The organism is Secundilactobacillus yichangensis, assembly GCF_016861565.1.
Classification (GTDB): Bacteria; Bacillota; Bacilli; order Lactobacillales; family Lactobacillaceae; genus Secundilactobacillus; species Secundilactobacillus yichangensis.
Window position 1 is genome coordinate 1 of sequence record NZ_BOLK01000007.1, and the last position, 115,343, is coordinate 115,343.

General features: G+C 43.6%; 82 protein-coding genes, 3 pseudogenes and 1 other annotated feature (1 of these 86 running past the window's edge). Of the genes and pseudogenes, 60 read left to right on the plus strand and 25 right to left on the minus strand.

Translation table 11 applies throughout. The features are described from left to right. Positions 1-218: 218 nt before the first annotated feature. Positions 219-1,466 (plus strand): annotated as a pseudogene (locus JUE95_RS07030) (transposase). A 154-nt stretch (positions 1,467-1,620) separates the two neighbouring features. Here the strand turns inward: JUE95_RS07030 and JUE95_RS07035 are convergent. Further along, positions 1,621-3,060 carry an MFS transporter gene (locus tag JUE95_RS07035; protein ID WP_203650252.1) on the minus strand — a complete coding sequence of 480 codons (1,440 nt, stop codon included), beginning with the start codon at positions 3,058-3,060 and terminating at the stop codon, positions 1,621-1,623. Positions 3,061-3,548: 488 nt separating this feature from the next. Between JUE95_RS07035 and JUE95_RS07040 the strand changes: the two genes are divergently transcribed. The 4 genes from JUE95_RS07040 (at position 3,549) to JUE95_RS07055 (ending at position 10,111) form a co-directional block, all read left to right on the plus strand. Then, positions 3,549-6,044: a glycoside hydrolase family 31 protein gene (locus tag JUE95_RS07040; protein ID WP_203650253.1), complete on the plus strand. Its 2,496-nt coding sequence runs from the start codon at positions 3,549-3,551 to the stop codon at positions 6,042-6,044. Positions 6,045-6,062: 18 nt separating this feature from the next. Then, the gene (uxaC, locus tag JUE95_RS07045) at positions 6,063-7,508 is read left to right on the plus strand and encodes a glucuronate isomerase (RefSeq protein WP_203650254.1); all 1,446 of its coding nucleotides are present in this window, start codon (positions 6,063-6,065) and stop codon (positions 7,506-7,508) included. Between the two features lie 78 nt (positions 7,509-7,586). Next, positions 7,587-8,468: an aldose 1-epimerase family protein gene (locus JUE95_RS07050; RefSeq protein WP_203650255.1), complete on the plus strand. Its 882-nt coding sequence runs from the start codon at positions 7,587-7,589 to the stop codon at positions 8,466-8,468. Between the two features lie 89 nt (positions 8,469-8,557). Next, the gene (locus tag JUE95_RS07055; protein WP_203650256.1) at positions 8,558-10,111 is read left to right on the plus strand and encodes a glycoside hydrolase family 30 protein; all 1,554 of its coding nucleotides are present in this window, start codon (positions 8,558-8,560) and stop codon (positions 10,109-10,111) included. Positions 10,112-10,183: 72 nt separating this feature from the next. Here JUE95_RS07055 and JUE95_RS07060 read toward each other — a convergent pair whose 3' ends face one another. Further along, the gene (locus JUE95_RS07060; protein WP_373305673.1) at positions 10,184-11,539 is read right to left on the minus strand and encodes an MATE family efflux transporter; all 1,356 of its coding nucleotides are present in this window, start codon (positions 11,537-11,539) and stop codon (positions 10,184-10,186) included. Positions 11,540-11,877: 338 nt separating this feature from the next. Between JUE95_RS07060 and JUE95_RS07065 the strand changes: the two genes are divergently transcribed. From JUE95_RS07065 to JUE95_RS07090, 6 genes are all read left to right on the plus strand, one after another. Beyond that, positions 11,878-13,524 (plus strand): mannitol dehydrogenase family protein, encoded by a 1,647-nt coding sequence (locus JUE95_RS07065; RefSeq protein WP_203650259.1) that lies wholly within the window; start codon positions 11,878-11,880, stop codon positions 13,522-13,524. A gap of 24 nt (positions 13,525-13,548) precedes the next feature. Beyond that, a complete protein-coding gene (locus JUE95_RS07070; RefSeq protein ID WP_203650261.1) occupies positions 13,549-14,544 on the plus strand; it encodes a D-isomer specific 2-hydroxyacid dehydrogenase family protein in 996 nt (331 codons plus the stop codon). A gap of 74 nt (positions 14,545-14,618) precedes the next feature. Further along, the gene (locus tag JUE95_RS07075; RefSeq protein ID WP_203650263.1) at positions 14,619-15,947 is read left to right on the plus strand and encodes an enolase C-terminal domain-like protein; all 1,329 of its coding nucleotides are present in this window, start codon (positions 14,619-14,621) and stop codon (positions 15,945-15,947) included. 94 nt (positions 15,948-16,041) lie between these two features. Further along, positions 16,042-16,278 (plus strand) — a binding site (T-box leader). Between the two features lie 160 nt (positions 16,279-16,438). After that, the gene (gene brnQ / locus JUE95_RS07080) at positions 16,439-17,845 is read left to right on the plus strand and encodes a branched-chain amino acid transport system II carrier protein (RefSeq protein ID WP_203650264.1); all 1,407 of its coding nucleotides are present in this window, start codon (positions 16,439-16,441) and stop codon (positions 17,843-17,845) included. Positions 17,846-17,993: 148 nt separating this feature from the next. After that, positions 17,994-19,313, plus strand: coding sequence for a replication-associated recombination protein A (locus JUE95_RS07085; RefSeq protein ID WP_203650358.1), 1,320 nt, complete (start codon positions 17,994-17,996; stop codon positions 19,311-19,313). Between the two features lie 61 nt (positions 19,314-19,374). Next, positions 19,375-19,674 carry a hypothetical protein gene (locus tag JUE95_RS07090; protein ID WP_203650266.1) on the plus strand — a complete coding sequence of 100 codons (300 nt, stop codon included), beginning with the start codon at positions 19,375-19,377 and terminating at the stop codon, positions 19,672-19,674. A gap of 129 nt (positions 19,675-19,803) precedes the next feature. On the opposite strand, the gene JUE95_RS07095 is transcribed toward JUE95_RS07090, so the two are convergent. The 6 genes from JUE95_RS07095 to JUE95_RS07120 all read right to left on the minus strand — a co-directional run bounded on the left by JUE95_RS07095 (position 19,804) and on the right by JUE95_RS07120 (position 26,716). Next, on the minus strand, positions 19,804-21,192 hold the full coding sequence (locus tag JUE95_RS07095; RefSeq protein WP_203650268.1) for an amino acid permease: 1,389 nt from the start codon (positions 21,190-21,192) through the stop codon (positions 19,804-19,806). 480 nt (positions 21,193-21,672) lie between these two features. After that, on the minus strand, positions 21,673-22,035 hold the full coding sequence (locus tag JUE95_RS07100; protein ID WP_373305676.1) for a helix-turn-helix domain-containing protein: 363 nt from the start codon (positions 22,033-22,035) through the stop codon (positions 21,673-21,675). A gap of 215 nt (positions 22,036-22,250) precedes the next feature. After that, positions 22,251-23,432: an MFS transporter gene (locus JUE95_RS07105; protein ID WP_203650359.1), complete on the minus strand. Its 1,182-nt coding sequence runs from the start codon at positions 23,430-23,432 to the stop codon at positions 22,251-22,253. Positions 23,433-23,890: 458 nt separating this feature from the next. Further along, complete coding sequence (locus tag JUE95_RS07110; protein ID WP_203650271.1) at positions 23,891-24,457, minus strand: ferritin-like domain-containing protein; 567 nt, start codon at positions 24,455-24,457, stop codon at positions 23,891-23,893. A gap of 12 nt (positions 24,458-24,469) precedes the next feature. Further along, positions 24,470-24,715, minus strand: coding sequence for a heavy-metal-associated domain-containing protein (locus JUE95_RS07115; RefSeq protein WP_203650273.1), 246 nt, complete (start codon positions 24,713-24,715; stop codon positions 24,470-24,472). A 90-nt stretch (positions 24,716-24,805) separates the two neighbouring features. Further along, on the minus strand, positions 24,806-26,716 hold the full coding sequence (locus tag JUE95_RS07120; RefSeq protein ID WP_203650274.1) for a heavy metal translocating P-type ATPase: 1,911 nt from the start codon (positions 26,714-26,716) through the stop codon (positions 24,806-24,808). Positions 26,717-26,876: 160 nt separating this feature from the next. Between JUE95_RS07120 and JUE95_RS07125 the strand changes: the two genes are divergently transcribed. Next, positions 26,877-28,049 (plus strand): DUF998 domain-containing protein, encoded by a 1,173-nt coding sequence (locus JUE95_RS07125; RefSeq protein WP_203650275.1) that lies wholly within the window; start codon positions 26,877-26,879, stop codon positions 28,047-28,049. Positions 28,050-28,451: 402 nt separating this feature from the next. Next, a complete protein-coding gene (locus JUE95_RS07130) occupies positions 28,452-29,378 on the plus strand; it encodes a DMT family transporter (protein ID WP_203650276.1) in 927 nt (308 codons plus the stop codon). Between the two features lie 31 nt (positions 29,379-29,409). Here the strand turns inward: JUE95_RS07130 and JUE95_RS07135 are convergent, their stop codons facing one another. Beyond that, positions 29,410-30,777: a uracil-xanthine permease family protein gene (locus JUE95_RS07135; protein WP_203650277.1), complete on the minus strand. Its 1,368-nt coding sequence runs from the start codon at positions 30,775-30,777 to the stop codon at positions 29,410-29,412. Between the two features lie 588 nt (positions 30,778-31,365). Here JUE95_RS07135 and JUE95_RS07140 point away from each other — a divergent pair. Together JUE95_RS07140 and JUE95_RS07145 are read left to right on the plus strand one after the other, a co-directional pair. Continuing rightward, a complete protein-coding gene (locus JUE95_RS07140; protein WP_203650278.1) occupies positions 31,366-32,697 on the plus strand; it encodes an MFS transporter in 1,332 nt (443 codons plus the stop codon). Between the two features lie 144 nt (positions 32,698-32,841). Next, positions 32,842-34,083, plus strand: a complete 1,242-nt coding sequence (locus JUE95_RS07145) for a phthiocerol/phthiodiolone dimycocerosyl transferase family protein (RefSeq protein WP_203650279.1) — start codon at positions 32,842-32,844, stop codon at positions 34,081-34,083. A 405-nt stretch (positions 34,084-34,488) separates the two neighbouring features. Here JUE95_RS07145 and JUE95_RS07150 read toward each other — a convergent pair whose 3' ends face one another. Continuing rightward, positions 34,489-35,328, minus strand: coding sequence for an aldo/keto reductase (locus JUE95_RS07150; RefSeq protein WP_373305674.1), 840 nt, complete (start codon positions 35,326-35,328; stop codon positions 34,489-34,491). A 189-nt stretch (positions 35,329-35,517) separates the two neighbouring features. Between JUE95_RS07150 and JUE95_RS07155 the strand changes: the two genes are divergently transcribed. From JUE95_RS07155 to JUE95_RS07165, 3 genes are read left to right on the plus strand one after another with little or no spacing between them, the layout of a single operon-like run. Continuing rightward, positions 35,518-36,438, plus strand: a complete 921-nt coding sequence (locus JUE95_RS07155) for an ABC transporter ATP-binding protein (protein WP_203650282.1) — start codon at positions 35,518-35,520, stop codon at positions 36,436-36,438. Beyond that, a complete protein-coding gene (locus JUE95_RS07160) occupies positions 36,425-38,044 on the plus strand; it encodes an ABC transporter permease (RefSeq protein WP_203650284.1) in 1,620 nt (539 codons plus the stop codon). Before JUE95_RS07155 ends, JUE95_RS07160 begins: the two co-directional genes overlap by 14 nt. A 16-nt stretch (positions 38,045-38,060) precedes the next feature. Next, positions 38,061-38,705 (plus strand): TetR/AcrR family transcriptional regulator, encoded by a 645-nt coding sequence (locus tag JUE95_RS07165; protein ID WP_203650285.1) that lies wholly within the window; start codon positions 38,061-38,063, stop codon positions 38,703-38,705. Positions 38,706-38,747: 42 nt separating this feature from the next. Here the strand turns inward: JUE95_RS07165 and JUE95_RS07170 are convergent, their stop codons facing one another. Further along, positions 38,748-39,413, minus strand: coding sequence for a YczE/YyaS/YitT family protein (locus JUE95_RS07170; RefSeq protein ID WP_505973611.1), 666 nt, complete (start codon positions 39,411-39,413; stop codon positions 38,748-38,750). Between the two features lie 764 nt (positions 39,414-40,177). On the opposite strand from JUE95_RS07170, the gene JUE95_RS07175 reads away from it, so the two are divergent. From JUE95_RS07175 to JUE95_RS07200, 6 genes are all read left to right on the plus strand, one after another. Beyond that, positions 40,178-41,257, plus strand: coding sequence for a methionine ABC transporter ATP-binding protein (locus JUE95_RS07175; RefSeq protein ID WP_203650287.1), 1,080 nt, complete (start codon positions 40,178-40,180; stop codon positions 41,255-41,257). Beyond that, positions 41,254-41,925: a methionine ABC transporter permease gene (locus tag JUE95_RS07180; protein WP_203650289.1), complete on the plus strand. Its 672-nt coding sequence runs from the start codon at positions 41,254-41,256 to the stop codon at positions 41,923-41,925. The genes JUE95_RS07175 and JUE95_RS07180 overlap by 4 nt, the downstream gene beginning before the upstream one ends. Before the next feature lie 14 nt (positions 41,926-41,939). Continuing rightward, positions 41,940-42,800, plus strand: a complete 861-nt coding sequence (locus JUE95_RS07185) for a MetQ/NlpA family ABC transporter substrate-binding protein (RefSeq protein ID WP_203650290.1) — start codon at positions 41,940-41,942, stop codon at positions 42,798-42,800. Positions 42,801-42,828: 28 nt separating this feature from the next. Continuing rightward, a complete protein-coding gene (locus JUE95_RS07190; RefSeq protein WP_203650291.1) occupies positions 42,829-43,302 on the plus strand; it encodes an S-ribosylhomocysteine lyase in 474 nt (157 codons plus the stop codon). A 21-nt stretch (positions 43,303-43,323) separates the two neighbouring features. Further along, the gene (locus JUE95_RS07195) at positions 43,324-44,094 is read left to right on the plus strand and encodes an acetoin reductase (protein ID WP_203650292.1); all 771 of its coding nucleotides are present in this window, start codon (positions 43,324-43,326) and stop codon (positions 44,092-44,094) included. A 290-nt stretch (positions 44,095-44,384) separates the two neighbouring features. Further along, positions 44,385-44,831, plus strand: coding sequence for a hypothetical protein (locus JUE95_RS07200; RefSeq protein WP_203650293.1), 447 nt, complete (start codon positions 44,385-44,387; stop codon positions 44,829-44,831). A 78-nt stretch (positions 44,832-44,909) separates the two neighbouring features. On the opposite strand, the gene recA is transcribed toward JUE95_RS07200, so the two are convergent. Together recA and JUE95_RS07210 are read right to left on the minus strand one after the other, a co-directional pair. After that, positions 44,910-46,001 carry a recombinase RecA gene (gene recA / locus JUE95_RS07205; protein WP_203650294.1) on the minus strand — a complete coding sequence of 364 codons (1,092 nt, stop codon included), beginning with the start codon at positions 45,999-46,001 and terminating at the stop codon, positions 44,910-44,912. Positions 46,002-46,217: 216 nt separating this feature from the next. Beyond that, on the minus strand, positions 46,218-46,622 hold the full coding sequence (locus tag JUE95_RS07210) for a hypothetical protein (RefSeq protein WP_203650295.1): 405 nt from the start codon (positions 46,620-46,622) through the stop codon (positions 46,218-46,220). A gap of 609 nt (positions 46,623-47,231) precedes the next feature. Here JUE95_RS07210 and JUE95_RS12910 point away from each other — a divergent pair. The 7 genes from JUE95_RS12910 (at position 47,232) to nhaC (ending at position 54,394) form a co-directional block, all read left to right on the plus strand. Further along, positions 47,232-47,351, plus strand: a complete 120-nt coding sequence (locus JUE95_RS12910) for a TFIIB-type zinc ribbon-containing protein (RefSeq protein ID WP_203650296.1) — start codon at positions 47,232-47,234, stop codon at positions 47,349-47,351. Between the two features lie 74 nt (positions 47,352-47,425). Continuing rightward, entirely contained in the window at positions 47,426-47,674 is a 249-nt protein-coding gene (locus JUE95_RS07220; RefSeq protein ID WP_203650297.1) for a hypothetical protein, read from the plus strand. Positions 47,675-47,693: 19 nt separating this feature from the next. Further along, a complete protein-coding gene (locus JUE95_RS07225; RefSeq protein ID WP_235995317.1) occupies positions 47,694-47,975 on the plus strand; it encodes a helix-turn-helix domain-containing protein in 282 nt (93 codons plus the stop codon). A 101-nt stretch (positions 47,976-48,076) separates the two neighbouring features. Then, a complete protein-coding gene (tyrS, locus tag JUE95_RS07230) occupies positions 48,077-49,330 on the plus strand; it encodes a tyrosine--tRNA ligase (protein WP_203650299.1) in 1,254 nt (417 codons plus the stop codon). 206 nt (positions 49,331-49,536) lie between these two features. Further along, a complete protein-coding gene (gene tdc, locus JUE95_RS07235) occupies positions 49,537-51,429 on the plus strand; it encodes a tyrosine decarboxylase (protein WP_235995326.1) in 1,893 nt (630 codons plus the stop codon). Positions 51,430-51,455: 26 nt separating this feature from the next. Continuing rightward, entirely contained in the window at positions 51,456-52,883 is a 1,428-nt protein-coding gene (tyrP, locus tag JUE95_RS07240; RefSeq protein ID WP_203650300.1) for a tyrosine-tyramine antiporter, read from the plus strand. Between the two features lie 74 nt (positions 52,884-52,957). Next, on the plus strand, positions 52,958-54,394 hold the full coding sequence (nhaC, locus tag JUE95_RS07245) for a Na+/H+ antiporter NhaC (RefSeq protein ID WP_203650301.1): 1,437 nt from the start codon (positions 52,958-52,960) through the stop codon (positions 54,392-54,394). A 67-nt stretch (positions 54,395-54,461) separates the two neighbouring features. On the opposite strand, the gene JUE95_RS07250 is transcribed toward nhaC, so the two are convergent. Continuing rightward, a complete protein-coding gene (locus JUE95_RS07250) occupies positions 54,462-54,977 on the minus strand; it encodes a hypothetical protein (protein ID WP_203650302.1) in 516 nt (171 codons plus the stop codon). Between the two features lie 373 nt (positions 54,978-55,350). Between JUE95_RS07250 and JUE95_RS07255 the strand changes: the two genes are divergently transcribed. The 6 genes from JUE95_RS07255 to JUE95_RS07280 all read left to right on the plus strand — a co-directional run bounded on the left by JUE95_RS07255 (position 55,351) and on the right by JUE95_RS07280 (position 65,059). After that, complete coding sequence (locus JUE95_RS07255) at positions 55,351-56,826, plus strand: McrB family protein (protein WP_203650303.1); 1,476 nt, start codon at positions 55,351-55,353, stop codon at positions 56,824-56,826. Between the two features lie 10 nt (positions 56,827-56,836). Continuing rightward, entirely contained in the window at positions 56,837-58,189 is a 1,353-nt protein-coding gene (locus JUE95_RS07260) for a 5-methylcytosine restriction system specificity protein McrC (RefSeq protein WP_203650304.1), read from the plus strand. 154 nt (positions 58,190-58,343) lie between these two features. Further along, complete coding sequence (locus tag JUE95_RS07265) at positions 58,344-61,217, plus strand: type I restriction endonuclease subunit R (RefSeq protein WP_203650305.1); 2,874 nt, start codon at positions 58,344-58,346, stop codon at positions 61,215-61,217. A gap of 18 nt (positions 61,218-61,235) precedes the next feature. Next, positions 61,236-62,831: a type I restriction-modification system subunit M gene (locus JUE95_RS07270; protein ID WP_203650306.1), complete on the plus strand. Its 1,596-nt coding sequence runs from the start codon at positions 61,236-61,238 to the stop codon at positions 62,829-62,831. Continuing rightward, positions 62,828-64,000 (plus strand): restriction endonuclease subunit S, encoded by a 1,173-nt coding sequence (locus JUE95_RS07275; protein ID WP_203650308.1) that lies wholly within the window; start codon positions 62,828-62,830, stop codon positions 63,998-64,000. The genes JUE95_RS07270 and JUE95_RS07275 overlap by 4 nt, the downstream gene beginning before the upstream one ends. Positions 64,001-64,141: 141 nt before the next feature. Beyond that, positions 64,142-65,059 carry a site-specific integrase gene (locus JUE95_RS07280; protein WP_203650310.1) on the plus strand — a complete coding sequence of 306 codons (918 nt, stop codon included), beginning with the start codon at positions 64,142-64,144 and terminating at the stop codon, positions 65,057-65,059. A 44-nt stretch (positions 65,060-65,103) separates the two neighbouring features. On the opposite strand, the gene JUE95_RS07285 is transcribed toward JUE95_RS07280, so the two are convergent. Further along, on the minus strand, positions 65,104-65,616 hold the full coding sequence (locus JUE95_RS07285; RefSeq protein WP_203650364.1) for a restriction endonuclease subunit S: 513 nt from the start codon (positions 65,614-65,616) through the stop codon (positions 65,104-65,106). Positions 65,617-65,675: 59 nt separating this feature from the next. Between JUE95_RS07285 and JUE95_RS07290 the strand changes: the two are divergent. From JUE95_RS07290 to JUE95_RS07300, 3 genes and pseudogenes are all read left to right on the plus strand, one after another. Then, a pseudogene (locus JUE95_RS07290) lies at positions 65,676-66,239 on the plus strand (restriction endonuclease subunit S); the annotation flags it as partial. Between the two features lie 85 nt (positions 66,240-66,324). Continuing rightward, positions 66,325-67,320: a restriction endonuclease gene (locus JUE95_RS07295; protein ID WP_203650311.1), complete on the plus strand. Its 996-nt coding sequence runs from the start codon at positions 66,325-66,327 to the stop codon at positions 67,318-67,320. A 215-nt stretch (positions 67,321-67,535) separates the two neighbouring features. Next, complete coding sequence (locus JUE95_RS07300) at positions 67,536-68,339, plus strand: CAP domain-containing protein (RefSeq protein WP_203650313.1); 804 nt, start codon at positions 67,536-67,538, stop codon at positions 68,337-68,339. Positions 68,340-68,449: 110 nt separating this feature from the next. On the opposite strand, the gene JUE95_RS07305 is transcribed toward JUE95_RS07300, so the two are convergent. Then, positions 68,450-69,454 (minus strand): LacI family DNA-binding transcriptional regulator, encoded by a 1,005-nt coding sequence (locus JUE95_RS07305; RefSeq protein WP_235995341.1) that lies wholly within the window; start codon positions 69,452-69,454, stop codon positions 68,450-68,452. Positions 69,455-69,875: 421 nt separating this feature from the next. Between JUE95_RS07305 and JUE95_RS07310 the strand changes: the two genes are divergently transcribed. The 6 genes from JUE95_RS07310 to JUE95_RS07335 all read left to right on the plus strand — a co-directional run bounded on the left by JUE95_RS07310 (position 69,876) and on the right by JUE95_RS07335 (position 77,381). After that, positions 69,876-71,267, plus strand: coding sequence for a glycoside-pentoside-hexuronide (GPH):cation symporter (locus JUE95_RS07310; RefSeq protein WP_203650316.1), 1,392 nt, complete (start codon positions 69,876-69,878; stop codon positions 71,265-71,267). A 30-nt stretch (positions 71,268-71,297) separates the two neighbouring features. After that, entirely contained in the window at positions 71,298-72,839 is a 1,542-nt protein-coding gene (locus JUE95_RS07315; RefSeq protein ID WP_203650317.1) for a glycoside hydrolase family 43 protein, read from the plus strand. A 702-nt stretch (positions 72,840-73,541) separates the two neighbouring features. Beyond that, positions 73,542-74,492, plus strand: coding sequence for a PLP-dependent cysteine synthase family protein (locus JUE95_RS07320; RefSeq protein ID WP_203650318.1), 951 nt, complete (start codon positions 73,542-73,544; stop codon positions 74,490-74,492). Next, positions 74,489-75,676, plus strand: a complete 1,188-nt coding sequence (locus JUE95_RS07325; protein WP_203650319.1) for a trans-sulfuration enzyme family protein — start codon at positions 74,489-74,491, stop codon at positions 75,674-75,676. Before JUE95_RS07320 ends, JUE95_RS07325 begins: the two co-directional genes overlap by 4 nt. Further along, on the plus strand, positions 75,642-76,208 hold the full coding sequence (epsC, locus tag JUE95_RS07330; RefSeq protein ID WP_203650320.1) for a serine O-acetyltransferase EpsC: 567 nt from the start codon (positions 75,642-75,644) through the stop codon (positions 76,206-76,208). Before JUE95_RS07325 ends, epsC begins: the two co-directional genes overlap by 35 nt. A 180-nt stretch (positions 76,209-76,388) precedes the next feature. After that, complete coding sequence (locus JUE95_RS07335; RefSeq protein ID WP_203650322.1) at positions 76,389-77,381, plus strand: D-2-hydroxyacid dehydrogenase; 993 nt, start codon at positions 76,389-76,391, stop codon at positions 77,379-77,381. Positions 77,382-77,543: 162 nt separating this feature from the next. Here JUE95_RS07335 and JUE95_RS07340 read toward each other — a convergent pair whose 3' ends face one another. Together JUE95_RS07340 and JUE95_RS07345 are read right to left on the minus strand one after the other, a co-directional pair. Next, on the minus strand, positions 77,544-78,701 hold the full coding sequence (locus tag JUE95_RS07340; protein WP_203650324.1) for an ArgE/DapE family deacylase: 1,158 nt from the start codon (positions 78,699-78,701) through the stop codon (positions 77,544-77,546). Positions 78,702-78,946: 245 nt separating this feature from the next. Continuing rightward, entirely contained in the window at positions 78,947-79,495 is a 549-nt protein-coding gene (locus JUE95_RS07345; protein ID WP_203650326.1) for a PAS domain-containing protein, read from the minus strand. Between the two features lie 152 nt (positions 79,496-79,647). Here JUE95_RS07345 and JUE95_RS07350 point away from each other — a divergent pair, with 152 nt between their 5' ends. Genes JUE95_RS07350 through JUE95_RS07360 form a run of 3 tightly spaced genes read left to right on the plus strand, consistent with a single transcriptional unit; the run spans position 79,648 to position 81,665 of the window. Further along, positions 79,648-80,949: a Y-family DNA polymerase gene (locus JUE95_RS07350; protein ID WP_203650328.1), complete on the plus strand. Its 1,302-nt coding sequence runs from the start codon at positions 79,648-79,650 to the stop codon at positions 80,947-80,949. Next, the gene (locus tag JUE95_RS07355) at positions 80,942-81,262 is read left to right on the plus strand and encodes an acetyl-CoA carboxylase (RefSeq protein ID WP_235995337.1); all 321 of its coding nucleotides are present in this window, start codon (positions 80,942-80,944) and stop codon (positions 81,260-81,262) included. The genes JUE95_RS07350 and JUE95_RS07355 overlap by 8 nt, the downstream gene beginning before the upstream one ends. Further along, a complete protein-coding gene (locus JUE95_RS07360) occupies positions 81,255-81,665 on the plus strand; it encodes a hypothetical protein (RefSeq protein ID WP_203650331.1) in 411 nt (136 codons plus the stop codon). The genes JUE95_RS07355 and JUE95_RS07360 overlap by 8 nt, the downstream gene beginning before the upstream one ends. A 254-nt stretch (positions 81,666-81,919) precedes the next feature. Here JUE95_RS07360 and JUE95_RS07365 read toward each other — a convergent pair whose 3' ends face one another. Then, positions 81,920-82,891 (minus strand): aldo/keto reductase, encoded by a 972-nt coding sequence (locus JUE95_RS07365; protein WP_203650332.1) that lies wholly within the window; start codon positions 82,889-82,891, stop codon positions 81,920-81,922. 293 nt (positions 82,892-83,184) lie between these two features. On the opposite strand from JUE95_RS07365, the gene JUE95_RS07370 reads away from it, so the two are divergent. Beyond that, complete coding sequence (locus tag JUE95_RS07370; RefSeq protein ID WP_203650333.1) at positions 83,185-85,317, plus strand: AAA family ATPase; 2,133 nt, start codon at positions 83,185-83,187, stop codon at positions 85,315-85,317. Between the two features lie 82 nt (positions 85,318-85,399). Here JUE95_RS07370 and JUE95_RS07375 read toward each other — a convergent pair whose 3' ends face one another. Both JUE95_RS07375 and JUE95_RS07380 read right to left on the minus strand, forming a co-directional pair. Further along, a complete protein-coding gene (locus JUE95_RS07375) occupies positions 85,400-86,758 on the minus strand; it encodes a glutamate--cysteine ligase (RefSeq protein WP_203650334.1) in 1,359 nt (452 codons plus the stop codon). A gap of 69 nt (positions 86,759-86,827) precedes the next feature. Continuing rightward, a complete protein-coding gene (locus JUE95_RS07380) occupies positions 86,828-87,973 on the minus strand; it encodes an MFS transporter (RefSeq protein ID WP_203650335.1) in 1,146 nt (381 codons plus the stop codon). Between the two features lie 234 nt (positions 87,974-88,207). Between JUE95_RS07380 and JUE95_RS07385 the strand changes: the two genes are divergently transcribed. Then, a complete protein-coding gene (locus tag JUE95_RS07385; RefSeq protein ID WP_203650336.1) occupies positions 88,208-89,824 on the plus strand; it encodes an FAD-dependent oxidoreductase in 1,617 nt (538 codons plus the stop codon). A 49-nt stretch (positions 89,825-89,873) separates the two neighbouring features. Here JUE95_RS07385 and JUE95_RS07390 read toward each other — a convergent pair whose 3' ends face one another. Next, positions 89,874-90,974 carry a YdcF family protein gene (locus JUE95_RS07390; protein WP_235995339.1) on the minus strand — a complete coding sequence of 367 codons (1,101 nt, stop codon included), beginning with the start codon at positions 90,972-90,974 and terminating at the stop codon, positions 89,874-89,876. Positions 90,975-91,143: 169 nt separating this feature from the next. Here JUE95_RS07390 and JUE95_RS07395 point away from each other — a divergent pair, with 169 nt between their 5' ends. The 9 genes and pseudogenes from JUE95_RS07395 to JUE95_RS07435 all read left to right on the plus strand — a co-directional run bounded on the left by JUE95_RS07395 (position 91,144) and on the right by JUE95_RS07435 (position 108,762). Beyond that, positions 91,144-92,547, plus strand: coding sequence for a DHA2 family efflux MFS transporter permease subunit (locus JUE95_RS07395; protein ID WP_203650337.1), 1,404 nt, complete (start codon positions 91,144-91,146; stop codon positions 92,545-92,547). A 435-nt stretch (positions 92,548-92,982) separates the two neighbouring features. Then, complete coding sequence (locus JUE95_RS07400; protein WP_203650339.1) at positions 92,983-94,620, plus strand: peptide ABC transporter substrate-binding protein; 1,638 nt, start codon at positions 92,983-92,985, stop codon at positions 94,618-94,620. A gap of 189 nt (positions 94,621-94,809) precedes the next feature. Beyond that, positions 94,810-96,077: pseudogene (locus tag JUE95_RS12830) on the plus strand (metal-dependent hydrolase family protein). Positions 96,078-96,247: 170 nt separating this feature from the next. Then, positions 96,248-96,811, plus strand: coding sequence for a LemA family protein (locus JUE95_RS07410; protein WP_203650341.1), 564 nt, complete (start codon positions 96,248-96,250; stop codon positions 96,809-96,811). A 16-nt stretch (positions 96,812-96,827) separates the two neighbouring features. Further along, positions 96,828-97,727 carry a zinc metalloprotease HtpX gene (gene htpX / locus JUE95_RS07415; RefSeq protein WP_203650343.1) on the plus strand — a complete coding sequence of 300 codons (900 nt, stop codon included), beginning with the start codon at positions 96,828-96,830 and terminating at the stop codon, positions 97,725-97,727. Positions 97,728-98,055: 328 nt separating this feature from the next. Then, positions 98,056-98,979: an L-lactate dehydrogenase gene (locus JUE95_RS07420; protein WP_203650345.1), complete on the plus strand. Its 924-nt coding sequence runs from the start codon at positions 98,056-98,058 to the stop codon at positions 98,977-98,979. A gap of 142 nt (positions 98,980-99,121) precedes the next feature. Then, complete coding sequence (locus JUE95_RS07425; RefSeq protein WP_203650347.1) at positions 99,122-100,306, plus strand: MFS transporter; 1,185 nt, start codon at positions 99,122-99,124, stop codon at positions 100,304-100,306. Positions 100,307-100,318: 12 nt separating this feature from the next. Then, entirely contained in the window at positions 100,319-101,164 is an 846-nt protein-coding gene (locus JUE95_RS07430; RefSeq protein ID WP_203650348.1) for a methyltransferase domain-containing protein, read from the plus strand. A 278-nt stretch (positions 101,165-101,442) separates the two neighbouring features. Further along, on the plus strand, positions 101,443-108,762 hold the full coding sequence (locus tag JUE95_RS07435; RefSeq protein ID WP_203650350.1) for an MBG domain-containing protein: 7,320 nt from the start codon (positions 101,443-101,445) through the stop codon (positions 108,760-108,762). A gap of 116 nt (positions 108,763-108,878) precedes the next feature. On the opposite strand, the gene JUE95_RS07440 is transcribed toward JUE95_RS07435, so the two are convergent. From JUE95_RS07440 to JUE95_RS07450, 3 genes are all read right to left on the minus strand, one after another. Further along, positions 108,879-110,309, minus strand: coding sequence for a glutamate synthase subunit beta (locus JUE95_RS07440; RefSeq protein ID WP_203650352.1), 1,431 nt, complete (start codon positions 110,307-110,309; stop codon positions 108,879-108,881). A gap of 5 nt (positions 110,310-110,314) precedes the next feature. Continuing rightward, positions 110,315-114,784 carry a glutamate synthase large subunit gene (gene gltB / locus JUE95_RS07445; protein WP_373305675.1) on the minus strand — a complete coding sequence of 1,490 codons (4,470 nt, stop codon included), beginning with the start codon at positions 114,782-114,784 and terminating at the stop codon, positions 110,315-110,317. Between the two features lie 354 nt (positions 114,785-115,138). Continuing rightward, a protein-coding gene (locus tag JUE95_RS07450) for a hypothetical protein (RefSeq protein ID WP_203650354.1) crosses the window boundary here: on the minus strand, positions 115,139-115,343 show its 3' end. 752 nt of this gene lie beyond the right edge of the window; only the last 205 of its 957 coding nucleotides appear in the window; its start codon lies beyond the right edge, outside the window; the stop codon is at positions 115,139-115,141.

The window sequence follows — 115,343 nt, forward strand, 5'->3', positions numbered from 1 at the left end:
AATAGGTTGCCAGCGAAACAGCCATTTTTAATAGCGGCATCATGTGCCAAAAAGCGCTGCGGCTTTGCTTCGCTACCACTTTAACAAAAAAAGTGGTGTATTCAACTCCGTCGGGCTGAATACACCATTTATATTAGTAAGTTTTGATATAATGACAGAAAAAAAGAGTACCGGTCGCACCCGATACTCAGAAATCATCCTCGAAAGGACAATCCAACATGACAAATTATAACATGAATCAAACAATTTTACCTCTAACTACTGACTATACCGTTCAAAAAGATAATCCTGCTTACTATATTAATGAACTGGTTGAGTCACTCTCAATCAAGGAGCACTATCTATTCGGTCGTCCTCGAGAATATGATTTGGGTGCCATGATGAAGCTGGTTCTTTTCGCCTACACGCGTGGGGTCTTTAGTAGTCGCCGAATCGAAACCTTTGCGGTGGAAAACTTAACGGCTCGTTGGCTGACTCAGGAACAGATGCCCACTTACCGGACGATCTGTCGCTTCCGAATCTCCGATGAGTTAGAAACTTTGATTTACGATGGGTTAGACCAGTTGGTTGACTACTTGCGTCGTCAAAACTTAATCGACGATGTGACTTTACCAGCGTAAAGCAAAAATGATTGAACACCAGAAACAAATGGAAACCTTTGGTGACCGCAATAGTTATTCTAAAACTGATCAGGATAGTACCTTCATGCGCGTCAAAGAAGATCCGATGCTGAACGGTCAGCTGAAGCCAGCCTATAATTTACAAATCGCTACTAATAATCAATTCGTATTAGGTTTTGGTTTATTCCAGCGCCCAACTGATACGAAAACTTTAATTCCATTTCTGAGTACCTTATCAAATACCAACGCGTTGGCTGAGCACATCGTGGCTGATGCTGGTTATGGTTCAGAGGCTAATTACCGCACAATAGAAGATAACTATCAGCATCATCAAGCCATCATTCCGTACGGAACTACGGAACGATGTTAAAAGAACAAAGCCGTCAATGGCAGTCTGATGATCGTAAAGTGATGAACTGGACCTACTTCGCTGAAGACGACTACTATATTGACCAACGGGGTGTCAGATTTAACTTTCAGCGTTATTCTAAGCGTACTGACAAGAGTGGCGTCACACGTGATTTTAAGATCTATCAGGCAGAAAAATTTGATGAGGATCACCAAGTTATCCCAGCAGCCCTAACGCAGTCTGGACAAACCCGATATATCAGTATCAATCCCAGCTGGGAATATTTTAAAGCTCAACAACGGGAACGATTAACCACGGAAACGATCGCGCAAATTTATGCCCGACGTAAAATAGATGTCGAACCAGTCTTCGGTAGAATGAAGGCTTCTTTAGGATTCAAACGATTTATGGTCCGAGGCTTGAACAAGGTAACCAAGGAAACCGGTATCGTCATTATGGCGTTAAATATGGCAAAAATGGTCAATATGAGGGGATAAAACCCTGATTTTATTCAGAAAAAAGGTTTATCGAGAAATCAAATTTTGATTTCTTCGATAAACCTTTTTTGAAAGCTATGATTTATGACTTAAGTCACAGCCTCTTTTTTGTCGTTAGCGATCAATTAATAAAATTCTTGATCGACCATTGAATTTAATTTGTTGAACCTGATTCTTCTTCTTTTTCTTCTTCAGTGTTTTCAGCGTGAATCTTAGCCAATGTTGCAGCGTTTTGCTTAACACGCTTCTTGCTCAGAGGATAGAAGAAGATTAAGAGTAATGCGGCGACAAGTAAGCAAACCGTTGGAATACCAGTAGCTAAGTGATAAATCTTATCTACAACTTCAGTGGTTTGAGTAACACCACCAGAAGTAGATGACTTGTATCCGATGAAGCTTAACATGAAGCCACCAAAACCACCGGCAATGGCTTGGGCAACCTTACGTGCAAAGGAGTTAACACCATAAACAACCCCGTCTTCACGTGTACCCGTTAAGACTTCATGGTTATCAATAACATCGGTGATAAAGGCCCAGACCATCAGGTTAAACATACCAGCACCTAATGAACCGAAGAACAACATTACCAGATAGAAGATAACACTGTGAGTGTGAACAACAAACAAGGTTCCGTAAATGACAGAAGCAAAAATCAAAGCAGTAATTGAACTTTCTTTACGGCCAAACTTGTTAGTGATCCAAGTACCAAATGGTGCTAGCAGAATAACAGTAGCGAAGTTAAAGATCAAAGCAATGGACATCGCAGCTTTATTCTTAAAGTAATCATTAAACAGATATGAAATCATCGTACCTGAAAGGTTTTGGTTAATAACAATCATAATATCAACAAGAACTAAAACAACCAAAGCCTTGTTTTCGAACAATCCCTTGACCAGACGGCCCATAGGAACCTTAGCACTCTTTTCAGTACGAACACGTTCAGTAGTCAGGCCAGTAGTTAAAGCGTAGCAGATCCATGCAAGAATACCACAAGCGACGATAACCCAGAAGAAGCGGCTACCAGAAATCTTTTGTGAAGCGCCAATGTAGATGAACATTGGTAAGATGTAACTTGTAATCGCTGAACCTAAGGCAGAACCAACGGCACGGAACGTTGAAAGTGACGTCTTATCATCTGGTTTACTACTAATAGCAGAAGCCATTGAACCATAAGGAATGTTAACAGTTGAGTAGAAAATGCCCCAACCTAAGTAAGTAATGAAGACGTAAACCAAACGAGCAGGCATTGCCCAGTCTTTAACGATTGGCACGAATGTCAAGATGAAGAAGATAACCAGTGGGTAACGCATCCGGTTCATCCAAGGTTGGAAACGACCGTTTTTATGAAGCTTACTGTTATCAACTAAACGTCCAACAGTGATATCCGCAAAGGCATCAATGAATCGAGCGGCTAGGAACAAAACCCCTACTTGAGCACCTGTCAACCCTAGAACGTTGGTGTAGAAAATCATTAAGAACGAATTAACAACGTTAAATGAGAAGTTATTACCAATGTCACCGAACATGTACCCTATTTTATCTTTAATACCGAATGGGGCGGCAGCAACAGTGACAGTTTTCTGTGTCTTATCCAAAATACTTCACTCCCAAGATATAAAATTATGATTGCCAGAAACGTAACAAAAACAATAAAGACTGGATTAATGTTTGAAATTAATGAAGTCTTTTAATTACCAGCTCTAATTTGATAAGATCAGATCCGTCAAATCTAACCTTAATTTAGCCTCCCAAGCTGATATATAAGTTGACAAAAGAATAACATCAAAAGAGAACGCTTTCAAGAGTTTTTGTGAAAAAATATATTAATATGAGAAAAAATTTAAAAAAACTAAAAGTGGAGTTTCTACGTTAATACTGGGCTTTAATTAACTTTTAGAGAGGAAATTAGAGTTTAAAAAAAGTTTAGCCAAATAGTGTTGACAGCGCTTACTAAACGTTTTAAAGTAATGATGTAGTCACAATCTGATATATTACTTGATTTCTAAAATCAACGTTGTTTCAGAGTGTACTTTGTTAATTTTTCAACAAAAGGATCAAAATTTCATTGCCTCGGAGGTGTGCTATGAAAACGAGTTCCAAACTGCTGAATGTTGATAATCAACGGGATCATTTGAATTTGACAACCGACGGAGCCAAATTTCAAATCTATTTGCTTGATGATAATATTATCCGGATTCGCGGAACGTTTGATGAGCAGTTCGCGCCTGAAGCTTCCTATGCTTTAGTAAAAACAGCGTGGGCTGATCAAACTGACGATTTATTATCGGATGAGCGTCAACGGGTTAAGCCGATTCCGATTGACCTACAGCAAAATGATAAAGGTTACACAGTTTCAAACGGTAAATACACCTTGCGGATAAACGCAGAACCCTTCTACTTTAAAATCACCGACAGTAAGGGTAACGTGCTGCATAAGGATTTACCGAAACGTTCCTTTTTACAGGACGATTTAGGAAGAAACTACCACTACAGTAGTATGGGCGACCATAACAAGTTTTATGGCTTTGGCGAGAAGTCAGGAAAACTCAATAAGTTTAAACGCCACATGCGGATGCACAATACTGACTCGCTGGGGTGGAATGCTGCTAAGTCAGATCCATTGTATAAGATGATTCCTTTCTATATTGACTTTAATACTGAGGATAATCTTGCTAGCGGCCTGTTTTACAATAATGCTCATGATTCCGTTTTTGATATGGACTGTGAGCACAGTAATTACTGGAAACGCTACAGTTATTTCCAGTGTGACGGCGGCGATTTAGACGTCTTCTTCATTGGTGGTCCTACCATTAAAGACGTGGTTGAACACTACACAGATTTAACGGGTAAATCGGCAATGATGCCGATGGCTTCGTTAGGCTACATGGGTTCAACGATGTTTTACACCGAGCTCGAAAAGGATTCAGACCAAGCAATCCTGGACTTTGTCGATACGTGTAAAAAGAATGGTATTCCCTGCGACGGCTTCTTCTTATCCTCTGGTTATACTACGGGTGAAGATGGCAAGCGTTACGTCTTTAACTGGAATAAAGAGCGCTTTCCAGACCCGCGGCAATTTGTTAATGAACTTAAAAAACGCGGGGTACTTTTGGCACCCAACGTTAAGCCGGGGATGTTAGTTACCCATCCACTTGCTAAAGAATTTAGTGACAAGGATGCTTACATTAAGACTCCGGATGGTTCCGATGACCAAGTTGATCAGTACTGGGGCGGCGATGCACACTTTGTTGACTTTACCAACCCGCATGGCCGTGATACTTGGGAACAAAAGATGATTGATGCTCTGATCTCATTGGGGATCACATCCATCTGGAACGATAATAATGAATATGAAATTAATAATACTCAAGCCCAAGTTGACGCAGAAGGCTTAAGAGAACCAATTGGTGCTTTAAAACCAGTAATGCCAACTATGATGGCTAAAGCAGCTAAGGAAGCTGTTCATAAACACGACCCAAATGTTCGGCCATACTTGATCAACCGTGCTGGGTTTGCGGGTATCCAACGATACTCACAGACGTGGGCAGGTGATAACTACACCAGTTGGACGAACGTTAAATACAACATCCCAACTATTTTAGGAATGGGATTGTCCGGTGTTGCCAACCAGGGCTGTGATATCGGTGGATTTGATGGACCGTTGCCTGAACCAGAACTATTTATTCGCTGGGTTCAAAACGGGATCTTCCAGCCCCGTTTCTCAATTCACTCAAGCAACACTGACAACACGGTGACTGAGCCATGGACATATCCAAGTTATACGAAATATATCCGGGCAGCTATTCAATTACGGTATTCCTTAGTGCCTTACTTCTACTCATTACTTTACGAAGCTTCTACCAAGGGTTCTCCAATCATGAGACCGTTAGTCTATGAATTTCAGGATGATCCAGCGGTTTCAGAAGAAAGTTTTGAGTTTATGTTAGGGGATTCGCTGTTAGTGGCGAACGTCTTGGATAAGGGACAAACTCAAAAAGACGTTTATTTGCCTAAGGGTGCTAACTGGTTAGATCTTAAGACAAACACCTACTATCATGGTGGACAGACGATTACGATACCGGTTGATCTAAGCAGTATTCCAATGTTCCTAAGAACGGGTAGCATTATCCCTCGCAGCTTAGGTTTAATGAATATTCACAACGATGTGATCGATAAGCTGAATTTCTTGATTGAGCCAAGTGCTAAGGCTGCATTCACCGTTTATGAAGATGATGGTGTTTCCAACGATTATCTCAAGGGTGTTTCACTCCGGACTCAAGTTACTACTGAAAGCAACGAAAACGGTGTCGCAGTTTCCTTTAAGAGAACTGGTGATTACCAAACCAAAGTTAAGACGGTTGAACTTTCAGTTTGCTGTCCAGAGCTGGCACCGTTAAGTGTTACTTTGGGCGATCAGGTATTACCACGTTACTTGAACTCAGATAAGTTTGAGACAGCAGCAGCTGGTTGGTATTTCAACGGCGAAAAGCGTCAGGTCGAAGTCCGTTACGCTAACCCGGCAGCTAAAGATTATCAAGTGGGTATAAACTTTAATCAAAAAGATTTAATTTCGATTTAAGAAAGGAAGTCATTTAAGATGACATTAATAGGCAAAGACTTTTTATTAACGAATGATATGGCCAAAAAACTGTTCCATAACCATGCTGAAGGCATGCCAATCATTGATTATCACTGCCATTTGGATCCAAAGGAAATTTATGAAAACAAGAACTATCCTAATTTAAGCAGAATCTGGATCAACGACGGGTCATTTGGTGACCATTACAAGTGGCGTTTGATGCGTGCTAATGGTGTTCCTGAAGAACTGATTACTGGTGATGGCGACGACTATCAAAAGCTAGTTGCTTGGGCCGGCACAATTGAAAAGGCCGTTGGTAATCCACTGTTTGAATGGACTCATTTGGAACTGCAACGCTTCTTTGGTATCAAAGAACAATTTACAAAGAAGAACGTTAAGGAAGTTTGGGACAAAGCTAACGCACTGCTTGCTACCGATGACTTTAAGCCACGTAACTTGATCAAAAACTCCAACGTTAAGGCTGTCTGCACCACTGATGACCCAGCTTCAGACTTGAAGTACCACAAGTTATTGAAGAAGGATGAAAAGGAAAACGGTTTTAAAGTTTTACCAGCTATGCGTCCTGATAAAGCATTCAATATTGCTGCAGATACCTTTGATGAATATTTGAAGGGATTTGAAGAAGTTTCGGGTGTTAAGATTACCGACTTTGCTTCATTTACAAAGGCCTTTGAACAACGTTTCGAATACTTCTCAAGTTTAGGTGGTCGTTTGTCTGACCATGGTTTGAACACCTTCCACTTTGCTAAGGCTTCAGAGGACGAAGTTGATGCTATTTTTGCTAAGGGTCGTAAAAATGAAAAGCTGACTGATCACGAAGTTAACGTTTACTCAACTGCTCTGATCGAAGCTTTGATGCGCTTGAACCACAAGTTTAACTGGACAATGCAGTTCCACGTTAACGCTTTGAGAAACCAAAACATCCCAATGTTTAAGGAATTAGGCGCTGATACTGGTTTGGATTCCATGGGGACTCAACCAGATATGGCGGCTCAATTAATGGAATTATTGAAGGATATGCAAATCGAAAACAGTATCCCTCGTACCATCCTCTACTCATTGAACCCTAACGACTGGATGCAATTAGCAACTGGTATGGGTGACTTCTATGGTGATGGTACTGGTAAAGGTATCGAACAGAAGTTACAACTCGGCTGTGCATGGTGGTTCAACGATACTCGTGAAGGTATGGAAGAACAGTTACGAATCATGGCACAACAAAGTCTGTTACCAAACTTTGTCGGTATGCTGACTGATTCACGGAGTTTCCTGTCATATCCTCGTCATGAATACTTCCGCCGTGTATTGTGCAACTTCTTCGGTGAATTAGTAGAACGGGGTCAAGCTCCTGATGACGAAGAATACCTCGGCAAGATCGTTGAAGATATTTCGTACAATAACGCATACAACTACTTCAAGTTCTTCGAGAACGATGAAAAGTAAATAGTGTTACTAATGTCAAAAGGGGCCGGCCGGTATCAATCCGGTTGGTCCCTTTGAGTAAAGGAGTATGAGAGTATTATGCAAACAATCGAAAACGCAAAGTTTAAAGCTGAAATTAACGAACACGGTGCTGAACTGACTCATTTAGTTAACAAAGACGGCAACTTTGACTACATGTGGAATAACGATCTCTGGCCAAAGCATGCACCAGTCTTATTCCCAGCCATTGGCCGTTCAGAAAAGGATTCTTACTTCTACAATGGTAAGGAATACGAAATGCCGCAACATGGTTTTGCTGGTGATCAGGACTTTACCGTTACGGCAAACGACGGCGATAAGTTAACCCTGACGTTAACTGATAATGATGCTACCCGTAAGTTTTATCCATTTGCTTTCAAGCTTGAAATTACCTTCAGCTTGACGGATGCTGGTTTGAACTTCAATTTTGAAGTTGAAAATACGGATGATAAGACATTGGCCTTCTCACTTGGCTCACACCCAGCTTTGAATGTGCCAATTGACGGTGAAGGGACCTTTGACGATTATCAACTGGACTTCGAACCAGCCGGTTTGGACCTCAAACAGTTTGAAATCGTCAAAACACCAAACCCATATCGTGATGGAAAAGTTGTGCCGTTAGCTGCAGCAAATGGCAGTCAAATCAAACTTAACCATGACATGTTTGAAAAAGGGTTAGTGATTATTGAAAATGATGGCATCAAGAAGGTTACGCTGAGCTCTGGCGCTACCAGCCACAGCGTTTCTCTCAATCTTGATGATTTCCGCTATGTCTGCATTTGGACTAAAGAGGGCGCCAATGCACCATTCTTATGCATCGAACCCTTCCAAGGATTGCCAGATGTAAGTGGTCATGAAGTTGAATTGCTCGATAAGGAAGCTAACACTAAGTTGGCAGCCGGCAAGACTAAGACGCTTAACTATACTTTAACTTTGAAATAAATTAAAAGCGGTTTAAGGGATCTTGCACATAATGATTCTCTTGAACCGTTTTTTAACTAATATGTCAGATTAAAAAGGGGAAATGACTGATGTCAGGAAATAATGGTTCAACTCAATTTCAAAATGAATTTTGGACAGCGACCTCCGGCGATTTGAAGCAAAAGCGCGAACATATTGAAACGCCAAAGCAAACTTCTTTAGCAGAAGATGCCGTGAAGATTATCATTGATCCAAGTGAAAAACATCAAGACTGGCTTGGTGCCGGGGCAGCGATTACTGATTCAGCTGCGTCACTTATTTGGGGGTCAATGGACGCATCCCACAGAGATCATTTATTACACGAATTATTTGACCCGGAGCAGGGTGGCTACTCAGCCGTTCGGGTACCGCTTGGTTCATGTGATTTTCAGAGCCAAACCTACTACACTTATGATGATGTGCCAGCTGGTGAACACGATGCCGATCTAGAAAAGTTCTCTATTGGTGAAGGGACACCAGGTGCTCCAGATGCCACTAAGGATTTGAAGTACATCGTACCGGTACTGCAAGAGATTCTTAAAATTAATCCAGCGGTTAAAGTGATTGCTTCACCGTGGTCTGCTCCTGCATGGATGAAGAATACGGACCATTTGACCCATGGCGGTCGTCTACGCTTCGGCGAGTACACTGGTAATGGATATACTGATAAAGATCGCTTTGAGTATATTTATGCCCAATACTTCGTTCGCTATATTGATGCCTATCAAAAGCTGGGTATTCCAATCTACGGCGTCACCATTCAAAATGAACCTTCCAACGCGGCTCACTGGCCAGCAATGATTTGGACACCAGCTCAATTAGCTGATTTTGGGTATCATTTCTTACGGCCTGCACTGAATCATTCGTTCCCAGATACGAAGATGTACTTCTTGGATGACAGTCCCCATGCATTAACAAAACCGATCACCGATGAAGTGCCATTCGAACAGGCAATGGCTTTTGATGGGATGGCAGTCCACACTTACATGGAGCCATATGATCGTTTATATCGCGCAAGCCGCGCGTTTCCAAACTGGTCATTACTGATGACCGAACGTCGCTGCATGATGCGTGAGACACCAGAAAATGCCGCTCACATCATGTTTGGCGTGATTGGCAACTGGTTAGTCCACAACGGGCTCGGTATGATTACACTTTGGAATTTGGCACTGGATGAACGTGGTTTACCTAACGCTGCTGATTCAACCGGCCGGCGTGGGGTAATCACGATTGATCACACAACGGGTAAGGTACAGCGTAACTTGGAGTATTACATGTTACGTAACTTTGGTCAGGACGTTCCGGTAGGTTCCAAAGTGATCAAGTCGACGAACTACACGCCAGATGGATATTCTGGTGGACTTGGTTCAGTTGCCTTCCTAGCTCCAGATGGCGCCATTGCTGCGCATTTGTACAACCCAACGGGTGAACCGATTACAGCAGCGGTAACTGTCAATGGTTCAGGTGACCAGTGGCAAAACGTAACGGTTCCGGCTTGGGGCACAGTGACCCTGCATAAATCAAACAGTGCAATTAACGGATCAGGAATTCCTGCTGATGACGAATTTAAGTTAAACCCATCACCAGATCACCGGACGGATGTTGCGCCAGGACAGGAACAGTAATAATTAAAAAGTGAGTATGAAAGAGCGTCTCCTAAGATATCAGGAGGCGCTCTTTCGTATTGTTGTTAAGTTTTAGTTTTTAGTATCTGGTTTTAAGCGTTTGTCGCGTTTAAAGACCCACCAAACCATGAACACGCAGTAGCACAAGGATAATCCCCAAGCGAGCTGATTAGCGTAACAGATTGCAGCGTAGCCAATCGAAGTCATGGCGATTAAGCTGGCAATACCACGGCCAATCAGTTCGCCCAGCCCTGATACAATGGCGTACATACTGTGGCCAAGGCCTTGAAGCGTATTTCTGAAAATCATTAGCAGACCATGTACGATGAAGAAAAAGCTGATCGTTGTCAGGTAAAGGTCAGTGAGGTGGAAGGCTTGGCCGTGAGTGGTTCCTAAGACTAGGCCAATCAACGTTTTTTTGAAGATTATCACTAATATAAAGGCAAAAAACGACCAGGATAACTGAATGAGCGAACCGCTTTTGAGTCCCTGTTTAATGCGTTCTGGTTTCCGGGCACCGTAGTTTTGAGCCATGTAGGTAGCAATCGCCATACCGACACTTTCCATCGGCAGGGTAAATAATTGCCTGATCTTATCACCGGCCGACTGCGCGGCGACGGCTGTTACCCCCAGGAGGTTAATGGCATCCTGCATGATGACCGCACCAATTGCTGATACTGAGTATTCAAGTCCCATTGGGAAGCCGATCATACAGATACGACCCAGTATGTGATGATTTAGTCCCTTTATAGTAAGCTTTATCTTAGGAAAGCGGTCACTGTGGACAAAGAAAATGACGTTCAGCAAACCAGCAAAAAATTCACTGATGACCGTGGCAATTGCAACACTATTTAGTCCCAGGTGAAGATAGAGGATCATAAATAAAGCTAGGGCAATATTTAAGAAAAGCGAGATGACCAAGAAGTAGAACGGATGATTTGAATCACCAAAGGCCCGTAGTGTACTGGCAGAATAGTTATACAAAATATTTGCCGGAATCCCTGCAAAGGCGATTATTGTAAAGCCGGTTGCGAGTTTCAAGATGTGCTGCGGAGTATTTAACAGCATCAGGATCGGATGCGTGGAAATCATCATGATGGGCGTTAAAAGAACCGTGAGTATTAAGCAAATGAGGTAGCCACCCACCAAGTATCTATGAATATCTCTTTGATTTCCCTCCCCAACACTTTGGGCTAACGGGATGCTAAAACCAATACAGCTGCCCTGCACAAAACCGAGAATTAAAAAACTGAGAGGATAGTACGCCCCAATAGCCGCTAATGCATCAATACCAAGCAGCCGGCCGATAATTAGGGTATCGATAAAATTATAGAATTGCTGGAAAATACTGCCCCCAACCAGCGGGATTGAAAACTGAATGATCTTTCTTAGGGGTGCGCCCTGAGTTAAGTCATTGTTCTCTGACAAAACCATCACCATCCTAAAATATATGAGTTTATTTTTAAACGAGCATTTTAATTCATTACTGAGTAAGTATACCAGTTAGAAAATATGAAAGCGAGTTCATTTAAGAAAGCAGTAATGAAGCTGGATATCGAGCTTTCAGAAAGTCATTGAGTTAGAAATCAGGCGGCAATTTAGTCCGAAATCTTGTAAAATTTAGTAAAACTAGCTATTTTAGAGTTAAATTGCGAGATTATTGTTTGACAGACAGGCAATTTATGGTAAACTGAAAGCGTATTCAGGCATACTAGTATATCAGTTACTGCTTTACGAATTCATCTTAATTGGAGGAAAAATAAGTTATGGTTAAAATTACCGATGATTATTCAACCAATCAAGCAGCTTTTGACAAAGCGGCTATTAAAGTTCCAAAATATAACGATAAAGATGTTGCGGCTAAAACATTAGAATCACCTCGTTGGGTTCATTTTGGTGGCGGGAATCTTTTCCGTGCATTTCACGCTGGGATTGCCAGCCATTTAATTGATGCCGGTAAAGCTGACACGGGTATTATTGTTGCTGAAACGTACGATGATACTGTCACCAACCAGATTTACGGTAAATACAATAACCGCATTCTTCGTGTGATCACTAAGGCTGATGGTACCCAGGATCGTGAATTGTTTGGCTCAGTTGCTAAAGCAATTTATGCTGGTCCTGCTACCGAAGATGCTTCTGGTTTTGAAGAATTAAAGACTATTTTTGAAAAGGACAGCTTGCAGGTTGTTTCATTCTCGATTACTGAAAAGGGTTATCATTTAAAGAACGGTGCCGGAGAATACTTCCCACCAGTTGCCCGCGATCTTGAAAACGGTCCAGCTAAGCCAGAAAACAACATGTCATTGCTTGTTAGTCTATTGTTCGCACGGTTTAATGCCGGTGCAACCCCAATTACTTTGATGAGTACCGATAACTTCTCGCAAAACGGTGACCGTTTGAAGGAAAGTGTTCTGACAATTGCTAAAGCTTGGCAGGATAAGGGATTTGTCGGTCAAGACTTCATGGATTACATTTCTGATCCTAAGAAGGTTGGTTTCCCACTTTCAATGATCGACCGGATCACACCAAACCCATCTGAGACGATTTCTGAATCTCTTAAGAAGGATGGCTTTGAGGACGCTGATATTTTGCATACACCAAAGCACACTAACATTGCGGCCTTCACTAACACTGAAGAGGCTCATTATCTAGTTGTTGAAGACGATTTTCCAAACGGTCGTCCAGCATTTGAAACCGATGGCGTTATCATGACAGACCGTGACACGGTTAACGCAGCTGACGAAATGAAAGTTACAACCTGCTTGAACCCATTGCATACTGCCTTGGCCATCTATGGGAGTATCTTAGGCTTTAAGTCAATTTCTTCAGAATTACAAAACAAAGACTTGGTTGCCTTGATCAAACAAATTGGTTATGTTGAAGGTTTGCCAGTTGTTAAGGATCCAAAGGTTATCAACCCACAAAAGTTCATCGACGAACTGGTCACTAAGCGGTTGCCTAACCCTTACATTCCAGATACCCCTCAACGGATTGCCACTGATACTTCGCAGAAGTTAAGCGTCCGTTATGGTGTCACCATTCAGCACTACGTTGATGATCCTAGTCGTGACACTAAGGACTTAAACTTTATTCCACTGGTTATCGCTACCTGGTTACGTTACCTGATGGGTATCAACGATAAGGGTGAGACATTTGAACCAAGTCCAGATCCAATGTATGATGAATTACATGAAAAGGTTGCTGGCTTTAAGTTAGGCAGCAGCGATGTGGATGTTCACGATGCCGTTAAGGGAATCTTGAGCAACACAGGTATCTTTGGCCTGGATCTTTACAAGGCAGGTTTAGGCGACAAAGTTGAAGCCTACTTCAAGCAGATGCTTGCAGGTGAAGGTGCCATTGTTAAGACTTTGGAAGATACGCTTGCATCAAAAGCAAAACAAACTGATTAATAATATTTGAAGGAGAAATCACGGATGACGGAATATAATATTGCGGTAGTTAACTCAAGTAGTTTTGGACAAGTTTTCAAGGAACATTGGCAGGAACTGGAACAGATCGGCAAGGTTGATCGTTTCATGCTTGATCCTGACATTCCAGGTCCAGAACTGGCTGAAAAATTAAAGGGCTATAACATTATCATTTCTAGTGTGACGCCATTTTTCAAAGAAGACTTCTTTGAAAACAAGGATGAATTGCTCTTGATCTCTCGTCATGGGATTGGCTACAATAACATCGATTTAGCAGCTGCTAAGAAGCATGGCACAAAGGTTACCATCGTACCACCGTTGGTTGAACGGAACGCCGTTGCTGAAAACGCGCTAGCTAATTTGATGGCTTTAACCCGTCAGGCGGTACCATCCTCAGAACGCATCAAAGCTGACCACTACGAAGATCGGGCCCAATTTATGGGGAATGAATTCAGTGGCAAGACGTTTGGTGTCATTGGCTGTGGTAACATTGGTAGCCGTGTGGCCGAATTATTCCAAGTCTTTGGCGGCACTGTGATGATCAACGATCCAGAACCACATGCACCAGAAGGCTGGTTCGAAGCTAACCCTTCTGTTAAGCGCGTTGAGTTAGATGAATTACTCAGCAAGTGTGACTACATTTCATTGAACGCTTCACTGAATGAGGGCGACACTCATATGATCAATGCTGATGCACTGAAGAAGGTCAAGAAGGGTGTTTACTTCGTGAACCATGCCCGTGGTGCTTTAATTGATGAAAAGGCAATGCTGGCTGCCGTTGAAAGTGGTCAGGTATCTGGTTACGCTGCTGATACAATGGAAGTTGAACCAGTTCGTGCCAACCACCCATTCCTGAAGAACAGCCACTTCTTGATTACTCCACATACTTCTGCATACACTTACGAGTGCCTGCACGGTATGGGTGAGAAGTGTGTCTCCGACGTGAAGAACATCGTTGCTGGCAAGCCGTTAGTTCGTGAATTAACCGGCGATATTAAATAAAACGTCAATGAAGCAGGAAAATCGGCAGCGATTTTTCCTGCTTTTTATTTTAAAAATAAATGGGTAGGTCTTGTATGATGAACGTAAAAATTAGTCAGATGGCGGTGTATCCAGTTGCCGGTCATGATAGTATGCTGCTTAATCTAAGCGGGGCTCACGGGCCATTTTTTACCCGTAACATCGTTTTATTAACGACCAATACTGATCAAGTTGGTGTTGGTGAAGTCCCTGGTGGAACGGCCATTACCGATATTTTAATGCAGTCTAAAGAGCTGGTCGTTGGTAAATCATTAGGTGAATACAAGCAAGTTTTGCAGGAAATGAAGCGTCAATTTGGCTATCTAGATGCTGGTGGCCGCGGTCAGCAGACTTTTGATCAGCGAACAACCATCCACGCTATTACGGGTGTGGAGACAGCTTTTCTGGACCTCATCGGGCAGCATTTTCACGTTCCAGTGGCCCAGTTATTAGGTGATGGGCAGCAACGCGAATCAGTTGGCGTGTTAGGTTACTTGTTTTATATTGGTGATAGTCAAAAAACGGACTTGCCGTATTTAACAGACGATGATCAAAGCGATGATTGGGGCAGATTACGTCGGCAGCCGGCCACGACTGCGGAAGACATTGTGAAATTGGCGCAGGCAGCTTATAAGCGTTATGGTTTTAAGACTTTCAAACTAAAGGGCGGCGTCTTTGATGGTGAAACTGAAGTACAGACCATGAAAGCTTTGCACCAAGCCTTTCCTAAGGCTAAGCTGGATCTTGATCCCAACGGTGGCTGGTTACTGAAAGATGCCTTGCATTACGCGGATGAGTTGAAAGATGTACTCCACTATATTGAGGATCCCTGTGGTGCAGAAGACGATTTTTCAGGCCGGGAAATTTTATCAGAATTTCAACAGCGAACACATATGCCGACTGCCACTAACATGGTGGATACCGATTGGCGCCAGATGGCACATGCGCTGGAGCTGCACGCCGTTTCCATTCCGCTAGCTGATCCGCATTTTTGGACGATGGCTGGCTCAGTTCGAGTAGCACAACTCTGTGATGCTTTCGGACTGAACTGGGGAATTCATTCTAATAACCATTTTGATATTTCATTGGCAATGGCAGTAAACGCTGCTGCGGCAGCCCCAGGACGAATCTTTGACATTGATACGCACTGGATCTGGCAAGACGGTCAGTTCCTCACTAAGAATCCTTATGAAATTCATGATGGGGCAGTGGCTGTTCCTAAGACCAATGAAGGATTAGGCATTGAAGTTGATTTAGATGCCATCAAGGAGGCCAACCGACTCTACGTTGAAAATCAGCTAGGTGCCCGTGATGATGCTGCAGCCATGCAGTATTTAATTCCAGGCTGGAAATTCGATCCTAAACGGCCGGCAATGGTTCGCTAATGAGGATAATCTAACTTACTAGTGATAAAAAGGTTAAAATTTAATGTTGACATTCTCATTTAAAGTGATTAGTATTGGTTTTGTTAACTAAATTAAAAACGCTATGAGAAAGTTAAGTAGCCGTTCAGCACCTGTAAGCGAGCTTCGTTAGGTGAGAGGAAGTCAGAGTTGAACGGTGAATATCCCTTTTGAGCGACGTACCGAATTAAGTAACGTACGTTGGGCACTCCCATTATCGAGTTAGCGTATCGTCCTAGCGACTGTACGTGAAGAGGTTATTTTAGCGATAAAATAACAAAATAAGGTGGTACAGTGCAGAAGCACCCTTAGTTCACACAGAATGTGGACTGAGGGTGCTTTTTAGTTTACATAGCGTATCAAATATATAAAGGTGGTGGTTTCCGTGGAAGATCAGATTAGTCATATTAGTCAGCTTCAAATGAACTTACAATTATCTAGCAATCATACACATATTACGGAGGTCTTCAATCATGGAACAGGTCAAAGATTTAAATCCAAAACCGTTATCAGTTAAACAATATTTAGTCGTCAGCTCAATGCTATTCGGGCTCTTCTTCGGTGCTGGGAACTTGATTTTCCCAATTCATCTTGGGCAGTTAGCCGGCGCTCACTGGGGAATGGCAACGGTTGGTTTCCTAGTTACCGCGGTGCTGTTGCCAATGCTTTCAGTGCTGGCCGTTGCCGTTACCCGGTCAAAGGGTGTCTATGACATTGGCCGTCCTCTGGGTCCAGCATTCGCACTGGCGTTTATGGTTATGATTCACGCCACTATCGGACCACTGTTTGGGACACCACGGACAGCCACGATTCCATTCTCAGTTGGGGTTCAGCCACTGCTTCCTACAAGCTGGGCACACGTTGGTCTACTCGTTTTCTCAGTGCTTTTCTTCGGCACTGCTTTCCTCGTTTCATACAAGGAATCTAACGTTATGACCAGTGTTGGTAAAGTGCTCAATCCGGTTTTCTTGCTGATGCTTTTCGCGGTCTTTGCAATGGGCTTTGCTCATCCAATGGGAAATGTTAGCAAGATGGCTGCTACCACAGCTTATCAGCACGCTTCATTCTTTAACGGCTTCTTACAAGGTTACAACACAATGGATGCCTTAGCCGGATTAGCCTTTGGTGTTACCGTCGTTACTGCGGTTAGTCAACTTGGTAAGACGACGCCAAAGAGTAATGCTAAAGTGACTGCCCGTGCAGGAGTACTCGCTACTACTATGATCGGTGTGATCTACGTTGGTTTGATTTTCTTAGGTGCAACAACTTTAGGTAAATACAAAGTTTCTGTAGATGGCGGGGTTGCTTTTAACCAGTTAGTTACTTACTACTTAGGCACCTTTGGTCACGCTTTGCTGGCAACGTTGCTGACAGTGACTTGTTTGACCACCGCTATCGGTTTGGTTGCAGCGTTCGCTCAAGATTTCCACAAGCACTTCAGTCGCGTAAGTTACCGTCAATGGTTAGGTTTCATGTGTGTTGCTTCGTTCTTAACTGCTAACTTTGGTTTGGATACCATCATCGCATGGTCAACACCAATGTTGATGTTCCTTTACCCATTTGCCATGGTACTGATCTTGCTGTCAGTCTTTTCACCACTGTTCCATCGTGATGGTGTCGTTTACGCATTCGTTGTTGTCTGCACCGCCGTACCAGCATTCTTCGACATGGTGGATGCTTTCCCAGCCGTTGTCAGTCAAAGCGGTTTTGGTAAAGCAGTTGCTGGATTCCAGCAAAGCGTGCTGCCATTCGCCAATCTTGGTATGGACTGGGTGGTACCAGCTCTAGTTGGTTTAGTACTTGGTTTGGGTGTGCACGTATTACGTCCGGTTTTTGCTGCTCGTCGAAGTGTTGCATCCCAAGAAGTTCACAACCATTAATTAGAATTTCATTGTTATGTTGAGAGGGAGTTGGCCTTGGCTAACCTCCTTTTTGATTCCCATAAATAGATGAAGAAAAGGCATAAGTTTGGGGGTTAAGCGTATAATTAAAGTATAGTTAGAGAAAATAAAGGCAGGTGGATCAATGATGCATCAAGAATCGCTTTTTTCGAATCAATCGCAGAATGTCCCACTTGCCAGCCGGGTGCGGCCAAAAGATTTAGATCAGTTCGTGGGCCAGCAACACCTTCTTGGCAAGGGGAAAATTTTACGTGAAATTATCGAATCCGATCAAGTTTCATCGATGATTTTTTGGGGCCCGCCCGGTGTTGGAAAAACGACCTTAGCTGAAATCATTGCCCATAAGACACACTCCAGCTTCTTAAGTTTCAGTGCGGTGGATAGCAGTATTAGTAAGATTAAAAAGATTATGAAGCAGGCTGAATTGGATCGTGAAGTGGGCCAACGGACAATTGTGTTTATTGATGAAATCCACCGATTTAATAAGGCACAGCAAGATGCCTTCTTACCATACGTTGAACGGGGCAGCATTATCTTAATTGGTGCAACGACGGAGAACCCTTCTTTTGAACTGAATTCGGCATTGCTTTCCCGCTGTAAAGTCTTTGTGCTCCACGAATTAAAGCAAACAGACATCGTCACTTTGCTTAATCATGCGCTCAGTAATCCAGCTGGTTACGGCAAGGAAAGCATCAAAATTACTGCGGATGAGATTCAGGCCATTGCAAATTTTGCTGATGGAGACGCCCGAACCGCCCTAAATACCTTAGAGATGGCCATTTTGAACGGTGACAAGCAGGAAAATACCACAACGGTCACTATGGGTGACCTCAGCCAGCTAATTACCAGAAAGTTTTCCCTTTATGATAAGAACGGTGAAGAACACTACAACATTATTTCGGCACTGCATAAATCCATGCGTAACAGTGACGTGGATGCCGCCATTTATTGGCTTTCACGGATGCTAGAGGGTGGCGAGGATCCGCTGTATATCGCTAGACGGCTAGTGCGTTTTGCCAGCGAGGACGTGGGTTTAGCTGATACGAATGCGTTGAATGTTGCAGTCAACGTTTTTCAGGCTTGTCAATTTCTGGGGATGCCTGAGTGTGACGTACATTTAGTAGAAGCCGTCACGTACTTGTCGCTTGCACCCAAGTCTAATGCAGTTTATAAGGCTCGACTGGCTGCCGCTAAGGATGTGAAACAAACGGCTAATGATCCCGTGCCGATGCAGATTCGCAATGCGCCGACTAAGCTGATGAAGGACTTGGGTTATGGAGAAGGCTATAAATTGGCTCATAATGCTAAGGATAAATTGACAACGATGAAAACAATGCCACCATCCGTGGCGGGTCATGAATACTACTTACCAACCAGCGAAGGGCATGAAAAACGGTTTAAAGAACGGCTTGCTCAAATTAAGGCCTGGCATCAGCAAAATGGCTAATATAGCTCGTTTGCGATAGGTTATGTATAATAGAACTACCAATTACAGGGAGGGGTAGCGCATGACGCTGTTAGCCATTGTTACGGATGTTATTACTGCTTTTACTTATTTCTTTCAGGTCAGATCAGGCTCAATGGGGGTATACGCACTGGGGATAGTTGTCCAGGCTGTTGCAACACTGCTGTTACTGGTTTGGACTTTTACGTATCACCGGAAAAAATACCGTAATCCAATCATTTTTGGGTTCTTTACTGCCACATTTTCTTACGGCATTATCTTGATTTCAGCGGTGGTTAATGCTCTAATTTTGATATTATACGTCATGAATATTATGGGGATTAATAACGTTATTTTCCGTTAGAAATCTTGTTATAAAATTGAAACGAAAAAGATCGAACCGCTAAAGGTGAAATGTGCTTTAGCGGTTTTTTTGAACCAAAAAAGTCCCAGCCAATATAGCTGGGACGCCTGTGTTTAAGTTCGAATAATATTATTGATACTTAACGTTTAATCCATCGTCACGCTTAAGCAGCAAATTAAAGCCAACTGCCCAAATAATGGCGCCGATAGCCGGCAACATTGATGCATGACTGAAAAATAAGCTCACGAAGATGGCAATGAAGAAGACAACGGTCAGAGGATTGGACCATTTGTATTCGGGCATCTTGAACCCGTCTTTCTGGAAATCGGCGGAATGGCGATACTTGTAGTGTGCCACCATCGTCAGGATGCAGACCAGGATGTAGATATCACTGGAAACGGAGGCCATGAAAGTAAACGCTGTACTTAGAGCGTTGAATGAACTGATGATTGGGGCGAATAGCATGCAAGCTGCTGAGAACAGTACCGCAACGATTGGAATCCCGTTGGTAGAAACTTTCGTAAACGGCTTCAGCCGTTTAGAGTGTGATTCCAACGCCAGTTGATACAAGTGGCGACCAGTTGAAAAAATGGAGCTGTTCAAGGTCGACATTGCGGCAGCGATAACCACTACGTTAATTACCTGGGAAGCAGCTGGTAGTCCAGCGAGAGTGAAAATCTGAACGAACGGGCTTTGAGATGGATTCAAAGAACGCCAAGGAGTGATTGCCATAATCACTACCAGCGAACCAATATAAAATAGCAGGATTCTGAAAATAATTTGGTTGATGGCTTTTGGTAAAACGTGCTTAGGATCCTTGGTTTCGGCAGTGGTGATCCCAACAAATTCCATTCCCTGAAAGGCAAAGAAGACCATTGGAAAAGCCATGATGAATTGGTGGAATCCGTTTGGAAACATCGTGAAGTTGTTAGTTAAATTACCCCAGGATGCGTGGGTGCCAGCAGGGTTTTGGTGATGCGTGAACACCAAATAAATACCGACGATTATCAGGGCAATAATGGCTAAAATTTTAATTCCGGATAAGAACGTTTCCGAACGGCCGAATGAACTGACCATTGCAACATTAACACCGGTTAAAACCACCCAAAAGCCCACTTGAACCAAAGCGGCAGGACTATTCGGGAACCAGAACTTGACGTAGGTTGACAGGGCAATTAATTCAGCGTTAGCAACTAAAATCAGTTCAAACCAGTAACTCCATTCGGCAAATTTACCCGGTCTTGAACCAACGTACTTTCTGATAAACGAGACAAAGGTGTGCTGGTCTGGATCAGAGTACATCATTTCGCCGATTGCCCGCATCATGAGAAAGAAGAAACCGCCGATGATTAAATAAACTAATAAAATTGATGGTCCAGTTCGGTGAATCGTGCTGCCGGCACCCAAGAAGAGTCCGGTACCAATTGAGCCGCCAAACGCGATCATTTGAACCGCAATGTTGGATAAACCGCGGCGGGTCCCATCCTTGTTAATCTCAATTTTTTCCGTTTTCAACATACATTGACCTCCTTAAATCATTAATAATCAGTAAAACTACTGCTCAATCCTCAGGTACTCTGAAACGAAACGATTCTGACATTATCTCGAGTTATTTTTAAACTAAATTCAAGCATATGAATTCCCCGCTTTCCAAACAAAAAGTCGTCCCTGCACAGATTGATTCTGCACAGGGACGACTTCTAATCGTGTTACCACCCATTTATTCGTAACGGTGTTGCCACCGCTACCTCAAAGGCACAAACATGCCCGGAATTTTATCGTGTTTCCCACGTACCGCAAGCTTTCACTTTTGATAACTGCTCAGAGCTCATCTTCAAGAAACGTTCTTGTCCACCCTTTCACCAACGGTGGTCGCTTTGCAACTTTACTAATTTCTCTACTCTTCTCTTCATTGCATCCTGTATTAAATTTATAATAGATAATAGCACATATTATTAGAAAATTAAACAGCTTTCACATATTATTTTAATAATTGTGTTAAAAGAAGAAAATACCAATAATCGTAATCAGTGCAATAACTGTCCACCAGTACTGGGCTAGAAAATCCCAAAAATTCATCACACCACGGCGACGCTCATATATGCCCGTTGTTGGATTATACACAAAAACCGAAGAATCAATGTGGTCTCCAGTAGCTGGTTTGGTTCCAAGAACTAAAGTGTCTAGACTAACGTGCAATATCTCGGCTAACTTGACCAGTGTTTTAAGATCCGGCGTGCCATCGCCATTTTCCCATTTTGAGACCGCCTGACGGGAGACGAAAAGTTGAGCTGCCAGGTCGTCCTGTGATAGATGTAATTCGGTACGTAATTTTTTAAGTTGTTCTGCAAATTTCATGATGAAGTCTCCTCTCTGTTTTTTCTAGTTTGATTATGCTCGTAAAACAAGTGGAAAACACGCAAATTAAGTAACAAATAACGCACGATTCAACTAATATTTGCGCAACTGGTAGTTGCAACGGGGACCAAAACTCTTATTACATCAGGGATGGGAAGGTTGCAACCGAAAAACTCGCGCTTCTCTGCCATTTTGACAGACAAGCGCGAGCCTATTTTTTAATCGTGTAATTTTTCTGGTTCTTTTAAAATTATATGTCCAAGTAAGGCAATGACTAAGAAAACGACAGCCACAAGACAAACACCGTTCCACTTTGCAACGCTCCAAGCCCAAGTGGCCGATAGCGTTCCTAATGAGCCACCCAGGAAGTAGCTAAACATGAAGATCGAATTGTTGCGGCTGCTTTCTTTGCGGTTCAAGGATTGAACGATTGCCTGGTTTGAGACCTGACTGAACTGAGTTCCTAGATCCAGCAGAATGATGCCAATGATTAGACCAATCATCCAATGGCCAATCAACCAGAATAGTAGGAAGGCTAAACTGGAGAAAAAGACGGATAGACCAATTGTCAGCCGTGGTGAGCGGTGGTCTACTAAGTCCCCGATATAAGGGGCAGCCAGGACACCCGCAATTCCTAATAGGCCCAATAATCCAGCAACGTTACTACCTAGATGATATTGATCAGCCAAATAGAACGCGATGGTTGACCACATGACGTTAGAAACTGCAAACATGGTAAATCCATTTAACGAAGAACCACGTAGTCGACGTTGAGTGGTGAACAAACGGGGCAACGATTTAATGACATTGGCATAACTCAAGTTTTGATGGCCTCGGGGATCTCGAGGCATTGTTCGATGCACAATCAGCAATAGGACAAGATCCATTATTGCTGCAATCAGATAAATGTATTGCCAGTCGACGATGCTACCAAGCAAGCCACTGAAAGACCGTGACAATAATATCCCGGTCAAAAGGCCACTTAAGACGGTTCCCAGTACTTTTCCCCGTTGCATTGCAGGGGCGAGAAAGCCAGCGTACGGGATAATAATTTGCGGTGCCACTGAAGTGATACCAATGAGAGTGGTTGCAATCGCAAAAATCATCGCATTGGGTGACATGAACGCAATTAACAGAGAAATGATCGATAAGACCATCATGAATTGAATCAGGTGGTAACGGTCAAAAATATCGCCAAGAGGAACGATTAATAATAGGCCAACAGCGTAGCCCATTTGTGTCAGCATGGCCAGCACACCAACAATGGCTTTAGAAAGGTGAAAATCATTAGCAATTAATCCCTCGATGGGTTGGATAAAGTTCAAATTAGCGACGATAATACCGGTGGTAATCGCCATGAGTAAGACGGTTTTGCGTGAAATTGATTGTGGTTCTTTCATCATATAAAGAAGCTTCTTTCAAATAGAATAGAGTGCGAAAGCAGGCGGTTAGAGACTGGAGCCTAAGAGCGGACTGACAAAAATCCCGATTTTGGATTTTAGTTAGTACGTTCTTAGGTGCAAGTCTCTGCCTGCTGTAGCACGTTTCAGCTAGATAGCATATTCTATTCACAGTAAAAAAGGGCTCTCCGTCCGCACAATCAACCAATGAAAAATCTGGTAGGTCATATTAAATCCTCAATTCTCTTATTAAGTGAACATCAATGGTAAATCAGCCATGCTTGAATTGGAACAACCAATTTACCTACTTTTAATTAACGTCCAATCATTAATTATACGACAACTATCAATCATTTTAAAAACAGAAGAAATCCGCTACCATCACTGGTACCGGATTTCTTCTGTAAAGGGTATTAAATCGGCTACTCGCAGTCAGCCATTTAATTTAATCGTTTTGTTTAATCATCGTCATCATCATCGTCTTCTTCAACTAGGCCTTCCCAGGCAGTCTTACCTAAGAGAGCTTGTAGCTGCTGAATGGCGTGGTTGTTTTGCTTTAATAGGGTGGTCAACGTAGCAGCTAGTGCTGGCCGGTCTTCTTTTTCAGCTAACTTGATTGCTCGGGTCACGAACAGGTTTTCAGTGTTGTAATCATGAGCAGTAATGTCAACCATTTCGGAAGTAGTGAGGTACTTGTTACGGCCGTCTTCGTCTAACATCTTGTAGTTGCTGTATTCTTCAGTGGTCGAAGGTGGCAGCTCATTTTCGTCTAACAGGGCTTCAGCAACCATGTCATAATCTTTTCGGGCTTGGTCGATCAGTTCGTCATACAGTGGGCGAACGGCGGCGGCCTCAAAGCCCTTCATGAACCATTTTGCCTGGTGAAGTTTGACATCCAGGATGCGTAAGTTAGAAACGATGTGGCCGGTCATAGCACCCGCAGTGGGGGTGTGGTGATCAATGTCAGCTTGCTTAACTTCAGCTTGGTACTTTTCTTCTACTAAATCTTTAACATCTGTCGTCATATCATATTCCTCCTACTTGGCTGCTACTTCGTCTTTAACTTTGATCTTCTTAACTTCGTAACCTAACTTATCAACCACTTGGCCTAATTCTTCAGCGGAGACCTTGCTGTCATCGAAGTCGGCTTTGGCTTTGCTGGCGTTGAATAAAACTTTCACTTTTTCAACACCTGGTTGATGTGCCAAAGCACTTTCAATCTTGGTCATGCATGATGGGCAGGTCAAGCCATCTAATTGTAAAATCACACGTTTGTTTGTCATAATAATGATCTCCTTTTTGTTTTTGTTATTCTTGATTTCTTTGATTGTCTATAGTTTAGTCGCTTTGACCTGATTTGAAATTGACGTAAATCAAGTTAGCGAAGTTTTTTGAGTGGCAGCTTTTTGTGCTTGAGTTGGCATCTTGCCGTAACCGATCAACCGCATTGCGTTGAAGATAACGACTAAGATACTTGCTTCGTGGACGAACATACCACTGGCCATGTAAATGAAGCCGAGAATTAAACCAATTAGCAGGAAGATAACAACGCCAATGGCGATAGCGATATTTTCCTTGGTGTTGATAACGGTCTTCTTAGAAAGTGAGTAGGCGTGAACCAGTGCTTCAAAACTGGATTGCATGAGGACAACGTCGGAAGTTTCAATGGCAACGTCGGTTCCGCTACCCATTGCGATACCAATCTGAGCGGTAGCAATTGCCGGACTGTCGTTAATGCCATCGCCAACAAAGGCAACGTGACGGCCCTGATCCTTGAACTTTTTAATGTAATCAACCTTTTCTTCGGGTAAGAGTTCAGCATGAACTTCATCTAAGCCAATTTGTTCAGCAACGTATTGAGCGGTGATCTTGTTATCACCAGTCAGCATAACTAAGTGCTTGGCGCCGTGATTACGTAATGCCTGCAACTGTTCTTTGATGCCTGGACGGATGGTGTCAGATACACCGAGAATTAATTTCAGTGCACCGTCAACAGCGACCATAACCACTGAACTGCCAGTGTGCTGAACATCGGTTAAATCGGCTTTTTGAGTATCAGTTAAAGCAACGTTATTAGCGTTCATCATCTTCAGGTTACCAACTAGAACGTGGTGACCATCAATGGTAGCGGTGAGGCCTTGGCCTTTAACTGTGTCATTTTCGGCAACGTCCAATTGTTCAAAGGAAACTTTCTCGTGAGTTGCATAATCGGTGATGGCTTTGCCCAGTGGGTGATCGGATAACCGTTCAGCTCGTGCAACCAGCGCTAATGCTTCATTCGTATCGTCGGCGTAGTTCTTAACCGCCGAGACGGCAGTGTTACCAAGGGTTAACGTACCGGTCTTATCGAAAACAAAGGTATCAACTTTAGCGAAGTCGTCCATGACGGCACCACCTTTAAGTAGGATGCCGCGTTTTGCACCGTTACCGATACCAGCCACGTTGGAAACTGGAGCACCGATAACCAAGGCACCTGGGCAGCCAAGCACTAAGACGGTAATGGCAGTTGGAAAATCTCTGGTAAAAATGTAGACCAGAACGGCGATGATCAAAACTGCTGGGGTGTAGAACTGGGCGAATTTATCAATGAAGGATTCGGCAGGTGACTTAGCATCCTGTGCGTCTTCAACTAATTCAATAATTTTACCAAAAGTCGTGTCTTCACCAACTTTAGTGGCTTCGACGGTTAACGTTCCGTTACCTAAGATTGAGCCGGAGTAAACGGAGTCGCCAGTGGTCTTAGCAACTGCTTTTGATTCACCGGTAATGACGGATTCATCTAGATAGCCTGAACCGGAAACAATGTTGCCGTCGACTGGAACGGAAGCACCAGTCTTCACCATGATGTGGTCGCCTTCATCAACGTCATCGATGTCGACTTCTTCTTGGGTGCCGTCATCGTGAAGGATAATCGCTGTTTCTGGTGCCATCTGTGTCAATGACTTGATTGACTGACGAGTTTTGGATAACGTCCGCTGTTCGAGGTAACTCCCAAATAAGAATAGGAAGGTCACGATAGCAGATTCGTTATATTCGCCAATGATGAAAGCTCCGACAACCGCGATGCTGACCAGTAGTTCAATGCTGATCACCTTAACGCGTAAGGACTGGTAAGCGTGAATCATAATCGGTACAGCTGCGATGATTGAGGCCAGGATGAACGCCCAGTCATACACCATAGTTGACTTTAGAAGGTACTTACCTGCAAAACCAATCGCGATTAGAATGGCACTTGCCAGTGTGATTTGGTTTTGGTGTTTTTGAATATACCGTTGAAACTTCATATCGATCGCTCCTTTAATCATTTGATTGTCTATAGTTTAAAGCGAATTAGCTTAGTGTTAATTGACGGAGGTCAAGTTCGGTAAAAAAATCGAAAGAACTTGCGAATTTTATTAAATTATCCCAAAATGGGTTCAGACAATAATCTTTGGGAGAATTAATATGAAAATTGAATTACCGGATAAGGTAGTGGAACAGCTGCAGGTGAAAGATGCTGACAGCGTCAAAATAGAGCTGCGCAACACTGATGCAGTTTTGACTACTCAAGCCAGTGAGATGTCGTTGTTTCAGCAAATATCACTGTGGTGGTACCTTGCGCCAGCAATGCTCGGTGCACTGGTCTTTAACATTTTTTTTGCGGTGAAAAATAAGAACCAAATTCCGTTAAGTGGGAATACATCGTTAGGAACGACGGTTATTTTAGGTGGTGTAGTAATAGGAACATTAATGTTCGCTATCTTTTTTATTCGTGAACGGCGTAATCAAACGAATACGTTTTCGGCGAACATTTACTGGCGGAACTTTCCGGTGGTCATCTTATCCTTCGCGGTTATTTTGGGATTAGCCCTGGTAGGGGTCTTTTGGCTCCTAGGCACGATTTTCGCCGGCGCCACTTTTGACCGATTAACATCAACCATTATTTTCTTTATCTTTGAAGGTATGATTAATTATCTGATGATATACGCGGCCTTCGCAATCTCGTCACGAACCTTAGTCCGGCTCTTTACACTGGTGATTGTGAGCGGGGCGGTGATCGCAATGGCGACTAATGGTACTCGTAAGTGGTGGCAGTATAATCTCAGCTTCCTAGGGACTCATTTGGCAAGTAACAGCTGGCAATTTAATATCACGTTGATGTTTTCAGCGCTGATCATGGTGGCTTTGATTGACTACATCTTCGTTTCATTAAATGCGATTTACCCGCACTCGGTAAGACTATTGATTTTACGGGTACTGCTGACGGCAATGGCGGTGGACCTCGGTGCGGTGGGCTTCTTCCCCAATAATGCTGTGTCTCACGTGATTCATGACCGCCTAGCTTCTTTTTTGGTATACTTCATCATTATTTTAATCGTTGGTATTCGTTGGCTGCTGCCTAAAATGCCAAAGGCCTTTTTGCAGATGTCTTACGCGGTTGGTTTAATTTTAGTAGCTGCTGAAGTACTGTTTAAATTCGTGGGTTATTTATCATTAACGGCGTACGAAATTATCGGCTTTGGTTTGGCGTTCGGCTGGGTACTGTTGCTGCTGCAATTTTTGCAGGAGTTGATTGATACTGGGACGAGGGTTTTTTATGTAAAGGCAAAGAAACAGAGTGCGGACCAAGGCGTTTAGAGACCGGAGTATAACGGCACCCCGCCATAAATCCCGAACTTGGATTTGTGGCGGGGTGCCGTTATATGCAGGTCTCTGCCTTGAGGAGCACGTTTCGGCTAGATAATAGTAATGATCATAAATCCCGAACTTGGATTTGTGGCGGGGTGCCGTTATATGCAGGTCTCTGCCTTGGGTAGCACGTTTCGGCTAGATAACAGTAACGATCATAAATCCCGATTTTGGATTTGTGGCGGGGTGCCGTTATATGCAGGTCTCTGCCTTGGGCAGCACGTTTCGGCTATGTAAGAAAAAAACGCTTCCTATGATTGTACGCAGTCTTTTAGCGCGATAAAGGTTTACTTTAAGGTCAAACTTATCTAAGATGATATTCAGAAACTTTTAATCTGAGGAAGAAGGTCAATGAATGTGACCGATAAGCATAAGGGATTAGCGTTTGTCATCGCCGGCACTACTTTATGGGGGATGTCCGGTGTTGGCGCACAATATTTATTTTCTCGTCAGGCAGTTGAACCAGGCTGGCTGGTGGGTGTTCGGCTAGCGATTGCTGGTGTTTTACTTATTATCTGGGGGGCCTTCAGAAACTTTAACGCACTGATTTCAATTTGGCGAAATCGGGCTGACTGGTTATTACTGATTGCTTTTGCCTTATTTGGGATGATTCCGTCGCAGTTTTCCTACTTCATGGCGGTTAAATATGGGAATGCGCCAACGGCGACAATTCTGCAATTTCTGGGTCCAGTTTTTATTATTATTTACCTCGCATTACGGCATTGGCGGCTGCCACGACGGATTGATGTTATTTCCATGTTGATTGCCTTGCTGGGGACCTATTTACTGGTAACTAAAGGGCGTTTTGACAGTCTCCAACTAGCGCCGGCAGCGGTGTTCTGGGGCGTCATGGCTGGAGTGGGTCAAGCACTGTATACACTAATTCCCATTCGGCTGCTCAAAAAATATGATGCCACGATCGTTACCGGCTGGGCCATGCTCATTGGTAGCTTGGTCTTCATGCCCCACGTTGTTACCACACCCATTCCAAAACTAGATGTCTTGGAATGGTCCGCGGTGCTGTTCGTCGCTACTTTTGGCACTATGTTTGCTTATTTACTATACCTAACGAGCTTAAATTATATTCGACCGACAACCACGGGTATGCTGAGTTCCTTTGAACCCTTAACGGCAACCTTTTTATCAATTGTCATTTTACATACTGCTTTTGGTTTACCTGAAATGCTGGGTGGTGCCATGATTTTAGCCACTGCTTTCTTGCAAGCATGGGCCGTTAGCAAACCTAAAAAAGTTATCAAAAAAGCGTCCCGCCAATAAGGTGAGACGCTTTTTACGTATTATTCCACGGTTACCGGCCAGTAGGAGCTTGCACAGCTTCAGGATTCTTGGCTGGCACCGTTTGTTTTTTTGACATTAATAGATTTAAAACGATCGCGCTAATAGCAGCAATTGTAATTGGGGAGCCCAGTAAGTATTGCAGCATTTGAGGCGCTTCGTTGGTAACTTTGGCTGGTAATAAGACCATTGCCATGGTTAGAACGATTGGCACACCAATGATGTAGATGCCGCTTTCTCCGGTCTTCAAGTCACGAACGACGTTAAGTCCGTTCAGCATAATGATGACACAGATGATGGAATAAACACCACCGATGACTGGTGCTGGAACCGCAGCGAAGAAGGCTGACAATTTACCGCAGAAGCCAAGGATGATGAACCAGAATCCAGCGGAGATGAAGACCCGTTTACTGGCAACACCGGTAACGGAAACCACACCGGCGTTCGTTGAATAGCCAGTCATAGGAGTGGCACCCAGCAGAGCCGCAAACAAGCAGCTGATTCCTTCACCAATGATCCCCATGTTCCACTGCTTCTTGGTGATCTTTTCACCAGTAACGGCACTCATGGCGAACCAAGTCCCAGTGGTTTCAGTCGTTAACACTAAATAGATGACTACAAACGTTAGAATAGCAGGAAGTGAGAAATGCAGTCCATAGTGTACCGACGTAAACTGAGGCAAGCTGAACCATGGGGCAGCGTTAACGGTTGACCAATCGAAGAGGCCCATTGAAGTTGCAACGACTGAGCCGACAATCAGTGCAATAATGATTGAACTGACTTTGAGCGCTTTTCTTAACTGCGGTACCCGCATACTTAAAATAATAGCAATTAACATGGTAATACCAGTGGCTGCGGCAATGATCATATTGGAATTAATATTGCCTGGAGCATCAAAGATATTATCGTTCAAAGCACCTGGCAATAGTGATAAGCCCACGCAAGTAATAATCGTACCACCAACAATGGCGGGGACTAACTTGGAGATGATTTTCTGAAAGACACCAGTTACGCCTAGTGCAATGAGTAAAAATGACCCCACAACTAATGACCCTAAAACGGTGGCCATGCCGCCGTGTGCGCCGCCATTTGCCAGATAGATTCCGGCAACGGCTCCCACGGGGACGAAGGATGGGCCTTGAGAAACGGGCAACTTTAGAAAGAACTTAGTCTGTAAAATTGTCCCGATACCGCAGGCAATGAAGGCAGCCTGTAAAAAGCCACTCTTTTGAGCTACGGACATCGATAGTAAACCAGCCATGATAATTGGTGCCACGTACACGTCCATTGCAAGCACGTGCTGCAAGCCTAAGAAACCAGCTTGCGTGTATGGTACCTTATCTTCTGGTCCATACAATAAGCCATTTTGTTTGCGATCCATAATATTGGTTATTCTCCCTTTGAATTGACTTGAGTTCCTTGAACATCATCAACCGTCTGCTTAGTCGTTTGATATATCGGTTATGTCAAAGATTGGCAACACTGTCAGGTGGAATAGAGGGTGGGCAGTGAGACCAGGTATAAGGCGGCTAAGTAGCCAAGTCTGATTTTCCTCCTTGGCGTTTAGGTAGCGGTCACTCGGACATGCCTAGTGAATATTCCGCTAAATTGGTGACAAATGTAACCACCTCACTTTACTATTCAGTTTAATGAAAGTGTTGAAAAGAACGAATGTTGATAATTAAACAATCTGCATTATTCGTCTCAATACCTTGTGAGTTATTATAAGCACAATTTAGTAGGGTTTCAATGGAATTTCACGAACAATTCAAACTTTAATTTTTGTAAAAATAATATGCACTCAGAAAAAAGTTCTGTTAGCGGTTCCGTTACTGGTAGTAAGGTTTGAACCATCTTGTATAAAGATCATAAATAATCGTTGCTTGCATAATTAACCATGGGCGGTTAAAATACACACTAATTAGATTTTAATAATCTAATAACATTCTAATGTTCAGGAGGATTGCGTATGGCTAAGACATCGACACGAACGGAAAAACAAATTGCTGCGAACATCTTAAAAGGGTCTTTAGGTAATATGATTGAATGGTTTGACTGGTACGTTTATGCTTCCTTTGCGATTTACTTTTCAGCAGCGTTTTTCCCAGCTGAAAATAAGACTGCTGAGCTGTTATCGACTGCGGCGGTCTTTGCTGTCGGGTTCTTGATGCGGCCGCTAGGGTCATTTGTGATGGGCCGGTTTGCGGATCGAAAGGGCCGCCGGGCAGCCCTGACACTGTCAGTCACGATTATGGCCACGGGGTCGCTGATTATCGCAGTGACACCTACCTTTGCAACGATTGGCGTTTGGTCGCCAATTATTTTGGTGTTTACCCGAATGTTCCAAGGACTGTCACTCGGCGGTGAATACGGGACTTCAGCTACTTACCTTTCGGAGATGGCGTCACCAAAGCGTCGTGGTTTCTATTCCTCATTCCAATACGTCACGTTAATTTCAGGTCAATTATTCGCGTTACTTGTTCAAATTGTGCTGCAAAATGTACTGACCAACGCGCAGCTCTTTGCGTTTGGCTGGCGGATTCCGTTCGTGATTGGTGCCTTTGGCGCAGTGGGTGTTCTATGGTTGCGACTTTCAATGGAAGAATCTGATCAGTTTGAAGCTCGAAACAAGCACAGTAAAAAGGCTGGTACACTCACATTACTGGCTAAGTATCCCAAGCAATTTTTCACCGTGGTTGGCTTGACCTTTGGCGGGACGATCGCCTTTTATGCGTACACCACTTATCTCCAGAAGTTTATGATCAACACTACCGGTCTTAATACCCGAGTGGTTTCAGTGATTAACTTTTTTGCGTTGCTGATCATGCTGATTCTCCAGCCAATCTTCGGTCATCTTTCGGATAAAATTGGCCGCAAGCCACTGCTATTATGGTTCGGAATTGGCGGAACAATTTTTACCGTACCCATCTTTACTTTGTTAGCGCACGTTCATTCGCCGTGGGCGGCATTCTTCTTGATGCTGGCCGGAGTTGTGATCGTTTCCGGTTATACTTCAATCAATGCAATCGTTAAAGCTGAACTGTTCCCAACAGAAATCCGAGCGTTGGGTGTTGGCTTCCCGTATGGGCTGACGGTGTCGCTCTTCGGTGGGACCGTTGAATACGTTGCGTTATGGCTCCGTTCAGTTAATCTGGAATCCTTGTTCTTCTGGTACGTTGCGCTGGCATCCTTTGTTTCACTGGTTGTTTACTGGCACATGCTGGAAACTTCCACGGCATCGGAAATCAATGTGGACAGCGTGCCGGCTGCACCAGTTAAGAATGGTGAAGCGGCTCAATAACAAGATTACAATTCAATAGGCTAAAAATAAGAGGTAGTAAGATTACGGTGATAATCTTACTACTTTTTACTATGTATTCATGGTCGGAGATGCGGTTTATAGAAGTGATATAATAATCAACAAATAAGAAGGGAAGTCAGTAAGATGGCAAGATATGACGGTGAACCACTTAATATTTTGCATACGATTGGTTTAAAAATTCTCTATCCAGTAGTACGTGTGTCACTCCACTTTAATGGGCTATTAGATCGCACCCGATTTGAAGGAGCACTGGATGCAGTGAGCACAGTAGTCCCTGAACTACTGTGTCGCTATGATTTAGCGACTAACCAATGGGTCCAGGTGACTGATCAGGTCTCTGATTTAATTCTAGATAATGTAAGTGCAATCGATGAACACGCGGCTCACTGGGACTTAATGACTGAACCTCAGTTGAGGGTTTATTGGAATCAGCAGAATGGTAACACGGTACTGACGCTTTACATCAGCCACATATTGACGGATGGTGCTGGAAGTAAGCAGTTACTGTACTTACTTGCTCAGGCATACAAAAACGGGAGTGAAGCGTTATCCGGAATTCAAAATCTTCAGGATGTTTCTTGGCTTGAACAGCTGATAAAGGAACACCCGCAAAATGAGGATTGGCAGACCGATCATCCGGCTAAACCACTGTTATTGCCTAAATTGGATGCCAGCGGACCAGTTGAATACCACGTTGGTCGAGTGGCTTTGTCTGCTCTGGAAACAAAACAGCTGATCCAAGCAACTCATGCAGCAGGAGTCACGGTTAATGACGTTGTAATGGGTTCGTTTGGTCGAATTATGCAGCAGTTTTCAGGCACCCCAGCATTATCGTTGGCCTGTCCAACTGATATGCGGCAATTTACTCAGTTCCCAAAGCATACAACCCAGATTGCCAACATGACGTCGCGGTATAATTTCTCCTTTGAGACTGACGTTGACACGCCGTTGCTAGATTTGATTCAGCAGGTTCACCAGGAGATGGCGGTACGAAAAGAACAGCGCCAATGCTTAGACTCGGTTGCCAGTCTATTAAGTCAGTACCACAGTCAGCCGTTAGCGCAGTTGCAGCAAACCGCTGAAGATCATTACCATGTTCGCGAGATTGCCTACACTAATTTTGGCATTATTGATGCTAAACGGCTGCAATTTGGTGATGTTTCCCTTGATGACCTTGTCATGACCGGGGGGTTCCGGCGAGCACCGATGTATCAGATTGCAGCGGGAACGTTTGATGGCCAACTATCATTAGCGTTCAATATGCAGGGGACTGCTACCGAAAAAAACTTTGGAATGGCTCTGGCACGGGATGTTGCCAATGCCATTCGGTATTTTACGGCTGCTACTTTAGCAGCGGTGAAATGAAAATTAAATCAGCTATATTCCCGGTGCGGGATATGGCTGATTTTTGGGCTTTGGGGGGGTTATGTTATATAGACTAATCGTGTTTCGCAACACTGACTCCGGCCATATAAGCAAGCAAAAACGGGTACTCCCAAGTTCAGGAATACCCATTTTTGCTTGCTTATATTCTGGAGTCAACCCGTGTTGCTTCACACCTACAACAAAAAAAGTCCCGCGAATAGATTTCGCAGGACCCTCTCTTTAAGTATCAGCTAGTTAACTGAAGTCTCCGTAGCTGATGCTTTAAGACTTATTCCGTAACTCAAAGCATCACCCCCTTTTTTGATTGTGGCTATAATACAATGATATCGATTAAATGTCAACCAATTGTTTTGCGGTAATTGTAGCGCTTATTTAGGGTGCTAATTAGTCGAACTCTTCATACTCGTTAGGGTCTTGATTTGTTGTTCGACCGTCTGGTTTACTCAAAGAATTAATGGCCTGAATTTCATCTTCAGTTAATTTAAAATCGAAAATATCGAGATTTTGCCGCTGGTGAATTAGGCTACTTGACTTAGGAATCGGAACGACGCCCCGTTGCGTGTGCCAGCGCAGAATAATTTGACCCGTGTTTTTATCGTACTTTTTAGCTAATTTTTGAATAATCGGTTCCTTTAAAGAGGCGCTGCCACGGCCCAAAGGACTCCATGCTTCGGTAGCGATTCCCCGGTCTTTGTCAGCTTGTAAATTGTCTTCGTTAATCCAGTACGGATGAATCTCTATCTGGTTCACGGCAGGAGTAACGCCAGTTTCACTGATCAACCGATCCAGGTGTTCAGGCATAAAGTTAGATACACCAATCGTGTGAATCAAGCCAAGCTTTTGCGCGGTGATCATGGCCCGCCAAGCTTCAACGTAATGATCCCGCTTCGGTAATGGCCAGTGAATTAAGAACATGTCGAAGTAGTCTAATCCCATTCGAGCCAATGATTCTGTGATGGCGTCAAGTGCGTCATCGTAATGGTGATACTTACCGGGTAGTTTAGAGGTGACAAAGAATTGACTGCGTGGAATGCCGCTTTGACGGATAGCTTTACCCACGATTCCTTCATTGTCATAATTCGTAGCACTGTCTAGTGACCGGTAACCATCGTGAATTGCTGACAGAATCTGATCGACACCCTGTGCACCGCGAATTTGATACGTTCCAAGTCCCAACATCGGCAGTTGGTGACCATCGTTTAGTAAGACGTTTGGAATTGTCATCATTGATCCTCCTTATTTTAACTATCTTAATTATAACTGTTAGAGCTGGCTCTAAGTCAAATAGAACGCCGAATTATCCAGTAATTTTTATATTGACCCGTTAGTCATTGACTTACTGGTCAATAGGGAATATACTCTGTGTGAAATCGAAATCAGCCTATCTTAGGCCACTAATGAGGAGGGGCGACTATGACACAAACAGTCGTAAGTATTAATCATTTACAGAAATCGTTTGGTAAATTTCAGGCATTAAAGGACATCACTTTTGACGTGAATGCAGGAGAAGTCTTTGGCTTCATTGGACCTAATGGGGCGGGTAAATCCACAACGATTCGGGTTCTGCTGGGGATTCTCAAAGCTAGTGGCGGGCAAGCCACCGTGTTTAATGAAGACGTGTGGCAGCAGGCTGTTTCTATTCACAACCGGATTGCTTACGTTCCGGGGGATGTTTATCTGTGGCCGAATCTGACTGGTGGCGAAATGATTGATTTTCTGTTGAAGCTGAATCATCAGAAGCATACCGCCAAAACGGATGAGTTGATTAAGGAGTTTGAATTAGACCCTAAGAAGAAATCGCGAACGTACTCTAAGGGGAATCGGCAAAAGGTGACGCTAATCGCTGCCTTTTCCACAGCGGCTGATCTATATATTTTTGATGAACCGACCAGTGGTCTTGATCCCTTAATGGAAGAACTCTTTCAAAAGCACGTTCTGGCACTAAAGGAGCAGGGCAAGAGTGTGCTGTTATCCAGCCACATTCTTTCTGAAGTGGAGCGGATGTGTGACCGAATTGGGATTATTCGTTCGGGGGAAATTGTGGAGACTGGCACTTTGGATCAAATGCGGCAGCTAACCCGAACTCAGGTAGTTGTTCAAACCAAACAAACACTGGATGGTATCGAGACACTGCCGGGAGTTCACGGTTTTAAAGCGGATGAGCAGGTTGCTAATAAAGCAGCCTTTGCGGTGGATACCGCTCAAATTGGCGCAGTGATGTCTGAATTAGTCAAACGTGAAATTGTTACTTTACAAACCACGCCGCCGACCTTGGAAGACCTGTTTATTCGTTATTACAACACAGAGGGGGCTGAGGAGCATGACAAGAACTAATCAGACAGCTCAGACCGGTTACCTAACACGGATGTACCTCAGACATGACCGGTTTGCGATTATTGTTTGGCTATTAGGTATCGTGATGATGGTGGCATCTGGTGCCAGTAAAATTATTGGCCTTAGTGGCAATGATAAGCAAGTGGCTTCGTTAGTCACAACGCTGGATACACCATCCATGGCAGCTTTATTCGGCCCCTTTACAGCGGTAAAGCCCTACACAACAGCATCAATTTTTGCCGCCACAATGATGGTCTTTACCGGATTACTGATGGCTATCATGAACATCTTCTTTGCGATTCGCAATACTAGAACTCAGGAAGATAACGGTGTTTTGGAAATGGTTCGTGCGCACAGTGTTGGTCGTCAAAGCCCGCTTTTATCAACGGTTTACGAATTACTGATTATTAATGTTTTAGTTGGGGTATTATCTGCGGTGACGCTTCAAGCCATTAACATGGACGGTTCCGATGTACTGGGTGACTGGTTATTTGGGATTGGACTTGCTGTATTTGGCCTGATGTTTGGCACCTTCACGCTGTTTCTATCGCAGCTGGCAAGTAATTCCCGTGGCGCTACGACGATGAGCTATAGTTTGCTGGGTCTGCTCTATGTTCTTAGAGCGATGACGGATGTTCAAAACATTAAGTATACCTGGTGGACAGTTTTCGGCTGGGTGGAAAAAATCGATTCCTACGGTAAGAATCGGGTAACGCCGGTTTTATACATGCTGGTGTTGGCGGTTGTGGTTCTGGCAGTGACCTTTGTTGTTAGTGCTGAGCGGGATTTAGGTTCCGGCCTTTTACCTGATCGAGCCGGACGCGAACATGCCAGTGCATTGCTGGCGGATCCGACCACGTTAGTTTTCCGGCTGGAACGCACGAGTATTATCGCCTGGGTGATTGGCCTAGCTGTTTATGGTACCAGTATGGGAACGCTATTTAATACGGTTGGTGATATGATGAATAACAGTCCCATGGTGGCAAAAATTATTGGTCCAGCTGCTGCAGCTTCAGTTGGCCGCACCATGACGTTGCAGTTTGCCTCTTTGATGAGCGTCGTTATGGCTATCGGTGCCAGTGTACCAGCAATTGCAACCATGCTGCGGCTTAATAGTGATGAACGGAAGGGCTGGCTAGAGTCAATCCATGCTCGCAGCGTTTCTCGGTGGCGTTTGTTTAGTGCTTACACAGTAGTGGGAACGGTAGCAGGACTACTAACATTGTTTGCCGGTACCTTTGGGATGGCACTGGGTAGTCAAGGGGCTAAGCACGCCTTTGACATTAGCCGGTTAATGCGCTCGTTTTGGGCCTTTGCACCAGCGGTTCTGGTTGTTATCGGGATCGTTGCCGTGTTGTTGGGTTTACTGCCAAGACTTCAGCAAATTGCCTGGGTGATTCCCATCTATGCGCTGTTATCGATTTACCTTGGCGGCCTGTTGGATTTTCCAGAATGGACCAAGAAGCTGACACCGTTTGGCTGGATTAATAAAGTCCCGTTGAGGTCAGTGCAGTGGGATCAAGCGGGGTGGCTGGTATTACTCAGTTTTGTGTTAGTATTAGTGGGTTATTGGTTATACAAGCGACGCGATTTGGTTGAAAATTAGAGGAGGAATAACTGGCATGCTAGAATTGAATCCCGACATACCAAAGGATCCGGAAAAGGTTGACCGCATTATGGCAAGTGCTACGCGGATCTTCGCCAAACATGGTTACTTGCAGGCCAAAACGGCTGATATTGCCAAAGATGCTGATGTCTCAAAAGGAATTGTTTTCCGCTATTTTGGCGATAAAGGGCACCTGTATTTAGCAACCGTGTCATACGTCATTGAAATGCTCACTGAACGCGCTGATTTTACGGTTTGGACGGATGCCAAGGATCTTGGTGACATGATTGAACGGGCCGTTCGTTATAAGATTCAGCTCCAACTGGAATATCCGGACGAATTCCGACTGTCGATCCAATCTTTTGGTGAAATGAACGTGCTGCCAGAAGAGATCCGGCCGGAAATGGGTGCCCTTTGGCAAAAACAGACGATGACGTCGCTAACTACTTTGGAAGAACCGGTACTGGACCGAATGAAGTTACGCCCAGGAGTTGATAAAACCACTTTAAAGAAGTTATTAAACGCCATTGGTACAACGGTATTTTCGGAAGCAGAAACGTTTATGAAGGCTCACCCAGATGCCACGATTGAAGATTTTGAGCCAATTATTAAAGATATTCAGGCAGAGTATGAAATTCTGGAACACGGATTTGAAGCGTAAAATAAGACAGGTTGGAAGTGAATAATTCCAACCTGCCTTATTTTAATTTTTATCTGGTTTGACCATGAAATTATGAGTCAGGTGAGGCCAAACTAAACGATCCGACATCGCGATAAGGACGCCATTACCCAAAATCGAGAATAACGTTGCAATATTTACTGATTGAATTTGTCCCGTTGCAAAGTAGGTTATGAGAATGACAATGGCGGGTGGTAAAAAGTCTAATAGTTGTGAAGCAGTTGCATTTCCCTTGAGGTATAGGAACCGCAAAATATTAGTAGTATCATCGTTGGGATGCATGATGATATTGGCACGCTGATAAAGTGAAATACCAATACAAAAGACAACGATCCCCAGACAGCTAAAAAGCGCTCGCCAAATAATTGGCGCATGGTTAATGCCAAAATATTCCAGCATTTGAGCGGAATATTGAACGATGCTGCCAAAGAAAACAACGTATATGATTTCGCCAACTAGTCGCTTGCCGTCAAAACGGCGAATCAAAAACTGGTTGGTGATCGCGTTAATGACGCCAATCAAAAATAAAATAACGCCAAGACTAACCCCGGTCCAGTTATGTAAGTTAACCGCTGAGGCCGTCCATAGTCCGCTACCCATATTTCCGGCAACTGCCATGCCATTACCGAATGCGTTAAAAATTAAACCAGCAATCAAGCCGATCCACCGTTCACCTAAAGTATTCTTCACATCTTCCGCCTCATTTCTTGATAAGTTTATCATATTAGGCAGGAAAAGTAATATATCAGTTGAAATTAACAAGTATTTACGTGGTGAAATCTGCTAAAGCAATAGTCACTTATGCAACGTTTCGATTTCATCGAAAACGAGTGTATTTAATAAAAAAGTCAAACTCGGTTAAGAGACCACAGCATCAACGTTATTCAGATGAGAAAGTAACTATGAAACGAGGCTTAAAATTAGAACATTCTGATATTCCCTTGACACTCTCTAATCTAAGCGCCATAATATTCACCAGTTATTAATACGAAGCAAGCGACAAGATGAGTAAGTCTTGCGTGGCCTTAAGAGAGTTATCGGTTGGTGAAAGGTAACGGCGACGCATTGCTGAATATGGTCTTGATAATCGCTCCACTGCTGAGCCGGTTGGCTAGGCAGCGGCGGGAACTCCCGTTATAGAGTTAGGGTATGCACTGATAGCAGTAAGTACTGAACCGCCGTTAGTTAGTACCCGATGAGGAATATTTCCGCGAGGGGTATTCGAACTAAGGTGGCAGCACGATTAAATCGTCCTTTTATTTAGAGATAAATAGAGGGGCGACTTTTTTTGTACAAGGTGCGGAAGCAGGCGGTTAGAGACTGGAGTGTAACGAAGTCTGGGCGTAAATCCCGAACTTGGATTTGGGACCGGAATTCGTTACACGCAAGTCTCTGCCTGCTGGAGCCCGATTAAAGAACATCTGATTAAAGAGTAGTAAGGGAGCGACAGACATATGAGCGAAACAGTGGCAAACGCAATTGAACTAAACAACATTTCAGTGACGTTTCACAACAACGACCAAGAAATCAAAGCGGTAAAGAACGTTGACCTAAAGATACCCCGTGGTGATATCTACGGTATCATCGGCTATTCCGGTGCTGGTAAAAGTACGTTGGTCCGGGTCATCAATCTCTTACAGCAGCCAACTGCTGGTACGGTGATCGTGAATCATCAAGGGATTCAGAAATTAAAACCAGTGGAATTACGGCAGGCCCGTAAGAAGGTCAGCATGATCTTCCAGCATTTTAACCTCATGAAGTCCCGCACGGTTCAAGGTAACGTGGAATATCCGCTGTTAGGTACCAAGATCAGTAAGGTGGCTCGGCAGGCGAAAGCACAGAAGTTGCTGAAACTGGTTGGTCTCAGCGAATATGCAGGGACGTATCCCAGCCAGTTATCCGGTGGTCAGAAACAACGGGTGGCCATTGCCAGAGCATTAGCCAGTGATCCGGAGATCCTCATTTCGGATGAAGCTACCAGCGCCTTGGATCCGAAAACTACCAAATCAATTTTGGAGCTGCTCAAGCAGCTTAACCGGGATTTGAACCTCACCATTGTGCTGATTACTCACGAAATGCAAGTCATCAAGAGTATTTGTCATAACGTGGCGGTCATGGATGACGGTGAAATTATTGAACGCGGTCCGGTGGCGAAAGTCTTCACTGAGCCACAGCAAAAGTTAACCACCGACTTCGTGGAAACGTCAACCAACGTGAAAGAAGCCGTTGAACGAATTACCAGCACGATTAAGATCAGCGAATTCAAAGACAATCAGGAACTGATGTATTTCAACTTCATTGGCAACTCTACCAAACAAGGAGTTGTATCTGAATTTTCACAGAAATACGGTGTGGACGTGAATATCCTCTTCGCTAATATTGATCAAATCGATGGTGAGAACGTTGGTTATATGATTGCCATCATCACAGGGGACCTGAACGTTTTCAATGATGCAATTCAAAAGTTGAGGAGCGAAGGTGTCAAAACGAGAATTTTGACGAATGAACTTTTAGAAGGAGGTGAGAACCAATGACAGCAATTATGCCAAACGTTATCGCGATGAAAAGTGAGTTTCTTCAGGCTACCTGGGAAACCATCTACATGACGTTGATGTCAGCCATTGTTTCAGCTGTATTGGGGCTGTTGGTTGGAATCCTGCTGGTGGTAACGCAGCCGGGAGGCATTCTGAAAGATAAGCTGACTTATTCAGTATTAGATAAACTGGTCAACCTCCTGCGTTCCATCCCATTCATCATATTACTGGCGGTAATTTCGCCACTGACTAAGTTTTTGATTGGAACAACGGTTGGCACCACCGCGTCACTAGTGCCGTTGATTTTCGGAATTTTTCCGTTCTACGCAAGGCAAGTGCAAAACGCTTTGCTGGATGTGGATCACGGGGTGATTGAAGCTGCTGAATCGATGGGTTCCAGTCCCATGGCAATTATTTTCCGCATTTACCTTCGAGAAGGACTTGCCGATATTATCCGGGTTTCCATTGTGACCATCATTAGTCTGATTGGACTCACCACTATGGCGGGTGCCATTGGTTCCGGTGGTCTTGGGGACGTGGCCATTAACATTGGTTATGCCCGCTTCGAGAATGATATTACCTTTACAGCAATGATTATTATCTTAGTGTTAGTATTTGCGGTTCAACTGATCGGTGACTGGATCGTTCGCAGAGTCGAACATAATTAGAGGAGTGATGGAGAATGAAGAAAAGTGCATATTGGTTAATTGGGATTGTGGTTGTAGTGGTGTTAGCCGGCTTTGGTATTCATAGTGTTTCCAGTTCACAGGCAGCTAACAAGAGTAAATCCAGCAATATTTTGATTGGTTCAGAGGGTTCCGATATTGATATCTGGAAGCACATTGCCAAGACGGACGATGCCAAGAAATTAGGCTTGAAGATCAAAGTGAAAAATATCGCCGATGGTGTTCAGTTAAACAAGGCAACCGCTGATGGCGACGTGGATGTTAACGCCTTTCAGTCATGGTCATATTATTTAACGTATAACCAGCAGAACAAGTCCAACAAGCTAACCGCATTGGGGACTACTTATTTGGAACCAATGGGGATTTATTCCAAGAAGTACAAGAACGTCAAAGACATTCCAGCTGGTTCAACGATTGCCATTGCCAACAATCCTTCGCAAGCTGCTCGTGGTTTGATCTTGCTGCAAAAGGCCGGCTTAATCACGTTGGACAAGAACTTCGGTTACGTTGGGACAATCAAGGATATTAAGAGTAATCCCAAGCACTTTAAGTTCAAGCAGATCGATGATACCACTGGTCCTCGGGTGATCAACGATGTGGATGCCGTGCTGATTTCTAATACGGTGGCTCTGGAAGGCCATCTGCACGTGCTGACTGATTCCATTTACCACGAAAAAGTTGATCAATCCACTAAGGATAACATCAATATTCTGGCTACTTCCGAGAAGAACAAGAACAACGCTAACTACAAGAAACTGGTCAAGCTCTACCACAAGAAGGACATTCAGAAGTACATCAAGGATAAGTATTACGGCACCAAGATCGAAGTTAACAAACCACTGAGTTATTTGAAGTAACAGATAATTAAAAAGGAGATCATAGATTATGACTAAAGTTGAAAGTTTTACATTGGATCACACAAAGGTTAAAGCACCATACGTTCGTTTGATTACTGAGGAACACGGGACTAAGGGTGACACGATTAGCAACTACGATTTACGGTTAGTTCAGCCTAACGAAAATGCCATTCCAACAGCGGGCCTGCACACCATTGAACATCTATTGGCCGGCTTGTTGCGTGACCGTTTAGACGGCGTCATTGACTGTTCACCATTTGGCTGCCGGACCGGTTTTCATTTAATTACCTGGGGCGAGCATTCCACTACGGAAGTCGCTAAAGCCTTGAAAGGATCATTGGACGATATCGCCAACAAGATCGAATGGAAGGACGTTCAGGGAACCGACAAGTACAGTTGCGGCAACTACCGTGACCATTCACTGTTCTCAGCTAAGCAGTGGTCCCGCGATATTCTGGCAAAGGGTATCAGCGATGATCCATTCGAACGTCACACTGTCTAGGCTAATAAGGGGGTTGTCAAAATGGCAAAATTAGCAATTGTAACTGGTTCAGGACAAGGAATTGGCGAAGGCATCGCCCACCGTCTGGCAAAAGATGGTTACGCAATCGCCGTTGCTGATATCAATGACACCACCGCAGCTAAAGTGGCGCAGGATCTGCAGAGAGAAGGCTATAGCGCAAAGGCTTACCACGTTGATGTAGCACATCGCGACGAGGTGTTTGACCTCGTTGACGCCGCGGTCAAAGACTTGGGGGAGTTGGCCGTCTACGTAAATAACGCAGGGGTGGCTTTCATCGAAAGTTTTATCGACTCAGATCCGGCACAGGTTGAACGATTACTAGACGTTAACTTAAAGGGGACTTACTGGGGCATTCAAGCTGCCGGTAAGAAGTTCAAGGAACAGGGCCACGGCGGTCGAATCGTAAACGCTGCCTCATTGGCAGGTTACGAAGCATCGGCATTGCAAAGTGCTTATTCGGCATCCAAGTTTGCTATTCGCGGTTTAACTCAGTCAGCAGCCAAGGAATTTGCCAAGGATAAAATTACCGTGAACGCTTATAATCCAGGCATTGTCCGCACCAAAATGCGGGATGCCATCGATAAGAAGACGGCGGCAATCAAGCATAAGACAATCCCAGAACAGCAGGCAGACTGCCTAACAGAAATTGCCATTGGCCGGGAAGCAACGCCAGCAGATGTCGCAGAAGTAGTAGCCTGGTTCGTGAGTCCAGGTGCTGGTTATGTGACCGGACAGAGTTTGCAGGTTGATGGGGGAATGAGATTTCATTAGAGGGAGAGAGTGTGAAACGAGGCGTTTAGAGGTCGGAGTGTAAGGGTGCTTTACCAGAAATCCCGGTCTTGGATTTGTGGTGAAGCACCCTTACATGCAGGTCTCTGCCTCGTTGAACACGTTTGAGCTAGATAAAATCAATAAACAGAAAATGGATCCACAAAAACCGCTTGGTAGCTTACAGAAATGTAAGCCCACCAAGCGGTTTTTTAAAACAAATGATGTCCCCAACTGAATAGGAGAGTAAAATTAGGACAGTGAATATTAATTCGGAAAGAAGTCGAAACAAAATGCCCGTTCAGTTGAAATCAGCAAGACCGTCACCTCAAATGTACCTCAAAACAGAGTCTCATCCCCAGTCGCATTATAAGTACGTCATCGGTGCAACAACGAAAGTGAAGCACCCGCTGGTTGAGCCGGAGACGCAGCAAGAAGAGCAACACCGAACTCAGCGTAAGAAAAAACGTTCATGGCTGACCACGATTGGGACGTGGCTACTCATTATTAAGGTTGTGAAGTGGGCTTGGCCATACGTGGAATGGCCAATCATAGATATCCTCATGATAGTCGGTATGCTATTGGCACCATTTTTAATGATTGCGTTCTTCACTTGGCTCGATAATAAAATGGGTGGTGGCGGTGGCTACTCAGGTGATTCATATGATGATAGTTACGACGCTGGCTGGTTTGATTCGTGGGCTTATCATAATAATGACCATAATGATAATTTGTATTGAAATAAGGAGCGTATACCAGTATAAAAGTACAAAAGAGCGCGCTGATTGATTACCAGCGCGCTCTTGGTGTGCGAACAGCTAAACCGCTTCAGTATGATCACCAGTAGATTTCTCATCCTTATCTGGTTTCTCATCCTTCTTCTCGTCGCTCCACATATCTTTAATATCTTGTTCAATCTTATCTTGAATTTCTGGATGCCGTTCCAAATATTCAATTACTTTAGGCTGACCCTGGCCGAGCCGTTCTTCCTGGTAAGAATACCAGGAACCGGATTTTTGAACGATGTCGTTATCAACCGCAATCGTTAGCAGATCACCTGCGTGAGAAAGACCCTTACCAAAGAAGTTCTGCACTTCTACTTGTTTGAATGGTGGGGCAACCTTGTTTTTAGTGACCTTGATCTTAACGTTTGTCCCAATGATATCCTGACCCTCTTTGATGTTGTCGCGACGACGAATCTCTAGTCGAATGGTCGAGTAGAACTTCAGTGCGCGACCACCAGGAGTGACTTCAGGGCTGCCAAACATCACACCAACTTTCTCACGAATTTGGTTGATGAACAGCAGCGTAGTCTGCGTTTGGTTAGCTAAGCTAGTGAGACCACGCAGTGATTGCGACATTAAGCGGGCTTGTAAACCAACGTGACTATCACCGATCTCACCATCAATTTCTGCCTTCGGTAACATGGCAGCAACGGAATCGAAGACGATCATATCCACAGCACCACTTTTAACCAATTCGTCAGCGATGTTAAAGCCATCTTCGGCAGTGCCAGGTTGTGATAATAGCAGTGAATCCAGGTCAACACCAAGGTTCTTGGCGTACGCTGGATCCAAAGCATTTTCAAAATCAATGTAGGCCACAATGCCATTTTGCTTTTGAAGTGAAGCAACTGCAGTCAGTGCTAAAGTGGTTTTCCCAGATGATTCTGGCCCGTAGAGTTCCATGATTCGACCATATGGATAACCGCCACCAATGGCGTGATCCAGTGAGAGTAGGCCTGAAGAGAAGCGTTTAATATCTAGATTGGGTTTGTCACCCATGCGCATTAACGCGCCCTTACCAAATTTCTTATCAATTCGTTTTAAAGTTTCATCTAACGCCTGCTTGCGTTCTTTTGAATCAGTCCGTTGTGACGGATGACCGGCTTCGAATAATTGTAAGGCCATACGGTAATCCCCCTTTATTGAGAACGTATGTTCTAAATCTACATTACTATTGTAGTCTTCTTTGTCAGATAAACAAAGTGAAAGGGAACAATTGTTAACGATTGTTTCATGTGGAACAACTTGATAGCAATGAATGGAATCTATAAGTAGTAGAAACGAAAAAATCGAACTTACAGTTTTTAAAAGCTGCAAGCTCGACTTCATTTTTACCACTTATCATAAACTGATCAAAATATAGCCACACACAACTCCCAGGGCAATTACCATATTGAGCTTGTCCAGTTGGCGTCCGCGTTGGTAGTAACGCTTGCACTGATTATAAATGGATCGGTCTTCTTGAGAAAGCTGCTTATTATCCTTAGCCATAAATTGTTTAAATTTGGCAACGGCTTGATTTTGCCGATTAACTTTACCGAACATAACAATGATGGTAATTCCAATGATGATGAGCACGCCATAGAAGAGCACGTTTGAAGTTGAGGCAGAGACTAAGTCCTTGCCGCCAATCAGCCCATTCACTACAGTTGCACCCAACGCTACAACGAAGATGACGGTATTAAATATTTCTGACCACCAGTACGAACGCAGGTATCGATGATAATAGTTTAATTCTTTTTCCATAGCTATTAAGTCCTTTTTAAATAGAAGGTTACTATGACATTATAGTCGATTATGCGATTGAGTGGGGATAAGAAGTAAAATAGGCAGTGGTTAGGCTTACAGATTCTCTTCAGTCGATTGCGAAAAAGGGAAACGCTTGATTGGTCATTTTCAGATTACGAGTGAAAGTAAAAAGCGCCATATTATTGATCATTTATTGGCAATAGTGACCGATTTTTGAGTTAAATTATTTTTATTTTTCAGTATTTTAAATGAGCAGAAAATGAGTCGAATGAGATTTCAACAAAAATTATGTGAATAGTATTTGACATTCAATTTACGGAGTGATAATGTGAATTACAACATCAAAGGTCATAAACTTTAACCTTTTCGTGAGTAGGAACATTACCTCAGGGATCAGAGAAATAGTGGTTGGTGAAAACTATGCAGGGTAATGCTTCGAAATACTAAAGTGTTAGGACACGGTTGCCCACCGTTATATGGGAGAGAGTGTGAGGTGTTTGACACCTTGAACTAGGGTGGTACCGCGTTTAAAAACGTCCCTTCATTAGAGATAATGAAGGGACGTTTTTTTGTACCTTGATGAAAATATAAAAGGTGGTGTAGATCATGAAATCTAGCGATGTTACTATTCATTGCCCCGAATGCGGGGACATTGTTTTTGAGAAACATAACAATGGTGAAATTATTTGTGCAGAATGCGGTCACGTTATTAACAGTGGCCATTAAGCAGCAACTCCGTTAATCAGCAAGTCAACTATGGCGGTAGTGGACTTGCAATATAGCATAGGAGGTATAAGTGTATGGAAAATACCAAGACAAAACCACAGCAATCTCTCAAAAGTAAACTAACCAGAATCATTGTCACACTAGTTATGCTTTCACCTTTGTTTATTATAATGATTAATTCAAGTTGGTCAAACGTTGATGGCATTTCAGGAACTTTGATTTTGATTATGATGGTTAGTATTGCAATCGGACTTTGGAAAACGTCCAAGAGCTTAATCCTTGCCATTCAAAAGGGTGCAGATACCGAATACAAAGAAAGATAATCAAGATGTAGGTGATGAAATGTTTGATTTAAATGATCGCGATATTATGTCTTCTAGCGAAGCAGCAAGACGCTGGCATAAAGCGGATGATTACGTGCGGCAGGCCTATCGAAAGACCCCCTGGAAGTTTCCGGCAGGGTCGATTCGAAAGTTTGGAAAACAGCTAGTTGTGACCCGTCATGGGATGGAAGTTGTGACTGGATTAACCGAGGAAGAAGCAGCTCATGAAGAGCGTCAATTTTTACCCGCTTCTAATCGAACTGCCCGAAATAATTATGATAAAAGTTTTAGTAAGAATTAAAAAATTAGCCGAAGATTAGATGATTACCATGTTGACACCGTTTACATTGCTGGCTTATGTTTATGTCCGAAATCGAAGAAATTTTTTTGGAGGTAGAGGACATGAATATCATTGATGAGTTAACTTGGCGGGGTGCAATCAACCAGCAGACCGATGCTGAAGGTCTCAAAGAATTAACTGAAAGTAAGAGTATCTCTTTGTACTGCGGTGTTGATCCAACGGGTGACAGCATGCATATTGGTCACCTGATTCCGTTTATGATGATGAAACGCTTCGAACTAGCAGGTCATCATCCATACATTCTCATTGGTGGCGCAACTGGTAGCATTGGCGATCCAAGCGGACGTAAGTCAGAGCGGCAGCTGCAAACCATGGAAACTGTGCAGGCCAACGTTAAAGCATTAACACACCAGATGCAGAAGTTATTTGGCGGGAGCTCGAATATTTCGTTTGTTAATAACTACGATTGGCTTTCAAAAATTTCATTACTCGATTTTCTGCGTGATTACGGAAAATTAGTGAATATCAACACCATGTTGGCTAAGGACATTGTCGCTAGCCGCTTGGATGTTGGTATTTCTTTTACCGAATTTACGTACCAAATTCTTCAATCTGTCGATTTTCTGACTTTACATCACGAGCATGATATTCAATTGCAGATTGGTGGCGCGGACCAGTGGGGTAATATTACCAGTGGGATTGACCTGATTCACAAAATTGACGGCGCGGATGAAAAAGTCTACGGGTTGACGATTCCGTTGATGCTTAAGGCTGATGGGACTAAGTTTGGTAAAACCGCTGGTGGGGCAATTTGGCTCGACCCTGAAAAAACTTCACCATACGAATTTTACCAATTCTGGCTTAACCAAGATGACCGGGACGTTGTCAAATACCTGAAGTACTTTACCTTCCTGGATCAGGATGAAATTGCTGAACTGGAACAAAGTGTGAAGAAGGCGCCCGAAAAGCGGTTAGCTCAAACTCGGTTAGCTGAGGAAGTGACGCGATTTGTACACGGGCAAGAAGCTCTGGATACTGCCCAGAAGATCACGAACATTCTCTTTTCTGGCAACGTGAAGGAACTGTCTGCAGCTGAAGTGCAGGATGCTTTCGGCAAGGCACCGAGTGTCTCAATCGCTAGTGAGCCGAAGAACGTTGTCGACTTACTGGTTGAAACGAAGATTGAACCATCCAAGCGTCAAGCACGGGAAGACGTGACTAATGGCGCCATTACGGTCAATGGTGACCGGATTCAAGAGACCAATTTTGAGGTGGATCCGAGTGCGCAATTTGACGGTAAGTTTGTGATTATTCGACGCGGAAAAAAGAATTATTTCCTTGCAAAAGTGCGTTAATGAAAATTAGTTTTTAATTAATTTAACAAAAGTAAAAGGCAATAACCGATAACGGTTATTGCCTTTTTTCGTGCGGTTTCAAAGGATTATTGCAAGTAAATGTGAAATATCATATATGCTATTTTTAATATAAATGCCCTTTACAGGGTATTTATGAAAGCGTATTCTCAACTTGAAAATAAATACACAACTTGGAGGCTGTTACCATGGAAATCACAGATTCAAAGATTAATGATTTAAATTTGGACGCCTTATTTATCGGCGATAAGTCTGAAAACGGTGATCTGTACAAGGAATTATTGAATAAGCTTGTCGACGAGCACTTAGGCTGGCGGAAGAATTACATTCCTCAGGATAAGAACATGATTTCTCCTGAAGAACAGCAATCTCCCGAATTTCAAGATACGGTCAACCGCATGCGCAAAGTGCTGGATGATGTGTCCAACCGAATTCGGACTGAATCGGTGCCTTGGCACTCAGCTGGCCGTTACTGGGGCCATATGAACTCCGAAACTTTGATGCCGGCTCTATTGGCTTACGATTACGCGATGCTTTGGAACGGCAACAACGTGGCCTATGAATCATCGCCTGCTACTTCGCAGATGGAAGAAGAAGTCGGTAATGAATTTGCAACCATGATGGGTTACAAGAACGGCTGGGGGCACATCGTGGCTGACGGTTCGCTGGCTAACCTTGAAGGTCTTTGGTACGCCCGGAACATTAAGTCGCTGCCACTGGCAATGAAAGAGGTCACACCAGAATTAGTCAAGGGCAAGTCCGATTGGGAACTGCTTAATATGCCGACTGACGAAATCATGAAGCTGGTTGAAAAGTCCGGTGAAAAATTGGACGAATTAAAGGCTAAGTCAGCTCGTAGCGGAAAGAATTTACAAAAGCTTGGCAAATGGTTAGTGCCTCAAACCAAGCATTACTCATGGATGAAGGCCGCTGATATTATCGGAATCGGTCTTGATCAAGTCGTGCCAGTGCCAATCGATGAAAATTATCGGATGGATATTGACCAACTCGAACAAATCATTCGCAGCTTGACCTCAGACCACACGCCTATCCTGGGTGTTGTTGGTGTTGCCGGTTCGACCGAAGAAGGTGCCGTTGATCAAATCGACAAGATTGTTGAACTTCGGCACAAGCTGCAAAAGGAGGGCATTTACTTCTACCTCCACGTGGATGCTGCATACGGCGGCTACTTCAGAACAATCTTCCTGGATGAAGACAATAACTTCGTACCGTTCGATCAATTAAAAGACCTTCACGCCGAGAACCACGTGTTTACTGAATCAAAAGACTATATCAAAGAAGATGTCTATAACGCCTATAAGGCTTTCACTGAAGCTGAGTCAATCACGATTGATCCTCACAAAATGGGCTATGTGCCATACGCTGCTGGTGGGATCGTGATCAAAGACGTCGCCATGCGCGATACGATTTCGTACTTCGCAACCTACGTCTTTGAAAAGGGTGCCGATATTCCAGCATTGTTAGGTGCCTACATTCTCGAAGGTTCAAAAGCTGGTGCAACTGCCGCAGCTGTTTGGGCAGCTCACCATACGTTGCCGCTGAACGTAACGGGTTACGGTAAATTAGAGGGTGCTTCCCTTGAAGGCGCTCACCGTTACTATGACTTCCTGAAAGACTTGAGCTTCAAGATTAACGGTAAGACGATTGAAGTTCACCCACTGGTTAACCCTGATTTCAACATGGTAGATTACGTTCTTAAGGAAAAGGGCAACGATAGTTTAGCTGACATGAATAAGCTGAACCACCAATTTTACGAGCAAGCCTCATACGTGAAGGGGACCCTTTACAGCAAAGAATACATTGTTTCGCATACCGACTTTGCGAAACCGGATTACGGCGATAGTCCATTGCCATTTGTAAAGAGCCTTGGTGTTAGCGAAGCCGACTGGAACAACGTGGGTAAAGTAACGGTGATTCGGGCCTCAGTCATGACACCTTACATGAACCGCCAAGAAAACTTTGACTACTTTGTACCAAAGATCAAAGTTGCCATGAAAGAATATCTTCAAAACATCTTCGTGGCAGAAACAACCAAGCAATTATCTTCAGCACAACAGTGAAATAAAGCGGACGGAAGGAAGTTACCATGAATAAACAAGCAACCAAATTGGGCCTGGGTACCTTTATCGGAATGACAATGGCCCTATGCGCGACAGTGCGTTCAATACCATCTGTGGCTGCTACCGGTTGGTCTCAGATTACCTATATGATTTTTGCAGTTTTGTTCTTTGCACTACCAGTTGCCCTGATTTCTGGGGAATTGGGAACGATGCTCCAGGCTGATGGTGGCCCTCAACTGTGGGTCAAAACAGCTCTAGGTGAAAAATGGGGGTTTGTTACTGCTTGGCTCCTGTGGGTTCAAATGTTTCCCGGAATGGTGATGGTGGCCTCAACCATTGGACCGCTGTGGGGAAACACCTTTGGCAACGTACCGCTGGGCAACAACCACTGGTTCATTTTAGCTAATATCCTCGGCTTCTACTGGTTGATCACCGTTTTGAATTTACGGTTTGATATGGCTAAAGTCGGCGGAAACGTCGGGGTCTGGTTAGGGGTCTATATTCCTATCGTGATCATGCTGGTCATGGGGATTGCAGCACTGTTCAAGGAAGGCATTGATCCTGCCAGTTACCTCGGAACGTTCTCAGTTTCCAAGTTAATTCCTAACCTGGGTAATTTGCAGACTCTGCAGTACTTCGCTGCTATCTCATTCATCTACACCGGGATCGAAATGTCGTCGGTATTCATTCCGCGGCTGCATAATGCTAAGAAAACCTATACTCGCGGTATTTTCGTTGCCTTAGTTGGCTTAATTTTGATGAACATCCTGAACGGGATCTTAGTAGCTAATGCTGTACCGAATGGTCAAATCCAATTATCAAACATCACGCAGCCAATTCTGCTATGGTGCCAGATTCTTGGTTGGCCAACGATCATCGCCAACATCTTCAGTTTCATGGTGGTCATTGGGGTTCTGATTCAATTATCTGCCTGGGTAACCGGGCCATCCAAGACAATGACACAAGTTGCTCGGGATGGTCAGTTACCTGCCAGCTTTGGTTATCACAAGGTAAATAAGTACGGTGTCTCACGCAACGTTGTGTTAACTCAAAGTATCTGCATCTCACTGTTCGCACTACTATACGGTGTGATGAAAAACGTTAATAACGTCTTCCTGACGTTAACGAATGCAACAACCGTGATCTACGCTTTGGTTTATATTCTGATTGCCATCGCGCTGATCAAGTTACGGCAAACGCAACCTGACTTAGAACGACCATATCGATTAGGTAAAACTGGTAATGCTTTAGCTTATACAGTTTCCTACGCCTTGATTTTCGGGATTGTGGTCATTATTGCAGCAACCTTCCTAGCTTCAGATCTGCTGCAATCGATTTTCGTTATCGCAATCACGCTCATTTTGTTCATCATCCCACTCATTATTGATCGCAATAAGAATAAGGAATGGATGATTCAAGTTCAAGCTGATTTACAATCGACGAATAACTTCTAGGTTGGCTGGAATGTCGAACAGGAACTTATCTGTTGATAGGTTCCTGTTTTTATTTTGAAAGAGGGCCGATGAAAATGGATTCTTCTAATAAAGCAGCAAGGTTTAGTTTGGGAGAAAGCCTGGTTGTCATGTTAGCCATGTTTACGATTTTAGGCGTGATGATCATTAAATTTGATATGTCGCCGCAAATTCCTATCCTGTTTGTTTTTACGCTAGTTTTGTTCTACGGGCATTTTAAAAAGTTTTCTTGGGATGAGATTTTTGACGGCGTTTCTGAGGGAGTTACTCCTGGAATTATTCCCATCTTGATCTTTTTGATGATTGGAATTTTAGTTGCCAGCTGGTTAAAGGCCGGCACAATTGCCGGGATGATGTTTATTGGTTTGAAGTTAATTTCAGTGCAGTTATTCTTACCAACCGTCTTTATTATTTGTGCCATTATTGGGATTACGGTTGGGAGCTCATTTACGACCGTTTCCACTATTGGAATTGCTTTTATGGGGATTGGTCATGTACTGGGATTTGCTGCACCGGTTATTGCTGGTGCGGTAGTATCGGGCGCTTTTCTCGGCAATAATATGTCACCCTTATCGGATACATCGAATCTGACCACGGGTATCGCAAAGGTTAACTTGTATACCCATTTAAAAAACATGAGTTTGACGGTTATTCCCGCCGCAATAATTGCACTCGGAGCTTTCACCGCGATTGGGCTTCATTCGGCTAAGAACGCTGACTTAAGCGCGGTTAAAGCAATCTCTGCTCAATTAATGGCGACTTACCATATTTCAATACTGACATTCTTGCCAGTATTTGTGTTACTCATTTTAGCCTGGCGCAAGGTGCCGGCGATACCCACTTTACTATTAGGATCGTTAACCGCCATCGTCCTGTCGATGGTTCAGGATCGGTCATTTACCTTCGGCCAAATTGGTGATTTATTGATGAATGGTAATCACGTTGCCAGCACCAACACAGTCATTAACCGATTGATGAGTGGTGGTGGTATCACTAACATGCTGAGTTCCGTGGCGCTGATTATTTTGGCGCTGTCGTTGGGTGGGTTACTGATTAAATTTGGCATTATTGAAGTGCTCATTAATAGCATGAGCCGTCTAATCAGTACACCAGGTCGGCTGATACTGGCGACTTTAACCGGATCATTAGCGGTGAATCTGCTTGTAGGGGAGCAGTATTTATCAATTATTTTACCAGGCGAGACGTTTAAGAAATCTTATGATGATCTGCAGGTCGATAAAAAATATCTCTCTAGAACCCTAGCGACTGGCGGTGCTGATATCAATGCGCTGGTACCTTGGGGTGTGAGCGGCATCTTCTGTTCAGCCACTCTGGGTGTGAGTGCTTTTCAGTACATTGGCTATGCCTTTTATCCTTACTTGAATCCTTTAATGACCATCATTCTTGGATTCACGGTAGTGACTTGGACCACTAAACGGTTTAAGAAGCGCCACACGGGTGCCAATGGAGAAACAAAAGCAGATTTTAGTTAAAGAGCAAGAAAAAACACTTCTATATTATAGGAGTGTTTTTTATCGTCATATTTTTATTTAGTTGAAATTATAACTTTGTGTAGCCCATGCCAACAAAATTACCGTCTGAACCAACTTTATGATTCACCACGTTCATATTGACATGGTGAGATTTTTTGTTGGCTTTGTTGATAGTCCCAAGCATGGCGTTAACATTGGCCTTTTCTTGAGACGGGGTTTTCACTGCGGACAAGTGTCCACTCCAAATCCAGCCACCCATAGTTTTAGAGTCATTGGAGATGTAGTAATAGACGGCTTTTTTGCCCTGCTGGTTTTGAACTGTGGCGGACTTCGTTACTGACAAAGCCGTGGTTTGGAAGTTGCTGGCATCATAAACTTTGTTGGTGAGTTTTGCGTTACTGTAAACATTGCCATCCAAAGCTTGATATTGTTTAGGACGATTAACCTTAGAGTAAGAAATAACTTTAACGGGATTAGCTTCAGCAGAGGTTGACTTTGCTGGTGAGATCAAGCTGATTCCTCCGATAAATGAACAAGTGACGATAGCTAACAGAATGCCTTTAAGTGTTTTCGACGATTTCAATGTGGACCCTCCAGAGATAATTTATTAGTTAGATTATTAACAATGTTGCAACCCTCATTATAGACCTTCATGTGAAGAAATGAATAATAAAATTTAGGCTTTTTAGCGGTTATTATTTGAAAATTAGTATTTTATTATAGTCTTTAAATGCTATTCTTTTAGCAATACTAAGAGAATACTTATAGGATAGGTATGTAATGTTTATCTGAATTCGGAGAATACGAGCAACTTTTTCACAAGGAAAAATGTAAGATATTGCGGGTTATGTCTCAAACTTTTAGCTTAAAGATATTTAATAATCTTTTAGGATAATCGACATCTGCCTGTAGTTTCATAATATAATTACACTACTAACTATAGAGGGGCAATAAATATGTCTTTAAAGGAAACATTCGTAGGAGAATTAGAAACGATTCTAATGAAGGTTGGCGGTAAAGATCGATCTGGTCAAAAACTATTCATTACTCGTAAAAATGTAAGTGAAAACTTAAATAAAGGAGAAAAAGGTTTCGGTTTTATATCCTTTATTCGCAGTGATCAGACAGTTAGTGGTCGTTATTCAGGACTATCAGTTAAAGTTAATCCGGGAGAAAATCATTATCGAATTTCACTAGATATCGGAAATGATGGTTTTGGAGATGATTATCAATTAGCAACATTGCCAGGAACTCGACGGCGTTTTCTTAACTTACAAAAAGACATTATTAATTATTCGAAGGCTAATAATGCTGATATTAAGTCGTTTTGTTCCTTAGATTACGGTGATGATACGTCTAAGCGACAACTAAAGGATCTTGAAAAAGAATACAAAGAAGACGATATTGACTCTCATGCACAAGATTTATTTGTTGTATTCGTTAAAAAGCCAGGATTAAACGAAGAAGCTCAAGATCAATCTGATAATCAAGAAGATTTTTGGCTTATTTTTAAAGCTGTTGTGGCTATTTATGCTCAATTACGACAATGGTCATCAAATAAGGGTGAGATTAAAGAAGCTGATAAATTTATTAGTGCACTCCATAAAGATCCTACTAAAACGCAAGATATGTCTGGGTATGTTCAAAGATTATTGGATCATCGTCAATACGTTGTTCTTCAAGGGGCACCCGGTACCGGAAAAACTTACTTAATGAGTGAATTAAGCAAAAATTATGAGCCCTTTTTTACTCAGTTCCATGCCGAGACAACTTACTCGGATTTTGTAGGTGGTTATAAACCTGTTACTAATGCTGACGGACAATTAAGCTATCAATATTTTGAAGGACCGCTATTGAAAGCAATTCGTGCAGCACAGAAAGATAGTGATCACAAGGTCCTGCTGATGATTGATGAAATTAACCGAGCTAATTTAAGTAATGTGTTGGGCGAGGCTTTCTATTTGTTTGAAAAACAAACTGGTCAGCAAAGGCGGAACGTGGAACTCGGCGATCCACAAAAACCAATTAAGATTAAAGTTCTTCCCACAAATTTATATGTAATTGCAACAATGAATACAGCTGATCGATCCTTGGCAGTTGTTGATTTTGCTTTAAGACGCCGATTTGCTTGGTATACAATGTACCCACATTCTCTTAATTCAGTTGGTCATCAAACCTTTCATTCAAAGCAGTTTGAAGCAATGGATCGCATTTTTCAAACATATGCAACTAGTGAGGAACTGATGTTGGAGCCAGGACAAGCATATTACTTAACTGATTCAAAAAATGCAGGGGCTTTGATGAAAGATCGATTGGAATATGAACTTCTTCCGCTTATTTGTGAATACCTTGAGAATGGTTTAATGACGCAGGCCAAGGATGCCTTGAATCAATACTTTGTTGATGAATTAAATCAAACGTTGTTTATTTAGGAGGATTATCTTGGGTAAAGATTTTCATGTTTCTATAGTTGAGATTTCAACCTTTACAGACTATGTTTACCATCTCCCTAAAAGAATGATTGACCGCAGGACGCCACAAGATGATCAGGCGACCTTTATTGAGTTAAATCGAGAAGCTTTCTTGTATTTAGGTATTGACGCCCATCAAGTAAATGGTGACTTACATCTGATAACTAATGGCTATGTTGGCGCAGTTCCATTAAGAATGCCGCAGGGTGGTAAAGGGAAAGCCATTACGGATCTAATCATCAGGCCACGATATGGTGTTCACGAAACGAACTGTTTTGCGTGGATGAGCGAACTGGCCGATTTTGCTGGTGTTAATTTAACTCCAGAAACGGATGCTAGATTAAAATTAACCCGCTCTGAAGGTACGCCTACACCGCGATATTTAGTAGCTCAAGAGGTAATTAATCATATGGTTGCTGTTGTGAAATCACGCGGCTGGCAGATGTTTAATAACGAACATAAACAACTCGAACGACCAGTTGGTAATGTAGACTGGACTCAGTATTCTAAACAATCGGCAGATCCTCAGAAAAGATTATTATTTCCAGCAAACGTTAATGTGATGACTCAAAACCACTCTGAATTCGAACGTGCTTTAAATGTTCTTTCTGAAGCAATTCAGATTATTAATAGTCGGTTGACACCTAACCGAGTTAAACAAAATTGCATGGAAAATGTGGCTTTCTTACAGCACCAGGTTAGTCTTAGCAGCAGTGTAAAGCATGAATTGGAACCCTTTCGCATTCAGAAGCGTGAAGGTGTGGATGTTCAGCAGTTAAAAAGAGTGCTAAATGCATTTATTCAGCAACAGTCAAAGCGAGAATATAGCTGGCGAATTGATTTCTCGACGTTGTTTGAGCGATACGTTCAAAAATTACTTGCTCATACAGTCAATCAAGTATTCAACAACACTAGGATTGTTCATACGCTAATGCCGCATTATAGCCACCAGGTTTCTCAACTAATGCCAAGGTATCTTGAACCTGATATAATTGTTGAATTTGCTGGTCATAAGATAGTATTAGACGCTAAATATAAATCTTACTTTTATAATCGTTTCGGTGATGATCATAAAAGTCAGCAAGAGAGAATACGGTTTGATATTCATCAAACTATTGCGTATACGAGTTTAATCGATGCTCGAATTGCAATTATTATGGCGCCAGTTGATGGTGATGAAGTTGTAGAAGAAATATCACAGTATGATCGAATTACCATTGGTGTGCTGGGGGTTCCACTGAATTGGCGACACGCTAGAAACTATGAGAATAGAATACGGATATTTTTTGAGAAAATTATTGAAGCTCACAACGAGAAGAATTAGTGGATATGCTTGGAAATTCTTTAATATATTTAATTAGTTGCATGGCCATTATTTAAACCTTAAAATTGAAGAAACGCAGTTTGAGTAAATTTAAGTGTCATCATAATTAGTTAAACGGTATATCTATAATTTAAAATCAAAGGGTTTGAGGAAAATGACCAGAGAATATCAATCCGAGGCCGAACTTGAAGATCAACTTATGAAGCGATTGAATGCACTTGGTTACGAGACTATCAAGTTGCGAGACGAAAAGGCAGTTATTGCTCACTTCAGAGATGTTCTTAATGAACGTAATCGTGATCGTTTAAGAGAGAAAAAACTAACAGACACAGAATTTGCTAGAGTTTTAAATGAATTGGCTGGATCAAAGACGATTTATCAAATGGCTCAGTTATTAAGGGGTTCAGATTATCAACCTCAAGGCAAAATTGTTATTACCCGAGATGATAATTCGGAAGTATATTTAGAATTCTTTGACGGTACAAATTTTAAGAATAATAAATTTGAAGTTGCGCATCAGATTACAGTTAATGCAAAGTACACTAATCGGTATGATGTGACTATCCTAATCAACGGTTTGCCAATTGTCCAAGTTGAATTAAAACGGCGTGGCGTGGAATTGCCACAAGCTTTCAATCAAATTATTCGCTATCGTAATGAATCTTTCCGTCAGTTGTTTAGATTTATTCAAATATTTGTCATTTCAAACGGTGAAGATACTCGGTATTTTGCTAATAATGACGGTAAATTAAATTCTAATTTCATGTTTTATTGGACGGATAAGAAGAATCATTGGTTAAATGAAATCAATGCTTTTTCGGCTTCCTTTTTCGATCGCAAAAGACTGCATAGCTTAATTGCTCGATACACTATTTTTGATAGTGACGATCAGCGGATTTTAATTATGCGGCCATATCAAGTATACGCAGTAGAAGCAATTATTGATCGGGTGCAGAATCATCCAGGTGAGAATGGGTATATTTGGCATACTACTGGGTCCGGAAAAACAATTACTGCTTTTAAAGCTAGTCAACTTATTGCGCAAAAAACAGATGCTAAAAAAGTTATTTTTTTGATTGATCGGTCTGACTTAGATACCCAGACAGCGGATAATTTTAACGCCTACCTTCCTCAATTAAAGGGAGAAGACCGGGCTTTAGATCGTATTGATAGTACCAAGATGCTGGTTGAACAGCTGCAAAGTAAAAGTAACCCGTTAATAGTTACGACAATACAAAAGCTTAATTATGCTATTCAGAATGATCGGTATAAAGACCTATTGACACCTTACCACGACGTCAAAGTGGTATTCATTGAAGATGAAGCTCATCGTAGTCAATTTGGCGAGATGAGAAAGAGTATTAATCGATGGTTTAAAAATGCTCAGCATATTGGGTTCACTGGTACGCCAATTTTTGCGGAGAATGTTGGTCAAGATGGTCGTACAACCGAAACGCTTTATGATGAGTGCTTACATCAATATTTGATTAAAGATGCAATTAGGGATCGGAATGTTTTAGGCTTTTCCATGCAATATTTAAATACCATTCATGGCAAAGATGTTTTTAAAGATGGGGATGAGATGGTTTCAGGTATTGATAAAAAAGAGGTTATGGAAGCTGACGATAGACTAAAGATGATTGTTCAACATATTTTATTAAACCACGGTCAGATAACCCATAATCGACATTACAATGCTATTTTAGCGGTTCCTAGTACTCGGGTAGCTTTGAAGTATTACGACCTGTTTAAGAAACTGGACCCAGAGCATCAGCTGCACGTTACAACTATCTTTACCTGGGAAGCAAATGAAAAAGATAATGAACAAAAGCAAGATAAAAAGGAAACGTTGACGTCTCGTCATGGTCTTGAAAGTGTCATTAAAGATTACAATCAAATGTTTGAAACAAACTTCAGCACTGAAAAATTCAAAGACTATTTCAATGACGTTTCGCGACGAATGAAGCAGTTTAATTATCAGACACCAGAAAATAACATTGACATTTTAATCGTTGTTAATATGTTTTTAACGGGGTTTGATTCACCTAAATTGTCTACGCTGTACATTGATAAGAAATTGCAATGGCATAATTTAATCCAAGCATTTTCTAGAACCAATCGAATAGAATTAGACTCTAAACCATTCGGAAATATCTTAGCTTATCGAAATATGAAGCAAGATACAGATAATGCTGTGAGACTGTTTTCAGCTGGATCTTCAGAATCCCTTTTTGTTCCAAGCTATAATGAATTACAAGGGCAATTTGACGACGCTGTGAAGGAGTTGAGAGAAATCTCGCCTACTCCTCAAAGCGTAGATGGCCTTCACGACTTGGGTGATGAGGCCCTGCAAAAATTTGTGTTGGCTTTTCGAGAGATTCTTCGGATTTATAATAAAATACGCGTTTATGATGAATTTGATTTTAGTAAAATGGTGGATTTCACCCATCAGGATATGGAGTCATACAGAAGCAAATATGCGGTTGCTTATCAAAAAATAATTGAAGGTAGAAAAGATTCTGATCCTTCATCAATACTAGATGATATTGATTTTGAGATTGAACTAATTGCTGCTGACACTATTGATGTGGGTTATATTGTGAATCTGATTCACGCGATCAATCTTAAGGATGATGATCAATGTGTGAAAGATACCCGTCGGATAAAAAAGATGCTGGTGAACGCCACTGATCCAGATTTACGATTAAAATCGGACTTACTTCAAGCGTTCCTAGAAGAAATTGTTCCTAAGTTGGATCCGGAGGACAATGTCGGTAACGAGCTTAACCAATTCCTTATTAGGAAGCGAGAGGAATCTGTTAAGAATTTTTCTGAAGAAGTCCACCTTCCGGAAGAGGTTATTAAGAAGGAAATGGATGACATCAACTTTTACGGTGAGCACGCAAATACCAAGGCGCTTAATGATGCTTTAAATGCAAATGGATTGAAGTTCATGGAGAAACGTACAGTTAAAAACCGAGTTAAAACGTTTGTCACTAAAGCATTGAAAAAATTCGTGTTGTCATAGAATAGGAGAATTATCTTAATGTCAGAAACACATATTGAACAAGCGCAGCAACAGGCAGATTTGCAAAAGCGGCTTTGGGCAATTGCAAATGATTTGCGTGGAAACATGGATGCAAGTGAGTATCGTAACTATATGCTTGGACTAATCTTCTATCGTTTCTTATCTGGTCGGGTTGAAGATTACGTTAACAAGCAATTGGCAAATGATGAATTAACCTTTGAACAGGCGTATGCGGATGATGAAATTGGTCCGGAACTCAAAGACGATGTTACGCAAACATTAGGATTCTTTATTGAACCCAAATATCTTTATAGCTCATTAGTCAAAGACATCGAATCAGGTAAGTTTGATATTGAAAAGTTACAAATGGCGGTTAATGAGGTCGAGAATTCAACGATTGGTCGCGAGTCGGAAGATGACTTCAGAGGTTTGTTCGCCGATATGGATCTTTCCTCTAATCGATTAGGTTCGAATCCTGCACAGCGTGGAGATCTCATGGCAAAAGTCATGTTGAATTTAGCGGATATTCCATTTGGCGTCAGTGATTTGCAAATTGACGTACTGGGTGATGCGTATGAATACTTAATTGGCCAATTTGCAGCCAACGCTGGTAAGAAGGCTGGTGAATTCTATACACCGCAACAAGTATCAAAGATTTTAGCTAAAATTGTCACACTTGAAAAGAATAAATTAAAAACAGTCTATGATCCGACAATGGGGTCTGGGTCTTTACTATTACGTGTAGGGAACTCGGCTAAAATTGGTTCTTATTATGGGCAGGAATTAAATGGTACAACTTATAATTTAGCCAGAATGAATTTACTAATGCATGGTGTGAATTACAGTCGATTTGATGTTTACAATGGTGATACTTTAGAAGATGACCATTTTGATAACAAAGTTTTTGATGCAGTAGTTGCAAATCCACCTTATTCGGCTAAATGGAATCCTGAGGGAAAGTTGGAAGATGAGCGCTTTCGTAAGTATGGTAAAACAGCGCCAAAGTCAAAAGCTGACTTTGCGTTTGTTGAGCATATGTTATATCACCTTTCGACGGATGGAACTATGGCGGTTGTCTTACCCCATGGTGTGCTCTTTAGAGGCGCGGGTGAAGGCAAAATTCGTCAGTATATGATTGAGACGGATAATGTTTTAGATGCTGTCATTGGCTTGCCGGCTAATTTGTTTTATGGTACATCTATTCCAACAGCAATCCTTGTTTTTAAGAAGAATCGACAAAATAAAGATATTTTCTTTATTGATGCGTCTAATGATTTTGAAAAAGGAAAGAATCAAAACAATCTGACCGATGAACAGGTACAAAAAATCGTTGACACTTACGCTAAACGGGAAAACATTGACAAGTATGCTCATAAAGCGACTTATGATGAAATTGTTGAAAATGAATTTAACCTCAATATTCCACGATATGTAGATACTTTTGAAAAAGAGCCACCTGTTGACGTTGATAAATTGGTGGATGATATGAAGAAGACAGATTCTGAAATTGATCAGTTAGAAGCTGAGTTTAGTGATATGTTAGGTGATTTAGTGGGCCAAAATGCTGACGCTCAACAGCAGCTTACGAAAATTAAGGAGCTGTTTGGTAAATGAGTAATAAAATAACGCCAAATGTGCGATTTAAAGGATTTACGGATGCTTGGGAACAGCGTAAGTTAGGTAGTGTTCTTAAAGAGCATACAGAGTTAGTTTTAGGCAGTAACTATCCAATTGCAACTTCTTCCAGAAAAGGGCTTTTTTTGCAAAGTGAATATTTTGAAGGGGAAAGAGTAGGAATTGATGAGAGCGTGAGCTTCCATATTGTTCCGCCGAATTTTGTTACGTACCGGCACATGTCGGATGATTCAATCTTTCATTTTAATAAGAATACATTTGGAAGTTCTGTTGAAGTTAGTCGTGAATATCCTGTGTTTACGACTAACTCTATGGCAAATGTTGATTTTATTATCCAACATTTAAACTCATCGCCAAAATTTTTATACTTTTCTATGCAGCAAAAAAAGGGTGGTACGCGTACTCGTCTCTATTACAAAATATTGTGTCAGTATGAGCTAATGATCCCTTTAAAGAAAGAGCAAGATAAAATTGCACAGTTCTTTAAAATAATTGATTCCATTATCGCTCATCATCAGAAAAAGCTTGAAAGTTTGCAACAGTTAAAAAAATTATTTCTTCAAAAAATTTTTGATCAAGAGTGGCGTTTTAAAGGCTTCGCTGATCCTTGGGAACAGCGTAAGTTAGACTCATATTTTCGGGAACGAAAAGAACGATCTCAAAATGGTGAACTTCTTTCGGTCACAATTAATTCAGGAATTGTTGAAGCAAAATCTTTAGATCGAAAAGATAATTCAAGTAAGGATAGATCAAATTATAAAGTAGTAGAAGTGAACGATATTGCATACAATTCTATGCGGATGTGGCAAGGCGCAAGTGGAGTCTCTAAATATCACGGAATTGTAAGCCCTGCGTACACGGTATTGATTCCTCGACAAGAGACCTGTTCCTTATTTTTTGGATATATGTTCAAGACAGTTGATATGATTCATAAATTTCAGATTAATTCACAAGGGTTAACATCAGATACTTGGAATCTGAAATTTAAGCCTTTATCCCAAATTAAAGTTTATGCTCCAAATAAAACAGAACAGTGTAACTCTGCGACTTTATTAGATAAACTAGACCAGCTTATCGCTCATCATCAGAAAAAGCTTGATCAGCTTAAGCAACTTAAAAAGTGGTTTCTACAAAACTTGTTTGTTTAATTGAAAATGGTATAGGGCAACCATTACGCATATGTTCAGCGGAATAGATTAAGTGATAATACTAGTCAAAATATAAATAATTCTGTATCAATTAATTAGATAATCTTGAGATTGTCTAATTTTTTGTATGGAGGTGTCAATATGGCACAAGAATTGAGATTACATGAATATTTTTTTCAATGGATTCAACTTTATAAGAAGGATGCAGTACGACCAGTTACTTATCAGAAATATGAAATGACACACAGACAACTTGTGAGTTTAGCTCCGGATTTATACCTAGCTGATATAACACGACTAACATATCAACAATTATTAAATGATTATGCGGAAAGTCACGAAAGGCAAACTGTTATGGATTTCCATCGACATGTAAAAAGTGCCTTAGTGGATGCACTTGAGGATAATTTAATTAGTCGGGATCCAACGCGAAAAGCGACTATAAAGGGCGTTCAGCAGCGTCAGCATAAAATAAAATTTTTGAATCAGCATGAAATGCAGAGTCTGTTAAATATACTGAGATTAGATGAGGGTGTCAATTGGGATTATTTTCTCCTTCTAATCTCTAAAACCGGATTACGTTTTGCAGAAGCACTTGCGCTGACACCGAGTGATTTTGATTTTGCTCATCAGTATTTAAATGTTAATAAGACATGGGATTACAAGTCAGATAAGGGCGGTTTTGCCCCGACAAAAAATAAATCATCAGTTAGAAAAGTTCAGTTGGATTGGCAAACAGTCATTCAGTTTTCACAATTAACTAGAGATTTACCTGACGATAAGCCAATATTTGTTCAAAGAAAAGTATATAACGATACAGTTAATCATTATTTGGAGAGATTGTGTAAAAGAGCAAAGATACCAGTAATCTCTGTTCATGGACTTCGCCACACGCATGCATCATTGTTACTGTATGCTGGTGTGAGTATTGCATCAGTAGCTCGAAGACTTGGACATTCAGATATGACGACCACTCAACACACGTATTTACACATAATACAAGAGCTAGAGAATCAGGATAATGATAAAATTATGAAACATCTAGCCAGCTTAATATAAGAAGAAGGTTATAAATCATGGATGATACTGGATCCATGATTTTTTTAATATCGTTGATGATGAGCGATAGAGTTATCTATTAATTCTGTCAATAAACTAATTTTATTTTGTTCATCAAAACTTGGAAATTTAATTTCAAGTCTTTTTACAATCGAACCAGATAGGTTACCTTGCCCGCCTTGTAGATATTTACTTATAATATGTGTTTTTTGAAAGCCTAGCCACTGCCCAATAAATTGCGTATTATAATTTTTCTTAGGCTTAATTACCAAAATTGCTTGATTGATAGCTCCTTTTATTTGCGATATACCAACCTCACCGCTCGTTGCCCCATATAAAGCGTATAGTAAATCTCCAACTTCAACATTTTTTGCTGACGAATTATTTAAACCTTCTTCCGTAAGGTACAATTCTGTATGATCTTGACCTATTTCAGCTGATCTAATGAATGGAATAGTTCCTCCGTAATATTCTCTTCTACTGATTGATGGAGTTCCGCCTGAATATGAATCACTTATATCACCCAACTTACGCTGTTCCCAGACGAAAGAAAAAATTTCTTCATACTTTCAACTTTTCAGTACTGGGTTTTTGAGATTACGTTTGGGAACAGCGTAAGTTATCTACACTAGCTCGTTTTGCTAAAGGATCAGGATTTTCAAAGTCCGATTTAACTCCGAAAGGAAAGTCCATAATTCTGTATGGCAGAATGTATACCAACTATGAAACTGTTATTAAAGATGTAGACACCTATGTTAATGGCAATTCAGAAGGTATTTATAGCATAGGGGATGAGGTTATCGTGCCTGCTTCGGGAGAAACTGCTGAAGATATTTCTAGAGCCTCAGTCGTTAGGAAGCCAGGCATTATACTTGGTGGTGATATTAACATTATTTATCCGAATGAGAAAATTGATTCAGAATTCTTAGCTTTAACGATTTCAAATGGTCAACAAAAAGCTGAGATGGTAAAAAGAGCTCAAGGTGCTTCCATAGTACATTTACACAATAATGATTTAAAACAAATTAAACTTATTTTTCCTCGTAAAAATGAGCAACAGAAGATTTCATTATCCATTTCAAACATAGAAGAAACTATCGTTCATCATCAACGAAAGCTATTTTACAGAGAAGTTGGCTTAAATGAATCATATTTAGAAAAAACTAATGGAAGATCCTGATGCAAAATACTAGCATACTTAGATTTGAATGACGCTTATTGTGATAGAGTATGTATAGAATATACAAAGATTGGTTGGCGGAATTATGACTAATATAGATTATCATCAACTAAAAATGTCAAAATATGGATTACCTTCTTGGGATGGTTTAGTAGCTCCAACTATAGACATTGGATTGCAAAAGGAAGATTGGCGTGTTAAAGAATTGGAAATAGCCGTGGCAGATGCGTTAAATCTTCCAAAAGAACTAAGAAATCTAACTTACGAAAAATTTCCTGATAATAATATTATCATTGATCGTGTAAGTTGGGCACTTTCAGAGGGTGCTTCTTCTGGGGTATTTGTTAGGCCACGTCGGGGTATATATAAAGTTACGGAATTAGGTAAAGAGCTTTTTGAACAATATGGCTATAAACTAGATGCAAAAATAATTCATAGTCAGCCCCAATACATCGCACATCAAAAAGAGGTTAAAGAGCGAAAAAAAGCAAAAGAATCCAACGCTTTAAACGATGATACAGAATCTAAATCAGAAGAATTACATGGGACCAGTGAATCCACTGTTATTGTTAACGAGATCGAGAAGCAAATTGAAAATTATAATACTCAGGTGGCAGACGACTTGTTAAATAGAATTCGTGAAGCAGAACCCAAGTTTTTTGAACATTTAGTGGTGGATTTATTAGTTAAAATGGGATATCAAGGCGTTAATGGTAATGCAATTGTTACTCCACAGAGTCATGATGGAGGGATTGATGGTGTTATCAATCAAGACCCGTTAGGAACAAGTACCGTTTATTTACAGGCCAAAAGATATCAAGCAAATAATATCGTTCAGCGGCCGGGTATTGAACAGTTTTTTGGGGCTTTGAATCGGCTACATGCTGATCGAGGCGTGTTTATCACCACGTCTAGTTTTTCAAAGCAAGCAATTCAAACTGCTAAGAGCTTTTCAATTGTTTTAATTGATGGATTGAAACTCACTAATCTCATGCTCCAATATCGTGTTGGTGTGGAAGTTAAACATCATTTTGACTTGTTTACTGTGGACGAAGACTACTTCGATTCGGATGAATTGTAAGGGGGCATTTAAAGGGTCAAACTAATAAGAATCCGCTATTTGAATTATAAGTTATGCTAATCAGCGTATTAAGAAAGAATTTAGTTTGTAATAAGAACTAGCTGCTTTCTTTTTGTAGTCAAAACAAATTAGCTTTCAAAAGAATCAAAGCATCCTCCAATATACTGTGATATACTTTTAACAAATTAATAATTGTTTCATAAGGAGGAAATGCTTTGAAATTTGGGAAATTAGTGATCACCCTTCTATCCGCAACGCTAGTGAGTTCAATATTACCGTTATCTGGTCATGCCAGTACCAAGGTGTCTTCATACGAAAATATTAAGAATGCAACCTATACAGTCACGAACGCCAAGGCTACCGTTTATTCTTCTGCAAGCCTCAAGCATAAAAAGGGAACACTCGGTTCTTATGGTTCAAAAGTAACCGGGTATTACGCTGCGCATGTGAAAAAGAGCAATCATGCCAGTATCTATTACAAGTTTAAGGTTGGTAATAAAACTGGCTGGGTGTGGCATGGCTACTTGAAGCAGGCAAAGCCGGCGGAAAAATTTAATGAAGCAGCTGTCGATGCGCGGTTTGTAGAATTGATCAATCAGCATCGGGCAGAAGCAGGGGCTCAGCCAGTAACTGTTGATTCAAATTTATTCCAAAAAGTGACCTTATTGCGTGCCAGCCAGTTGATTACTCGTTACAGTCATACTGATGAAGCAGGCAACTTTATTGCTGCTGACATGGCGGATGCTGCTGGAATTAATTATTGGACTTTTAGCGAAAACATCGCCATTGATAATTGGGAAGGGACTAATAAGGCAACTGCTGATGAAATTTTCGATATGTATTTCTATCACGATGCCGATTCCAACTGGGGTCACCGAGACAATATTTTGAACGGTGAAACCACCAATGCTGCGGTTGCCACTGTCTATAAAGATGGGCAGGTTTATAATGTCATGAATTTTTATAGTACACCGGCTGATCAGTCATTTCCTCAAGACAGTTCGACAGAATCATTTTAAAAGCTTCCTCTAAAAAGTTGAAAAGCGCACAAATTCTGAAAACAGAAATTTGTGCGCTCTTTTAAATTTTGAAAGGCTAGCGGTAATCTCAAGTGTGATTTCAAACCTGGCTAAACTTCATTTATATCAGCAACGGAATCGCGTATGATAATTTTCGGCTCGATAATTTTGACTCGGTTATGACTTAAATGATTGTCCATTCTTTCAAACAGCATCTGAACACCATATTTGGCCATTCCTTCAAATGGGTTATTGATCGTTGTTAAAGCTGGCGTAATAGCAGTGTCGTATGAAATGTTATCGAACCCTGTGATTGAGATTTCCTTTGGGACTTCTATTTTGCGTTCCTGACAGCGGCGAATAGCTCCTAAAGCAATGTCATCACTGGCGCAGACGACACAAGTCGGACGTTTAGAAGCGGGGAGGTCGATAATCTTATCGATAGCATTGTAACCGGATTTTAAGTTAAAACTACCGTCGATAATTGCGTCTTTGTCTAAACTAAGCTGATTGTCTGAACAAGTTTTAATCATTGCGGCAGCTCTTTTGGTACTGGCAACATAGTTGGTTTGTCCGTTAATGTAGCCAAACTTTCTATGCCCGTTTCTGGCAGCATACTCCACAATTTTTCTAATTCCAGCTGCATCATCGCTATAAACGTTATCGATGTTTGTGGCATCGATTGGCCGCAAAATCACCACTGCGGGCACGTTCGACTTCGAAAGCTCCGCAATAAACTGATCGTCGGCAGTTGACTGGCTAACGACTAAAATACCATCGAAGCGGTTTTTAACTTGAAAGTCAAAATTAGTGACACGATCGATTCCCTCAACTGACAAAATGTAATTTTCAGGTAATGCATCATGAACATCACTGATGATAGTGGATAGGTAAGTTGACATATGCGTGTGAATTCGAGAAAAAAACGCGCCAATGACGAACTTTTTGTTTGTTACGAGCCCTCTAGCACTAAGGTTAGGTGAGTAGCCTAGTTCAGCCGCGATTTTAAAAATTCTTTGTCGGGTTGATTCTTTGATAATTGAATTTGGTGTGAACGCCCGGGAAACTGTAGTATTTGACACACCTGCACGTTTAGCAACGTCGATTATTGTCACCAAGAATATCCCCCCTACAGTTTGGTGTTATTGTGTTTTATTATATCCCTAATCTTTCTTGTACCATATACATAATGAGTATAAATTGAAATTCAGGTACGAATCAGGTGCCTAAGTAATGGAATATCTAAAAGTAGTATACAATAAAACAAATGGTATCGTTAACATTTTTTCAATTAAAATTTTGTGAATTATAAACGGCGTTATAATAGTAATCGCTTACATTTTTAACTTAGTGTTTCTTAAAAGCTGTATAAAACAGTGTTGCAATAGGAATTTTAATGTGATAATCTTTGTTTGTTGAAGAAATGGTAACGTTAACATTTCTTTAGCGATTGAATTCATTGCAATGAATTGGTAAAGATTTCGAAAGCGCTTTTCCTTTGGCCCAAAATTTTATTCATCAAGGAGGCAACGTCTTATGGACGCTAGTTCAAAAATCCGTCCAATCGGCCAGATTTCTGCAGGTGAGAAGTTTGGTTTTGGATTAGGCGATATGGCTTGTAATTTAGTTTATGCAAGTATTTCCAGCTATCTTTTGTTCTTTTATACCGACGTGTTTGGCATTAGTGCTGCTGCGGCTGCATTGATGTTCCTGATTGTTCGGTTCGTGGACGCATTTTCAGACCCAATCATGGGCTTCATTATTGACCATACGAGTACCCGGTGGGGCCGTTATCGTCCCTTCCTGCTGTGGGGTGCAATTCCATTTGCAGTCCTGGCGGTTCTCTGTTTCTCAAGTCCATCCTTACGGGGTGCCACTAAGTTAATTTACGCTTACGCAACATATATCCTGTTGTCAGTTTGCTACACGTTCGTTAATGTCCCTTATGGTGCTTTAACGTCAGCAATGACGAACGATCAGCAGGAATCTGTTAGTTTAACTACTTATCGGACTTTCTTAGCTAACGTTGGCCAAGTGATTGTTGCCTTTGGGGTTCCATTCCTGGCAGATGCTATGACTAAGTCAGTTGGTCTTTCAAAAGCATGGCAATTAACCATGGTTATCATGGGTACTATTGGCGGTATCCTCTTATTGATTTGCTTCGGCACGACTCATGAACGTGTTAAGACGCCAGCAAGCCATTTGAAGATCTCGCTAAAAGATGTATTTTCACAATTCCGTGTTAACCGTCCCTTAGTTGTTCTGTGCATCTTCTTCTTTGTCATTTACGGTGTTAAGTCAATTGTTAGTTCAACTGGTATTTACTACGTGACTTACTACGTTGGTCAACCAGGCTTAGTTAAGTGGTACTCACTTGCTGGGACGCTGCCAGCATTGGCCTTTATCCCACTGATTCCATGGCTTGCTAGAAAGTTATCCAAGTTCCAACTGATCATCTTGTCAGTTGCTTGCGACATCGTTGGTATGGCTGGTCTGTTCTTCTGCCGTCCAAGCTGGATTCCGCTGATTCTGATTTCTCGTGGGATTGCTTCAGTTGGTAATGGTATGATCAGTGCCTACATGTGGGCTTTGATTCCTGAAACCGTTGAATATGGTGAATGGAAGACCAACAAACGGATGGGTGGTATGATTTATGCCATCATTGGTTTCGTGTTCAAAGCTGGGAACGCTCTTGGCGGCATGTTACCAGGTTTGATTCTCTCAATGACGGGTTACGTTGAAGGTGTTCAGCATCAAACTGCTGGTGCCATTCACGGGATCGTGATTGCTACCACTGTTGTACCAATCATCATTTACTTCATCGCCATTTTCTCAATGAAGTTCTACAACTTGGATAAGGAAACTTACAAGAAGATTTCTGCAGATCTTCAAGCTCGTAACGCAAAGGAATTAGACTCAGAAAAATAAAAATTTGTTAGATATGAAAAGAGTGATGTCATGGTTAAAGTTGCGAATCCAGTATTAACGGGGTTTAATCCTGACCCATGCTTGTTTAGAGGAGCCGACGCATACTATCTGTTAGTATCGACCTTTGAGTATTTGCCTGGGATTCGAGTTTATCGTTCAGAAGACTTGGTTGAATGGGATTATTACACGTCCATCTTGACTGATATTGATCTAACGGGTAATACTCGTGGCTGTTCCATTTGGGCCCCATTTGCCGCCTACCATGATGGTAAATATTACGTTGTTTATACGGATGTGAAGAGCACTAGAGTGCCATACAAAGACGTTAATAACTACATTATCACGGCTGACAGCATTGATGGTCCCTGGAGTAAGCCATACTATATTAACAGCTCAGGCTTTGATCCATCGGTATTCTTTGATGATGATGGTAAGCTCTACTTCTTAAACGAGTATTGGGATTATCGGTTAAAGACCCATAATAAATCAGCAGGTATTTTAATTCAGGAACTGGAGCCGAAGAGTTTAACACTTAAAGGTGATCCTCAGATTCTGTTCAATGGCACTGCTGCCAAGAAGACAGAAGCGCCAGAGATTTATAAACATAACGGGTATTACTATTTGCTGACAGCAGAGGGTGGTACGGAGTCTGGACACCAAGAGACTATAGCTAGGTCTAAATCAATTTTCGGACCGTATGAGCTTGACCCTAAGAACCCGATGCTGACATCAAAGGATAATCCTAAGTTGACACTACAAAACGCGGGACATGCTAGTCTAGTATCCGATGATCAGGATAACTGGTATCTGGCGCATCTAACGACCCGTCCAATTAAGGACGATGTTACGCTGCTTGGTCGAGAAACCGCTATTCAAAATGTGAAGTGGAGCGACGATGGATGGCTGCGATTGTCAAACGGCTCTAATCAGCCCGATGACTATTACACTGTGCCGATTAATGAAGCTAATCCAGTGCGATCAAACGAATTCCACGATGATTTCAAAGCTGGTAAATTAAACTTTGAACATTGGAATACCCTACGGAAAATGCCGACGAGTGATTGGCTGCAATTCTCAAAGCAAGGTGTAACAATTGCGGGTGGGCAATCGCCCCAGTCAGAATTCAATCAGCACCTTATTGCTAAGCGGCAAACTGATGTTAACTTTAGTACCAGTGTGACGGTTGACTTTAAGCCAACTAATTACATGCAGCTTGCGGGACTGGGCCTCTATTTGGATATTGATAACTATGCTTTCTTGGCGGTTACTTTTGATGAAACGGTCGGTCGTTGCATCACATTGTTAAAAGCCGAAAAAGGTGAATTTAGTATCTTGACGTCACCGATTGCGATTAAGAATGATTCGGTTAAACTGAAAGCTGATGTAAATGGCATTAAGGGGACGTTCTCGTTTGAGGATGGTAACCACGATGTAGAAATCAAACCTAACCTAGATCTTGACTTCTTATCGGGCGGCTTTACGGGTAACTTTATTGTTCTTGATACGATTGATATGGGACAGTACAACCGGGCGAAAGCAACCTTCAATTCATTTGATTATCAACCAAACTGACTTTTAAGATGAAAATTTTCTAAGATCAAATACACTTAACCTATTAACTAAACTGACAAAAGCGCTCGCAGCCTGCAACACTGCGGGTGTTTTTTTATGCCTGGTAAAAATAAGAATTTAGTGAAAAAATATTTGACAATCTCAAGCCTAACCGTTATATTAGACCCAAGTTACAAGTCGAAGGAGGATCAACAATGACAACCCATTCATTTAAAGCTCAAATGCAAAATACTTGTTGTCAAACGTCGCGTGTTCTGCGATGTTTGGCCTGTTAAGCATTGACTTTTGAAGGGTAATTGTTGATTTAACCTAAAAGTCTCTGTTCCAGGTGGAACGGAGTCGGAGAGCGCGCTAATTCTGAAAGAGGAATTGGGCGCTCTTTTTTTGTGGGTGAGTGTGAAGCAAAACGGGTTGACAGCGGCGTGTAAGGGACCATCGGGAAAAATCCCGGTCCTGGATTTATCCCGATGGTCCCTTACACATAGCTGTCAGTTTTGCTGAGCACGTTAAGGCATGGAGGCCCAAACGAGCCACATAGCTATCAGTTTTGTGGAACGCGTTAAGGCATGAAGGCCCAAACGAGCCGCATAGCTATCAGTTTTGCTGAGCACGTTATGGATATACCCAGCTATCAGCTTAAAATCACCAATTATCCCATCCAAGATAAACCACCAGCCAATCAAGGAAGGGGGATCACCAACTGTGTTAATCAAATCAGTTCAGCAGCTCATCGGCAACACGCCGTTAATTGACCTGCAAATCAAAATTCCAAATCATTCTCACATTTACGCCAAACTGGAAATGTTTAATCCGGGAGGAAGTATTAAGGATCGTTTGGGCCAGTACATGATTCAAGACGGCATCGACAAAGGGAAAATCAACGCAGCAACAACCATCATTGAGCCCACTGCTGGCAATACTGGCATCGGTGTTGCCTTAGCAGCACAGGAACATCATTTACCGACTATTTTGGTTGTGCCGGAAAAGTTCAGCTATGAAAAGCAGACCCTCATGAAAGCATTAGGAGCTAAGCTGATCAATACACCAGCAGAGGACGGCATTAAAGGTGCCATTAGCAAAGCTCGCGAAATAGCGGATCGGACACCTAACAGTTACGTGCCCATGCAGTTTGAAAACCCGGCTAACCCAGCAGCTTATTACCATACCCTGGCACCGGAACTTTTGGCTGACCTTGATCAGCCCATCGATGCTTTTGTTGCTGGCGCAGGATCGGGCGGAACGTTTGCTGGAATTGCTAAGTACTTAAAGGAACAGAATCCAAGTACGCAATCGATCGTAGTGGAGCCGGAGGGGTCAATTCTTAACGGTGGTCCGGAGCACCCGCATAGAACTGAAGGAATCGGTGTTGAATTCATTCCGCCATTTTTCCAAGACGTTCAAATCGACCAGACATTAACGATTTCGGATGCGGATGCTTTCAAGTATGTTCGACAGATGGCGAGTCAGCAGGGGCTGTTTATCGGCAGCTCATCCGGTGCAGCGTTAGCCGCCAGTCTAAAGGTCGCTGAACAATTGCCCGTAAATAGTACGATTGTTACCGTATTTCCTGACAGTTCAGAACGTTACATGAGTGAAAACATTTATGAAGACACGACTACCCAAAATCAGACCAAAGAGGAGACTTTAAAATGAAATTCGAAACGAAACTATTACACGGCGGTATCAGTGAAGATCTTTATACGGGTGCGACGTCCATCCCAATCTACATGGCATCCACATTCCATCAAACCAAAATTGGCGAGTCCAAGTACGAATATTCCCGTTCTGGTAATCCCACCCGTGAGGCGGTTGAAGCTTTGATTGCTGATCTTGAGGTTGGGACGCGCGGGTTTGCGTTTGCGTCTGGGTCGGCTGCCATCGATACGGTGTTTTCGATGTTCAGCGCCGGTGATCATTTTATCGTTGGCGATGATGTTTACGGTGGCACTTTTCGGCTGATTGATTCTGTCCTGAAACGTTTTGGAATGACTTTTACCGTTGTGGATACGCGCGATTTAGCCGCAGTTGAATCAGCCATTACGCTAGCAACGAAAGCAATTTATCTGGAGACACCCACCAATCCGTTGTTACGCGTAACCGATATTGAAGCGGTGGCTAACTTAGCTCGGACGCATGGGCTGCTGAGCATTATTGACAATACATTCAGCTCACCATACGTTCAGCGGCCATTGGAGCGGGGCGTGGATATTGTGCTGCATTCAGCTTCTAAATACTTAGGCGGTCATTCCGATGTGATTGGCGGTGTGGTGGTCACTAAGGACGACGAGCTGGGTGAAAAGATCGGGTACCTGCAAAATGCTATTGGCGGTATCTTGGCACCTCAGGAAAGCTGGCTATTGCAACGGGGGATGAAGACATTGGCCATTCGGATGCAAGCTCATCTGGCTAATGCCCAAGCGGTCTTCAACTACCTTTCTGATCAGCCGGCTGTGGCGAAAATCTATTATCCAGGTGACCCCAACAACCCCGATTACGACATCGCCAAAAAACAGATGCACCACGGCTTCGGAGCAATGATTTCCTTCGAACTGCAGCCGGGCTTAGACCCTAAAAAGTTCGTCGAAAGTCTGCGTGTGGTCACCTTAGCAGAAAGTCTTGGCGCGCTTGAATCCTTAATTGAGATTCCTGCTTTAATGACTCACGGTTCTATTCCGCGAGAAATTCGACTGAAAAATGGGATCAAGGATGAACTGATCCGACTTTCAGTAGGCATTGAAGATCAAAAGGATCTATTAGCCGATTTAGATCGCGGTTTCAGAGCCGTTCAAGGGAGCGATAGCCATGTTACAAACCCCGCGGGCCATTCTAAAGCGTGATCCGGCTGCCCACAATTTGCTGGAAGTGGTGCTCACTTATCCTGGAATTCGGGCGTTATTTTGGTATCGAATTGGTCATTTTTTAAACAATTATCATCGTTATGCTTTAGCGAGTTTACTCAGCCAGCACGCTGCCAAAACAACCGGTATCTCGATTGACCCAGCAGCTCAAATTGGTAAGCGAGTTTTCATTGACCATGGTATCGGGGTGGTGATTGGTGCTACCGCAATCGTGGGAGATGATGTTACCATTCTCCACGGCGTTACCTTAGGTGCTCGTGGCGGTGTTATAGCTGGTCGCCGGCATCCAGTCGTCAAGCGAGGTGCTTTTATCGGGGCTAATGCATTGTTGCTGGGACCAATTGTCATCGGAGAAGCAGCCAAAGTTGGGGCAGGTGCTGTGGTTTTAGATAACGTACCAGCTCACTGGACGGCGGTTGGGAACCCTGCACGGCTGATTCGTAAAAACCAGAAGGTCATGTCTCTGCCTATAGAAACTGATAATTGTCAGAAAAACGTGCACCGTGCCTAATGAATGTTATCATCAAAACCCAATGATTTTCTAATCTTGCTGTTGACACACCTTAGATACTGTTTGATAATGATTATCAAAAGGTATAAATTATCAATGCATAAACAGGGTTAAGGGAGAATTCCTTCTGAACTGGAAGGGACTTATTTGATTAAATCTTGGGTAGGAGAATGAAGTATTATGACAAAGATTTTAGCTTACAACGTACGGGTGGATGAACAGCCATTTATTGATCAGTGGTCAAAGGCGCATGGCGTTCAAGTTGATAGTGTTCCAGAGGAACTGCACGATGATACGGTTGATAAGGCCAAGGGCTACGATGGCGTTGATTTTAAACAGCGAACCGTAGTGACTCAAAATCCCGATTTCTATAAGAAATTGGCCAGCTACGGGATTGTTCAGCTGTCAGCGCGCTCCGCTGGTATTGATACGGTGAACTTGAAGTGGGCTAAGGCTAATAACCTGCGGGTGACTAACGTGCCATCTTATTCACCGGAAGCTGTAGCTGAAATGGCGTTGACGCAAGCCATGCAGTTACTGCGCCATATTCCGCAATTCAACGACCGGCTTAGTGACAATAACTACGTTGTTTTAGGGTTACGTTCCCGTGAACTGACGGAATTAACGGTGGGGATTATTGGTGTTGGCCGGATTGGCGGTAAGTTAGCACGGATTTTCCACGCCCTGGGTGCAACGGTGATCGGCAATGATTTACGGGCACCCCGCGAAGATTTGCGTGGCATTATGACCTACGTCAGCAAGGAAGAACTGTATAAGCGTGCCGACATTATATCCGTACACGTTTGGGGTGGCGATGACAATTTCCATCTGATTAATGACAAAGCTTTTGCGCAAATGAAGCCAACGGCGTACTTCATCAATGATTCCCGCGGTCCAGTGGTGGACACGCGGGCGTTGATCAGCGCGTTGAATAATCAGCAAATTGCTGGGGCAGCACTGGACGTGGTTGAGGATGAAACCAAGATTTTTAACCAGAAGTTCGATGGACCAACACCAATCGACCATTATAATAAGCTCAAACAAATGACTAACGTTCTGTTAACACCCCACGTAGCATTTTTCACCGACCACGCGGTGAAGAACATGGTGATGCAGTCGCTGGATGATACGTTAGCGATTATTAGTGGTGGGAAGAGTGAGCATGAATTTTAAAGAGCGTGGAACAACTGGGGTTGATTCCAGAATATAAGACAAAAAATACGAGGTTCCCTGATTTTGGGAACCTCGTATTTTTTGTCTTATATGGCCGGAATCACAGTTGTGCAACGCATTTCAGCAATATAGCATCAACGCAGAAAAACAACTAGCTTAACCCTATTTCTTATTCAAGTCCTTCAAATACTTCAAAGCGACTTGCTTATAAATGTCATTCATCACCAGGAACTGGCTCAGCTCAACGTATTCGTTCATTTTATGAGCATTCTCCCAGTCACCAGCACCCATAACCACGATTGGGAATTGGTGTTCAGCTTTGCGGTACTCTGAGGCATCGGTGGCACCGTGAATCACTTTTAATTCAACGTCACGGTTGAGTTCTTTACTGGATGCGGTTTGTGCCAATTGGACTAATGGATCTTCTTTATCGGTAACCACTGGATCAAAGGACATATCAACGTTGAAGGACAAGTCAGCACCAGGTGCGGAGCTCAGGCCACGGCAAATCATGTTCAACCGTTTGATCACTGCGCCGTTACCAAATTCTGGTGTGGCGCGGATGTTACCTTGCAGTTCAGCGTGGCCGGGGATCGTGTTGACTTGATCACCACTGTTGAAGACGGTGATACTGTGAACCAGTGGGCCGACTTCTTTGCTGGGCTTCACATCTGCGAACAGGTCAGCTTCAGCGTTCACGAACTTCACTAGGTTGGTCAAGGCATTTACACCCTGGTCTGGCATAGAACTGTGAACGGGGGTGCCTTCAGAAGTGACAGTGTAATTCAACGAACCATTGTGGGCGTAAACAACATCGCCACTAGTAGGTTCGCCAATAATCATACCGTCAACGTCATCAACTTCACCCTGTTCGGTTAATTGTTTAGAACCCATGGCGCCGTATTCTTCACCAACTGTGGCTAATAAACGGATGCGGCCAGGAATCTTAGTTTTGCTGTCGGCTAATTCAATCATTGCAATAACCATCGCAGCTAAACTGCCCTTCATGTCAGCACTGCCACGGCCGTATAGACGGTCACCATGGATTTCAGCTGACAACGGATCATGTGCCCAGTCGTCCAAGTTACCGAAACTGACAGTATCCATGTGACCGGCAAAGGCGAAGACGGGCGTTGCGCCTGGTTCGCCAAGTTCGGCAATCAGGTTGTTGCGTCCGGCAGACGTTTCAACTTGCTTAGCCGTGATGCCGTGATCCGTGAGTAGCTTTTCTAAGTAATCTGCGACCTTTTTTTCATGGTCATTAGCCGAATCAATTTGCACCAAGTGCGTTAGGATGTCAATTTTATTTTGTTTATCCATGGTGACCTCCACTTTCATTTTCAGACTTATACTTTTAGTATAAACTTTTTTACTTCACTTGTCCCCTTTAGCACTCTGCTACGCAGGTGCTTAATCGTCTATAAATGCTTTTATAGCAGTCCTTAAACAAAATTTCGGCAGATTCGATGACGCGGCCGGGGAAAGGCTCATTTTTAAAATTTTTAGCTAACTTATGAAAACGACGCTGCTCAAATTGTAAGAGCAACGTCGTTTTTGAATTCAACTCATTTTTGTGAAGCACCAGTAGTTGTATCGATATTTTCTGGCATCTTCGGTTTAGCGGAAGCCCCGGTAGTCGCATCGGCTGCAGCGGACTTATCTGGTTTAGATGATGCGCCTGAAATAGCATCAAACGCGCCGTTTTCAAACATCGCAATGACTTGATCAACGTTAGCGGTGCACTCTAAAGTACCTAGATAAGCGCCGACGTCATCTCGCAGAGCGTAGTAGGTGGTCATGATTTTATGCCCTTTTTGCGTGCTTGGAATACTCATGGAGTCTTTTTTACCAGCTTTGAAACTGGCAATCAGTGATTTAATAGCTGGAAGAATCTTGGCTGGATGAATTTCTGCCAGTGTTTTGCCGATTTGATCTTGGGAGCGGACATGATTTCGTTTCGGTTGGTCCGAGTACCAGCCAAAGCGGTCGTTAGCATCAACGAGGTCTAACTCAAACGGAATCGTTTTAAAAATTTGCTGCAGTTCAGTCAGCGTTAAGGTACCGCTGGGAAAAGTGACGTGTGCATCCTTCATAAATGGCTCATCATCTGACATATGATTATCCTCCAATATTCACTTAATATCCTTATTATAGTACATTCCACTGCTGCTTCAGAATAATAAGGGAAGAAATTTGCAAATAACACTTGCCAAAACAGAACATACGTTTGTATAATGTATACAAACGTATGTTCGAGGTGAGCGTGATGAATTACCAAAATGAACCCCATGGGGTCTTCTTTTTAATCGATAATAAGTCGTTTTACGCCAGCGTCGAAGCAGTCGCGCGGGGGTGGAACCCGTTAAAGGTCACGCTAGTTGTCATGAGTGAGGCTGAAAATACCAACGGCGGGCTGGTCCTGGCGACTTCTCCTGAAGCCAAGAAGCATTACCATTTGCAGGCAAACGTTTCTCGTGCTCGAGAAGTACCGCAGGATCCGCAGCTGGTAGTGGTTCCGCCACGGATGAATTTGTATATTAGACGAAATCTGCAGATCAACGACATTTTCCGACGGTTTGTGGCTAATGAAGATCTGCTGCCCTATTCAATTGATGAATCAATTTTAGATCTAACCCATTCCTGGCGGCTGTTTGGTAAGACACCGCGAGAAGTGGCGGTAAGGATTCAAAAAACGGTTCGACGGGAACTTGGGTTATATACCACAGTTGGAATCGGTGATAATCCGGTGCAGGCAAAGCTGGCACTGGATCTTTACGCCAAGCACGACGATGATTTGATCGGTGAGATTCACTATTCAACGGTGCCGGAGAAGATTTGGACCGTTGATAAGTTAACGGATGTTTGGGGAATCGCTAAGCGAACCGCAGCACACTTGAATCGGTTGGGAATTCATAACATGTACGAATTAGCACATGTGGATCCGTATCAGTTAAACGGTGAAATGGGGCTGATCGGACAGCAGCTATTTGCCATGGCTTGGGGGATTGACCGCTCGCAGCTCAGTAAACGGCGTGGACCGAAAAACGCCAGTTTAGGGAATTCCCAAGTGCTGCCGCGAGACTATGTTCAGCAAAAAGAGATTGAAACGGTGATTAAAGAAGTGGGGGAGCAGGTGGCTTCTCGCCTGCGTCACCACCATAGACAGGCTGGGTGTGTTTCGCTGGGGATTGGTTTTTCCTATGCAGCCAGTGAGGCGGATGGCCGCAGCGGTTTTCATCAGGAGATGCGAATCGCACCCACTGACCAGAACACTCAAATCGTAGCGGCAGTGATCAGACTTTTCAGACAAAATTGGGAAGGTCAAGCTATTCGGAACATTGCGGTTTATACCAGCCGGCTGTGTGCTTCAACTGGCTTACAGTTAAATTTTTTTGAGCCGGCTAAGACGCAGCTTAAACGCGTTAAAGTAGATCACGTGGTCGATGCGATTCGTGACCGATTTGGTTTTACTAGGTTAGTGTACGCCAGCAGTTTACAAAAAGGTGGTACCGCCATTAATCGAGCTTCATTAGTTGGCGGGCATAATGGAGGAAATGCGTATGAATAACGATTTAAAACTTATAACGGAACGTTTGGATGCCGGGTTTAAACGGTTACCTCAAGTGCGGTACCAAGTTCAAATTACGGATGATCCATACGATAAAACGTATAATTTTTTTTTGAATTATCAGCACCGTGGTCAGCGATTAAAGTCGCAGCCGTTGCACAGCATTCGCCAGTACCGGTTAACGTATCTGGAACAGGTGGTTAAAGGGCTGAGAGAACACACTAAACTGAGTTTTGAGTTTGTTGGTTTTACCGGTCAGCGGTGGCCTTCCAATCAACGGTTGATTCAAAAGAGGCGTTGGCGAGATGAGTAAGTTACGTCAAATCGATGATGATCAGTTGGTTCAGCGTTTTTTTGAACATGATTATCGGGATCGTGGTGTAGTCAAGTGGCAGGGATACTATCTGTCGGATCACACAGCTGCCTTGAAAAAACAGGCTAAAGCGGAAGCAAAAAAGTATCCAGCTAAAGTTCAGCAGTCACTAGAAGAGATGTCTCAGCTATTGAGTAAGGCTTATGCGAATGGCCAGACGGTCAGTATTCAGCTGAATGACCGAGATTTAAATGGTAATTTCTTACCTGATTTAGTGGGTAAAGTAATTGGGTATGAGGATGATAGGGTTTATTTGGAAGGTCATAGTGGGGTTGCGTTGATGGATGTGAGGAATGTAGAGCGTGCAGAGCGTGGAACAACACGGGTTGACTCCAGAGTATAACGACGATAAGACGGGTTCCCTGAACTTGGGGAACTCGTCTTATCGTCGTTACACGGCCGGAGTCAGTGTTGTGGAACGCGTTTTGGCTAGAGAAGAGTGGTGCGGGTGGAGACATCCAGCCCTCATTTTAGATAGCCGAAATGTGTTCCGGTAAGCAGACAGCTGCATGTAAGGCTTCCCACCACAAACCCCAAGCCCATGGGTTTATGGTGGGAAGCCTTACACTCCGCTATCTAACCGCTTACCTTCACACTCTATTCCAATGACTTTCCACTTTTCATCTGCTTAAACACTGTAAAGGCATCATCAATTTGTTTGAATTCTTCATCGCTTAATTCAACATCCAGCGCTTTAGCATTGGCAGCAACTTGTTCTGGTTTCTTGGCACCTGGAATCACCACGCTGATCAGTGGATTCTTGATATACCATGCCAAAACAGTTTGTGCTACCGTTGCTTCGTGGGCTTCAGCAATTGGCCGAATGGCATCCACCGCGGTCAGAACTTGGCCGTAGCGCGGTTCTTGGAAATCAGCCATCTGACTGCGAATATCATCGTCTGGGAAGGTTGTGTCGTGCTGATATTTGCCCGTCAATAAACCGCTAGCTAACGGGAAATATGGCACGAAACTAATGTTGTTTTCCTTTAAGTACGGCAGCATATCTGCACCGTGATCTTGATGTAACAGGCTGAATTCATCTTCCACTACGTCAACGTAACCGTCGGCATTGGCTTCTTTGATCTGATCCAGACTGAAGTTGGATACGCCAATTGCCCGAATTTTGCCTTGTTCACGAAGCCGTTGCAACGCGCCTACCGCTTCGGCCTTTGGCGTATCATGATCTGGAAAATGCAGGTAGTAGATATCGATGTAGTCCGTACCCAAACGTTTCAGACTGTTATCAACTTGCTGGGTAATGAACTTTGGATCATTGCGGATGACCTGCTCACCCGATGAAAAATCATGGGCCCCCTTGGTTGCAATCACCAGCTGATGACGGTCAAAGTCCTTAATGGCTTGTCCAACGAGTTCCTCGGAATGACCTAAGCCGTAGACGTAGGCGGTATCTAATAGCGTAATGCCGTTTTCGATACCCGTTTTAACGATGTTTAAACCATCATCGTCATTCAAATTAGGGAAGAGATTATAGCCGCCGACTGCATTGGTTCCAAGACCTAACGGGGTCGAGGTCACATCTGATTTACCAATTTTAACTGTTTTTACCATTAATAAATCCTCCTTGTAGGCGTTTTAACATACGCTTTTATTATACCCACTTTGGGTACTGAAAATAAATAAATTTAAAGTTAGCACTCTACTTGCAAGAGTGCTAAAAAGGTGATAATATATAATTGTTGACGGGGATAAGAGAACTATACCAGACAAAAGTTTGATATTATTAGCTTATCCGCCTCGACTGACTAGACTAACCAACTTAACAATAATCAGCGAGGCACCGTCGACCAGACGGTGCCTTTGCATTGCGCTTGGGCGTCAAATCACATGGGGGTGCATGTAATATGGCAAATTATTTTAACAACGATCCATTCTTTAATAACAACATGGACGATATGTTTAACAGTCTTTTTCGACAGATGGGCAACGGTGAAACCGCACGATACGAAGTTAACGGACACGAATTAACACCGGATGAATTCGCACAATACCGGGCAACTGGGAAATTACCAAATCGCGAGCATGAAATTGAAGTGAACGATGCTGGTGATCATGCCGTTAAGAAGGGCGGTATTTTGGAGAAGTTAGGTCGTAACTTAACTCAGGAAGCACGTGATGGCTTACTGGATCCGGTCATTGGCCGTGAAAAAGAAATTCAAGAAACCGCTGAAATTTTAAGCCGTCGGATCAAGAACAACCCGATCCTTGTCGGTGACGCCGGGGTTGGTAAAACCGCGGTTGTTGAAGGCTTGGCACAGGCAATTGTTGACGGCAAAGTTCCGGAAGCGGTTCAAGGCAAGGAAATCTACTCCATTGACCTGTCTTCACTTGAAGCCGGCACGCAGCTGCGTGGTTCATTTGAAGATAACATTAAGAACCTCATCAAAGAAGTTAAGGCTGCCGGTAACGTCATCCTGTTCTTCGATGAAATCCATCAGATCTTAGGCATCGGTTCTACCGGTGGCGAAGAGAACGGCGGTAAAGGTTTAGCTGACATCATTAAGCCGGCACTTTCTCGTGGTGATATTACCGTTATTGGTGCCACGACTCAAGATGAATACCGGAACACCATTTTAAAGGACACGGCGTTAGCGCGTCGGTTCAACGATGTGACCATCAACGAACCGTCACCAGAAACGACCTTGGAAATTCTCAAAGGGGTCAAAGGCCTTTACGAAAAGCATCATCACGTTAGCTTACCCGATGACGTTTTAAAGGCTGCGGTAGACTATTCAGTTCAATATATGCCGCAACGGACGTTACCAGATAAAGCCATCGACTTGATTGATATGACCGCGGCTCACTTAGCAGCCGGCAATGCTGGCTCTGATGAAGCAAGTCTGAAAGAACAGTTGAAGACGGCCAAGAAGACCAAGGATGAAGCGGCTAAAGCTGAAGATTACGAAAAAGCCGCCAAAGCCAAGGAACGCGTTGAAAAGTTGGAAGCACAGATTAAGAACGCTGACGGCACCACTGAAAGTAACGTGGTTGCAACACCAAACGACGTGGCTGAATCCGTTCAACGGCTGACTGGGATTCCAGTTGCCAAGATGGGTACCAACGATATCCAACGTTTGAAGGGCATTGCTGACCGGCTGAAGTCTAAGGTCATTGGCCAAGACGAAGCTGTTGACATGGTGGCTCGTGCCATTCGTCGGAACCGTGCTGGCTTTGACGAAGGTAATCGGCCAATTGGCAGTTTCCTATTCGTCGGTCCTACCGGTGTTGGTAAAACGGAATTGGCTAAGCAATTAGCGCTGGACATGTTTGGCAACAAAGATGCCATTATCCGTTTGGACATGAGTGAATACAGCGACCGGACCGCGGTTTCTAAATTAATCGGGACGAGCGCCGGCTACGTTGGCTACGAAGATAACGGTAATACGTTAACTGAACAAGTTCGTCGTAACCCATACTCAATTGTCCTCTTGGATGAAATTGAAAAGGCGGATCCACAAGTTTTGACTCTGTTGCTGCAAGTCATGGATGACGGCCGTTTGACGGATGGTCAAGGCAACGTAGTCAACTTTAAGAACACGATTATCATCGCCACTTCAAACGCCGGCTTCGGTAACGAAGCCTTGACTGGCGATAAGGAAAAGGACATCAGCTTATCCGAACGTCTGGCACCATACTTCAAGCCAGAATTTCTGAACCGGTTCAACGGTATCGTTCAGTTCAGTCACCTGACTAAGGATGACTTGAGCCAAATCGTTGATCTGATGCTGGTTGATGTTAACAAGACGTTAGCTAAGAAGAATATCACTTTGACGGTATCTGACGATGCTAAGAACTGGTTGATGCAAGAAGGCTACGATGAAGCTATGGGTGCACGGCCACTTCGTCGGGTCATTGAACAGCAGATTAGAGACAAGGTCACTGACTTCTATTTGGATCACTTGGATGCTAAGAGCTTACAGGCTGATTTGGTAGATGGCACGATCAAGATTAGTGAAAAGACAGCAGTCACGGCATAATTTCTGACTGCTGATGAGATAAAGGGGCGCTCACTTATCAGGTAAAACTGGTAAAGTGAGCGCCCCTTTTTGATTTAATAATCTATTGCGGTTCCCAACTGCCCTTGAACAGTTCAGTCTTCAAATCTTCAGCGGAGAGTTTGCGCTTTTGATCGAAGCCTTTGAATGGCCGGATGGTTTCCAACGCAGAGTTTTGGTACCGCTTAGCACGTGTTAATGCGTAATCTTCCAAGGAGTCGTTTTTAACGTGAGTCATCAGTCGCGCGCTTGGCGTAGTATATGGATTCTCGATGCGGTCTTCCAAATCTTCCAGTTCTTCTTGGTATTCAGGACCAAGTTGAATCTGGTTGGCATACATTTCCAATCGACGCATCAAAGCCTTGGCTTTAGCCTGAAATTGGGTCACTGAAGTTGGTTCTTCTACGGATACAATCTCGTTCATTTCGTCAGCGCGTTTAATGACTTTTTCGACTTCTTCCGGGTGTAGGGCCGGCGTCATGATGAAGTAACTGGCCATCAGTCGTAAGAAGCGTAGGGTACCTGTTCTGACTCCAACAGAGCTGCTTGGATCGAGATCCAGCATGCGTAGTTCAAGATACTTCACGCCAGTTTTAGGGAGATCTTTCAGATTAGAATTCCCCTTCAGCCGAACGGCACCGTGGAACTCATAATCAGAAATCAATGTGCCGTCTTTTGCGCCCTTTTCAATCCGGTCAACATAACGTTGGACGTTAGTGTAATCACCACGAAATTTAGTTCCGAAGCCGTATGAACTTTGGCGGATACTTCTGACAGGGTGGTTAGGGCCTTCGTTTTTATCAAAGTAACCTGCTTCGGCAATCGGACTGGCACCGAAAAGATAAGTGATCAGCCAGCGGTAGCGATTAAAGCCTTGCGCAATGACGGTGTAAAGGTAGTTTTCTAATTCGACACGCGATTTAAAACGGTCCTGTTGGTGTTCATAAACCAGTTCAAACACATGATTGTCGATACTTAAGTTAATGTGCGCGCCACAGGGTGTTCCGGCTGAAAAGCCGTGCCGTTTAACCCATTCCTTCAAATAGGCTTCTTTATCCGGTCCCATTTTAGCCAGTGGAATAGTTGATTTGTCCTTTGGCAGTCGCGGCGGCATAGACAGCGGCCAGAGAAGCTCCCCTGGTGAAAGTGCAGTCCGTAATGCGTTATTCAAACTAAATAAGTAGTGCATGGCATCCAGTGCGTGACTGGCTGGTGGTGTGACTACCTCCGACATGGTTTCCAAAAAATCGTTGGTGATCCACGGGTTCGTCCGTTCGTCTCCAGCACCGGCAGGGTATGGCTCCTGGCTGAGTTCGCCAGTTTCATCCACCCGCTGCATCTCGATTTCTAGTCCCATGGTAAAATCCTGCGTCTTCGCAACTGCTTCATTATCAAAAATTAGTTGACCGATATCGCTGAACATGTCGAGTCACTCCTCTATGTGTATCTGATTAGATTATTAATGTTCTATGAGAAAATATTAGTGATCAGTTTACACTTTTTGGCGGGCATAGTACAGTGTTAAACACAAATAAAGGACTGTTAATCCTAAAAGAACCTGGAACATGGCGGCATAACTGGTAAGGTCAATGACTTTTCCCAGTAGGTAGGCACCGATTCCCATACCAAAATCATAGCAGTTTAAAAATAAGCCAGTGGCAGATTCCCGTTGAGTATTACCTGCTTTCTTCAGGACCCATGATTGAACGGTGGGGAAAATCGCACCGTCTGCCGCGCCAAAGAAAAGGCCGGCCAGGATTAATTGCCACTGAGTATGCAGCGTACACATCAGCGCCAAACTGCAGATGAGGCAGATCACGCTAGGCAGCAAAACAAAGAACGGCCCACGTTGATCAAAGAGGTTACCTACCACTGGACGCAACGCCACCCCTACAATGGCGGAGGTAAAGAAGAACCAGGCCGTACCGTGTACTTGGCGGATTTCCGTAAAGAGGGCAATGTACGAGAGCACACCGCTCATGACTAGGCCAAGACAGAAAATCAGTAGTGACTGCGGTAAGAACTTTCGCCATAGTCCCGCAATCTTTGGCAATTCCTTGGTGACTACCGGTTGGGACTGGGGCGTGATAAAGATAAGCAGGCTGAGTGCAATGAATAAGATGATGATACAAGTCACAAAGAAGGCGTTAAATGATATCTTCTGGGCAATGGGCAACGCAATTAGCGGTGCTAATGACGCGGTCAGCATACTGCTGACACCAAAATAGCCCATCCCTTCGCCTAACCGGTTGAAAGGTAATTCGTCAGCTGCGGCAGTTGCAAAATAAGTGGTTCCCAGACCGTGACCGATCCCGTTAAGCAGGCGGAACATGATGAGGATGAAAAACGGGGTGAACAGCGGATAACAAACAGAAGCGATAAGATAAAGCGAAACGGCTGCAAGCAGCAGCGTCTTCTTTTTGAAGTACTGCAGCAAACGACCAGAAAACAGCCGGACCACCATTGCCGCAAACATAATCGTTCCCACAAAGAGGCCGATTTGGGAGGCACTCATTCCCAGTGATTTCCCGTATAGCGGTAAGACGGGGACCTGCATGTTATAAACCATGAACAGCAGCGCGTTACCGCCGAATAACAGGATAAAATTTTTCGTCCAAAAACTGCGTGATGATGCCATGAGTAACATCCTTTCCAAGCAAAAAGCCAGCCAAAATTATCGCTAATCTTGTCTGGCTGATGCCGTCCGATTTACATCTTGTCTCGTCTGATTGACGCTCCGATTTAGTAATTCCAAAGTACCGAAAGATGGGATTATTGTCAAGTTATCAGGCGGGCTAATCGCTTGCGTATCAATGGCTTAATCGGTATGCTGAATTCAATGAAAGCGCTTATTTAGAATGGAGGCATTCCTATGAAAGTCATCGTTATTGGCGGGATCGCAGGGGGACCGTCATTTGCCACGCGGTTCCGGCGGTTAAACGAACAAAACGAGATTATTATTCTGGAACGTGGCGAGCACATCTCCGTTGCCAGCTGTGCGTTACCGTACTACCTGGGCGGTGTCATTACCGATCGCGACTCGCTGATTGAACGGACACCAGCAATTTTGAAACAGAAGAATAATATTGATGTCCGGGTGCATAGCGAAGTAACCGCCATCGATCCAAAACGGCACGTCGTCAGCGTGAAGAACTTGGATGGTGGCGAACAGTACGAAGAATCCTATGACAAGCTGGTGCTGGCAACCGGTGCTCGACCGGTTCTGCCACCAATCAAGAATATCGAGTCTGCGACCAACGTGTTTACGCTGCGCAGTTTAGCGGACGCTGATCGAGTCAAAAACTATCTCCGGTTGGAATCGCCTAAACGGGTCGCTATTTTAGGTGCCGGGGCAGCGGGAGTTGAGCTGTCCGAGAACTTCCGGCGGTTAGGTTTATCGGTGACCCTGTTAGATCAGGCGAACCAGGTGATGTTACCCTATGACATTGAAATGGCAGGCTTTTTACGTGATGAACTGATGAAAAATGGTGTTGATGTCAAGCTGAGTGAGACGGTTACGTCAGTTGAAGATAACGGCCACCTGCTTCATTTATCTGATGGCAGCGTGCTTACGACGGATATGTTAGTGGTTGTGACTGGCGTGCTGCCCAATAGCGAACTGGCTGGAAACGCCGGGATTAAATTATCCGCGGATGGTCACATTGTTGTAGATGGTCAGCTGGCAACTTCAGCAGCAGACGTTTACGCCATTGGCGATGTTATCGAAACTACCAGTCGAATAACTGGGCTGCCGATTCCCAGCATGCTGTCCAGTGCCGCTAACCGTCAGGGCCATTTATTAGCGGATATTTTAAACGGTGAACCACTTTATTACCCTGGATTTATAGGTGTCAGTGTTGTTAAAGTATTTAATCTTACGGTCAGCATGGTGGGTTATTCTGAACAGATGCTGCAGGCCGCCGGTGTTACCAATTACGATAGTCTGTTCATCACGCCGTTTGATCACGCTTATTTCTATCCCAACGCTAAACGGCTGAATATCAAGCTACTGTACGAATCGGATACTGGCAAGGTATTAGGCGGACAATTCGTTGGTGAAAACGGGGTGGATAAACGTGCTGGTGAGCTGTCGGCGGCCATTGCCGGTGGACTGACGATCGATGATTTGCCGAGCATTGAATTACCATACTCACCGCCGTTTTCAGCACCGCGGGATCCGCTGAACCTTGCCGGCTACGTTGGTATTAACCAGCGTCAGCAAGCCAATCAAATAGTTCGTTATAGCGATTTAACCGAGCCCGAACGATGGGATGGTACCTTTCTTGATATTCACGAAGAAGGTAAGCCAGTCAGCGGGAAGATTGATTCTGATTTGGCAATTCCGCTGACTGAATTGCGTGACCGCTTAAAGGAAATTCCGATTGGTCATACGGTTTACATTCTTTATCGAAAGGGTCTTGGACCGTATAACGCTAGCAGAATTTTAGCTGGTAACGGGTATGATGTGAAAATCGTTACCGATGATTAGAAAAACGGGCATCAAGCTTAAAAATTCAGCTTGATGCCCGCTTTTATTTTTATAAGTTATCCAAGAATTGACGAATCATCTGAATCCAATTGGCAATCCAGTCGGAGTGCAGGTTTAACACGACTAAGAACAGCGAGAAGAGAAACATGAGGGCCACCATGATTAAGTGGAGTTTTCGTTGCCGCATCACAATGGCGATATATTCACGCATCACGGCGTTTGGCAGGAAGAAGCCAGCCGTTTTCGAACCAATTCCAGTGGCTTTCAAGCCTGCTGATTGCGCTAAAATTGCCGCTCGAAAGGTGTGATAGTTGTTGGTGACAAAGATTGTTTTCGGTTTTTTGACGGGTGATTCGTCGATTATTTTCTTGGAAAACTGCATGTTTTGATAGGTCGTTTTGGAAGCCGCTTCGGCAATGGCGTCATTGGCACCAACGCCATGGGCAACTGCGTATTGGCGCATGGCTTCGCCCTCAGGGATGGTCTCATCACCGCCCTGACCGCCGGAAAAAATCATTTTAGGCGCGTGACCCGTTTTTCGTAACTGACGCTGGTAGAACTGAATCCCTTTATTGATTCGTTGTGCTAACAGCGGTGTCACTTGGTCGCCGTTCATCAAGCCGGCACCTAAGACGATGATGAAATCCTTGTTGTGGCGGGGCCAGTAGATTTGATAGAGTACTAGAACGGTGATGTAATTGTAGAACCAGAACACGGCGTACAGAATGCAAAGTACGGGAAAAGTGGTAAACAGTTCAGCCCAAAATGCCGGCAGATGGGCCCGGATAAGCTTAATAATGAACGGCAGTAAAAGAATTCCGACGCCCAGATAGAGAGTTAATGAATTTGATAGCGAATGGCTCTCCCGTCGCCAGACAATGGCTGCGTTCCACAGCAGCAAAATGGATTGAAGGGCAAATGCCAAGCCAATACAAAACAGGACGAAAATAAATAAGAGCCCAACCGGGTAAATAATAGCGTTGTTGTCCGTTTTCAGGATAGTAATCGCCAGTGACAGCCAAAAACTGTAAAAAAATAAATTGAACCAAATCCCGTTTCGCAACCAGGTTCGGTTGTATGTATAACTGATGCTGAAAATGACAAAGAATGCCATGGTGACCAGCCAAGTAAATAAATAATCTCCTTGCAATAATAACTCCCCCTTAATCGTTGAATTAATTATACTCTAAAATACCTGAATGCTCCGTTAATTGCTTGCTGACTTGGCATTTTAACCATGGGACAGCTATACTAGATAAGCTGGATAATCATATTCAGGTATTATGAACTTATTTTGGCATAAAGAGAGGATCCTTACTTTGCAAAATCAAGCCATTCCAAGAAAGACCATGCTGGCCATCATCGGCGCTGGCCTTCTGGCATTTTGCGGTGTTTTAGTTGAAACATCGATGAACGTTACTTTTCCAACGCTGATGAAACAGTTTAACCTGTCCATGAGCGTGGTTCAATGGCTATCCACCGGCTATTTACTGCTGGTTTCACTGACCATGGCAACTTCGGCGTACATTCAGCGCCGGTATAAAATTCGCAGTATCTTTATTTTTTCAGGGGTGTCATTTATCCTGGGCAGCTTTGTTTGCGGCCTTGCGCCAAACTTTGTTGTGCTGCTGATTGGCCGTCTGATTCAAGCCGTTGCCACCGGCTATGCAATTCCGCTATTATTTGCGATTATTTTACAGCAGATTCCCGTTGCTCGATTAGGCTTATTCATGGGAATCGGCGGTATGGTGGTTGGCGTGGCGCCATCCATTGGCCCAACTTATGGCGGGATGAACACTTTCCTGTTCAGCTGGCGGGAAATTTTCTGGTTCATCTTACCGGTGGTTGTAATCGCCGTTTTACTAGGTACTTTCACAATTTCACAGAAGATAAAGACTCGCCGGGACACTTTTGACTTCCTTGGCCTCATCCTATTAGGAGTATCCTTCTTCCTGATTGCCGAAGGCTTTACTGAAGCCGGTAATTTTGGCTGGCTCAGTATTCAGTTCTGGGGCTTCTTGCTTGCTGGTCTCGTCGTGATTGGTCTGTTTGTTTACCACTCGTTTCACTCAGAACGTGACTTGCTGGACCTATCTATTTTTAAATCACCGACCTTTGTTTTGAGTATTATGGCCTACTTCTTGATTCAGTTAATGAATATCGGAATCTCATATTTACTGCCTAATTACAGCCAACTGGTTTTCGGTGCTAATTCGTTAGTTGCCGGTTCAGCGATTCTGTTAGGCAGCTTAGTTTCCGGGATTGTGCAGCCAATGAGTGGCCGGCTGCTAGATTCACACGGTGCGGGTTACCCAATTCGCATTGGGATTACGCTGATTGTTATTTCAATGATTTTATTTGCTGTTTTTGGTCTTCATTTGACGATTCCACTGATTGTCTTCTTCTACCTGATTTTCGGTCTTGGCTTTGGTTTTAGTTTTGGAAACGTCATGACCAACGGTATCAAGCAAGTGGATGACAAGCTGCAGCAGGATGCTAACGCTGCGTTCAATACCAGTCAGCAATATGCCGGTTCAATCGGGACTGCTATCATGGCGGCCATCCTGACTAGCAGTCAGCACAGTGATTTGCATTTGTCACAAGCGATATTATCTGCCCGCGGTGGTGATCATGATTTTATCCTGCTAGCGGTTCTGGCAATCACTGCATTCGTGCTGATTCTGATTAATTTCCAGAAACAGGCAAAAGGAATTAAGGCGTAATTTATTCGAGAATTATATAGGATAAATAAAATCAAAGTAAATTGCACGCAAAACTTTTTTACACAAAACGGTTGACACCCCTGGTCGAATTCGTTATAGTAAGCATCATTAAATATCGATGAGAAATCACTGAGAAGATTTAAGGAGTCGGGAACAAGAGGTTTTCAGAGAGCGTCAGGGACTGTGATGGCGTAACGTCTTGTTTCTCAAAAGTTAAATCCGAGTGATCGGGTGCGCCCACTATAGCGCCAACGTTATGCCGAGTCGACCGGCCGTACGTGAGTGGTTGTGTTTTTAGCACAACAAAAAAGGTAGTACCGCGCTTAAGCGTCCTTTTAGAAAGTTCAATCTTTCTGAAAGGACGCTTTTTTTTGGCCAGAAGCGCGGGAACATCAACTCATCGATATTAAACACATAGAAATGGAGGAATAGCTAATGAGCACACATAAAGGAATGATCGTCATCGTAAGTATCGCAATGGGGATGATGAGCGCCTTATTAGGTGGCTGCGCGTCGACCGTTGTCGGTGGAGCAGGCGGCAATGCCAGCAAAACACTGAAAGTAACTATTCCTGGAGAACCCATGACGATTGACCCCAACAAGTCCATTGAAACAAATGGCGCGGCGGTCATCAGCCAAATCAGTGAAGGAATTTACAGACGTAACGCGGATAACAAGATTGTGCCGGGCGTCGTTGAGAAAATCGTTAAGCCAACTGAAAATGGGACCAAGTACACTTTCACAATCAAGAAAGATGCCAAGTGGCAAAACGGTGATCCGGTCACTTCACAAGACTTCGTCACCTCGATGCAGCGAAATGCCGATCCTGCTACTAAATCGCAGGCCACAACGGATACGCAGTACATTCAAAACTTTACCGCTGTTAATAGCGGCAAGATGAATAAGAGCCAGCTTGGAATTCACGCTGAAAACAGCCGGAACTTCAGCATCAAGCTTTCACGGCCGGTACCTTATATGAATTATGAATTTGTGAATTATCGGCCATTGAACACGGATGCCGTTAAGAAGTTCGGCAGCAAGTATGGTTCCAGTGCCGAGACAACGGTTGCTAACGGTGCTTACGAGATCAAGGACTGGACGGGTTCCAACGATTCCTGGCACTACGTTAAGAACCCACACTACTGGGATGCTAAGGACGTTAAGATTGCTAATATCGACGTTCAGGTAGCTAAGGATGATAACACCGCGCAAAATCTATTCAATGCCGGAACGGTTCAACTCACCAGCATTAATGGTCAATACGTAAAGGCCAATGCCAACAATAAAGAAGAAGTTGTCACTAAGAACGGCCGGAACAACTACATTTACTTCAACTCTAAGCGGCCAGCAACGGCGAACGAGAACTTCCGCAAAGCAATCAGCATGGTGATCGACCGTAAAGCCCTGGCCAATAACGTGCTGCAGGATGGTTCCACAGCTGCCACTAACATCGTGCCAAAGGATTACGCCAAGAACCCGACTAACGGGAAAGACTTCATTGATGAAGTGGGTGATCAGGCACCAACGGATGTGAATAAAGCAAAGGATTACTGGTCTAAAGCACAGAAGGAAATTGGGAAGGACAAGGTCAGCATCGATTTCTTGGTTGATGATACCGATACCGAAAAGAAGGTAGCTGAATACGTTCAAGGTGCCGTGGAGAAGAATTTGAAGGGTGTCACGATCAATATCATTTCCGTCCCGCATGGCACTCACGTTTCCCGCGACTTTACCACCGACTTTGACATTACCACGGTTGGCTGGGGTCCCGATTATCCAGATGCTCAAAACTTCTTGGATGGGATGCAGAGCCAAAACTCAATTAATTTCTCAAAAACTAAGGATCCTCAATATGATGCATTGATGGCGAAAGTAAATGACACGACGCATTACACGGCTGCTCAGCGTTATGAATTTGAAAAACAAGCAGATAAACGATTGATGTCAATCGCAGCGGTGGCACCAACGTTCCAAACTGCTCAAGCACATTTGGTCAATAAAGACCTCGGCGGGCTGAAATGGGATACATTGTCAGGTGCTTCAGGACAGTTGCAGTACGCTTATTGGAAATAAATACATAGAAGCTGGCTCTAAGCCGCTTCTCTGAGGTACTCAACAGCTTGAGTATCTGAGGCAAGCGGCTTAGTGGAAGCTGTTAGACAACAGGAAAGGTGGTGGTTGATATGTCATACGCGTTAGTCTCAACTCAAGATGATGGTCCGTTACAGTTAAAAAACTTACATATAAAGAGGAGAAATTATTATGACAAAAATCAACTATACCAACGCAGCAATTTACAACCATGACGCACAGGACTTTGAAGCTAATCACTATGTCGTAGTCGATACGGAAACTGGTAAGATCGTTGAAACTGGTGAGGGCTCAGTTAGCAGTGCCGTCCAAGTCGATGAAACAGTAGACATGAAGGGCAAGTACATCATGCCAGGGATCATGAACGCGCATACCCATATCACCAGCATTCCAACCTACTGGTGGCACGGTGGCGAAGAGGACCGGCATTCAGATTCCCGCGAGTTTAACACCATGTACGCCATTCAGAATATGAAGGACGCCATCAACAACGGGATTACATATATTCGTAACGTTGGTGCGGCGTATGATATCGATATCGAAATTAAGAAAATGCAGGAAAAAGGGATGATCAAGGGGCCTAAGGTGATGACTTCCGGGCGTGCGTTTACCATGACGGGTGGCCACGGTTCAGGCAGCGGTCACGAAGTCGATGGCGTGGATGAAATGATCAAAGGTGTCCGCACCGCGATGAAGAAGGGTGTCGACAACATCAAGCTCATGGTCACTGGTGGCGTGCTAAAGAATGGTGAAACGCCGGATGACATTCAGTTTAATGAAGACGAAGTGCGCGCGGCAGTGGTTGAAGCCCATCATAAAGGAAAGACAGTTGCGGCTCACGTTCAGGGTGCTGAAGGCGTTAAAGAAGCAGCCCGCGCTGGCGTTGATACCGTTGAACACGCGTTTAACATTGATGAGGAAACCATCAAGATTTTTAAAGAACACGGTACGGCTGTTGTTCCAACGATGAACGCCATGTACGCTATCTACGAGTACGGCGAAAAACGGTACCGGAATGGGCTCGTCGTAAGGTGATTGTGAACATCGAGAAGCATTTCGCAAGTATCACTAAGGCGGCGGCAGCTGGAATTCCAATCGCCATGGGCACAGATGCCGGGACGCCATATAACGGTTTCCAGACGGAGAGTGCCTACGAGATCCAGCTTTACGTTGATAAAGCGGATATGACGCCGGCACAAGCCATTGACACGGCAACAATCAACTGTGCAAGAGCAATGCACGTTGATGATGAATACGGCGAAATTGCAACTGGCAAATACGCTGATTTTATTGCCATGACGGAGAACCCAATCGAGGATATTTCAGTGATTCAGCACGAAAAAGACGTTTATCAAAACGGTGTAAACGTTCATCGTGCGGTAGCACAAGTGGAAGCAGGACAACAAGCACCAAGTGAAATGGAAGCTGTTGGCCGATAGATCATTAAACTCCAGAAAACCATCGCCACGCGCGGTGGTTTTTCTTTTGGAAATGAAAATTACAGCAACGTTAAGAAACTGTTGAGATATCCATTCGAGATTAGGTGATTGCACCAGGAACTGGTAAAATAGAGACAACTCATAGGTAGTATTGAAATGGAGGAATAAACATGATTGCAGGGATTATTGCGGCAGTGGTTGTCGTTATCTTAATCATTATCTATATCAGCGCGTATAATGGTTTGATCAAGGGCCGGACTTACGTACAGGAATCATGGAGTCAGATTGACGTTCAATTAAAGCGTCGTAATGATTTGATTCCTAACCTGATTGAAACGGTGAAGGGGTACAGTCATTATGAACAAAGTACCTTGGAAAAAGTGGTTGGTTTACGAAATCAATTAGTAAACAGCTCAGGGGAAGACCATCAAAAAACGATGGCAGTATCAGATCAGTTGAGTAATTCATTGAAGAGTATTTTCGCGGTAGCTGAAGCTTATCCTGATTTGAAAGCCAACCAAGAATATAACAAGTTAATGGAAGAACTGACGAACACTGAAAATAAAATTGCTTATTCACGTCAGCTGTATAACTCAAGCGTGGCTAGCTTTAATTTGAAGATTCAGTCTTTCCCAAGCAACATTGTGGCTTCAATTCACCACTTCAAGATCAGCGAATACTTACAGGTTCCTGAAGAAGAAAAATCTGTACCAAAAGTCTCTTTTGATAAATAAGCGGGGATGACATCGGATGTTATACGAACAAATTGCGCGGAATAAACGGCGCACGGTTTACGTTCTGATTGGGTTCGTCATCTTAGTGCTGGCCATTGGAGCAGCTATTGGCTACGTTTTTTTCGATAGCTATATCGCGGGGTTGGTGTTAGCACTCGTATTTGCGGGTGTGTATGCGGCAATCATGATTGGGAACTCCACCAATATTGTGATGTCCATGAACCACGGCCACGAGATTACTAAGGAAGAACAGGCACCGGAGCTATGGCATATTGTTGAGGATATGGCACTGGTGGCGCGCGTACCAATGCCGCGGGTATTCATCATTGATGACCCTAGTCCCAACGCGTTTGCAACGGGAAATAACCCGAAGAACGCTGCGGTGGCTGCAACATCTGGGATTATGGACCGGCTGAACCGTGAGGAATTGGAGGGCGTCATGGGACATGAAATGACCCACGTGCGCAACTACGATATCCGTCTGCAGACAATTGCGTTGGCGTTAGCCGCTGCGATTACCGGAATGGTGAACTTAGCGGGACACTATTTCTGGTGGGGCGGCGGTCGGCGGCGAGGTAGTGATAATGATAGCAGCAACGTGCTGCAAATCGTTATGCTGGTTTTGTCGATTGTCCTAGTTATCTTGGGCCCGATAGCGGCTACGATGGCGCAAATGGCATTGTCAAGGAACCGAGAATACTTGGCGGATGCGGGCAGTGTAGAATTAACGCGAAATCCGCAAGGCTTAATTTCCGCACTAAGGAAAATTTCAACCTCAGAACCAATGAAAGAAGCGGATCCAAGTAGTGCAGCACTGTATATTTCGGACCCGATGAAAAAGAAAAAATCATTGACTCACCTATTTGATACTCATCCGCCTATGGAGGAGAGGATTGAGAGGTTGGAAAAGATGTGAGTGCACAAAGGCTCGGGTTGATTCCAGAATATAAGTAAAATAAGGTAGGGTTTCCTGGTTTTGGGAGACCCTACCTTATTTTGCTTATATGGCCGGAATCAGAGCCTTTTTGCACGTTAAGGCTAGATAAGAGAAAAAATGAATTATTATATGGCCGGAACCTAAGCCTTTTTGCGCGTTTAGGCTAGATAAAAGTAATCAGCTCTTTTCAAACATTAAGCCCCTATAAAACAGACAACATTTCAATTTCCATTCGCCACCACTCTAATAAAATGGTAAGATAATAACAATCCAATTAACAAATAATTAGAAAATAGAGGTGCTTAACATGACAAGAAAAATTGGGGTAATTGGAATGGGTAATGTTGGCGCAGCTGCTGCTCACTATATTGTGGCGAATGGTTTCGCTGATGACTTAGTTTTAATCGATCTTCGTGAAGATAAGGTAAAAGCCGATGCGCTAGACTTTGAAGACGCAATGCCGAATTTACCAGTACATACTAATATTACGGTCAATGATTATTCCGCATTAGAGGATGCCGATGTGATTATTTCAGCGGTTGGAAACATTAAACTACAGGATAATCCAAATGACGACCGGTTTGCCGAACTGCCATTCACCAGTGAAGCAGCTAAAAAAGTAGGTGCGCAGATCAAAGCGTCTGGGTTCCACGGCAAGATGGTGGTTATTACAAACCCGGTTGACGTGATTACTTCAATCTATCAACAGGCGACAGGATTACCTAAAAACCACGTTGTCGGAACTGGGACGTTATTAGACTCAGCACGGATGAAGCGAGCTGTTGCCAAGGAGCTGAACATCGATCCTCGTTCAGTTGTTGGTTATAATTTGGGCGAACACGGTAACTCTCAATTTACAGCGTGGTCAACGGTTCGGGTACTGGGAAAGCCAATTACGGAAATTGCCAAGGAACGAAACCTTGATCTGGATGAATTGGATCATCAAGCACGGATCGGTGGTTACACGGTATTCCATGCGAAAAAGTACACCAACTACGGCGTTTCCACGGCAGCGGTTCACCTAGCCAACACGATTCTAAGCGGTGCTGAGACTGAAATGCCGGTTTCTAATTACCGTGAAGAGTACGGCACCTATCTATCATATCCGGCTATTGTCGGTCGCGATGGCGTACAGGAACAGCTACAGTTGGATTTAACTGATGAGGAACTAAAAAAGCTGCAAATTTCAGCAGACTATATTAAGACTAAGTTTGCGGAAAGTACGAAGTAATGTCAGTCACGTATACGAGCAGCGGTCGATCCAGCAATGGATTGACCGCTGCTTTTCGTTAATAGATAATATCAGTAGAGATATGGTGAAAAACCTGATATACTACAATACTTGTGACTAAAACGACGTGGGGGGATAAAAAATGTCAGCAAAAGTGAAACGCGCCATTATGATTTTAATTTTAAGTGAATTTTTGGTCTGCTTGGGGATCGGGCTGGTTATTCCAGTAATGCCCTTTTTGCGGAACCAGCTTCACTTATCTGCCTTTGACATGGGGGTAATGACGGCGCTGTTTTCCTTTGCGCAATTTATTACCTCACCAATTATCGGCCGCATCTCTGATCGGGTGGGCCGGAAACCAATCATCGCGATTGGGTTAGCCCTCTACGCTGTGTCAGAAATTCTGTTTGCGCTGACCAATCTGTTGGGCATGTTTGATTTTGCCCGGGTGATCGGTGGTATTTCGGCAGCGATGGTAACGCCTACCGGGATGGCGTTAGCTGCTGATATCACAACGAAGCGGCAACGTGCTAAGGTCATCGGCTGGTTATCGGCTGCCTTCAGTGGCGGCTTAATACTGGGTCCCGGGATCGGCGGTATCTTGGCTGGAATCAGCTACAAGGCGCCGTTTTGGTTTGCCGGCGGTTTGGGCGCTATCAGTACGATCGCGTTACTGGTCTTACTGCCAAATGATTCTGAAATTGAAAAACCGGATCAAATTACGAGTCAGAAAGCCAGTAACATCATGAACGGTGACTGGCACGATCTACTGATTAAGCCGGTTATTTTGCTGTTCATCCTCATTCTAGTATCGTCATTCGGCCTGCAGGGATTTGAAAGTATCTACAGTCTCTTTGTTAACCAGGTCTTCCATTTCAGCATTGCTAACATTGCGTTGGTTCTGACTTTAAACGGGTTAATTTCGCTATTTTTCCAAGTAATGCTCTTTGATCGGCTGGTCGTGCGGTTTAAAGAAACGCGACTGATCAGAATCTGTTTCTTCTTCGCACTTATTGGCACGTTATGGATCATCTTTGCTCACAGCAAGATTGAAGTTATTATTGCAACACTGATCGTCTTCACGGCATTTGACCTCTTACGGCCAGCCATTACAACGCTGCTGACAAAGTTAAGCGCGAAAAACCAAGGCTTGATCAACGGATTGAATATGTCTTTGACTAGCGTTGGGAACGTGATCGGTCCGCTGATGTCTGGCGCTCTATTGGACATGAACACCCACTATCCGTACGTTGTGGTAGCTGGGTTCCTTGCCGTTTCGTATTTACTGGCATTTGCTGTTAAAATTAAACCACATCATCTTGCGTAATGGAGGTTCATTTTGAAGAAAGCAGAATTAGCGAGTCAGTTTGTGAGTCAGCACCAAAATCAATTTCAATGTCCAGTATGCGGCGGTGAGATTGTGTCCGTGGCCGATCAAACAGTACAGTGTGAAAATGAACATAGTTTTGACATTTCCAAAAAGGGAACGTTATTTATGATTAATGCGCCGGTTAAAACGGAGTATACGGATGAGATGCTGCGCTACCGTCAGCAGATGCTTACCGCGGGTTTCTTTGAACCGATGCTGAAGGCGGTGTCTGACCGAATCAAACACGGCGGATTGGTACTGGACGCCGGTTGCGGTGAAGGGACGACGACTAAGTGGCTGGCCCGACAGAATCAAAATGACGCCTACGTTGGCTTGGATATTTCCAAACCAGCCATTAATATTGCGGGGTCTGGTGTGGTCAATGAACCTCAGCCCTTATTTATGGTAGGGGATTTAGCTCAATTACCCTTTGGTGATCAGCAGCTGACGACCATCGTCAATATTCTGTCACCGGCAAATTACCAGGAATTTGACCGGGTACTGCAGCCAGGCGGAAAGCTGGTCAAGGTGATTCCTAACAGCCAGTATTTAAAGGAACTGCGGGCACTGATTTATCCGGAAGGCGAACACGCCACTTACGATAACTCACCGGTTAAGGATCACTTTATAGCTCATTATGGGCAGGTTGATTTTACACCCGTTCATTATGAATTTGACCTGACACCAACCCTATTTAAAGCACTGTTTGAAATGACACCGTTAACCTGGCGGGCAGCCGATCGCAAAGCTAGCATTTTAGAACGAGGATTAACGCACATTACTGCCGATTTTGAAATTGGTGTGATAACAAATTAGTAAATGAATGGGTTCCAAGAAGACGGAAAATGAGATTGTCTTTTTGGAATCCTTTTTTGAATAAAGCAATTTAAACTGTTGTATTAATGATAAAAAAATTCGTGAAAAAGGTCTCAAGATATTGGTTTTTTAGCCAATAAGTTGCTATACTTAAGGCAATGATTGGGAAGTTAATCGTTATGTATTGATGGAGTGCAACTAATCATTTAACTTTTCAGGTCGGCGTTCATGAAGGGTGGATGTCGGGAGTCAATTGAATTCCTTTGGGGGGCAATAAAATGTTAAAGCAAGATATGCAAAAAAAACGCGCACGAGTACTCCAAGATAGTACTCAAGTTAAAGAACATTATAAGATGTATAAGGTTGGGAAGACATGGCTCTTTGCCGGTCTGTTCACGGTTTCACTGGGTGCCGGGCTTGCATTTGGCGGTCATCAAGACGTCTATGCAGATACTGCAACACCAACTGAACCTGCGACAGCACAAGTAACGCCACAACAGACAGATTCACAAGCAAAGAGTGTTGTGATTGGAAATAATGCCCAGTCGCAAGACACTGCTTCCAATATGAAAGCGGATACAAATTCAGACACTGATTCTGAAACAAATACAAACGCAGATACAGTCGCAACGGCGGCTACAACCGCAACTGAAAACCAAGCTACTGAGCAAAAAACGCCAGCAACAGCTGACACTCAGGCAAAATCGACTGATGTCCAAACCACTAATTTAGGTGACGTCACTGATCAAAGTACCATTGATCAAGCGAAGACTGCTGCGAATGCGGCTTACGCCAAGACGGGAACCCCGCAGACGATTACCGCAGTGGCTGGGGCTGAAGAGGACCCTGCGACGACAGCTGATCCGGTACAAGCTGTCAGTGCAAAGGTGGAGGATGCCACTAAGACGTATGACAATAAAAGTGATACGCCAGCGACGTTTAATGTTCAATTGTCAGATAATTTAACCGCGCCTACTGGCTGGTTTGTAACTGGTAATAAGGACGAATATCAGGTCGCCGCAGCTTCTGGTGATATCGATTTATCTAAGATTAATCAAAACGTTGGCACTTATGATGTGACGTTGAGTGCCACTGGTTTAGCTCGGCTCAATGCTGTTCAGGCTAATCAGAAAAAGAACTTAGCATTGACCACTGCGGATGTAACCGCAGGTAAGTTGACAATTAGTAAAGCGCCGGTAGTTACTGGTTCCGTTGCCATCGAGAATACTTCTAAGTTATATGACAATGATGCAACGACAGATCCAACTAGCTTTAAAGTCAAAGTAAATCCAGGATTAAAGGCCCCAACTGACTGGACGGCTAATGCTGATGGCAGTTACACGGTGGCTCTAGCTTCTGGTGATATTCAAGCTAATGTTGATAGCCAAGAACCAGGGACTTATACAATCAACCTTTCGGCTAGTGGACTACAAAGATTAAATGCAGTAAACCCTAACTATGACGTTAAAGCCAATAATATTATTGCTGGTAACTTTGTTATTCAAAGTAACACTAAGTTAAGTATTGGTGTTGGCAGGATTGCTACAAGTCAACCAACTTTACCAAGTAGTCTTCCAGTTAATGTATCACGGGAAGTAACGGTTCCAAGTGATTGGCATGTTAGTTATGATAATACGGCGCAAGATGAAGTGGTTTATGATGTACCAGTTAGTTACTTTGATACATCTGCAGTTCAACCGAATACCATTGGTACTTATTCGGTTAATTTGACTAATACTGCTTTAACTAATTTAAATACGGCTAATCCAAATCATCAGATCCTGCCAATTAACGTGCACACTGGTACCATTATTGTTGCTAATACTGCTGGTCTTCCAGGCAGAACTTTGGCTAATTTCGGTGGCGGTGGCGGTACACTCGCTAACGCGGTTTTAAATGATGGCGATGGCGCAACTTTAAAATTGGGCTTTTTTTCCGGTACCGGCGCTGTTTTTCAGAATTTCACTGATTTGGTAATTATTCCTGCTGGATTAGCGGTGGCTAACGTCACTACTGACCCTGGCAATCCAACTAAAATTACTAGTTACACGAAGTCTAATAACCCGGTTCAAAGCATTATTGATAGTGTTAAACCGGTATTAGATGCTAACAATATTCCCTATTCTGATTTTACCGTTAAACAACTACCAGACTATAAGGGTCGTCAGACATTTGCTGTTCAATGGGGCAGTGTAGATACCAGTGTTAAGAATGGGGCTACTTACCCAATTAACGTAGTAGTTGATCCAGACATTAACAACGTATCTGAGGGTAATTTTGGCAACCGAGTTGTCGCTAATGACGCTGCGATTTTGTATGCTACTGATGACAACACTTTAACTGGTGGAAAGTACATTATAAATTCACAAGGCGCTTATCCTAATGTTCCCATGGTAGCTAATGCTATTGGAGTTACCAACGCTGAGACTATCGGTCAAGGCTATGATAATGTCAACTGGGCAGGTACTTATACGATCAAACACGTTCCAGTTCAAGACACGTATAACTTAAAGGATGCTGCTGGTAATAAAATTGCCGACGCAGTGACCACCTCAGGAATGGTTGGTGATGCTTATGATCCATTGTCAATTGTGCCTGATAAAATTACTACTTCTGATGGTACTGAGTATATTTTGAATCAAACCACAGTCCCTACTGAGCAAACCTTTAAGCAGGCTACAAAACCAATTGCTGCAGATGCCACGTTAGCCACCGGTGCCACCTACACTGCAACGTACAAAAAGGTTATCGATACGACTAAGGCTTCTAATCAAGCCAAGGTAAATGATAGTCAAATGACTTGGAAGAGTGCCGTGCCAGCAACGATGACGGTTACTTTACCAAGTAACTTGAAAGCGCCTAGCACTTGGACCAAGACAACCGGTAATACTTATAGCATTAATACCGCTGATGGAGATTTAGATTTATCTAACGTCAAATCTCCAATTGGTTCTTATGATGTTTTACTTTCAAAGCAGGGACTAACAGCTTTGGCCGCAGCTAATCCAGATTATTTGTTCGACAACTTAGCTACTGGTGTGGGTAAATTAAAGGTTGTTTCACTTAATATTCCAGTGACAGTCAAAGATACCGCTGGCACCTCATTAAAGACCGTTCCTGATATTCAACTTGGTTCTGACGCTAATGTTAATGGTGCTAATGCTGGTGTCACTGGTTATCCAACGTCGCAATTGAAGTCGGTTACTTTTAACTATGCAGAAAATGATAATAATACGACTGGCGTTAAAACAGCTACGTTAGTTGCTAATAAGACTACTGGCACTATTACCGTTACAACAACGTACTATGGCAACAAACCCCAGTCAGTAGTCACAATGACCAAAGAAGAACTTGGTGGAGTAGATGCTGGAGCAGCATTGGCACTGCAATTAAACGATGGCTCAATGGGGTCTGGAGTAGGATTCAATGATCCTACACCTCAAATCACACCAGCTCAGGCTGGAACCATGGCTGCCCTAACTGGTATCAATGTCGTTTACAACCAAAAAGTGACAGCAACTATAGTACCAAGCGATGGAAATGGCAACCCAATTTCTAACACTACGCCAACAACGATTACTGGTTTCCCAGGTGATGCTGTCTCGGTTCCTGAGGTTCCAGGATATACGCCAGAATCGAATGTCACTATTCCAAATGGCCCCGATTATACTCTTAAAGTTACTTACACGCCCAATACTCAAACTGTTAAGGTTCAATTCGAGGATCAAGCTGGTAACAAACTAGGTGACGCTGTTGAATGGACTGGTGCAACCGATAGCAATATCGACTACACGCAAGCGTTGAATACGCAAAAGACTTTAATCAGTCAAGGTTATCTCCCAATCAATGGTGATAAAACGGGGTTTGCTACTGCTCCGAAAACCTTTGATCGCGATGATAAAACTACCCAAACAATTACCGTTACATTGAGTAAGTTTAATAACCAAGTGCCAGCAGACGCTATCTTAGTGCCCGTTGATCCCGAGGGGAATCCAATTAAGAACACCACTTCGACGACGGTAACTGGTCTTCCAGGTACTACTGTCAACGCTCCTGAGGTGCCTGGTTACACCGTTATTGATACTGATAAGACGGTTAACATTCCGACGCCAGTACCTAATAAAGATAATGTCACCAATGGTAAGGCAACCACGCCTGATAAGCGTGGGGCAACCGTTAAGATTACCTATATTGCTAATAATCAAACAGTTAATGTTCAATTCGTCGATCAAGATGGCAATAAGTTAGGTGATGTGACTGCCTTAACGGGCGGATCTGATAGCAATATCAACTACACCCCAGCGTTAAATGCCCAAAAGACTTTAATCAGTCAAGGGTATCTTCCAATCAATGGTGATAAGACAGGCTTTGCTATCGCACCGAAAGTCTTCGATCACGATGACAAGAACACGCCAACTGTTACCGTTAAGTTAACCAAGATTACCCCAATTTCAGCTGATACTACCTTAGTGCCAGTCGATAAAGATGGAAATCCAATTAAAGGAACTACACCAACCGTTATTACGGATGTTCCTGGTAAGACGGTTACTGTGCCCACTATTCCTGGTTACACACCAAAGAATGGCAATAGCATTACCATCCCTACCCCAGAACCAAATAATGATAATGTTACCGATGGCAAAGTCAATACGCCTGACAGGGGTAACAAGATTAACATTGAATATGTTCCAGATACTCAATCCATTCAGGTTCAATTTGTCGATCAAGATGGTCACAAACTCGGTGATGCGACTACTTTAACGGGTGCCTCTGATAGCAACGTTGATTTAACGCCAGCTTTCAGAACAGAACAAAGTATCATTAGCCTGGGCTACACACCAGCTAAAGGTAATCAGAACGGTTTGGATAGTATTACAAAGGCATTTACTGATTATGGAAAGGTTCCAGTTTACACGGTTGTTTTAAACAAGATCAGTGATACGGATGCCAGCTTGACCTTAGTTCCAAGCGATGCCGATGGAAATCCAATTCCAAATACCACGCCAACAACGGTTACTGGTGTTCCCGGAAAAACCGTCACTGTTCCGGCAGTTCCTGGTTATACAGCTACCTCAACAACGGTCACTATTCCTACGCCAGTTCCAAATAAAGATAATGTTACTAATGGCAAGGTAAATACAGGCGGTAATCACGGGACGACCCAAAAAATCACTTACACGCCAGACACTCAAAAGCTGATTGTTAAAGTCGGCGATAAGACTTTGGACCTATCTGGTGGATCAGATAGTGCGATTACCTATGATGAGAATGCAATCCTGAACTTAATTCCAGCGGGTTATACCTTAGGCGGCGATAAGCTTGGAACGACTTCAGACTTTGCTCACTTCCTGACGGCGAATAGCGCACCTGCTAAATTTGATCATGATGATACTAAAGATCAAACTTGGACGGTACCAATCGCTGAAAAGGTGGACTTTGAAACTGCAACAACCACTCGGACGATCCACTTTGTTGGCGGTAATGGTGAAACGGTTGCTCCCGACCAAGTTCAGACGGTGACTTATACACGTCCCGTTGGTGCGGCAACAGGGACACCACTGGGTTCATACACACCATTAGGCTGGTATGCTGAATATACGTCACCAACGGTTTCTGGTTACACAGTGAAAACTGGTGAAGGTATAGTACCAGCTAAAGATCCGATGATTGCCGAAAAACCGATTAATACTGTCATTACTGTCCATTACGTTGGTACCAATCAAAGTGCAACAGTTAAGTATGTTGATGATGATAACAATGGTGCAGTCATTGATACACCAGCAACGACGCTTACTGGCGTTACGGGTGGCAGTGCTACTTGGAATACCAATAATAAGCCAGCTGGCTATGACTTAGCAGATGGTCAAGCAGCTTCAGGGTCGTATACCTTTACTGCAATTGATAATGCGGGTGTGACGATTCATTTAACACATCACATCAATACGGAAACCATTACTGCAACCCGTACGATTAACTTTAAGGGTAATACAGACGTTGATGAATCGAAATTACCAAGTACAATTGTTCAAAAAGTTAACTGGACAATCAGTACGGATGAAGCAACGGGCGAAGTTACCTTTACGCCTGATGCCAACAGTAATTACCAAGCTGTACCGCTTCACTCAATTCCAAGCGATAATGCTGAGATTACTTACGTACCTGAATTTACGTACGTGACAGCATGGAATCCAGTTAAGTTTACGGCTACCAAGGACGAGTTAAACACGTTAGGAAATCCTGATTTAGGTAAGAATACAACCTTCTTAAATGCGGATGAAACTTACTATTACAATGCGATTGGTATTCCTGAAACGGGGGCTCAAGGTCAATTTAAAGGTCAAGTACCTACGGACAATGTGCCAAGTGCACAGCAGTATACGATTAATTTCGTTACGCCGAATGGTGACGTGATTGGCCACATGCCATTCGTGGGCAATCCTGGCAATAAGGTTAACGTTTCAACAAATATTCCGAAGGGCTATGTTCTAACGCCAGGTAACGATGGCGTTGTAACTGTTCCAGATAAGCAGGATCCTAAGACCCCGATTATCTTTAACGTCACAACACCTGCTGGTAAAGATGCTGATGGTGTCCAAGTTTGGACCAAGGACCAAGTGCCTGATGATGCACCATATGCAAACCAATACACGGTTAACTTTGTTACTCCAAATGGTGATATTATTGGTCATACTACTTTAGTAGGTAATCCTGGAAATAACTTTAATGTGACGCCAAATATTCCAAAGGGCTACGTCCCAACACCAGGGAAAGATGGTAACATTACCATTGCTGATACGGATGTACCGGGTAAACCAATTGTCTTTAACGTCACAACACCTGCCGGTCAAGATGCAGATGGTGTCCAAGTTTGGACCAAGGACCAAGTCCCTGATGCACCGTATGCAAACCAATACACGGTCAACTTTGTCACTTCGGGTGGCAGTGTAGTTGGTACGGCTACTCTGATTGGCAATCCGGGTAATAACTTTAATGTTACTGGTAAGGTGCCAAACGGCTATACGTTAGTTGATGGTACGAATGGTGTCGTTGAAATTTCTAAGGATCAAAATCCAGCGCAGCCAATCTCAATTAAAGTCACGGTACCTGGCGGATCATCAAATAATGGTGGGACGCCGCCGACTGACAATGGTACAGGCGTTCCTGGCGGTACCTCTACGGATACCGGTACTGGATTGCCAGCTGGTAATCCAAGCACGACCACTGATGGGCCTGGTAGCAATACGGAAGTCGTTGATCAACCAGATAATAATACTGTTACCAATGACAACACTGATAACAATCCGACGAGCACTGATAAGAGTAACAGCACAGTTGGTAAGTCAGCTAACTCGAACGGCACTAACAGTGGTACACAAACTGGACTTGTTCAGCAAAGCAGTAACGCCGAAGCCGGTCAAGCACAGCAGGTGGCCAATACTAATGAAGTAAATTCAACTAATGCTAAGAATAAAGCAGCAACTTTGCCACAAACTAATGAACAGCAAAACACTAGCGTTTGGGCAATGATTGGTCTTAGTCTCATGAGTATGTTGAGCATGTTAGGTATTACTAAGAAGAAGCGTGAAGACGAGAAGTAATTCGTCATTTGCGTAAGTCTAAATTGTACGAAAATAGTGTTGATGAGCGATCGTCAGCACTATTTTTGTGTCCACAAAAAAGCGAGCAATTCATTATCGAATTACTCGCTTTATCTTTAAACTTTAGCCGACAACACTTCAAACGAAGCGTTGATTTTTTCTGCACACATTCGGCCTTCGTAAATCGCCCAAATGACGAGACTTTGGCCACGGTGACTATCACCAGCCACAAAGATTTGACTGTCATTCGTGCTGTAATTGACGTTTACTTTTGTGACATCAAAGGCGTCAAACAGCCATTGTTCAGCACCGGTGAAGCCCATAGCTAGTAGGACTAAGTCGGCTTTGATCCGTTTTTGACTACCCGCAATTGGTTTGAAATGATCGGTGCGGCTGACTTCAACCTCAGACAGTTGGCCGTTTTTACCGAAACAGCCTGTGACAGTTGCCGTATACGTTGTAATATCACCGAATAACTTCTGAGCTTCCAGCTGACCGTAGCCGTTCTTGAGCACCATCGGCCATTCCGGCCATTGATTATCTAAAGTCCGTTCTTTTGGTAGCGCAGGGGTGATTTCTAGCTGCGTAATTCCGGCGCAGCCTTGGCGGATGGCAGTGCCGATACAGTCATTACCGGTATCACCGCCACCAAGGACCACCACGTGTTTTCCTTTTAGTGCGTGGGTTGCTGCAGTACCGTTTTTAATCACTGATTGCGTAGCGTTGGTCAGAAAATCAACGGCTTTCATCACGCCCTTTAGCTGCCGGCCAGGCACATCCAGATCACGGGCCTGTCGAGCCCCGGTACAGATCACGATACGATCGTACTTGGCTTTTAACGTATCAACGTCAATGTCACGGCCAACTTCAGTATTAGCAATCAGTTCGATACCGACATCGCGCATAGCCTGAATTCGACGTTCAACAACTTCTTTCGGCAGTTTCATATTGGGAATGCCGTACATCAACAGACCGCCGAAACGGTCAGCCCGTTCGTAAACGGTCACCGAGTGTCCCAGCTGATTTAAGCGCCAAGCAGCGGAGATGCCTGCTGGTCCGCTGCCGATGACGGCAATCTTTTTACCGGTTCGGTGCGCAGGCTTCCCAGAATCAACCACCCAGCCGTTTTTGAAGGCCTGTTCAATAATGAATTTTTCGTTATTGCGGATGGTGATTCCGGGACCATTCAGTGCGTTCACGCAGGCAACCTCGCAGGGAGCGGGGCAAACTCTACCAGTCATGTCTGGTAAGTAATTTGTTCTGGTGAGTCGCTCGAAGGCGGCTTTATCGCGTTTCTTGTAGACTAAATCGTTCCACTCTGGAATCAGGTTATCGTTGGGGCAGCCACTAACGCCGCGTTTACCGCCATAAAAGACACCATGGTGGCAAAAGGGGATTCCGCAGTTCATGCAACGACTAGCCTGAATCCGGCGGTCCGCATCGCCCAGGTCAATTTCCATAATGTTGAAGTCCTTGATACGTTCGGCAATCGGCCGCATTGGGTTACTTTTACGATCGTGTTTGATAAATCCTCTTGGATCTCCCATACCGGTCACTCCTTTCCCTTTTTTGTGGCAACGTCAAAGGCTTTTTGAATCACTTGATCATCAGGGACACCAGCTTTTTGAAACTGGTGGATGAGATTATGCATCCGGTGATAATCACTAGGATAAACTTTTACAAAGAGCTGTTTTTCTTTTTCCCAGTTATCCAAAATTTTCTTCGCCTGAGATGATTTAGTGTAGTAATAGTGTTTTTCAATCAAGGTTTTAAGAATGCTGTCGTCGCCCGATTCGTCTAAAGCATATAGATCGACTAATTCGGTATTGCAACGTTGCTTAAAGTTATGTTTCCAGTCGTAAACGTAGGCGATACCACCAGACATACCAGCCGCAAAGTTCCGCCCAGTCTGCCCTAAAATAACCGCCACGCCGCCGGTCATGTATTCACAGCCGTTGTTACCGATACCTTCCACCACAACGTTAGCGCCAGAGTTACGGACACAGAACCGCTCACCAGCCCGGCCATTGAAGAAGGCTTCTCCGCTAGTGGCACCAAAGCAGGCCACGTTGCCGATGATCGGTGCATGCGCGTAAATGTTTTCTGCACCCTCTGGTGAGGCAACAATCAGCCGGCCACCAGACAGGCCCTTACCAACGTAATCGTTGGCTTCACCGCGTAACGTAATTTCCAAGCCCTGAGTGATAAAGGCACCGAAACTTTGGCCGGCAATGCCAGTGTAGTTAAGTTGGAGCGCGCCAGGCTTCAAGCCGTGGTTGCCAAAACGGGCAGCAATCCAGCCACCAAGCCGGGTACCAGTTGCCCGGTCGGTATTATTGATTGGCTGATTGATGGACGTTGTGGTGCCATTTTGCAGGCTAGCTTCAGTAATGGCGTTCAAATCCGGCCACGTGTACTTCGCACGGAAGGGATCCTTAGTCTTTCGTTGAATGGTAATGGTTTTACCAATCATTTTGTCGTAGTTCAGCGATTTTGCTTTGCCAGATGGCACGTAACGCGGCTTGAGATGTTCACCGTGCCCAACCATTTCATCCACGGTACGGTAGCCCAGCTGAGCCATTTGTTCACGCAGGTCTTGAGCGAGAAATTGCATCATGTTGATGACGTATTCCGGCTTACCGGCAAATAGCCGGCGTAAATTAGGATCTTGTGAGGTAATGCCAACCGGGCAGGTGTTGAGGTTGCACTTACGCATCATGATACAGCCGATAGAAACCATCGTGAGGGTAGCAAAGCTGAATTCTTCAGCTCCCAGCATAATGGCAACCGCGATGTCACGGCCAGTGAGAAGCTTACCATCGACTTCCAGTGTTGTGCGCTGGCGCAGATGATTTAGGGCAAGTGTCTGGTGTGCGTCCGCCAAACCCATTTCCCACGGTAAACCGCAGTCACGGGTGGAGTTTCTTGGTGCGGCTCCAGTGCCACCATCGTAGCCGGCAATCACCACGGTATCTGCGCCAGCCTTAACCACCCCAGCTGCAATGGTACCGACGCCGGTTGAAGAAACTAACTTAACGTTGATAATGGCGTACGGGTTAACTTGCTTAAGATCATAGATCAGCTGAGCGAGATCTTCGATGGAGTAAATATCATGATGAGGCGGCGGTGAGATTAGCTGCACACCAGCAATGGAACCTCGGATACTAGCCACCCACGGATAAGCTTTGCTGGCTGGAAGCTGACCGCCTTCACCCGGTTTAGCTCCCTGAGCCATTTTAATTTGAATTTCATCAGCACTTTCAAGATATTCAGTGTTCACCCCAAAACGGGCGGTAGAGACTTGCTTGATCCGGCTGTTCCGGTTCAAACCGTCTGCACCGACTTTGAACCGTTTGCGGTTTTCACCGCCTTCACCGGAGTTGCTGCGGGCTCCCAGTTTGTTCATGGCAATGGCAATCGTTTCGTGAGCTTCTTCAGAAAGGGCTCCAAAACTCATGGCACCGGACTTGAACCGTTTCACGATGGCACTGACTGGTTCCACTTCGTTGATTGGCACACTGGTTCGACCTTCAGAATGGATCTCCCACATTGAACGCAGAGTAACCGGGTTTTTAAGTGCTTCTTGGTTCATTTGTTGGGCGTATTTTTGATATTCTTCGTACTTACCAGAACGAACAGCTTTCTGAAATTGATAGATCGATTCAGGATTATACAGGTGGTGTTCACCGTCTGACTTGAACTGGAAACTGCCGCCTGAAGGTAAATCATCAATGGTATGGGCATCGTAGGCTGCCTGGTATTTGATCGTATATTCATCTTCAATTTGATTAAGCGTCAAACCGCCGATTCGGCTGGGGGTGCCAGTGAAATACTGGTTGATAACTGCTGACGAAAGACCGACAGCTTCAAATAACTGGGCGCCTTGATAACCTGCGATAGTTGAGATACCCATCCGGCTCATAATCTTAATGATGCCCTTAGTGGCAGCTCTCCGGTAATTGGCTAATTTGGCTTCATAGCCACGTGAAACCAGGGTGGCATAAGCGCCGTAGGGGTGAATAGCAGTAGCACCATACCCTATAAGGCAGGCAAAATGATGCAGTTCGCAGGCTTCGGCGGTATCCACTACGATGGCAGCGTCAGTACTTTTACCTTGCTGAACCAGATAGTTATGCAAGCCGGAAACAGCTAGTAAAACAGGAATGGCCATCTGGTGCTCGTGAGCGGTTCTGTCAGAGAGAATCAGAATGGTGGCACCTTGATCAATGGCGTTCTCAGCTCGCTTAAATAAATCATCTAGTGCGTGAGATAACCGGTTAGGCCGGTCAGTCAAATCATAGGATAAGTCTAGTTTGGCGACTTTCAGTCCCGGCAGATCCAGCGCTTCAATCTTGGCATAATCCTGATCGCTTAAAATTGGGCTTTCAATCCGGATCTTGTGGCAATTTTCCGCCGTATCCGTGGTGATATCAGCATCACGGCCCAGATAGAGAGTCGTGCTGATGACGATTTTTTCACGCAGGGGATCAATCGGCGGGTTGGTGACTTGCGCAAAGGCCTGTTTAAAGTAGGTAAACAGGTTTTCAGATTTATGAGAGAGTACTGCCAGAGGAGAATCAAACCCCATGGCAACCACTGGTTCACCGCCGTTTTCAGCCATTGGAATCAACGCTGTTTCGATGACTTCGTGGGTGTACCCATTTCGTAACCAAAGCCGTTTTAAATCAGTATCTGAAATGGCAGTTTCAGTTTTAACTTCCGGTAAATTCTTTAGTGAAATTCGGTTGGCAGTCAGCCATTGCTGATAGGGATGTTTCTGGGCAAATTCCCGCTTCAACTCATCAGATTGATAGATTTTACCCAGGCGGGTGTCCACCAAAATCATTTGAGCGGGGCCGAGAATCCCTTTTTTAACAATGTCAGTGGGCTTAACGTCTACCACGCCCGACTCTGAAGCCACGACCAGAATCCGGTCCTTGGTCAAAGTGTAGCGTGATGGCCGCAAACCGTTTCGATCCAAGAAAGCGCCGACTTGAATGCCATCGGTGAAGCAGAGTGCTGCGGGGCCGTCCCACGGGGCCATAAAGGTTGCGTTGTATTCATCAAACGCCCGTTGCTGTTTCGGCATCTGGACGCCGTCGCCCCAAGCCTCTGGGATCATCATCATGAGCGCTTTAGGAATCGACCGCCCATGGCGATAGAGGTATTCCATGCAGTTTTCAAGCTTAGCGGAATCGGAATCGTCTTCGTCATAGATATCGATTCCGTGGCTAGTCATCCAGTTCTCTGCGCCCTTGAGGGTATTGATTTCACCGTTATGGGCTAAGAAGCGGAAAGGCTGCGCACGCGACCAGCTAGGGAAGGTGTTGGTGGAAAAACGTGAATGAATCAGGCAAATGGCACTTTCCATGGCAGAATTGTGCAGATCTGGATAGAACAGACCAACTTGATAGGCGTGTAGCATGCCCTTATAGACGATAGTTTGACTGGAAAGCGAGCAGATTGATAAGGATTGCTGCTCAAAAACGTGCTCCAGCCGACGCCGAAGGGTGTACAGCTGGTCTTCAAAAGGACGGCCGGCAGCAATGTCAGCGGGCCGCTGAATAATAATTTGAACGAAGCCGGGCATAGACTTTTGCGCACCAGGACCGCAGTTTTCGTAAACAAAAGGAACCAGTCGAGTCCATAAAACCGGGAAGCCGGCTTGGTCGATCTGTGCGGTAACCGCGGATAACATAGCATCCCGCTTTTTATCATCGTGGGGCAGAAATAACTGTGCTACCGCGTAGTCGCCTTTTGGGGGCAGCTCCAGCTCAGCGCTGGCCATTTGCTGCCGGAAGAACTTATCCGGCATTGCCATTAAGATGCCAGCACCGTCACCGGTGTCTGGTTCGGCGCCTGTTCCACCACGGTGGTTCATGCGCTCCAGCATTGTCAGTGCCTTTTCCACTAGTTGGTGATCTGCGTGACCATCGATTTGAGTGATGAAGCCCATGCCACAGGCAGCATGTTCAAAGTGCGGGTCATACATTAAATTGTGATCGTGATTCAAAGCTTTCAAATACTGTCACCTACTTTTAAGATTGAAAGAAAGAGTCAATTAAATTTCATGAATTATTCTCATGATATTCTAATCTTTCGCAATCTGCAATACCGTAGACTAAATAAATATTTAAAAGTAACTGAATTTAGTTGTTTTATTCATTTTTAGAATATTGACGTTTACTAATAAACATACTCCGCCATTGCTGATAGGATAGTAATATGCTTGACAATAGTTTTAAATAATAACGTTGATTAAGCAACACAATGAGGTAGAATATTAAATTTTGAAATATTAAATATTCCTAAGAAGATTATATTCTAAAAAACGCCATACCGATTAATGATCGGTATGGCGTCCTTAGTAATTCAATTAGTGATGAGTGACGTAGATGTACAGTGTTGTTTTCGAATAACCAAGGTCAAAATCAATGCCCTTGGAATGAATGGTGCTGGTTGTTGTTTGGCTGCTGTTCTTCTTGTTAGCCTTGTTCGCAAAGCCCTTTAGTACAGTTTTGGTGTTTGCACCGACACTGCCCGTCAAGACGGCTAATTCTGTCATGAAAGTTCTAGCCGCC

Excerpts from the sequence above, each read along its gene's own strand:
- JUE95_RS07040 (WP_203650253.1), top strand. The coding sequence starts at position 3,549 with ATGAAAACGAGTTCCAAACTGCTGAATGTTGATAATCAACGGGATCAT.
- uxaC (WP_203650254.1), top strand. The coding sequence starts at position 6,063 with ATGACATTAATAGGCAAAGACTTTTTATTAACGAATGATATGGCCAAA.
- JUE95_RS07050 (WP_203650255.1), top strand. The coding sequence starts at position 7,587 with ATGCAAACAATCGAAAACGCAAAGTTTAAAGCTGAAATTAACGAACAC.
- JUE95_RS07055 (WP_203650256.1), top strand. The coding sequence starts at position 8,558 with ATGTCAGGAAATAATGGTTCAACTCAATTTCAAAATGAATTTTGGACA.
- JUE95_RS07065 (WP_203650259.1), top strand. The coding sequence starts at position 11,878 with ATGGTTAAAATTACCGATGATTATTCAACCAATCAAGCAGCTTTTGAC.
- JUE95_RS07070 (WP_203650261.1), top strand. The coding sequence starts at position 13,549 with ATGACGGAATATAATATTGCGGTAGTTAACTCAAGTAGTTTTGGACAA.
- JUE95_RS07075 (WP_203650263.1), top strand. The coding sequence starts at position 14,619 with ATGATGAACGTAAAAATTAGTCAGATGGCGGTGTATCCAGTTGCCGGT.
- brnQ (WP_203650264.1), top strand. The coding sequence starts at position 16,439 with ATGGAACAGGTCAAAGATTTAAATCCAAAACCGTTATCAGTTAAACAA.
- JUE95_RS07085 (WP_203650358.1), top strand. The coding sequence starts at position 17,994 with ATGCATCAAGAATCGCTTTTTTCGAATCAATCGCAGAATGTCCCACTT.
- JUE95_RS07090 (WP_203650266.1), top strand. The coding sequence starts at position 19,375 with ATGACGCTGTTAGCCATTGTTACGGATGTTATTACTGCTTTTACTTAT.
- JUE95_RS07095 (WP_203650268.1), bottom strand. The coding sequence starts at position 21,192 with ATGTTGAAAACGGAAAAAATTGAGATTAACAAGGATGGGACCCGCCGC.
- JUE95_RS07105 (WP_203650359.1), bottom strand. The coding sequence starts at position 23,432 with ATGAAAGAACCACAATCAATTTCACGCAAAACCGTCTTACTCATGGCG.
- JUE95_RS07110 (WP_203650271.1), bottom strand. The coding sequence starts at position 24,457 with ATGACGACAGATGTTAAAGATTTAGTAGAAGAAAAGTACCAAGCTGAA.
- JUE95_RS07115 (WP_203650273.1), bottom strand. The coding sequence starts at position 24,715 with ATGACAAACAAACGTGTGATTTTACAATTAGATGGCTTGACCTGCCCA.
- JUE95_RS07120 (WP_203650274.1), bottom strand. The coding sequence starts at position 26,716 with ATGAAGTTTCAACGGTATATTCAAAAACACCAAAACCAAATCACACTG.
- JUE95_RS07125 (WP_203650275.1), top strand. The coding sequence starts at position 26,877 with ATGAAAATTGAATTACCGGATAAGGTAGTGGAACAGCTGCAGGTGAAA.
- JUE95_RS07130 (WP_203650276.1), top strand. The coding sequence starts at position 28,452 with ATGAATGTGACCGATAAGCATAAGGGATTAGCGTTTGTCATCGCCGGC.
- JUE95_RS07135 (WP_203650277.1), bottom strand. The coding sequence starts at position 30,777 with ATGGATCGCAAACAAAATGGCTTATTGTATGGACCAGAAGATAAGGTA.
- JUE95_RS07140 (WP_203650278.1), top strand. The coding sequence starts at position 31,366 with ATGGCTAAGACATCGACACGAACGGAAAAACAAATTGCTGCGAACATC.
- JUE95_RS07145 (WP_203650279.1), top strand. The coding sequence starts at position 32,842 with ATGGCAAGATATGACGGTGAACCACTTAATATTTTGCATACGATTGGT.
- JUE95_RS07150 (WP_373305674.1), bottom strand. The coding sequence starts at position 35,328 with ATGACAATTCCAAACGTCTTACTAAACGATGGTCACCAACTGCCGATG.
- JUE95_RS07155 (WP_203650282.1), top strand. The coding sequence starts at position 35,518 with ATGACACAAACAGTCGTAAGTATTAATCATTTACAGAAATCGTTTGGT.
- JUE95_RS07160 (WP_203650284.1), top strand. The coding sequence starts at position 36,425 with ATGACAAGAACTAATCAGACAGCTCAGACCGGTTACCTAACACGGATG.
- JUE95_RS07165 (WP_203650285.1), top strand. The coding sequence starts at position 38,061 with ATGCTAGAATTGAATCCCGACATACCAAAGGATCCGGAAAAGGTTGAC.
- JUE95_RS07175 (WP_203650287.1), top strand. The coding sequence starts at position 40,178 with ATGAGCGAAACAGTGGCAAACGCAATTGAACTAAACAACATTTCAGTG.
- JUE95_RS07180 (WP_203650289.1), top strand. The coding sequence starts at position 41,254 with ATGACAGCAATTATGCCAAACGTTATCGCGATGAAAAGTGAGTTTCTT.
- JUE95_RS07185 (WP_203650290.1), top strand. The coding sequence starts at position 41,940 with ATGAAGAAAAGTGCATATTGGTTAATTGGGATTGTGGTTGTAGTGGTG.
- JUE95_RS07190 (WP_203650291.1), top strand. The coding sequence starts at position 42,829 with ATGACTAAAGTTGAAAGTTTTACATTGGATCACACAAAGGTTAAAGCA.
- JUE95_RS07195 (WP_203650292.1), top strand. The coding sequence starts at position 43,324 with ATGGCAAAATTAGCAATTGTAACTGGTTCAGGACAAGGAATTGGCGAA.
- JUE95_RS07200 (WP_203650293.1), top strand. The coding sequence starts at position 44,385 with ATGCCCGTTCAGTTGAAATCAGCAAGACCGTCACCTCAAATGTACCTC.
- recA (WP_203650294.1), bottom strand. The coding sequence starts at position 46,001 with ATGGCCTTACAATTATTCGAAGCCGGTCATCCGTCACAACGGACTGAT.
- JUE95_RS07210 (WP_203650295.1), bottom strand. The coding sequence starts at position 46,622 with ATGGAAAAAGAATTAAACTATTATCATCGATACCTGCGTTCGTACTGG.
- JUE95_RS12910 (WP_203650296.1), top strand. The coding sequence starts at position 47,232 with ATGAAATCTAGCGATGTTACTATTCATTGCCCCGAATGCGGGGACATT.
- JUE95_RS07220 (WP_203650297.1), top strand. The coding sequence starts at position 47,426 with ATGGAAAATACCAAGACAAAACCACAGCAATCTCTCAAAAGTAAACTA.
- JUE95_RS07225 (WP_235995317.1), top strand. The coding sequence starts at position 47,694 with ATGTTTGATTTAAATGATCGCGATATTATGTCTTCTAGCGAAGCAGCA.
- tyrS (WP_203650299.1), top strand. The coding sequence starts at position 48,077 with ATGAATATCATTGATGAGTTAACTTGGCGGGGTGCAATCAACCAGCAG.
- tdc (WP_235995326.1), top strand. The coding sequence starts at position 49,537 with ATGGAAATCACAGATTCAAAGATTAATGATTTAAATTTGGACGCCTTA.
- tyrP (WP_203650300.1), top strand. The coding sequence starts at position 51,456 with ATGAATAAACAAGCAACCAAATTGGGCCTGGGTACCTTTATCGGAATG.
- nhaC (WP_203650301.1), top strand. The coding sequence starts at position 52,958 with ATGGATTCTTCTAATAAAGCAGCAAGGTTTAGTTTGGGAGAAAGCCTG.
- JUE95_RS07255 (WP_203650303.1), top strand. The coding sequence starts at position 55,351 with ATGTCTTTAAAGGAAACATTCGTAGGAGAATTAGAAACGATTCTAATG.
- JUE95_RS07265 (WP_203650305.1), top strand. The coding sequence starts at position 58,344 with ATGACCAGAGAATATCAATCCGAGGCCGAACTTGAAGATCAACTTATG.
- JUE95_RS07270 (WP_203650306.1), top strand. The coding sequence starts at position 61,236 with ATGTCAGAAACACATATTGAACAAGCGCAGCAACAGGCAGATTTGCAA.
- JUE95_RS07275 (WP_203650308.1), top strand. The coding sequence starts at position 62,828 with ATGAGTAATAAAATAACGCCAAATGTGCGATTTAAAGGATTTACGGAT.
- JUE95_RS07280 (WP_203650310.1), top strand. The coding sequence starts at position 64,142 with ATGGCACAAGAATTGAGATTACATGAATATTTTTTTCAATGGATTCAA.
- JUE95_RS07295 (WP_203650311.1), top strand. The coding sequence starts at position 66,325 with ATGACTAATATAGATTATCATCAACTAAAAATGTCAAAATATGGATTA.
- JUE95_RS07310 (WP_203650316.1), top strand. The coding sequence starts at position 69,876 with ATGGACGCTAGTTCAAAAATCCGTCCAATCGGCCAGATTTCTGCAGGT.
- JUE95_RS07315 (WP_203650317.1), top strand. The coding sequence starts at position 71,298 with ATGGTTAAAGTTGCGAATCCAGTATTAACGGGGTTTAATCCTGACCCA.
- JUE95_RS07325 (WP_203650319.1), top strand. The coding sequence starts at position 74,489 with ATGAAATTCGAAACGAAACTATTACACGGCGGTATCAGTGAAGATCTT.
- epsC (WP_203650320.1), top strand. The coding sequence starts at position 75,642 with ATGTTACAAACCCCGCGGGCCATTCTAAAGCGTGATCCGGCTGCCCAC.
- JUE95_RS07335 (WP_203650322.1), top strand. The coding sequence starts at position 76,389 with ATGACAAAGATTTTAGCTTACAACGTACGGGTGGATGAACAGCCATTT.
- JUE95_RS07340 (WP_203650324.1), bottom strand. The coding sequence starts at position 78,701 with ATGGATAAACAAAATAAAATTGACATCCTAACGCACTTGGTGCAAATT.
- JUE95_RS07345 (WP_203650326.1), bottom strand. The coding sequence starts at position 79,495 with ATGTCAGATGATGAGCCATTTATGAAGGATGCACACGTCACTTTTCCC.
- JUE95_RS07350 (WP_203650328.1), top strand. The coding sequence starts at position 79,648 with ATGAATTACCAAAATGAACCCCATGGGGTCTTCTTTTTAATCGATAAT.
- JUE95_RS07355 (WP_235995337.1), top strand. The coding sequence starts at position 80,942 with ATGAATAACGATTTAAAACTTATAACGGAACGTTTGGATGCCGGGTTT.
- JUE95_RS07360 (WP_203650331.1), top strand. The coding sequence starts at position 81,255 with ATGAGTAAGTTACGTCAAATCGATGATGATCAGTTGGTTCAGCGTTTT.
- JUE95_RS07365 (WP_203650332.1), bottom strand. The coding sequence starts at position 82,891 with ATGGTAAAAACAGTTAAAATTGGTAAATCAGATGTGACCTCGACCCCG.
- JUE95_RS07370 (WP_203650333.1), top strand. The coding sequence starts at position 83,185 with ATGGCAAATTATTTTAACAACGATCCATTCTTTAATAACAACATGGAC.
- JUE95_RS07375 (WP_203650334.1), bottom strand. The coding sequence starts at position 86,758 with ATGTTCAGCGATATCGGTCAACTAATTTTTGATAATGAAGCAGTTGCG.
- JUE95_RS07380 (WP_203650335.1), bottom strand. The coding sequence starts at position 87,973 with ATGGCATCATCACGCAGTTTTTGGACGAAAAATTTTATCCTGTTATTC.
- JUE95_RS07385 (WP_203650336.1), top strand. The coding sequence starts at position 88,208 with ATGAAAGTCATCGTTATTGGCGGGATCGCAGGGGGACCGTCATTTGCC.
- JUE95_RS07400 (WP_203650339.1), top strand. The coding sequence starts at position 92,983 with ATGAGCACACATAAAGGAATGATCGTCATCGTAAGTATCGCAATGGGG.
- JUE95_RS07410 (WP_203650341.1), top strand. The coding sequence starts at position 96,248 with ATGATTGCAGGGATTATTGCGGCAGTGGTTGTCGTTATCTTAATCATT.
- htpX (WP_203650343.1), top strand. The coding sequence starts at position 96,828 with ATGTTATACGAACAAATTGCGCGGAATAAACGGCGCACGGTTTACGTT.
- JUE95_RS07420 (WP_203650345.1), top strand. The coding sequence starts at position 98,056 with ATGACAAGAAAAATTGGGGTAATTGGAATGGGTAATGTTGGCGCAGCT.
- JUE95_RS07425 (WP_203650347.1), top strand. The coding sequence starts at position 99,122 with ATGTCAGCAAAAGTGAAACGCGCCATTATGATTTTAATTTTAAGTGAA.
- JUE95_RS07435 (WP_203650350.1), top strand. The coding sequence starts at position 101,443 with ATGTTAAAGCAAGATATGCAAAAAAAACGCGCACGAGTACTCCAAGAT.
- JUE95_RS07440 (WP_203650352.1), bottom strand. The coding sequence starts at position 110,309 with ATGGGAGATCCAAGAGGATTTATCAAACACGATCGTAAAAGTAACCCA.